Origin of the sequence: Kitasatospora sp. NPDC049285 (assembly GCF_040678815.1) — a bacterium.
Taxonomy (GTDB): Bacteria; Actinomycetota; Actinomycetes; order Streptomycetales; family Streptomycetaceae; genus Kitasatospora.
This window is the reverse complement of record NZ_JBFAQR010000003.1, coordinates 1-113099: the sequence shown is the minus strand read 5'-3', so window position 1 is coordinate 113099 and position 113099 is coordinate 1. Positions and strand designations below refer to the sequence as shown.

Genomic DNA, 113099 nt, shown 5'->3' with positions numbered 1-113099 from the left:
GACTGGGTCATGTTGCGGAAGAACCGCAGCACCAGGATCTTCTGCTCGCGGGGCGGGAGTTGGGCGAGCAGCGGCTTCAGCGACTCGCGGTACTCGACGCCCTCCAGGGCCTCGTCGGTGGCGCCCAGGGTGTCCGCCACGGCCGGCGACTCGTCGTCGCTGTCCGGGACGTCCAGGGAGAGCGTGGAGTACGCGTTGGCGGACTCCAGGCCCTCCAGCACGTCCTCCTCGGAGATGCCCAGGTGCTCGGCCAGCTCGTGCACCGTGGGGGAGCGCCCGTGCCGCTGGGACAGCTCGCTGGTCGCGGTGGTCAGCGACAGCCGCAGCTCCTGCAGGCGGCGCGGCACGCGCACCGCCCAGCCCTTGTCGCGGAAGTGCCGCTTGATCTCGCCGACGATGGTGGGCGTGGCGTAGGTGGAGAACTCCACGCCGCGCTCGTGGTCGAAGCGGTCCACCGACTTGATCAGGCCGATGGTGGCGACCTGGGTGAGGTCGTCCAGCGGCTCGCCGCGGTTGCGGAACCGGCGGGCCAGGTGCTCGACCAGCGGGATGTGCATCCGGACCAGCTGGTTGCGGATCTCGACCCGCTCGGGGGACCCCTCCGGCAGCTCGGACAGCCGCACGAACAGCGCCCGCGCCGCCTCCCGGTCCGGGGCACCACTGCGGTGCCCCTGGGCCGGGACGGTGGAGCGGACGGCCTCGGCGGCGGCCTCCAGGTCCGCCTCCGCGGGCTCGGCCGCGGGCGCCGGCTCGGGCCGCTCGGGCTTCGGGTCGGTCGGCTGGCTCATCCGGTGGGAGTCCTTCGGGAGGGCTTCGTCAGGGGTGGCGGCGTGGGCGGCGCCGGCCTGCGGCGGTACGACGGCTGTGCGGTCCAGATCACTCACGGCGATCACCCGTTCCGTTCCGAGAACACGTCGAACACGTCACTACGGCTGGCCCGGCGACCCGCCGCGCTTCTTGTGCAGACTGATGGAGACCGTGTTGTCCGCCGCGACCGAGGAGTCCACCTCGCCGGCCAGCGCGGAGAGCACCGTCCACGCGAAGGTGTCGCGCTCGGGGGCGCGGCCGTCGGTGGTCGGGGCCGACACGGTCACCCGCAGCGAGTCGCCGACCAGTCGGAACTCGCAGCTCAGGATCGAGCCGGGAACGGCCTGTTGGAGCAGGATCGCGCAGGCCTCGTCCACCGCGATGCGCAGGTCCTCGATCTCGTCCAGCGTGAAGTCCAACCGTGCCGCGAGCCCGGCCGTGGCCGTCCGCAGCACCGACAGGTAGGCGCCCTCCGCGGGCAGCCGCACCTCCACGAAGTCCTTCACTCCGGGCTCGCCGTCGATCTGGGACACCCTCACCTCCTGGGTGACGCTTGCTGCTTGCGGCCGGGGCGGCCATGGCACTACCACTGGCTCGGTTCAACTGCCTTGTGCCCCGAGACGTTACCGCGCCCGGGCGGTTCCTGTCGTGATCTCGGACGACCGTCACGGGAACGAGCGACGCGTGGCGCTCAGCGGGGCTGCGCGCCGAGCTCGGCGAGCGGGCCGTCGGTGAGCCGGAAGACGGTCCAGCCGTCCATCGGCACCGCGCCGAGCGACTTGTAGAAACCGATCGAGGGTTCGTTCCAGTCCAGCACCGACCACTCCATCCGCTGGTAGCCGCGCTCCACGCAGATCCGGGCCAGTTCGGTCAGCAGGGCCTTGCCGTGGCCGCCGCCGCGCCTGCTCGGGCGGACGTACAGGTCCTCCAGGTAGACGCCGTGGGTGCCGCGCCAGGTGGAGAAGTTGCGGAACCACAGCGCGAAGCCGACCGGCTCGCCCGCGTCGTCCTCGGCGATCAGGCCGAAGACCGCCGGGTGCTCGCCGAACAGCGCGTCGTGCAGCTGCTCGTCGGTGGCGCGGGCCTCGTCCACCGCCTTCTCGTACTCGGCGAGCTCGCGGATCATGGCGCGGATGACGGGGACGTCGGCGGGGGTCGCGGTGCGGATCATACGGTCGAGCGTACTCACCGGAGGGGGGCGGACGGAAAGGGCTTTCTGCCCTGGATTCCGGCCGGGAACCGCCCCCGCCGGCCCCGGAACGCCGGAACCCGGCCGCCCGGCCCCGGTGTCGGGGCGGTGGCGGCCGGGTTCCGGTCCGTGCGGAGTGCCCGGATCAGGCGGCCTTCTTGGTCTCCCAGAAGATGGCGTCGATCTCGGCGATCAGGTCGAGCAGGGCCTGGCCGGTCGCCGGGTCGGTGGACGCCTTGGCGGCCGAGGCGGCCTTGCCGGCCCGGTTGAACAGGTCGTGCAGGCCCGGGTAGGCCTCGAAGTGCGGGGCCTTGAAGTAGTCGGTGTGCAGCACCGAGAGGTGGTGCTTGACCAGCTCGGCGCGCTCCTCCTTGATGACGATGGCGCGCGCGCGGAACTCGCCGTCCTCGTTGGCCTGGTACTTCTCCTGAGTGGCCTTCACCGACTCGGCCTCGATCCGGGCCTGGGCCGGGTCGTACACGCCGCAGGGCAGGTCGCAGTGCGCGTGGGCGGTGACCCGCGGAGCAAACAGACGAGAGAACATGGTGGTCCTTCCTTAGATCGTCTTCCCGCGCCCGACATTACCCTCACGCCACGCCGGAACGCTTCTCGCCCCGGGGGCCTAGGGCAAAAGAAGGAGACCGAATCGTGCGATTCCAGACACCGCTCGGCCTCGCCGACGTCAGCGGCCCCTCGATGCGCCGTCTGCTCTCCGACGGGGACCGGGTGTTGGTGCGCTACGGGGCCCGGCTGCGGCCCGGCGCCATCGCCCTGTTCCGGCACCCGCTGCAGCAGGACCTGCTGGTGGTCAAACGCGCCGCGGGCCGCCGGCCGGGCGGCTGGTGGATGCTCTCCGACAACCCGCTGGTGCACTCCGACAGCCGCGAATACGGCGCGGTGCCGGACGAGTTGGTGCTCGGCCGGGTGCTGCTGCGGCTCGCGCCGCGCCCGGCCTGGCTGGCGCCGGGGCGCCGGCTGGAACGCGCGCTGGCCGGTCGGCCGGCGCGCTGGACCGAGCGACTGGGCGTCAGCGCGCCCGTCGACCTCGAGCTCTGACGCCGGGTCAGCCCTGGGCGGCCAGCGCGCGCTGCGCCTCCAGGCGCTTGCGGGCCCGGTAGGCGGCCACGTTGGCGCGGGTGGCGCAGCGGTCGGAGCAGTAGCGGCGGGAGCGGTTGGTGGAGGTGTCCAGGTAGGCGTTGCGGCAGGGCGCGGCCTGGCAGATGCCGAGCCGGTCGACGCCGAGCTCGGTGAGGTGGATGGCCAGGCCCATGCAGGCGACCGCGGCGAAGTTGGCGGCGGCGGTGGGGGCGTTGTCGGCCAGGTGCAGGTGCCAGTTGGGGCGGCCGGTGTCGTCCAGGTCGTCGTGGCCGGAGACCAGCGGGCTGACCGGGTACTCCACCATCAGGCTGTTGAGCAGGTCCACCGCCCGGACGTCCTCGCCGTCGGCGGCGGCCTCGAACACCCCGCGCAGCCGGGTGCGGACCGCGCGCAGCCGGGGCAGGTCGGACTCGTCGGCCAGCGCGGCGGCCTGCGAGGGGGCGCCGAACAGGGCGCGGACGGCGTCCGCCGAGGTGAGCCGGTCGGTGCCGCGGTCCGGCTCCTCGCTGTTGACCAGCCGGACGGCGAAGTCGGCGTACGAGGCGAGCTCCACGGGGGTCCTTCCGAGCATGTAACGGGCTGAATGACTCCAGGGTATTACAGTCGGGCCCGGACATGCCGGTGCCCGCCGTACGCGGGGGCGTGCGGCGGGCACCGGGGGAGCGCTCGTGGTCGGAGCGCCGGGGCGCTCGGGTCAGAGCACCTTGGAGAGGAAGGCGCGGGTGCGCTCGTGCTGCGGGTTGGTGAGCACCTCGCGCGGGTGGCCGGACTCGACCACCACGCCGCCGTCCATGAAGACCAGCGCGTCGCCGACCTCGCGGGCGAAGCCCATCTCGTGGGTGACCACGATCATCGTCATGCCCTCCTCGGCGAGGCCGCGCATGACGTCGAGGACCTCGCCGACCAGCTCCGGGTCGAGCGCCGAGGTGGGCTCGTCGAAGAGCATCAGCTTGGGCTTCATGGCCAGCGCGCGGGCGATCGCCACGCGCTGCTGCTGGCCGCCGGAGAGCTGGGACGGGTAGCTCTTCGCCTTGTCGGCGAGCCCCACCCGCTCCAGCAGCGCCATGGCGCGCTCCTTGGCCTCGCCCCGGCTCTCCCGCTTCACCTGGACCGGCGCCTCGATGACGTTCTCCAGCGCCGTCATGTGCGGGAACAGGTTGAAGCGCTGGAAGACCATGCCGATGTCCCGGCGCTTGAGGGCGACCTCGCGGTCCCGCAGCTCGTAGAGCCGGTCGCCCTTCTGCCGGTAGCCGACCAGTTCGCCGTCGACGTAGAGCCGGCCGGCGTTGATCTTCTCCAGGTGGTTGATGCAGCGCAGGAAGGTGGACTTGCCGGAGCCGGACGGACCGACCAGGCAGAACACCTCGGACTGCTTGACCTCCAGGTCGATGCCCTTGAGCACCTCGACCAGGCCGTAGGACTTGTGCACGCCCTCGGCCCGGACCATCGGCTGGTCGGAGGCCTGCGGCTTGGACAGCTCGGTCATGAGTGGTTACCTCCAGCCGGCGGCTCCGGGGCCTCGGCCGCGGCGGCCGGCGCGGGCCGGCGGGCCTGGAACAGGCCGCGCAGCCGCTGGATCGGGGTGGGCGGCAGGGTGCGGTTGGCGCCCCGGGCGTAGTGCCGCTCGATGTAGTACTGGCCGACCGTCATGATCGAGGTCATCAGCAGGTAGTAGATCGAGACCGCGATCAGGACCGGGATGGTCTGGAAGGTGCGGGCGTAGATGTCGTGACCGGCCGTGAACAGCTCGACCAGCGCGATCACCTGCACCAGCGAGGTGTTCTTCAGCATCGAGATGGTCTCGTTGCCGGTCGGCGGGATGATCACCCGCATCGCCTGCGGCAGCACGATCCGGCGCATGGTGGCGGTCCGGCTCATGCCGAGCGCGTGCGCCGCCTCGGTCTGGCCCTCGTCCACCGACTGGATGCCGGCGCGGACGATCTCCGCCATGTACGCGGCCTCGTTCAGGCCGAGGCCGAGCAGCGCGGCGGTGAACACCGGGATCAGGGTGTTGGAGCTCTCGGACCAGAACGACGGTCCGAACGGGATGCCGAGCGACAGCTCGGGCCAGAGCGCGCCGATGCTGTTCCAGAACACCAGCTGCACCAGCAGCGGGGTGCCGCGGAAGATCCAGATGAACACCCAGGAGCTGCCGGAGAGCACCGGGTTGCCGGACAGGCGCATGACGGCCAGCAGCACGCCGCCGATCACGCCCATCACCATGGACAGCACGGTCAGTTCCAGCGTGACCCAGATGCCGTGGATGACGGTCTGGTTGGTCAGCGTGTCGCCGACCACGTCCCACTTGATCGCCGGGTTGGTGAGCAGCGCGTGGACCAGCATCGCGGTGAGCACCGCGATGACGGCCACGCCCGCCCAGCGTCCGGGGTGGCGCACCGGGACGGCCTTGATGGCCTCGGGCCGTCCCGGTTTCACCGACCCCTGGTCGGTCTTGTTCACGTGATTACCTCGTCAGGGGTTCGGGCGGCGGAGGGTCAGCTCTTGGCGGCGTTGATCTCGGAGGTGGTGACGGCGCCCGCGGAGACGCCCCACTTGTCGAGGATCGACTTGTAGGTGCCGTCGGCGATCAGCGCCGTCACCGCACCCTGGACCGCCTTGGTGAGGTCGCTGCCCTTGGCGACGACGATGCCGTACGGCGCGGAGTCGTAGGTGTCGCCGACCTTCTCCAGCTGGCCGTTGGTCTGCTTGATGGCGTAGTCGACGACCGGGGAGTCGGCGAGCATCACCTGGTCGCGGCCGGCCACCAGCGCGCCGGTGACGTCGGTCTGCAGGGTGAACTTGTCACCGTCGTTCGGGATGGTCGGCTTGCCGGCCTTGACGCAGTCCGGGTTGCGGACGTCCTTGATCTCGTCGGCCTGGGTGGTGCCGGTCTGGACGGCGACCTTCTTGCCGCAGAGGTCCTTCGGGTCGATCTTGTCCGGGTTGCCCTTCTTCACCGCGGCGGCCGAGCCGGCGGTGAAGTAGGTGACCATGTCGACGGTCTGCTCGCGCTCCTTGGTGTCGGTGAAGGAGCTCATGCCGAGCTGGTACTTCTTCGACGCGATGCCCGGGATGATCGAGGTGAAGTCGGCGTTCTGGACGTCCGCGGTCAGGCCGAGCTTCTGCGCGATGGCGACCGCCAGGTCGACGTCCATGCCGACGATGGCGCCCTTGTCGTCCTTGAACTCGTTGGGCGCGTAGGACGCGTCGGCGGCGACCACCAGCTTGCCGCTGGACTTCACGTCGGCCGGGACCAGCGCCGCCAGCGACGGGTCGGCGGAAGCGGACTTCACCGAGGCGGTCGAGCCCGCGGAGCCGGTGGAGCCCGAGGAGCTGGACGAGCTGCTGCACGCGGTCAGGAGCAGCGAACCGGCCGCGAGGACGGCGCCCGCGGCGACCAGCCGGCTGCGCGAGGTACGAGCGGTCATGAGGGGGATCTCCTCCTGGGGAGTCTGACGGGGCGCGCCGCCGGGGGAAGCGGTGCGGGTACGGCTCTGTTCGGTGCTCGCCACCCTCCGCCGAGGTGGACACGTGTGATCCGAGTTGTGGGGAATCCTGCCACTCGGTCCGGGGTAGCGGGCCCTGGATCAGATCAAAATCGGATAACGGGACCACCGACTGTCCGCTATTCGGACGATTCCCTTGTCCCTGTCACCTTCTGTATAAGTATGCGGAGCGGAACCCGCCCGGCGCGGGACGCCGGGCCGGGTGTCCGCCGCACTCAGAAACCGCCGTTGATCACCGCGTTCTGCGCCGCACCCGCCGACACGTTCCACTTCGCCAGCACCTTCTCGTACTCGCCGGTGCGGATGATCCGGTCCAGCGCCTTCGCGAGCGCGTCCCGCAGCGCCGCGTTCTCCTTGTGCACCGCGATCCCGTACGGCGAGGCCTGCAGCTGCGCGCCGGTCAGCTGGAACTGTGCGCCGTTCTGGCCCTGCTGCGCGACGTACGCGGCCACCGGGTAGTCGTTCAGGTCGGCGGTCGCCTTGCCCTGCGCCACCATCGTCAGGGCCTGGTCGTCGGTGTCGGTCAGCTTCACCGTCATCGGCTTGTGCGCCTTGTCGCAGGCCGAGGTCTGCCGCTGCACGATCGCCGCCTGGGTGGTGCCGCGCTGCAGCGCCACGGTGCGGCCGCACAGGTCGTCCAGCGAGGCGACGTTCTGCGGGTTGCCCTTGGCCACCACGATCGAGGTGCCGGCGATGAAGTAGTCCACGAAGTCCACGCCCGGGTTCACCTGCGCGCCGGAGTCGTCGGTGCCGTCCCGGCGCTGCCGGTTGTCGGTCAGCGCCGACATCACCGCGTCGTACTGGTGCGCCTGCAGGCCCGGTATCAGCTTCTCGAACGGGGTGTCGGTGAACTGCACCTGCACCCCCAGCGCCTCGCCCAGCGCCTGCGCCAGGTCCGGGTCCAGCCCGTCCGGCTTGCCGCCCTGGTTCTTGAAGTCCACCGGCGCGTAGTTCAGGTCCGCCGCGATCCGCAGCACCCCCGCCTTGCGCACCGGCTCGGGCAGCAGCTTGTGCAGGTCGGCGGCGGCCGAGCCGCCCGAGGCACCGGCGGCGCCGCAGCCGGTCAGCAGCAGCGATCCGGCCGCCGCGGCGGCGCCGAACCGGCCGGCGGTGCGGGCCACGGCAGGGTGGGTGGCGATCAGCATGAGGGTGCTCCTGTGGGAGAGGCGGTGCGGTCCCCGGCTGCGCTTGGGGTGAGCGCGCGGGAAGGGCCGGACGAGACGCTGCGGGTGCGCGAACGTCCGGACAACGGTGGTCGAACACCGGATACTGCCATCCCGGCCTGCTGAGCCGGGTCACGGGTGTGTCAGAATCTGGTACCGGGTGACCCCCGACGCAGGACTCAGACCGCCGGTTCGCCACAGGGCCGGGGTGCGCAGGACCGGAAGCCGAGACCGGCTCTGGATCCGAGGCACCGGAAGGCCCGGCACAGGTGCAGTGCCGAAGCCCTGACGAACAGCGCAGAACACCGAAAACCCTCACCCGAGGGCGCCGCCCGACGGCCGCGCCCCGACCCCGGCTCCGGGTACGCCAGGCGGCGTGCCCGCCTTCGCGCATCGCCGCGACCGGTGTCGACCGCCCGTCGGATCGCGCGCCTTCGCTGATATGACGAAGAGGTCATTGTGGCAGCGGAGATCATCCATACCGACACCCAGAGCACCGACGACCCCGTCGATGCCGTCTTCGCGCTCCACCGCGGCGGCAAGATGGAGATCCGGGCCACCGTGCCGGTGCGCGACGCGGACGACCTGTCCCTCGCCTACACCCCGGGCGTCGCCCGGGTGTGCACCGCCATCGCCGAGCAGCCCGCCCTGGTGAACGACTACACCTGGAAGGCCAACACGGTCGCCGTGGTCACCGACGGCACCGCGGTGCTCGGCCTCGGCGACATCGGCCCGGAGGCCTCGCTGCCCGTCATGGAGGGCAAGGCGATCCTGTTCAAGCAGTTCGGCGGCGTCGACGCGGTGCCGATCGCGCTGGCCTGCACCGGCGTCGACGAGATCGTCGAGACCGTGGTCCGGCTCGCCCCGTCCTTCGGCGGCGTGAACCTGGAGGACATCTCCGCCCCGCGCTGCTTCGAGATCGAGAAGCGCCTGCAGGAGGCCCTGGACATCCCGGTCTTCCACGACGACCAGCACGGCACCGCGATCGTCACCACCGCCGCCCTGTGGAACGCCGCCAAGGTGACGAACCGTGAGATCGGCTCGCTGCGCGCGGTCATCTCCGGCGCCGGCGCGGCCGGCATCGCGATCGCCAAGATGCTGGTGGCCGCCGGCATCGGCGACGTCTCGGTCTGCGACCGGCGCGGCGTGGTGTACGAGGGCCGCGGCGACCTGACCGACGTCAAGGCCGAGATCGCCGCCCTCACCAACAAGGAGGGCCTCAAGGGCAGCCTGGCCGACGCGCTGGTCGGCGCCGACGTCTTCATCGGCGTCTCCGGCGGAACCGTCCCGGAGGAGGCCGTCGCCACCATGGCGCCCGGCTGCTTCATCTTCGCGATGGCCAACCCCAACCCGGAGATCCACCCCGAGGTCGCGCACCGCTACGCCGCGGTCGTCGCCACCGGGCGCTCCGACTTCCCGAACCAGATCAACAACGTGCTGGCCTTCCCCGGCATCTTCGCCGGCGCCCTCTCGGTGCGCGCCAGCCGGATCTCCGAGGGCATGAAGCTCGCCGCCGCCAAGGCCCTCGCGGGCGTCGTCGCCGAGGAGCTGACCCCGCAGAAGGTCATCCCGTCGCCGTTCGACGAGCGGGTCGCCCCGGCGGTCACCCGCGCGGTCGCCGAGGCCGCGAAGGCGGAGGGCCTGGCCCGCCTGTAACGACGCGGCCGGATGCGCAATATGTGAACCCTCACAGCGGGGCGTGGTTACTCCACCACGCCCCGCAGGGCTATGGTCCGGACATGTTTGCTGCCTACGCCGCCCGTATCAGTCCTGACGATCCGTTGAGCGCGCTGGAGCTGGGCGAGCTGCCCGAACCGCAGGCGCGTCCGGGGTGGAGCGTGGTGACGGTGAAGGCCGCCACCCTGAACCACCACGACCTGTGGTCGCTGCGCGGGGTGGGCCTGCCCGCCGAGCGGCTGCCGATGATCCTGGGCTGCGACGCCGCCGGGGTCGACGAGGACGGCAACGAGGTGGTGATCCACTCGGTGATCGGCCAGAGCGGCCACGGCGTCGGCCCGAACGAGCCCCGGTCGATCCTGACCGAGCGCTACCAGGGCACCTTCGCCCAGCGGGTGGCGGTGCCGGCCTGGAACCTGCTGCCCAAGCCGGCCGAGCTGAGCTTCGAGCAGGCGGCCTGCCTGCCCACCGCGTGGCTGACGGCGTACCGGATGCTGTTCACCAACGCCGGGGTGAAGCCCGGCGACACCGTGCTGGTGCAGGGCGCCGGCGGCGGGGTGTCGACCGCGCTGGTGGTGCTGGCCAAGGCCGCCGGGCTGCGGGTCTGGGTGACCGGCCGGGACGAGGCCAAGCGGGCCCGGGCGGTGGAGCTCGGCGCGGACGCGGCGTTCGAGAGCGGCGCCCGGCTGCCGGAGCGGGTGGACGCGGTGATGGAGACGGTCGGCGCCGCGACCTGGTCGCACTCGGTGAAGTCACTGCGTCCGGGCGGCACCATCGTGATCTCCGGGGCGACCAGCGGCCCGAACCCGAAGGCCGCCGAGCTGAACCGGATCTTCTTCCTGGAGCTGAAGGTGGTCGGCTCGACCATGGGCACCAAGGAGGAGCTGGCCGGCCTGCTCGCGCTCTGCGCCAACGCCGGGATCCGCCCGGTGATCGACTCGGTGCTGCCGCTGGCCGAGGCCCGCGAGGCGTTCGCCCGGCTGGAGAAGGGCGAGGTCTTCGGCAAGCTGGTGCTCACGCCCTGAGCTGACGAGGCGTCAGAAGCCCATGCCCGAAGGGCCGCTGACCCGTCCTCAGCGGCCCTCCGTGTCCATGTGGTCCCGCGGCGCGGTGCCCCCGGTCAGTGCTCGAACAGCGCGCGGGCGGCGGCGGCCAGCGCCTGCCGGGCGCGCTCCAGCCGGGCGGCGTCCACGCCGGTGTCCCGGGCGCCGTCGCGGACGTGGTCGCGGAACCGGTCGAGCAGCCGCTCCAGTTCGCGGGCCGGGTCGCCGTCCGGGTCGATCCGGGCCCAGTCCGGCAGCTCCGCCGCGGGAACGGTCTTGTCGAGGTCGATCCGGACGCTCTCCGCGGGTGCGGCGGCGCCGGCCGGCCGGGTCTCCGCCGGGCTGCCCCAGCGGGCGGAGTCCGCCAGCGAGCCGAGACCGCGGGTGAGTTCGGCCAGGCCCTCGGCGAGACCGGTGGACCAGTCGCCGCGCGAGGCGTGCTCGCGGACCTGCTCCTCGACCCGCCGCTTCAGCCGCAGCGCCTCCTCCTGGGCGGCGCTGCGGGCGGCCCGGGACTGCTCACGCAGCCGCTTGGCCTCCGCCTCGGCCTCCTTGGCCTTCAGCCGGGCAGCCTTCTCCTGCTCCTTGGCCCGCCGGGCCTGCTCCCGGGCCTCGGCCTTGAGCTGCGCGAACTCCTCCTTGGCACGCTGCCAGGACTCCTTGTCCCGCCACGAGCCGCCGGCGAACGGGTCGAGGGGCGCGGCGGTGCCGGACTGCTTGGCCTGCTGCCACATCTCGTCGCGCAGGTTCTTGGCGCTGGTCCGGACGTCGTGCCGGATCGCGCCGGCCAGCTGGCCGACCGAGTCGTGGATCTCCGCCTCCAGGGCGGCCAGTTCGTCCTGCCGGGAGGCGAGTTCGGCCCGCCCGGCGTCGGTCAGCCGGTACACCTTGCGGCCGCCCTCGACGGCATGGCTGACCAGGCCCTCGGCCTCCAGCTTGGCCAGCCGGGGGTAGACGGTGCCCGCGGAGGGCGCGTACAGGCCGTGGAAGCGCTCCTCCAGCAGGCGGATCACCTCGTAGCCGTGCCGCGGGCTCTCGTCGAGCAGCTTGAGCAGGTAGAGGCGGAGCCGGCCGTGGCCGAACACCGGGGTCATCTCAGACCTCCTTGGTCAGGTCGAGCCCGCCGACGGGCAGTTCCTTCACCGGCCGGTCCTCCTCGGCGTCGGGGCGGCGCTGCACGGTGACCGCGCCGGTCACGGTGGTCACCTGCAGGTGGCCGCGGCCGCTGCCGAGCTGGCCGGAGAGCTTCTTGGACCCCCAGCCGCCGCCGACCGTCAGTTCGGAGAAGGCGCTGGAGAGGGAGCCGGCGGTGGTGCCGGCCTCCACCCGGGCGTCGGCGAGCGAGGGCAGCCGCACGCCGACCGCCCCGGAGACGGTGGTGACCGCGATGTCGGTCGGGGTGGTGACGTCCAGGTCGAGGGTGACCGCGCCGGAGACCGAGTTGGCCCGGATCCGGTCCGCGGTGCCGGCCACCAGGGTGACCGCGCCGGAGACGGTGTTGACCTTGAGCTCGCCGGACAGGCCCTCGGCGTCGATGTCGCCGGAGACGGTGTTGGCCTGCACCCGGCCGGTCAGGCCCGCCAGCGTGGTGTCGCCGCTGGCGCCGTGCACGCCGACCTCGCCGGTGATCCCGGAGACGGTGGCGTGCGCCGAGACGGTGCCGAGCTTGACCGCGGCGGCGGCCGGCACGGCGACGGTCACCTCGGCCCGGCGCTTGCGGCGCAGCGAGGAGAAGAACGACTTGACGGTCTGCACCGACTTCACGGCCTCGCCGAACTCGTGCCAGGAGAGGTCCTTGTAGGAGACGGTCAGCACCCCGTTCTCCAGGCTGACCTGCAGCGGGTCGCCCTCCAGCAGGGCCACCTCCAGCCGGGCCGGCCCGTCGGTGGGCACCACGTTCACGGTGCCGTCGACGATCCGCACGTGCAGGGTCTGCACCGGCTCGTCGAAGGCGATGTTCTCGGTCGCGTCAACCGTCCACTGGGTCATTGCTCTCTCCCCGTCCCTCCATACGCGATGTATCGCGTTCTCTTGATATTCACGATATATCGCGTATGGAGAAAGTCAAGGAAGCCGTGCCCCGGAGACCACCCGCACCGGACCCCGAGCCGACCCGGAGTCCGACCCCGAGAAAAACGGCACGGCCCGGGAGGTGGGAACCTCCCGGGCCGTGCCGTTGGACCGACCTGCCGTCAGTCCTCGTCCTCGTCGTCCAGCCGGGCCAGCCAGGTGGCCAGCCGCTCCACCGGCACCTCGAAGTCCGGGTTCAGGTCGACGAACTCCCGCAGGCGCTCGGCCAGCCACTCGAAGGTGACCTCCTCGTCGCCACGCCGGTTCTGCAGTTCCTCGATGCCGCGGTCAGTGAAGTACACGGTGGGTCTTTCTCCGGTCGAAGGGGGGTGTCAGATCGCGTAGACCTCGTCGAGCAGCGCCTGCTGCTCCGCGGCGTGCCGCTTGGCCGAGCCGACCGCCGGGGCCGAGGAGGCCGGGCGGGCGACGCGGCGCAGCCGGGCGCCGTTGGCGGAGCGGCCGATGACGACCTGCAGGTGGTCGACCAGGTTCATCGCGATGAACGGCCAGGCACCCTGGTTCGCCGGCTCCTCCTGCGCCCAGATGAACTGGACGCCCTCGCCGTAGCGGCTCAGCTCCTCCTGGAGCTCGGCCACCGGCAGCGGGTACAGGCGCTCGACGCGGACGATCGCGGTGTCGGTGACGCCGCGCTCGGTCCGGGCCGCCTCCAGGTCGTAGTAGAACTTGCCGGAGGTGATGACCACCTTGCGCACCTGCGCCGGGTCCACCGTCGAGTCGCCGATCACCGGGCGGAAGCCGCCGGAGAGGAACTCGCTGGTGGCGGACGCCGCGGCCTTCAGACGCAGCATCGACTTCGGGGTGAAGACGATGAGCGGCTTGTGGTGCGGGTTGTGCGCCTGCCAGCGCAGCAGGTGGAAGTAGTTCGACGGCAGGGTCGGCATCGCGACCGTCATGTTGTCCTGCGCGCACAGCTGCAGGAAGCGCTCCGGGCGGGCGGACGAGTGGTCCGGGCCCTGGCCCTCCATGCCGTGCGGCAGCAGCAGGGTGACGCCGGAGTGCTGGCCCCACTTCTGCTCGGCGGACGCGATGTACTCGTCCACCATGGTCTGCGCGCCGTTGACGAAGTCGCCGAACTGCGCCTCCCACATGACCAGCGCGTTCGGGCGGGTCAGCGAGTAGCCGTACTCGAAGCCCATCGCCGCGTACTCCGACAGCAGGCTGTCGTAGACGGTGTAGCGGGCCTGGTCCTCGGTCAGGTACAGCAGCGGGGTGTAGTCCTCGCCGCTGTTGCGGTCGATCAGCACCGCGTGGCGCTGGCCGAAGGTGCCGCGGCGGGAGTCCTGGCCGGCCAGGCGGACCGGGTGACCCTCCATCAGCAGCGAGCCGATGGCGAGGGTCTCGCCCATCGCCCAGTCGATGGTGTTGTCCTCGACCGAGGCGGCGCGGCGCTGCAGCTGCGGCAGCAGGCGCGGGTGGACGGTCAGCCAGTCCGGCAGGTTGACCTGCGAGGCGGCGATCCGCTTGACCATCTCCTCGGAGATGCCGGTCTGGATGGAGACCGGGAAGTCGGCGACCGGCTTGCCGTTGGCGGCGCCGACCGGAGCGGTGGCGGCCTCGCGGACCTCGGCGAAGACCTTCTCCAGCTGTCCCTGGAAGTCCTGGAGCGCCTGCTCCGCCTCTTCCATGGTGATGTCGCCGCGACCGATCAGCGCCTCGGTGTAGAGCTTGCGCACCGAGCGCTTCTTGTCGATCAGGTCGTACATCAGCGGCTGGGTGAACGACGGGTTGTCGGCCTCGTTGTGACCGCGGCGGCGGTAGCAGATGAGGTCGATCACGACGTCCTTGTGGAACTGCTCGCGGAACTCGAAGGCCAGGCGGGCCACGCGGACCACGGCCTCCGGGTCGTCGCCGTTCACGTGGAAGATCGGCGCCTCGATCATCCGGGCCACGTCGGTGCAGTACATCGACGAGCGCGAGGAGGTCGGGGCGGCGGTGAAGCCGACCTGGTTGTTGACCACGATGTGCACGGTGCCGCCGGTGCGGTAGCCGCGCAGCTGCGACATGTTCAGGGTCTCCGCGACCACGCCCTGGCCCGCGAAGGCCGCGTCGCCGTGGATCTGGATCGGCAGCACCGGGAAGGTCGTGCCGCCGAAGTCCAGGATGTCCTGCTTGGCGCGGGCGATGCCCTCGACGACCGGGTCCACGGTCTCCAGGTGCGAGGGGTTGGCGGCCAGCGACACCTTGATGGTCTCGCCGTCCAGGCCGGTGAAGGTGCCCTCGGAGCCCAGGTGGTACTTCACGTCGCCGGAGCCGTGCATCGACTTCGGGTCCAGGTTGCCCTCGAACTCGCCGAAGATCTTGCCGAACGGCTTGCCGACGATGTTCGCCAGCACGTTCAGGCGTCCGCGGTGCGCCATGCCGATGACGGCCTCGTCGAGGCGGTGCTCGGCGGCGGCGTCGATGGTGGCGTCCAGCAGCGGGATGAGCGACTCGCCGCCCTCCAGCGAGAAACGCTTCTGCCCGACGTACTTGGTCTGCAGGAAGGTCTCGAACGCCTCGGCCGAGTTCAGCCGGCGCAGGATGCGCAGCTGCTCCTCGCGCTCCGGCTTGGTGTACGGCTTCTCCAGGCGCTCCTGCAGCCAGGTGCGCTGCGCCGGGTCCTGGATGTGCATGTACTCGATGCCGACGGTGCGGCAGTAGGTGTTGCGCAGCAGGCCGAGGATGTCGCGGAGCTTCATCATCTTCTGGCCGCCGAAGCCGCCGACCGCGAACTCGCGCTCCAGGTCCCACAGCGTGAGGCCGTGCTGGACGACGTCCAGGTCGGGGTGCTTGCGCTGCTTGTACTCCAGCGGGTCGGTGTCGGCCATCAGGTGGCCGCGGACCCGGTAGGAGTGGATCAGCTCGATGACGCGGGCGGTCTTGTTGACCTCGTCGTCGTGGGTGGTCGCCACGTCGGTGGCCCAGCGCACCGGCTCGTACGGGATCCGCAGGGACTCGAAGACCTCGTCGTAGAAGTCGTTCGAGCCCAGCAGCAGCTGGTGGATCGAGCGCAGGAACTCGCCCGACGCCGCGCCCTGGATGACGCGGTGGTCGTAGGTCGAGGTCAGCGTCATGATCTTGGAGATGCCCAGGCGGGCCAGCGTCTCCTGGGAGGAGCCCTGGAACTCGGCCGGGTACTCCATCGCGCCGACGCCGACGATGGTGCCCTGGTTCTGCATCAGGCGCGGCACGGAGTGCACGGTGCCGATGCCGCCGGGGTTGGTCAGCGAGACCGTGACCCCGGTGAAGTCGTCCATGGTCAGCTTGTTGGCGCGGGCCCGGCGGACGATGTCCTCGTAGGCCTGCCAGAAGCCGAAGAAGTCGAGGGTCTCGGCCTTCTTGATGGCCGCGACGACCAGCTGGCGCTCGCCGTTCGGCTTGACCAGGTCGATGGCGAGGCCCAGGTTCACGTGCTCGGGCTTCACCAGGTAGGACTTGCCGTCCTCCACCTTGTAGCTGTAGTTCATCGCGGGGTTGGCCTTCACGGCCTGCACCAGCGCGTAGCCGATCAGGTGGGTGAAGGAGACCTTGCCGCCGCGGGCGCGCTGCAGGTGGTTGTTGATGACGATGCGGTTGTCGATCAACAGCTTGGCGGGCACCGCGCGCACCGAGGTGGCGGTCGGAACCTCCAGCGAGGCGTCCATGTTGGTGGCCACGGCCTTGGCCGGGCCACGCAGCTGGACCAGCTCCGGACCCTCGGCTGCCTTCGGCGCGGCCGGGGCGGCGGCCTTCGGCGCGGGCGGCGCGGCGGGCGCGGCCGGCAGCGGCGCGGGCGCGGCCACCGGGGCGGGTGCGGCGGGCGCCGGAGCAGCGGGGGCGGACGCGGCCGGAGCAGCGGCAGCGGGAGCGGCAACGGGGGTCGGCGGGGCGCCGACCGGGGTTGCGGCCTGGGTCACTGAAGTCACCTCGGTACCGGGCTTGTAGTCGGCGAAAAAGTCCCACCAGGCCCGGTCAACCGAGCTCGGGTCCTGGAGGTACTGCTGGTAGATCTCGTCGACGAGCCACTCATTGGGGCCGAAGCCAGTGGAGCTTGCCGAGCTGGGGGTTTCTTGGTGTGGCGACACGGGGCAACCGCCCTCTTCCGCTTCCTTTTGGGATGGTGGACAGCGGGGATTAAGGCTACGCCTCCGACGAGTGATCGCGCAGTCCCCGGCGGTCAGGCGTCGCCCAGATCACATCAAGGGGTCGGAATTTGGCTTGATCTGAGCGTTAGAGATGCCGGAAAGGTGGGAACTGACCCCATTTCCATACCGGTTGATAGTCGCCGAAAATCGGACAAAACCAATGGTCTGGACCACTTGGCAGGTCCTTCGGGCTCGGTCCGACAACGGTTCGGCCCCGGTTTGTACCAGTTCTGCGACAAACTATGCCGGAACCGCGCTCTCACCCGGCAGGGTGACCTCGATCCGGCAGCCCTCGGCCGCCTCCGCCACCCGGATCCGGCCGCCGTGCAGGTCCACCGCCCAGCGGGCGATCGCCAGCCCCAGCCCGGTGCCGCCGTCGCTGCCCGGGCCCAGCGCGGTCGGCGAGCCGCTGCGCCCGAACCGCTCGAACACCCGCTCGCGGTCGGCCGGCGGGATGCCGGGGCCCTCGTCCTCGACCTCCAGCAGCAGGCCGCCGTCGTCGGTCGCGCGGGCCCGCACCGTGACCGTGCCGCCCTCCGGCGAGTGCTTGCAGGCGTTGTCCACCAGGTTGGCCACCACCTGGTGCAGCCGCTCCTCGTCCGCCACCGCGGTCAGCCGGTCCGGCTGCACGTCCAGCGCCAGGCGGACGTCCTCGCGGCGTGCGTACGCGCCGCCGGCCACCGCGCCGTCCACCGTCACCCCGCGCAGCACGCCGTCCAGGAACGGGCGCACCAGGAACGGGCGGGTGTCCAGCGGGACCACGCCGTCGTCCAGCTTCGACAGGTCCAGCAGGTGGGTGACCAGGCGGCCCAACCGCTCGGTCTGCTCCAGGGCGGTGCCCAGGGTCTTCGGGTCCGCCTTCACCACGCCGTCCACCACGTTCTCCAGCACCCCGCGCAGCGCCGCGATCGGCGTGCGCAGCTCGTGCGAGACGTTGGCGATCAGCTCGCGGCGGTGCCGGTCGGCGGCCTCCAGGTCGCCCGCCATCCGGTTGAAGGTGTCGGCCAGCTCGCCGATCTCGTCCCGCGAGGCGACCTCGACCCGGGCGCTGTAGTCGCCCTCGGCCATCGCCCGGGCCGCCGCCGTCATGTCCCGCAGCGGGGCGGTCAGCCCGTGCGCGAGGAACTGCATGAACAGCAGCGAGGCGATCAGCGAGAAGATCATGATGACCCGGATCTGGGTCTCCGACCAGATAGCCACCACCACCATGCCGGTGGCCAGCACCACCGAGACGACCACCAGCAGGGCCAGCTTGCCCTTGATCGACCGCACCGGGTCGAACGGGCGGATGTCGGCCCACACCCGGCGCGCCGCGCGCACCGCGAGCGGGGGCTGCGGGGTGAGCTCGGCTTCCCCGTTGCGTTGCTGTGGAAAGGTCATGGTGTCCCTAGGACTCGTCCCCCGTGAACGACCGGAACGCCGCGCGGGCCCCCCGGAGGCCCGAACCGGCGCCGTCCGGTCAGGACAGCGGTGCCTCCAGCGCGTAGCCCACGCCGTGCACCGTGCGGATCCAGCTCGCACCGATCTTGCGGCGCAGCGCCTTCACGTGGCTGTCCACGGTGCGGGTGCCGGACGCGTCGGTCCAGTCCCACACCTCGGCCAGCAGCTGCTCGCGGGTCAGCACCGCGCGCGGCTGCGCCGCCAGGCAGGCCAGCAGGTCGAACTCGGTCGGCGTCAGGTGGACGTCGCCCGAGCCCAGCCGCACCCGGCGCTGCACGTGGTCGATCTCGAGCTCGCCGAAGCGCAGGCTGCCCAGCGCCGGGGTGCGGGCCGCCTGCTGGGCGCGCTCCACCCGGCGCAGCAGCACGTTCACCCGGGCCGCCAGCTCGCGCATCGAGAACGGCTTGGTCATGTAGTCGTCCGCACCGACGCCCAGACCCACCAGCAGGTCGGTCTCGTCGTCCCGGGCGGTCAGCATCAGCACCGGCACCGGGCGCTGGGCCTGGATCCGACGGCACACCTCGAGGCCGTCGAAGCCCGGCAGCATGATGTCGAGCACCACCAGGTCCGGCTGCCAGGTGTGGAAGCCGTCCACCGCGCCCGGCCCGTCGTGGGCCACCGCCACCTTGAAGCCCTCGGCTCCCAGCCGGGCCGCGATGGACTCGGCGATCGTGGGCTCGTCCTCCACGACGAGCACCCGTCGCTGGGTGCCCACCGGGCCGCTGTTCATGGGCTCTTGCTGGATCTCTGTCACGGTCACGCCACCGCCCCCAGGGCTGCGGGCCGGCTGCCTGTGGGGACAGCGGGCTCCGCTCGTAGTCGTCTTCATCCGTCGTGGGCCGTGCCCCGCCCGCCGATGCTCCTGCTCGCAGGGTACGGACGCCGTCGCCGCCAGGGCGGGCGGACCGGAGGAATTTCCGGTCACGGACCGCCTGCGCGCGCCGCCTCCGTGTTTGGCAGGTTCCCGATCGGACGGGCACGGGCCGATACCTTACCCGCAGCACTACCGAGCTGTAACGGTACGTGTGCGAGCGGCAGGTGCGGCGGGCGAGGTCTTCACAGGACTTCCTCAGACACCTCTCAGTCGGCACCCGTATCGTGGGCACGACAGGCGTTCGGGAGGCACCATGACCAGCGCGGAACTGCGACGACGACTGATTCGACCCGGCCTGCGGGCGATCCCCACCCCCCGTGCGAACCCGTTCGCGCTCGGTTACCTCGCACTGCTGCTGGGCACCACGCTGTTCGCGCGTTTCGGCGACACGGACACCGTCCACCGGCTGCAGTCGCTCTCCTCGACCGACGCGCACAACCTGCTCGCCCACCCGATGCTCTCGCTGGTGGGCTCCGGGCTGTGGGTCGCCGGGCCGGTGTGGATGCCGTACTTCTGGGCCTTCCTGCTGACCGTCGCACCCCTGGAGCGCCGGGTCGGCGCGCTGCGCGCGCTCGGCGTCTTCGCGGCGGGGCACATCGTCGCGACGCTGCTCTCGCAGGGCGTGGTGGTCGCGGTGGTCGCGGACGGGCGGGCCGAGCCCGGGCTGCTGGACGCGATGGACATCGGGGTGAGCTACGGCGTCCTCACCTCGCTGGGCGCGCTGGCCGGGCTGCTGCGACCCGCCGGGCGGGGCATCGCGCTCGGCGCGGGGCTGGCGCTGATCGCGCACCAGGTGGCGTCGGACCCGGACCTGGTGACCTCGGTCGGGCACCCGGCGGCGCTGGCGGTGGGCATCTCGCTGTGGCCGCTGCTGCGAGGGCGGGGGCCGAGGGGGCCGCGACGGGCGCTCCGCGAGCCGGCGTTGGCTCCTGCGGGGTCGCGATCGCTGGCAACTGAGTCTTCGTAGCGCGATCTTTCAGACGCGCGCCTTCCGCCTCGCGCAGTTCCGCCCCCAGCCCCATGAGGGGCTGGGAGGTACCCCCAGCGCCCCTGTGGTGCGCGGGGTTTCTGCGTTCTCTGACGGTGAACACGGGCGGGGGAACAATCCCCGGGCGCCAAACCTTAGTCAGGTCAGCTCAAGTTCACTGACTGGGGAGAGATCATGGCATCGACGTCCACTCCGCTCACCCTGCCCGTGCTGCCGCTCGACGACGAAGTGGTGCTCCCCGGCATGGTGGTTCCGCTGGAGCTTTCGGATCCCGAGGTGCGGGCTGCCGTGGAGGCGGCCCGGGCGGGTAGCAACGGGGGTGGGAAGCCGCAGGTGCTGCTGGTGCCGCGGCTGGACGGGTCGTACGCGGCGGTAGGCACGTTGGCGACGGTCGAGCAGGTGGGCCGGCTCGCGGACGGTGACCCGGCGGCGCTGGTGCGGGCGGTGCGCCGGGTGCGGATCGGCGCGGGGACGACCGGGCCGGGGGCGGCGCTGTGGGTGGAGACCACGCCGTTCCGGGAGTCGGACCCGGGGACGCCGGTGGCCGGGCGGGCCGCCGAGCTGGTCAAGGAGTACAAGGCGCTGTCCACGAAGTGGCTGCGCAAGCGCGGGGCGTGGCAGATCGTCGACCGGGTGGCCGCGATCGACGACGTCGGCGAGCTGGCCGACAACATCGGGTACGCGCCGTTCGCGACCGCCGAGCAGAAGCTGAAGGTGCTGCTGGAGGCGGACCGGCTGGCCCGGTTGGAGTACGCGCTGAGCCTGCTGCGCGACCACCTGGCGGAGGAGGAGGTCAACGACACCATCCGCAAGGACGTCGAGGAGGGCGTGGCGAAGCAGCAGAAGGAGTTCCTGCTGCGGCGCCAGCTGGAGGCGGTGCGCAAGGAGCTGGCCGAGCTGAACGGCGAGTCGGGCACCGAGGAGGACGACTACCGGGCGCGGGTGGAGACGGCCGAGCTGCCGGAGAAGGTGCGCGAGGCGGCGCTCAAGGAGGTCGACAAGCTGGAGCGCTCCAGCGACCAGTCGCCGGAGGGGTCGTGGATCCGCACCTGGCTGGACACCGTGCTGGAGCTGCCGTGGAGCACCCGCTCCGAGGACGCGTACGACATCGCCGGCGCCCGTGCGGTGCTGGACGCCGACCACACCGGCCTGGACGACGTGAAGGACCGGATCGTCGAGTACCTGGCGGTGCGCAAGCGGCGGGCCGACCTCGGGCTCGGGCAGATCGGCGGGCGGCGCGGGGGCGCGGTACTGGCGCTGGTGGGTCCGCCGGGCGTGGGCAAGACCTCGCTGGGCGAGTCGGTGGCGCGGGCGATGGGCCGCTCGTTCGTGCGGGTGTCGCTGGGCGGCGTCCGGGACGAGGCGGAGATCCGCGGCCACCGCAGGACGTACGTGGGCGCGCTGCCGGGCCGGATCGTCCGGGCGATCAAGGAGGCCGGGTCGATGAACCCGGTGGTGCTGCTGGACGAGATCGACAAGGTCGGCTCGGACTTCCGGGGCGACCCGGCGGCGGCGCTGCTGGAGGTGCTGGACCCGGCGCAGAACCACACCTTCCGGGACCACTACCTGGAGGTCGAGCTGGACCTGTCGGACGTGGTCTTCCTGGCCACCGCCAACGTGCTGGAGGCCATCCCGGAGCCGCTGCTGGACCGGATGGACCTGGTGCGGCTGGACGGCTACACCGAGGACGAGAAGGTCGCGATCGCCCGTGACCACCTGCTGCCCCGTCAGCTGGCGAAGGCCGGGCTGAGCGCGGAGCAGGTCGCGGTGGACGAGGCGGCGCTGCGCCGGCTGGCCGCCGAGTACACCCGGGAGGCGGGCGTCCGGAACCTGGAGCGGTCGATCGCGCGCATCCTGCGGAAGGTCGCGGCCCAGACCGAGCTGGGCGGCCGCGAGCTGCCCGCCGCGATCGGGGCGGACGACCTGCGAGCGCTGCTCGGCCGGCCGCACCACGTGCCGGAGGCGGCGCAGGAGCCGTCCGAGCGCCGGACCGCGGTGCCCGGCGTGGCGACCGGGCTGGCGGTCACCGGGGCCGGCGGCGACGTCCTCTACATCGAGGCCTCGCTGGCGGACGCGGAGACCGGCTCGACCGGGCTGACCCTGACCGGCCAGCTGGGCGACGTGATGAAGGAGTCGGCGCACATCGCGCTCTCCTACCTGCGTTCGCGCGGCGCCGAGCTGGAGCTGCCGGTGACCGGGCTGCGCGAGCGGGGCATCCACCTGCACGTGCCGGCCGGGGCGGTGCCCAAGGACGGTCCGAGCGCGGGCATCACCATGACCACGGCGCTGGCCTCGCTGCTGTCCGGCCGCAAGGTGCGCACCGACGTGGCGATGACCGGTGAGGTGTCGCTGACCGGGCGGGTGCTGCCGATCGGCGGGGTGAAGCAGAAGCTGCTGGCCGCCGACCGGGCCGGGATCACCACGGTGATCATCCCGAAGCGCAACGAGCCGGACCTGGACGACGTCCCGGACGAGGTGCTGGAGCGGCTGACGGTCCACCCGGTGGCCGACGTGCGGGAGGTGCTGAAGCTGGCCCTGGAGCCGGCCGAGGTGCTGGTCGCCGCGGCCTGACCGGAAACCACCACGGGCGCGGGCGAGCTCCGCGCCCGTGGTGGTTCGTGCTCGGGACGCGTGGCAGACTGCCCGCATGCCGTCCCTTACGCAGCGGGTGCTCGCCGCCGTGCCGGAGCGCTACCGCCCGTTCCTGGTGAAGCACCGCAAGCTGGTGAAGTTCCTCATGGTCGGGGGGACCTGCTTCCTGCTGACCATGCTGATCAACTTCGGGCTGAAGCTGACGGTCTGCCAGAACAAGCCGGTGGTGGCGCTGACCATCGCCACCGTGGTCACCACGGTGATCTCCTACGTGCTGAACCGGCAGTGGTCCTTCCGGGCGGTCGGCAAGCAGCGCGAGGCGGTGCTGTTCTTCGTGGTCAGCGGGCTGGCGGTGCTGGTGAACGACATCCCGCTGGCGCTGTCGCGGTACGTCCTCGACCTGCGGACGCCGGACGTCAGCCATCTGACCCAGGAGATCGCGGACTTCCTCAGCGGCATGATCATCGGAACGCTGGTGGCGATGGTCTTCCGCTTCTGGGCGATGAGCCGGTTCGTCTTCACCCGGCTGTCCGAGGGGGAGGCCCCCGCCGAGCCGGAGCGGCCCGGGCGGGAGCCGGAACGGGTCTGACGGACGGTCAGCGCCCCCCGGGCAGCGGGCGGCCGAACCGCGGGCCGCCCGCCACGGCGAGGAAGGTCACCGCGACGCCGATCACCGCCCAGGCGGCCAGCACCAGGAACGGCACCGTCAGGTTGGTGGAGTCCAGGTAGGCGATGGAACGGGCGGCCGAGGTGCCGGCGCCGTTCGGGATCCACTGGCCGATCGCCCGCCAGAACGCGGGCAGCAGCGGCGGTGGGAAGACGCCGCCCGCGCTGGGGTTGCCCAGCACCACGAAGACCAGCACCGCCAGGCCGATGCCGACCACGTCGAACAGGCACTCCAGCGCCATGGTGACGGCGCCGACCGCGAAGACCACCAGGGTGCCGAGGCCGGTGAGGGCGGCGATCGAGCCGGGCAGCGCGTCCAGGATCGGGCCGGTGATCAGCGCGCCGCCGAGGCCGGCCGCGACCGAGTAGAGCGCCAGCGTGCCGAGCCGGAGCACCGCGCGGCCGCTGTTGGCGGGCCGGGAGCCGGCGCTGATGCCGAGGATCGAGGCGACCAGGTAGCCGCCGACGCACCAGCCGACCACCAGGTAGAAGGAGGAGAGCCCCTCCGCGTCGCCCGCGGCCAGCGGGATGGTGTCCTCGACGGCGATGGTGCGGCCCTGGGTGGCGGCCAGCTTGCCGACGATCTCCTCGGCCGCGGTGGCGGCGGCCGGTCCGCGGGCGTCGGCGACCAGCAGGGCGTCCTTGGTGCCGGTCGGGTCGACGACCCAGGCCGCGTAGATCTTCTGGTCCTTGATCCGGGACGCGGCGGTGGCCTGGTCGGGCGCGGTGGAGGCGCGTACCGCGTCGTTCGGGACGGCCTCCAGGGCGGCGGTCAGCTTCCCGGCGACCTGCTCGGGGGCGACCACGGCGATCGAGAGCTGGTGCGGCGTCGGGTGGTGCAGGGCGCCGACGTACGAGGTGATGAAGCCGAGCTGGAGCAGCAGGGTGGCGACGACCAGCAGGAACGCGCGCGGGGTAACCGCGTCCCGAAGGTCCGCCGCGAATCCCGTTCCGGGCTCTGCCATGGCGGGGCCTCTCCCTCCAGGAGTGGATCAATACGGGCGAAACGGATACTTCATAACATGAACTAGTTCCGGGGAGGGGGAGGCGCGAGCTGCGCGATACTGAGCGCCATGAACGAGGCCCCCGGTGTGCAGACCCCCGTCGAGCAGGCGTTCCTGGACGTCGAGCGCGAGGTGTTGACGCTGTTCCGGCGCAGTCGGGCGCGGGCGGCGGAGGTCTCCCGGCTGGTCCACCCGGAGCTGGAGGCGGGGGCGTACGCGCTGCTCGGGTTCATCCACGACGCCGGGCGGGCCCGGGTGACCGACGTCGGGCTGCACTTCGGGGTGGGCAAGGCGACGGTGAGCCGGCAGATCAAGGCGATCGAGGAGCTCGGGCTGCTGCGCCGGGAGACCGACCCGCTGGACCGGCGGGCCTCGCTGGTCTCGCTGACCGCCGAGGGGGAGGAGCGGTTCGTCCGTGCGCGGGCGGAGCGGATGGCCCGGTTCCGCTCGCGCCTGGAGGTCTGGGATCCGGCCGAGTTGCGCCGCTTCGCCGAACTGCTGGAGCGGTTCAACGAGCTGACCGAGGGGGTCTGACGGGCGGCGCGGGGGATTCCTTTACCTGAATTTGAAGAAAGTTGTCTTAGTCAACTATCGACGTATAGTTGCTTCAGGCAACGAAATTTCAGGCGAAGGAACCCCATGCCGCCGACTCCCCAGGCCCAGATGTCCCACCGACAAGTCCTCGAAGCCCTCTCGGGCCTGCTGCTCGGCCTGTTCGTGGCCGTTCTCTCCTCGACCGTCGTCTCCAACGCACTGCCGCGGATCCTCACCGACCTGCACGGCGGCGAGTCCGCGTACACCTGGGTGGTGACCGCGGCGCTGCTGTCGATCACCGCCGCGACCCCGCTCTGGGGCAAGCTCTCCGACCTGGTCAGCAAGAAGCTGCTGGTGCAGATCGCCATGGTGATCTACGTGATCTCCTCGGCGCTGGCCGGCCTCTCGCAGTCCATCGGCATGCTGATCTTCTGCCGGGTGCTGCAGGGCATCGGCGCCGGCGGCGTGATCGCGCTCGGCCAGATCTGCCTGGCCGCGATGGTCCCGCCGCGCGAACGCGGCCGGTACAGCGGCTACTTCGGCGCGGTCTTCGCGCTCGCCACCATCGGCGGCCCGCTGATCGGCGGCGTCATCGTGGACACCGACTGGCTCGGCTGGCGCTGGTGCTTCTACGTCGGCGTGCCGTTCGCGCTGGTCGCCGTCCTGGTGCTGCAGCGCACCCTGAAGCTGCCCGAGCAGCCGGTCCGCAAGCCGAAGATCGACTACCTCGGCGCGGTGCTGATCACCGCCGCGGTCAGCCTGGTGATGATCTGGATCTCGCTGGCCGGCAAGAACTACGCCTGGGTCTCCTGGCAGACGGCCGCCATGGTCGGCGGCGGACTGCTGCTCGCCCTGGTCTTCGTGCTGGTGGAGAAGCGCGCCGCCGAGCCGCTGATCCCGCTCGACCTGTTCCGCCACCGCACCGTCGCGCTGGCCGCGCTGGCCAGCGCCTTCGTCGGCGTCGGGATGTACGGCACCACCACCTTCCTCGGCCAGTACTTCCAGCTCGCCAAGGAGAAGACCCCCACCCAGGCCGGCCTGCTCACCCTGCCGATGATCCTCGGCCTGGCGCTCTCCTCCACCATCGGCGGCCGCCTGATCACCAAGTACGGCCGCTGGAAGGGCTTCCTGGTCGGCGGCACGCTGATGCTCGCGGTCGGACTCGCGCTGCTCGGCACCGCCCGCGACGACAGCTCCTACGCGCTGCTCGCGCTCTACATGGCGGTGGCCGGCGTCGGCCTCGGCCTGACCAGCCAGAACCTGGTGCTCGCGGTGCAGAACACCGTCCCGCGGCACGAGCTCGGCGCGGCCAGCTCGGTGGTCACCTTCTTCCGCACCATGGGCGGCGCGATGGGCGTCTCCGCGCTCGGCGCGCTGCTCGGCAACAAGGTCGCCTCCTACCTGGCGGAGAACTTCGCCAAGGCCGGTCTGCCGGCCGCCGGGGCCGGCGGCGACGGCATCCCCGACCTGCACAAGCTGCCCGCGCGGATCGTCCCGCTGGTCACCGACGCCTTCGGCCACGGCGTGGGCACGGTCTTCCTGGTCGCCGCCCCGTTCGCGGTGGTCGGCTTCCTGCTGGTGCTGTTCATCCGCGAGGTGCCGCTGCGCACCGCCGCCGACGAGCGGGCCGCGACCGCGGACGCCCCCAAGGCCGCGGAGCTGGTCGCCGACTGAGCGCGCGACGCACGCGAGAGGGCCCCGCCGGTAATCCGGCGGGGCCCTTCGTCGTGCGGTGCGCGGATGCCTACTTGGAGGCGATCAGCGAGATGCCGTAGCCCACCACCGCCGCGCAGGCGGCGAAGCAGACGCCGGCGGCGACCAGGGCGGGGACGCCCTTGCCGGTGGCCCCGGAGGCCACCGCGGCCTCGCGGCGGGACAGGGCGAGGTTGCCCAGGGCGAAGACGACGACCACCCCGAGGGTGACGGCCAGGCTCACGCCCGCGGTCTCGGCCAGTGCGGCCCACTTGATCTGCATGGCTGACGTCCTCTCAGGCCGCGATGGTGGTGGTGGGGGCGGCCGGGGCGGCGGTGACCGGGACCTCGACCTGGGTGGTCTCGTTGACGTTGTCGGCGTGCACCGGCTGGCGGCGGGAGAGCAGCCACATCGAACCGGCGCCCAGCACCAGCGCCAGGCCGACCAGCGCCACGCCCCAGTCGCCCTGGTCGGCGACGAAGGCGGCGGCGCCGGAGACCGCGGCGGCGGCCGGCAGGGTCAGGCCCCAGGTGTAGACCATGCGGCGGACCATGCCCCAGCGCAGCTTGCCGGACGGGCCGCCGAGGCCGGCGCCCATGATGCCGCCGGAGCAGACCTGGGTGGTGGACAGGCCGTAGCCCATGTGCGAGGAGGTCAGGATCACGGTGGCCGCGGCGGTCTCCGAGGAGAAGCCCTGCGGCGGCCGGATGTCCGCCAGGCCGGAGCCCATCGAGCGGATGATCCGCCAGCCGCCCATGTAGGTGCCGAGCGCGATGGCCAGACCGGCGCTGACGATCACCCAGGTCGGCGGCTGGGCGCCCTTGTGCAGCGCACCGGCCGACACCAGGGTCAGCGTGATGATGCCCATGGTCTTCTGCGCGTCGTTGGTGCCGTGCGCCAGCGAGATCAGCGAGGAGGAGAACATCTGGCCGCGCTTGAAGCCCTTCTCGGTGGACTTCTTCGGCGCGCCGCGGGTGATCAGGTAGGCCAGCTTGGTGGCGCCCCAGGAGGCCAGGCCCGCCACGATCGGCGAGGCGACCGCGGGGATCAGGATCTTGGAGACCACGGTGGAGAAGTTGACGCCGTGCAGGCCGACGCCGACCACGGTGGCGCCGATCAGGCCGCCGTACAGGGCGTGCGAGGAGGACGACGGCAGGCCCTTGAGCCAGGTCAGCAGGTTCCACAGGATCGCGCCGACCAGGGCGGCGAAGATGATCGAGGGCTGCAGTCCGGACTTCTCGTTGACGATGCCGCCCGAGATGGTGGTGGCGACCTTCACCGAGAGGAAGGCGCCCGCGAAGTTCAGCACCGCCGCGATCGCGACGGCCACCTTGGGCTTGAGGGCGCCGGTGGCGATGGAGGTGGCCATCGCGTTGGCGGTGTCGTGGAAGCCGTTGGTGAAGTCGAAGGCGAGCGCCGTGATGATCACAACGGCCACCAGGAACGTGATGTGTTCCATACCCAAACAATCGTCGTAGTGGTCGGACTGACGTTGCTGTCCTCGGCGACCGTAGGAAGCCTCGGTGAACGGGAGGTTAACTACGAACGGAGTCGGGGTTCCGTTGGTGACGTCCGACTGGCCGGGCCGTTGGGTTTCCATGGAGGTCGGGGCTCCGGGTGAGAGTGTTCTCACACGCCGGGCCGGATGAGAATTCACCGAGTCGCCCCGATACCCCCTGACGGGAAGACGGCCCCACGTGGCAGGATTCGGCGCAGATCGCCGACGGACAATCAGGGGAGGGCCGGTCGATGGGGGCTGGGCAGTGCACGGAGTCTTCTGGCCTACGGCCGTGGGTGCGTGCCGCCCTGCGCTGCGGAGCGGTGCTGGCCGCCGCCGCGCTGAGCCTGCCGTTCGCCTCGGCCGCGTACGCCGCGCCCGAGCCGGGCGCCCCGATCACGGCGCCGACCGTCGCCCCCGGGGCCGACCCGCTGGCCGACGCCAAGAACACCCTCGGCCCGCTGCTGGACAAGCTGCACGACCTGTACCAGCAGGCCGAGGCCGCCACCGAGCAGTACAACACCACCGCCGCCCGGCTCACCGAGCAGCAGGCCACGCTCGCCGAGCTGAACGACCGGGTGGTCCGCCAGCAGGCCGCGGTGGAGACCGGCTCCGACCTGGCCGCCCAGCTCGCCGCCGCCCAGTACCGCAACAGCCAGGTCTCCGGCTACGCCGAACTGCTGCTCGCCAAGGACCCGTACGAGGCGGTGCTGATCGCCGAGCTGCTGGACTCGGCCGGGCGGTCGCAGAAGGCCTTCCTCGACCGGCTGAAGGCCGACCGGGACACCCTGAACGCGCTGCAGCTCGCCGCCCGGCAGGCGCTGGCGGAGTCGCAGACGCTCGCCGCGCAGCAACAGGCCGCGAAGAACGACGTCGCGACCAAGCTGAACCAGGTCGAGCAGCTGGTCGGCTCGCTCACCGGCGCGCAGCGCAGCGAGCTGGAGGTGCTGGAGAAGCAGCGCGCCGACCAGGCGCAGCTGGCCTTCCTGGCCTCCGGGGCGCTCGGCAAGGGCGAGCGCACGCCGTCCGCGCAGGGCCGCAAGGCGGTGGCCTTCGCGCTGGCCCAGCTCGGCAAGGACTACGTGTGGGGCGGTGACGGGCCGGACGTGTTCGACTGCTCCGGGCTGACCTCGCAGGCCTGGCTGGCGGCCGGCCGGGGCATCCCGCGCACCAGCCAGGAGCAGTGGGCGCAGCTGCAGCACGTCCCGCTGAACCAGATCCGCCCCGGCGACCTGATCGTCTACTTCGGCGGCGCCACCCACATCGCGATGTACATCGGCGGCGGCCTGATGGTGCAGGCGCCGCACACCGGCGACGTGGTGAAGGTCTCGCAGATCGGTGCGATGCCGATCCTCGGCGCGGTCCGTCCCGACCCGGACGACGTGGCGGACGACGCGGGCGGCGGCTGGAAGGTGCCGGACGTGCCGATCGGCTCGGTCCGGATCGCGCCCGCCAAGCCGTCCACCCTGCCGCCCCCGCCGCCGGCCACCGGCACCCCGACCGGCGGTGCCACCCCGACCGACCCGGCCACGCCGGGCGGCTCCGCCGGCCCCACCCCGCAGCCGAGCGCCTCGGACTCGCCGGGCGCCACCTCGGCGCCGTCGCCGAGCGACGGCGGCAGCGCGTCGGCCACGCCGGGCACCACCGCCTCGGCCACGGCGTCGGACTCGGCGTCGGCCAGCTTCTCGGCGTCGTCGTCGGCCTCGATGGCGCGCACGGGTTCGGCCTCGGCCACCGCCGCGGCCTCCGCGAGCGGCTCGGCCTCCGGCTCGGCCTCGACCGGCACGGGCTCCGGCTCGCCGTCCGCCGGCTAGTCCGGGTCCGCGGCGGGTCCGGGGTGAATGCCGGTCCCGCCGCGGAGTTGACGGTGCGTCAGGCCTGCTGGGGCTCCAGGCGGACCACCACGGCCTTGGAGGTCGGGGTGTTGCTGATGTCGGCGGTGGAGTCCAGCGGCACCAGCACGTTGGTCTCCGGGTAGTAGGCGGCCGCGCCGCCGCGGGCCACCGGGTAGTGGACCACCCGGAAGTGCTCGGCGCGGCGCTCCACGCCGTCCGACCACTCGCCCACCAGGTCGACGAACTGACCGTCGGAGACGCCGAGTTCGGCGGCGTCGGCGGGGTTGACCAGGACCACCCGGCGGCCGCCGGTGATGCCCCGGTAGCGGTCGTCGAGGCCGTACACGGTGGTGTTGTACTGGTCGTGCGAGCGCAGCGTCTGCAGCAGCAGCCGGCCCGCCGGGACCTCGGGTGCGGTGAGCGGGTTGACGGTGAAGTTGGCCTTGCCGGTCGCGGTGGGGAAGGTCCGGGTGTCGCGCGGGGCGTGCGGCAGGGTGAAGCCGCCGGGGCGGCGGACCTTGGCGTTGAAGTCGTCGAAGCCCGGCACCACGCGGGCGATCCGGTCCCGGACGGTGTCGTAGTCGCGGGCGAAGTCCTCCCACGGGACGGTGTCCTGCGGGCCGAGCGCGGCGCGGGCCAGGCGGGCGACGATCGCCACCTCGGAGAGCAGGCCGGGCGCGGGCGGGCGCAGGCCGCCGCGCGAGGAGTGCACCATGCCCATCGAGTCCTCGACGCTGACGAACTGGGCGCCGGCGTCGGTCCAGTCCCGGTCGGTGCGGCCCAGGGTGGGCAGGATCAGCGCGCGGGCGCCGGTGACCACGTGCGAGCGGTTCAGCTTGGTGGAGACGTGCACGGTGAGCCGGCAGCGGCGCATCGCGGCCTCGGTGGCGTCGGTGTCCGGGCTCGCCGCGACGAAGTTGCCGCCCATCGCGAAGAACACCTTGACCCGGCCGTCGCGCATCGCCCGGATGGTGTCCACGGTGTCGTAGCCGTGCGCGCGCGGCGGCTCGAAGGCGAACTCCCTGCCGAGCGCGTCCAGGAACGCGGGGGCGGGCCGCTCGAAGATGCCCATGGTGCGGTCGCCCTGGACGTTGCTGTGCCCGCGCACCGGGCAGACGCCGGCCCCGGGGCGGCCGACGTTGCCGCGCAGCAGCAGGAAGTTGACGACCTCCCGGATGGTCGGCACGGCGTGCTTGTGCTGGGTGAGGCCCATCGCCCAGCAGACGATGATCTTCTTCGAACCGAGCACCAGCCGGTGCAGCTCCTCGACCTGCTCCCACGGCAGGCCGGTGGCGTCCGTGGTGGCGGCCCGGTCCAGCTCGGCCGCCTCGGCGGCGAACTCCGGGTAGCCGGCGCAGTGTTCGGCGATGAAGGCCTCGTCGACGGCGCCGGGGGTGGTGAGCAGCAGGTGGTTGAGGGCGCGGAACAGCGCCAGGTCGCCGCCGAGCCGGATCTGCAGGAACAGGTCGGTGAGCTTGGTGCCGCCGCCGACCAGGCCGCGCGCGTTCTGCGGGTTCTTGAACCGCTCCAGGCCCGCCTCGGGCAGCGGGTTGACGCTGACGATCTTCGCCCCGGCCCGCTTGGCCCGCTCCAGCGCGGAGAGCATCCGCGGGTGGTTGGTGCCGGGGTTCTGGCCCGCGACGATGATCAGGTCGGCCTGGTAGAGGTCCTTCAGGTGGACGCTGCCCTTGCCGACCCCGAGGGTCTCGGTGAGCGCCGAACCGGACGACTCGTGGCACATGTTGGAGCAGTCCGGCAGGTTGTTGGTGCCGAGCCGGCGGGCGAACAGCTGGTACGCGAAGGCCGCCTCGTTGGAGGTGCGGCCGGAGGTGTAGAACGCCGCCTCGTTCGGCGAGCCGAGCGCGGTCAACTCCTCGGCGATCAGCCGGAAGGCGTCGTCCCAGCCGATCGGCGCGTAGTGGCTCGCGCCCTCCGCCAGCAGCATCGGCTCGGTCAACCGGCCCTGCTGGCCGAGCCAGTAGCCGGAGCGCTCGGCCAGCTCGGCGACCGGGTGGGCGGCGAAGAACTCGGCGGTGATCCGCCGCTCGGTGGCCTCCTCGGCGACCGCCTTCGCGCCGTTCTCGCAGAACTCCGCCAGGTGCGGCTTGTCCGGCTCCGGCCAGGCGCACCCGGGGCAGTCGAACCCGCCCTGCTGGTTGACCTTCCGCAGCGTCGCCAGCACCCGGCGCGGGGACATCTGCTCGCCCGCCATCCGCAGCGTGTGCCCGATCGCCGGCAACCCCGCCGCCGCGTGCGCGGGCGGGCCCACCCGGGGCTCGTCCTGGACGGGATCGCGGTGCGGGGGCTGCTTGGCCATGGCGGGACTCTCCGGAGGGCTCGGTGTGTTGCGAGCGTATCGGGTGGGCGAACGGCTGTCGTGCGGCCGGACGCCGGTGCGGGACCGGCGTGCTCACCCCTCCTTCTGGAGCTCCGTCAGCAGCCGTCTGGCGACGGCGTCGTTCTGCCGGAAGGACGGGGCGTCGGTGCGGGGCCGGGCGAAGGCCGCGGGGGCGCGGGTGGTGGTCGGCGCGCCGAGGGCGGTCCGGCGGGGGTGCGGGCGGCCGCCGAGCGCGGGGTCGAGCACCCGGGCGTCGGGATCGGTCCGGATCAGGCCGGACCGGTAGGTGTGCTGGTCCGGGTCGGTGAGGAGTTCCTCGTCCAGCCGGCCCTCGCGCAGCAGGTGGCGCAGCAGCGGGTCGGCGGTGCGGTCGAGGGCGTGCCGGGGGAGGAAGGCGTCGACCAGCGCGGTGCCGTGCACGCGGTGGCCGGGCAGGGCGGGGGAGGAGGCGCGGAAGGTGCCGTGCTCCTCGTCGAGGGCGACCTCCAGCTCCGGGCCGAGGAAGTGCAGCAGGCCGGCGTCGGAGAGGGCGAGCAGCTGCTCCAGGCGGAAGCCGGGCGGGCCGGAGGCGTAGAAGGAGAAGAAGCCGGCCCACCAGCCGTCGAGTTCGGCGGCCGTGGAGCGGGCGGTGAGCGGGTGCTCGGCCAGTACCCGGACCAGCTGGCCGTACAGCGAGAGCAGGGCGAGGAAGGCGCCGAGGTCGGCGCTGTGCCGCAGGTCGGAGCGGCGGGCCAGGTCGGCGCGCAGGTGGGCGTGCAGCCGGTGGCGGAGCTCGTCGGCGCTGCCGGTCCGCAGGTCGGCCAGTGGGCGGTCGAGCCGTTCCAGGTCGAGCCGGTCGGCCGGGTCGGGCACCGCGGCGGCGACCAGTGCCTCGCGCTCGGGCCCGTACCAGTCGACCCGGTCGTACCCGGCGAGGAAGGCGTCCCAGGGCAGCGTGGTGCGCTCGGGGTGGCCGTGGAACAGCTCGTGGTAGTAGCCGAAGCCGATCTCCTTGGCCATCGACGGCCACAGGTCGCGCCGGAACTCCAGTGGCCCGGGCGGGAGTTCGGTGTCCGGCCCGAAGTAGCGCGGCAGCGGAGGGGGCGGGCCCTGCAGGCGGTAGCCGGTCTTGGCGTGGTACGGCACGCCGCGCTGGGAGCCCGCGTACAGCACCGGCTCGCGGCCCGACGGGTGGTAGCGCAGCCCGCCGTCCGGGCGCGGGGTGAAGTGCCCGCCGCGACCCTCGGAGAGCAGCGCGACCAGGTCGACGAAGGCCAGGCCCAGACCGCGCACGATCACCGGCTCGCCGGGGGCCAGCCCGGCGAGGTCGGTGTCGGCGGTGAACGCGGGCGGCAGGTAGGTGCGGCCGTGGCGGCCGGCGAAGGCACGGGCGGCGGCCGTGTCGGGGCCGGGCGCGGAGTCGAGGTGGCCGAGGGCGAGCACCACCCGGTCGGCGAGCAGCACGGTGTCGGTGAGGTGGACGCGCTGCGGTCCCTCGGGGTCCCCGGTGATCCGACGGGCGGTGTCCTGGTGGACGAACAGCCGCACGTTGTCCGGGAGTTCGTCGGCGGCGCGGCGGAACACCCAGTCCAGGTAGGCGCTCTGGGCGCGGCGGGTGGGGAAGTCGGTGGCGGCGAGGGCGCGCAGCTCCTCGTCGACCGCCGGGTCGGCGGTCGGCCGGTAGGGGGCGAACTGCTCGGGGGCGGCGGCCCATTCGGCCAGCGAGGGGCCGGGGCGCACCGGGCCCTCGAGCGTGGAGCGCTCGTCGGTGAACATGGTGACGTCCTCGGCCATGGAGTTCATCCGCAGCAGCGGGGACTGCTCGCTGCGCCAGATCCGGCCGCCGCCCGGCGGGTGCGGATCGACCAGGTGGATGTCCAACCCGGTTCCGGGGGCGAGGAGTTCGGGGGCGTTGGCGGCGATCCGCTCCAGCAGGCCGGTGCCCCGCGGCCCGGCGCCGACGACGACCAGGACGGGCACCGCGGTCACCGTCCGGCCAGTCGGCCGAGCACGGCCCGGGTCCGCTGCCACGGTGTGGGCGGCAGTCCGGCGCGGGTGGCGCCGCGGGCGAAGTGCCGTTCCAGGTAGTACTGGCCGACCGACAGCACACTGGTCACCACCACGTACCAGAGCGTGGCGACGGTCAGCAGCGGGATCACCTGGTACGTCTGGTTGTAGATCAGCTGGGCGGAGAACAGCAGGTCGTGGACGGCCAGCACGCTGATCACCGAGGTGCCCTTGAGGGTGCCGATCAGCATGTTCCCGGCTGGCGGCAGGATCGCCCGCATCGCCTGCGGCAGCACGATCCGGCGCAGCACCCGCCCGCGGCCCAGGCCGAGCGAGGCGGCGGCCTCCAACTGCCCCTGGTCGACCGAGAGGACGCCGCTGCGCACCACCTCGGCGGCGAACGCGGCCTCGTGCAGGGTCAGGCCGATCAGCGCGGTGAGCACCGGCCCGAGCAGGTTGACGGTCCGGACGGCGAACAGCTCCGGGCCGAGCGGCAGGCTGAGCGAGAGCGTCGGGTACAGCGCCCCGATGTTGAACCAGAACAGCAGCTGGACCAGCAGCGGGGTGGCCCGGAAGATCCACACGAAGGTCCAACTCAGGCCCTGCAGAACCGGGTTGCCGGAGAGCCGGGCGACCGCCAGCGCGGTGCCGAGGGCGAAGCCGAGGGCGGTGACGGCGGCGGTCAGCCACAGCGTCAGCAGCAGGCCGCGCAGGATCGCGGCGGACGTCAGGTAGCCGCCGACCACGTCCCACTGGAACGCCGGGTTGGCGGCGAGCGAGCGGGCCACCAGGGCGGCGGCGAGCAGGGCGAGGCCGCCGCTCGCGTACCGGAGGGGGCGGCGGCGCGGCACGATCGGCAGCGCCGCGGTCTCCGGCGGGGGCGGTTCGGCGGGGCGGGCGGCGCTCAGGACGCCGGAGGGCGAGGCCATGGAGGGCTCCAGGGGCGGCGGGGCAGGCGGAATCCACATGCCGTCACTCACGCGCGCCGTGTCCCTCAACACGGCTGTTCCGGGCGGCGGTCGGACCGGGCCCGGGCAGTTCTCGCTCTGTCCCGATCGTACGGGTGAGCGAGGCGGCGGTGTCAAGGAGCACCCGATTCCGGCATCTGGAAGCCGGGTTGACGGATCGCCGGGCACGCTGCTCAACTGTTCGGCATGAACGCCGAGCTGCCCGCCCTGGTCACGCGAGGCCACATCGACTTCGGTCGGGTGTGGTCCGCAGCGTGTTGCGGCTGACTCGGCAGCGGGCCGTCTGACCGGCCCCCTTCTCCTTCGGGAGTCCTCCCTCGGTCGCCCCGTCGCGGGCCCGGAAGCCGTCCTGTCCTGACGGCGCATCAGGCATCCGCTGCCGCCTGTTTCGAGATCGTGCTCGCTCTGCCGGCGCCCCGTCACGCGCCGAGCCCACCGCCGTGCCCGCCCGCCGAGGCCCTGCCCCGGCCTGCCCCGGCACGTCCTCAGCCGACCCGGAAGGCCCCACCGCCATGCCCGTCGAGTTCCTCGGAATCGCCGCCACCGGCGACGGTTCGGAGACCACCCCGCGCACCACCGCCGCCTTCGACCGCGACTACACCCTGCGCCTGGCCCGCGCCCACGAGGACCACGGCTGGGACCGGGTGCTGTTCGCCTACGCCGCCGGCTCCCCGGAACCCGCCGCCGCCGCGGCGTTCCTGGCCGCCAAGCTGGACCGGCTCCAGATCCTGCTGGCGCACCGCCCGAACGTCTCCTACCCGACCTTCGCCGCCAAGACCTTCGCCACCCTCGACCAGATCAGCGGCGGTCGGCTCACGGTCCACTTCATCACCGGCGGCAACGACCACGAGCAGCAACGCGAGGGCGACTTCGTCCCGAAGGACCGCCGTTACGACCGCACCCGGGAGTACATCGGGATCGTCAAGCGCGCCTGGACCAGCCGCGAACCCTTCGACCACGAAGGCGAGTTCTACCGCTTCAACGACTTCGTCTCGGACGTCTTCCCGCTCCAGCAGCCCCGGCCCGGGGTCTCCTTCGGCGGCTCCTCGCCCGCCGCCTACGCGGCCGGCGGGGCCGAGGCCGACGTCTACTGCCTGTGGGGCGAGCCGCTGGCCCGTACGGCCGAGCAGATCGAGCTGGTCAAGGCGGCCGCGCGGGCCGCCGGCCGTACCGAACCGCCGCGGATCCAGGTGGCGTTCCGGCCGATCATCGCCCCGACCGCGGAACTCGCCTGGGAGAAGGCGCACCGCACGGTCGCGGCGATCCGGGCGCGCCGCGCCGCCGCCGGGCCGGACCGCCGCCGCGCGGGCGGCGCCGGGCCGGAGAACACCGGCTCGCAGCGGCTGCTGGAGATCGCCGAGGCCGGGGAGCGCTACGACCGGGCGCTGTGGACCCCGACCGCCGCCGCCACCGGCGGCGCGGGCAACTCCAACGCGCTGGTGGGCACCCCCGAGACGGTCGCCCAGGCCCTGCTCGACTACTACGACCTGGGCGTGGACATCCTCTCCGCCCGCGGCTACGACCACGTCGGCGACGCCATCGACTTCGGCCGGTACGTGATCCCGATCGTGCGCGAGGAGGTCGCCAAGCGCGACGCCGCGAAGGCGGCCGACAGCGTGGCGACCGACGGCTCGGCGGCTGCGGCGTGAGTGCGCTGACCGTGGAGCGGGTCGCGCTGGGGGACCCGCTCACCGCCCCGCTGATCCGCGAACTCACCCACGAGTACACCACCCGCTACGGACCCGGCGCCCAGCAGGAGATGACCCGCTACCCCGCCGAGGAGTTCACGCCGCCGCACGGCCTGCTGCTCCTGCTGCTGCTCGACGGCCTGCCGGTGGCCGGCGGCGCCTTCCGGCGCTACGACGAGCACACCGCCGAGCTGAAGCGGATGTGGACCAGCTCCGAGCACCGCCGCCGGGGCCTCGGCCGCCGGGTGCTCGCCGAACTGGAGAGCGCCGCCGGCGCCGCCGGCTACCGGCGGATCTTCCTGACCACCGGCCCGCGCCAGCCCGAGGCCAGGGGCCTCTACCTGGCCACCGGCTACACCCCGTTGTTCGACGTCACGGCCGATCCACTGGAGATCGGACCGCTGCCGTTCGAGAAGCACCTCGCCGTCGACCCGGCGGGAAAGGCACCGATCCGATGAAGCGTCAGCTCCCCGCCGCCTTGGCCGTCCTCACGGCGCTCACCCTGGCCGGCTGCGGTTCCGGACCGGCCGCCCCGAGCGCCGCCCCGGTCGGCGTCTCGCCGAGCCAGGACGTCGTGGCGGGTGTCACCAGGTCGGAGGCGGCGGCCGCGCTGCTGCCCGCCGACGTGCGGGCGGCCGGCAGCATCCGGCTGGGCGGCGCGGTCGGCACCGCGCCCACCGCGTACTACCCGGACCCGGCGAAGAAGGAGCCGGCCGGTCTGGACGTCGACCTGGCGAACGCCGTCGCCCGGAAGCTCGGGCTGACCGTCCAGCGCGAGGACGCCGCGTTCGAGACCATCCTGCCCGCACTCGGCAGCGGCAAGTACGACGTCGGCACCGGCAACTTCGGCGTCACCACGGCCCGGCTGAAGACCATCGACTTCGTCACCTACATCGACGACGGCCAGGGCTTCGGGGTCCGCGCCGACAACAAGCAGCTGACCTCCGTCACCGACCTGGTGCAGCTGTGCGGCCTGGTGGTCGGCACCGGCGCGGGCACCACCTTCGAGGCGACCCTGAACGCCAGGAAGGACGTCTGCGCGCAGGCCGGCAAGAAGCCGTACGAGGTGAAGTCGTTCTCGGAGAACGGCGCCGTGGTCACCGGACTCCAGCAGGGCCGGATCGACGTGGTGATGTCCACCATCAACGGGCTGCGCTACCAGGCCGCCCAGCCGAGCGCCAACACCCGCTTCCTGGGCGAGTTCCACCGGCTGGACGTCGGGTTCGCGTTCAGGAAGGGCTCGCCGCTCACCCCGGCGTTCCAGGCGGCGGTCAACGAGCTGATCAAGGACGGCAGTTACCAGAAGATCCTCGCCAAGTGGGGCACCGCCGACTCGGCGATCACCGAGTCGCGGATCAACCCTCCCGAGCACCCCTGACCTGGAGCCCCGATGACCACCACGACCCCTGAGGCTCGGCCGGCGCTCCGACCACCCGGCGACGACCCGGCCGGGCTGCGCGTCGTCCCGGCCCGCCACCCGTGGCGCTGGGCGGCCGGCGTCGCAGCCCTGGTGCTGATCGCCCAGTTCCTGCACGGCCTGGCCGTCAACCCGGGCTGGGACTGGCCCACCTTCCGCGCCTTCGTGTTCTCCGACAGCATCCTGCGCGCCGTCGGCCTGACGCTCCAACTCACCGCCTACGGAACGGTGCTGGGCTTCGCCCTGGGCGCGGTGGTGGCCGCGCTGCGGCTCTCCGGCAGCCCGATCCTGCGCACCCTCGCCTGGACGTACGTGTGGGCGTTCCGCTCGATCCCGCTCATCGTCCAGCTGGTGTTCTGGTTCAACCTGGCCTACCTCTACAAGCGGATCGGCGTCGGCATCCCGTTCGGGCCGACCTTCGCCTCGTTCGCCACCATGGACCTGCTCGGCGCGCTCGGCGCCGCCGTCCTCGGCCTGGCGCTGCACCAGGCCGCGTACGCCGCCGAGATCATCCGCGGCGGGGTGCTGGCGGTCGACGCCGGCCAGCTCGAAGCGGCCGCCGCGCTCGGCATCCCGCGCCTGCGGCAGGCCTGGCGGATCGTGCTGCCGCAGGCCATGCGCGGCATCCTGCCGAACGCCGCCAACGAGGTGATCTCGCTGTTCAAGGGCACCTCCATCGTCTACGTGATGGCGATCGGCGAGCTCTTCTACCAGGTCCAGGTGATCTACGGCCGCACCGGACGGGTGGTGCCGCTGCTGCTGGTCGCCACCGCCTGGTACGTGCTGCTGACCACCGTGCTGTCCGTCGCGCAGTACTACGTCGAGCGGTACTTCGCCCGCGGCAGCGAGCGCAACCCGCCACCCACCCCCTGGCAGCGGCTGCGCGCCGCCGCCGACGAGATCCGGGAGAAGCGAGCATGAGCGGCACGGCGATGGTGGAGGTCCGCGGCGTCCACAAGAGCTTCGGCCGGCTGGAGGTGCTGCGCGGCGTGGACCTCAGCGTCGAGCCGGGCACCGTCACGGTGATCCTCGGCCCGTCCGGATCCGGCAAGTCCACCCTGCTGCGCGCGATCAACCACCTGGAGAAGCTCGACCGCGGCTACGTGGCGGTCGACGGGGAACTGATCGGCTACCGGCGCGTCGGCGACAAGCTGCACGAACTGCGCGAACACGAGGTGCTCAGGCAGCGCACCAGGCTCGGCTTCGTGTTCCAGAACTTCAACCTCTTCCCGCACCTGACGGTGCTGGAGAACCTGGTCGAGGCCCCGGTCAGCGCCCTCGGCGTGCCCAAGGCGCAGGCCCGCGAGCGGGCCCTGGAGCTGCTCGCCCGGGTCGGCCTCGCCGACAAGGCCGAGGAGTACCCGCGCCGGCTCTCCGGCGGCCAGCAGCAGCGGGTCGCCATCGCCCGGGCGCTCGCCCTGGAGCCCAAGGTGCTGCTCTTCGACGAGCCGACGTCCGCGCTCGACCCCGAGCTGGTCGGCGAGGTGCTCGACGTGATCAGGGACCTGGCCCGGGCCGGCACCACGATGATCGTGGTCACCCACGAGATCGGCTTCGCCCGCGAGGTCGCCGACACCGTCGTCTTCATGGACGGCGGGGTGGTCGTCGAACAGGGCCCGCCGGCCAAGGTGCTGGACGCCCCGGACCAGGCCCGGACCCGCGCCTTCCTCGCCAAGGTCCTCTGAAACCCCTTATCCCACAAAGGAGTTCCACCATGCCCGCGCTCGCCCGCCCCGCGCTCGCCCGCCCCGCCCTCGCCCCGGCCGCGCTCACGCTCGCCGCCGCCCTCCTGCTCACCGCCTGCGGCTCCACCGGGGGCAGCGCCGACGGCTCGGCCGGCGCCAAGGCGAGCACCGCCCCCAACGGCGTGCAGGTCAACCTGACACCCGATCAGAACCGCGTCACCACGCCGAAAGTGGACGCGATCGCGGCACTCGTGCCGGACGAGGTGAGAAAGCGAGGCACCCTCCAGGTCGTCGACTCGCTCGGCACCGTCCCCCCGCTGGACTTCCACGCCACCGACGACCGGACCATCATCGGCGCCGAACCCGACCTCGCCTACCTGATCGGCAACGTGCTCGGCCTCAAGGTCGAACTCAACCCGGTCTCCTGGGAGAACGTCTTCGTCGGCCTGGACAGCAGCAAGTACGACGTCGGCATCACCAACATCACCGTCACCGAGGCGCGCAAGGAGAAGTACGACTTCGCCACCTACCGGCTCGACATCCTCGGCTTCGAGGCGAAGAAGGGCAGCGGCTGGACGGTCAAGGGCCCGAAGGACGTCGCCGGACACACCATCGGCGTCTCCTCCGGCACCAACCAGGAGAAGCTGCTGCTCGCCTGGAACGACCAGAACGTCAAGGCCGGGCTCAAGCCGGTCGACGTGAAGTACTACCAGAACGCCTCCGACTACTACCTCGCCCTCGGCTCCGGCCGGATCGACGCCTGGCTCGGCCCCAACCCGTCCAGCGCCTTCCACGCCGCCCAGACCGGCGAGACCGAGGTGATCGGCACCTACTCGGGCGCCGGCGACCAGGTGCTGGGCAAGATCGCCGCCACCACGAAGAAGGACAGCGGCCTGGTCCAGCCGCTCAACGCGGCGATCAACGAGATCATCAAGAACGGCTCCTACGCCCAGGTGCTGAAGCGCTGGGGCCTGGACAACGAGGCGGTGCAGACCTCCGAGATCAACCCGCCCGGCCTGCCCAAGACCGGCTGACCCCGCCCGCCGTCCTGGAGCGCTTCCCTCACCAGCCGTGCGGGATGCGCTCCAGCACGCCGCCGGCGAAGACGTCGTAGAGCGGCAGGGTCTCCAGGTGGACGTAGCCGATGTGGCAGTCGCAGGTGCCCAACGGGCAGGGGCGGGGCTGGAGTTGGCGGCGGTAGGAGTCGTCGTAGAGGTTGCCGAGCGGGGGCCGGACGAAGTGGCAGCGGCGGACGGTGCCCTCGCCGTCGACGGAGACCACGGTGTCGCCGGTGCGGCACGGGAGGCCGGCCGACGGGTGCGGGTGGCGGCTGTAGGAGAACAGCGGGTCGAGGGCGCTCCAGTCGGCGGCCTCGGCGTCGGTGTAGGTCCGGCCCTCGGCGGCGTTCACCCACAGGTAGGTGCTCGCGGGCAGCGCGGCACGCAGCCGGCGGGCGGCCGCCAGGTGCTCCGGCTGCCCGACCACGCCGACGCTGAACCGGACGCCCAGGGCGGTGAGTTCGGCGCACTTGGCGAGGAAGCGCGGCTCGGTCACCTGGCCCGGGTGGTAGGTGACCCAGAGCGCGAGCTTGGCCAGGTCGGCCTCGGCCAGCCAGTCGGTGCGGCAGCTGGCGTTGGTCTGCACGGCGACCCGCGCCAGGTGCGGCAGCCGGCTCAGCTCGACCATCGCCCTGCGGTACCAGGAGCGCACCAGCCCCTCGCCCCAGGGCGTGAACAGCACCGACAGCGGCCCGTGCCGGTACTCCGCGGCCCAGGCGGTGAACCGCTCCAGCGCCGCCCGGTCGGCGCGCAGCAGCTCGGGGGAGTCCCGCCGCTTGGCGAACGGGCAGTACGGGCAGTCGTAGTCGCAGGAGGAGAGCGGCCCGCGGTACAGGACGGTCAGCGCGCTCACTTCGCCTGGTACCCCGCCATCCGCTCGCGCACCTCGGCCGAGAACAGCCGCGGGCCGACCGCGTCCGAGTACGCCAGCCCCTCCGCGCTCAGCACCAGCCGCTCCCCGCCGCCGTCGGCCAGCCAGCCGCGCGCCGCGAACTCCGCCAGCTCGGCCGGGAAGTCCTCCGCCGGGGCGGCGCCGAAGCGCTGTCGATAGGTCGTCAGATCGACACCCTCGCCCTGCAGCAGCGACTGCACCAAGTGCCGGCGGCGGGACTCCTCGGGCGTCATCCACCAGCCGTACTCGGCGCGCGAGAAGTCCTCGGCGGCCACGTAGCCGTCGATGATCCGGCGCACCTCGCGGGCGTCCACCGCGTAGTCGAAGGAGTAGTGCAGCCGCGAGGTGTAGGAGCGCGCCCCGCAGCCCAGGCCGACCATGCCGTCGGTCTGGCAGGCGTACTCCCCGGCGCTCGCGGTGGCCGCGCCGACGCGGCGGAACATCCGCATCGACACCTGCTCGTAGCCCTCGGCGAGCAGATGGTCGCGACCGGCCCGGTAGAGCCGCAGCCGCTGCTCGTCCCAGTCGGCCGACGGCCCGTCGGCGTGCCGGCCGAGGCCGGTCAGCGGGCGGACGTACAGCGGGTAGAGGTAGAGCTCCTCGGGCCGCCAGGCCAGCGCGGCGTCCAGCGACTGCAGCCAACTGGCCTCGGTCTGGCCGTCGATGCCGTAGATCAGGTCGATGTTGAGCACCGGGATGCCCGCGTCCCGGACCCGGCCGAGCGCGGCCTCCACCGCGGCCCGCTTCTGCGGCCGCACCGCCGCCCGCGCCTCGTCGTCCAGGAAGGACTGCACGCCGAGGCTGAGCCGGGTGGTGCCGCGCTCGGCGAGCACCCGCAGCCGGTCGGCGGTCGCGGTGTCGGGCGAGGCCTCGACGGAGAGCGGGACGGCCCGCAGGTCGGCGCCCATCCGCTGCTCCGCGATGTCGCACAGGCGCTCCAGCTCACCCGCCGTCAGATAGGTGGGGGTCCCGCCGCCGAACGCGGCGAGGGCGAACCGGGCATCCGCGTCCAGCGCCTCCCGGACCTGGCCGGCCTGCCGATCCAGCGCGTCCAGGTAGGCGGTGGTCAGGCCCTCGGGGCTGCCGATCCGGGTGAACAGGTTGCAGAACCCGCAGCGCACCTCGCAGAACGGGACGTGCAGGTAGAGCGAGAGCGCGTGCTGCCGCTCGCCGCGCCAGAGCTCGGCGAGCGACGGCCGGTCCCGGAGCGGCTGGTAGGCCGTCTTGTGCGGGTAGGCGTAGACGTACGACTGGTACGGGGCGATCGCTGCTTCGGTGGTCACTCGGCTGCTTCCTGCGCGGCGGGGAGGGTGAAGTGCGCGTACGGGACGGTCCAGACCACCTCGTGGCCGATTCGGTGACCGGTGTAACCGTCCTCGCCGTACGCGGTGCCGTGGTCGGAGCAGACCACGGCGAAGCACGGCCGACGGGCCGTCATGGCGGCGAACAGACGGCCCAGATGGGCGTCCACGTACTCCAGCGCGGCGGCGTGGCTCTCCCGGGTGTCGCCGTCCTCGCGGGTCGCGCCGGGCAGGTGGAACCAGTTGGGCTGGTGCAGGGCGGAGACGTTGACGAACAGGAAGAGCGGCTGCTGCGGCGGCTGCTCGGCGGCCACCCGCTCCGCGACGGCGACCTGGGACTCGAAGGAGGTGGGCGAGGGGACGCCGAGCTCCGGCGCCCAGTGGCTCTCCTGGAACAGGTTCGGCAGCACCGAGCCGAGCGGGCCCTGCTTGTTGAAGAACCCGACGCCGCCGATGCAGACCGTGCGGTACCCCGCCGCGCCGAGCGCGGTGGGCAGGTCCGGGGCGTCGAAGACCCAGGTACGGGGCTCGGTGGTCTCGGAGCCGGCGAAGCGCGCCGCGAACAGCCGCGGGTGCGGCCCGTCCGGGGAGGCCGGGGTGGGCAGGAAGCCGGCCAGGATCGCCTGGTGCGAGGCGTAGGTGAAGCTGCCCGGTGAGTGCCGCTTCTCCCAGCGCCCGCCGGGCAGCACCGCCGCCAGGTTCGGCAACCGGCCGGCGGCGAGGAGTTCCGCGGCGACGTCGTGGCGCAGCGTGTCGAGGGTGACCAGCAGCAGGTCGTGCGAGCCGACGACGGCGTTCATGTCGGGTATGTCGTGGTGGGGCATGTGGGGTCTCTCAGGTCGGGCGAGTGTGCGCTGACGGTCGGTGCCCCGTCAGGGGCGCGGGGAACTGCGCGAGCGGCCATGCACCTACCGCCAGGTCGCGTCCACGTGCAACTGGCCCTCGTCGGCGCGATCTCGCGGGCGCTCCCCTTCCGCTTCGCGCAGTTCCCCGCGCCCCTGGCGGTGCGCGTCCGGGCGGTGCGCGTCCGGGCGGTGCGCCACCTCGGCGTATGCGGGGGACCGCAGCTGCGCGGCGTAGGTGTCCAGGCCGGCGGCCGGGCCGTCGGGCAGGCCTGTCAGGTTCGGCAGCAGGTCGCCGAAGGCGTTGACCTCGCCGACCAGGGCCCGGCGCCAGCCGGAGACCGGCAGCAGGTCGACGCCGACCATCGGCGAGGCGGGGAAGCACTCGGCGGCGGCCTCCGCGGTGGCCAGCAGCCGCGGCCACGCGTCGCCCGCGGCCGCCCGGACCAGCTCCGTCTCGCCGCGCTGCCCGCCGAGGTGGAGGTTGGTCATCGGGTGGCGGCTGGTCCGCACCACCACGTGGGTGGCCCGGCCGCCGATCACCACCACCCGCAGGTCGGCGGAGCGCCCGCCCTGCCCGGCCTTCGGCACCCAGCGCTCGACGTGCAGGCCCTCCGGCGCCAGCCGGTCGACCAGCTCGGCGACCTCCGCCGTCGACCGGTACCGGCGCACCGTCAGCGAGTTGAACAACCCGGCCGGGGTCAGCTCAACCGAGGTGGTGGCCTGTACCTGGCCGCGCGGCCCGAACTCCAGCGCGACCACGCCCGAGGCGGACGAGCCGTGCGCCGGCTTCAGGAACACCCGGTGCAGTCCGGCCGCCGCCAGCCGCTCGCGCAACTCCCGGTAGCCGCCCACCGGTTCGCCGTCGAGCGCGGGCGGCACCGGCACCCCGGCCGCGGCGAGCAGCGCGTGGGTGCGGCGTTTGTCGAACATCACCGCGATCTCCGCCGGGTCGCCGAGCAGCCGCACCCCCGGTCGGGACGCCAGCTCCCGCAGCGCGGCGGTGAGCCCGGCGTACCAGGCGGGGCCGCCCTCGACCCGGGTGGCCGCGTAGCCGGCGCCCAGCGCGGGCCCGCGCAGCAGCCGGTCGGCCTCGGGGTCCTCGCCGGGCGAGTCGATCCGGACCACCGCGCCGGGCTGCAGCTCGTACCGCCCGCGCAGCAGCTCGGACCACGGCAGCACCGCGGGCGCGGGCAGTCCGGCCGCCCGGGCGGCGGCGGTGAACAGTTCCACCCGTCGCTGCCCCGGGCAGCCCAGCACGACCAGCTGACGCACCGTCAAGACCGCCTACTCGGAGATCGCGACGTAGCGCCAGTTGTCGTTCGGGTCCTCCTGGTCGGAGAGGTCCAGCTCGACGCCGGGCAGGGCCTCCCGCAGGCGCTGCTGCATGCCCTCGGTCAGGTAGTGGTGGTGCAGGTCCAGGGTCTTCAGGTGGGTGAGCGGCTGGCCCTCCAGCAGCGCCGCGGCGCCCTCGTCGGTGAGTGCGCCCATCGACAGGGCGAGACCGGTCAGCCGCGGCACGATCGGCGCCTGCGCGGCCAGCGCGGCGATCCGGTCCTGCTGCTCGGCGTTCTGCAGGCCGAGGTGGCGCAGCGCCGGCAGGTTGGCGCCGGACAGGAACGGCGCGAGGTCCTCCATCGTCCAGTCGCCGCCGTAGTTGCCGACGCCGAGCCACAGCTCCAGCTTCTCCAGCGCCGGGAAGTCGCTGGCCGCGACCGAGCGGACCACCGCGCCCGGCAGGCCGCCCGCCTCGAAGCGCAGCGCCTTCAGCCGCTCGTGCTTCACGGGCTTGAGGGCCAGGCCGCCGGCGCCGTCCCAGTCGCCGCTCGCGCCGCGCACGACCAGCTCCTCCAGCGCGGGGAAGGTCTCCAGGACGGCGGTCACGTCGCACATCTGCAGCCAGGAGATCTCGCACTGCTCGTAGGTGATGTCGCCGACGAACAGCGCCCGCAGCGCGGGCAGCCGGTCGGCCGAGGCCAGCACCGCGGCCAGCGGTTCGGTCAGGGTGTCCGGCTCGTCCGTGAACCAGGAACCGATCACCACCGCGGTGACCTGCTCCACCGCGACGGTCTCCAGGAACCGCTCCCAGACCTCGGCGAAGCCGATCTCGTCGTCGTAGTCCAGCGCGATCCGCCAGGCCGTGGCGGCGGGCTGCGGCAGCTTCCCGTCGTCCGCGGCGGCGCGGAAATCGGTGACCGGAAGGCCGTGGAACTCCTCGATGTGCCGGCTGATCGCCATGCGCTGCTCCTCGTTGCTCGTCGTGCGGCCGGACCCTGTCTACCAGGCCCGGGGGACAGCCGAGGGAACGGGGGACGCGGTGTCAGACCCCGGGCCTAGCTTTCCGTTCGGGGCGTCCGACACACCGTCGGACCGGAGAGCGGGAGGTCCCGTGTACCGCCAGGGCGACGTACTGATCGTGCCGGTCGAGCAGGGCGCCGTGCCCGCCACGGTGGCCGCGCTGCCGCGCCAGCCGCGGGACGCCCGGGGCCGGCTGGTGCTGGCCCTCGGCGAGGTCACCGGGCACGCGCACGCCGTGGTCGGCCCGGGTGAACTGGTGCGCGAGGCCGGGCCGTTCGGCCGCGCCTGGCTGCACCTGCCGGAGGGCGGCCGGGTGGTGCACGAGGAGCACGCGGTGATCGCCCTGCCCAGCGGCTGGTTCCGGGTGGTCCGCCAGCGCGAGTACGTGCCCGGCGCGGTCCGCATCGTGGCGGACTGAACCGGCCGCGGTGGCGAACGGATCGTGCGGGACCGAGCAGACGGAAGCGATGAGGGAGCAGAACTGATGAGCACTCAGCTGACCGGGCGTCCGGCCGAGCAGTCGGTGGCGCACTGGCGCGGCGTCGCGGCCGCCACCGGGCCGGCCGACCGGGCCACCGCCGAACAGGCCGTCCGGGACGCCTACCGGGCCGCGGGCCTGGCCGAGCCGGTCGAGTTCCGCTGGCACCCGTCGCCGCTCGCAGCCGTCACCGACCTGCTCGCCCACCGCGGTGAGTTCGGAGCCGGCGTGCGCGAGCAGATCCGCACCCGGGCCTGGGAGCGGGCCCGCACCCGCGCCTTCACCGCGCACGGCCCGGCAGGCTGGACCGAGATCTGGGGCGCCACCGGCGCCGAACTCGCCGCCACCGCGAGCCTGCCCGCCGAGCGGGTCCGCGCCGCGGTGCTCGACCACTTCGCCCCCGAGCCCGAACCGCTCGACTGGGCGGAGTCCCGCAAGCCGGAGAACAAGGCCGCTCGGAAGACCGCCGGCGACGCCCGCGCCGAGATCCGGCTCGCCCTGCTGGACGCGGTGGCCGGCCAGCACGACGCCCCCTGGCTGGCCGCCTTCGACACCGCCGGCACCGGCGACGAGGCACTCGCCGCCCTCGCCTCGGTCGCCCGCCAGACCGGCTGGTGGTGGCCGTACGAGCGCACCGTGCTGCTCAGCGAGCGCCCGGTTGCCCTGCACCGCGACGAGGCCGGCCGGCTCGACCGCGCCGACGGCCCCGCCCTCGCGTACGCCGACGGCTTCGCGCTGTACGCCTGGCGCGGCATGCCCGTCCCCGCCGACTTCCTCGACCAGCTCACCGGCCTCACCGCCGAGCGGATCCGCGCCGAGGAGAACGCCGAACTGCGCCGCGTCATGCTGGAGCACTTCGGCTACGACCGCTACCTCGCCGACTCCGGCGCCGAACCCCTCCACCGGGACGAGACCGGCATCCTGTGGCGGATCCAACTCCCGGACGACGAACCGGTGGTGATGGTCGAGGTGGTCAACTCCACGGCGGAGCCCGACGGCACCTTCCGCACCTACTACCTGCGCGTCCCGCCCGGCACCCGCACCGCCCGGGCCGGCGTCGCCTGGACCTTCGGGGTCTCCGAGGACGACTACCGCCCGCAGCGCGAAACCTGACCGTCCGCGTGCTGTCAAGGGTGCGGCGCGCTGATTCGGGCCGCACCCCCTCCGCCCCGTTTGGGAGGAATTCGCCGAGCCGTCACCACTGTTCCGTCGCCGCCGCCGGTTGATATACCTCGGAGACCGGGGGCGGGGTTCGGCCCGCCCGCACGAGACGAACCAGGTGGTGATGGGCAGTGAAGCTCCTCCGCATCGGCCCCGCGGGCGGCGAACGACCGGTCGTACTGGCCCCGGACGGAACCGCCCACGACCTCACCCCGCTCACCGCCGACCTCGACGGCGACTTCCTCGCCGCCTTCGACCCCGCGACGGTGGACCTCGCCGCCCTCCCCGTGGTCGACCTCACCGGACAGCGCATCGGCCCGCCGGTCGCCCGCCCCGGCAAGATCGTCGGCATCGGCCTCAACTACCGCGACCACGCGGAGGAGGCCGGCGCCGCGATCCCGGCCGAGCCGGTGGTCTTCCTGAAGCCCGTCAACACGCTGGCCGGCCCCAACGACGAGGTGCTCATCCCGCGCGGCAGCGAGAAGACCGACTACGAGGTCGAACTCGCCGTCGTCATCGGCCGCACCGGGCGCTACCTCGCCACCGCGGAGGAGGCCGCCGCCACCATCGCCGGCTACGCGACCGTCAACGACGTCACCGAGCGCGCCTTCCAGTTCGACCGCGGCGGCCAGTGGGACAAGAGCAAGTCCGCCGAGACCTTCACCCCGCTCGGTCCCTGGCTGGTCACCGCCGACGAGGTCCCCGACCCGCAGGCCCTCGCCCTGCGCCTCTGGGTCAACGGCGAACTCCGCCAGGACGGCAGCACCGCCGACATGATCTTCCCGGTGCACGAGATCGTCCGCTACCTCAGCCACTTCATGCGGCTCGACCCGGGCGACATCATCGTCACCGGCACCCCCGCCGGCGTCACCCTCGGCCGCCCCGGCACCCCCTTCCTCCGCGAGGGCGACAAGCTCACCCTGGAGGTCGAGGGCCTGGGCCGGCAATCGCTGACGCTGGGCCAGGCATAGGTCTTCAGGGGCTCGGGGAACTGCGAGGCGAGTGGCGGTGCGGTCTCAGTCCGGCGGTAGGTCTTCGGAGACGTCCATGCGCCGAGACCTTGCAGCGCCCAGTGACCCTCGCCGCCACGCACCCCCGCCGTTCCCCGGGCCCCTAAAGGCCTATGTCGCGTAGCCGTCCGATCAGGACTCCCGCCGGGCTGTCCGCCGTTTCCAGGGCGAGCCAGCCGTGCAGGACCTCCGCGGTCTGGGCGTCGCGGACGGCCGTCGCGCCGGCCATCACCACGAACTGGTCGACCAGCCAGTCGCAGAGCGAGTCGACCGGGATCTGCCGCCCCTCGTCGAGCCAGCTGAGCGCGGAGGCCTCGACCACCGAGATCCAGGAGCGGACCAGCAGGGTGAGCCGCGGCCCGGCCTCGCGGACGCCGAGGTGGCGCAGGGTGCGCCGGAGCGCGGCGCGCCGCACCTCGTCGACGATCGCCGAGGTGCGCGCCGTCTCCGCCACCGAGCCGCCGCGCAGCAGCGCGCCGTAGCCCGCCGCGTGCTCGGCGACGAACGCGAAGTAGCGCCGGAGCACGGCGCCGAGCTGCTCGGTGGGGGTGCCGGTGGCGTCGGCGACGGAGAACCGGGCGGTGAGTTCGGTGGCGGCGCTGCGCAGGGCGGCCTCGTAGAGCTGCTGCTTGCCGCCGGCGAAGTAGCGGTAGACGAGTGGGCGGGAGGCCCCGGCGGCCTCCGCGACGTCGTCGAGGGAGACCTCCTCGGGCGGGCGGGAGGCGAAGAGTTCGAGGGCGACGGCGATGAGTTGTTCGCGCCGTTGCTGGACGGGCAGTCGGCGGTAGGCGGCGCGGCGGGGGCGCTCCGCGGCGGTGGGGTCCTCGAGCGGGGACGGGGTCGCTGCCATGCGGGCCAGCGTAATCGTCCGGCGGGCCGTCGCACCCCTCCCAGCACGGCCGTCTCCGGCCGGCGCCTGCCGGGCGGGAGCGGTCGGCCGACCGCAGAATGTGACCAGGTGTCAGCGGTTGGGCGGCGAGGAGCGGCCGGTGCGGTGGTTGCGGGCGGTCTGGCAGTGGATCCGGAAGTCCCCGGGCACGTACGTGTGGCTGGCGGTGCTGGCGATGACGAGCTTCGTGGTGGCCCGGATGGACCCGGGCACGCTCGACTTCTTCCTGGAGAAGCGGTCCACCAACATCGACCAGTTGACGTCCCATCCGGTGCACGCGCTGCTGGCCAGTCTGATCTGGACGGAGCAGGCGAACTTCGCGTTCTACTTCGTGGTCTTCCACCTCTTCCACGTCCCGGCCGAGCGCTGGCTGGGCACCTGGCGCTGGCTGACGGTGGCGCTGACCGCGCACGTGGTGGCGACCTTCGTCAGCGAGGGCGTGGTTGCCTGGGGCGTGCACCACCACGTGCTGCCGGAGAACATGTCGAGCACCGTCGACGTCGGCGTCTCGTACGCGCTGGCCGGGGTCGAGGGCGTGCTCACGTACGCCTTCGCCGGGGCCTGGCGGTGGGTGTACGGGGTCGCACTGGTGGGGTTCTACCTGGTGCCGCTGCTGGTCTCGCACACCTTCACCGACCTGGGGCACTTCTGCTCGGTGCTGATCGGGCTGGCGTTCAAGCCGATCACCCGGGGACGGCCGACCTGGGACCCGTGGCGCACCGTGCGTTCGCTGACGGCGAGTCGAAGGTTGACCACACAGGGGACCGACAGGGGTTGAATTCGCCACCGGCTGCGACAGGATGGCCGGATGGTTCATGAACTGATCACTCCTCATACGGACGGCCCCACCCCGCGCCGGATCGCCGACGACCACGTCCGCGCCCTCGCCGAACTGGACCCGCTGACCGCGGCCTACCTCGGGCTCAACCCGGAGGACGACCGGCTGACCGACCTCTCGCCGGCCGGCTCCGCCGCCCTCGCCGACCTCTCCCGCCGCACCCTCGCCGCGCTGGACGCCGCGGAGGCGGCGGGCGCCGCCGACGACGAGGCCGAGCGCCGCTGCGCCCGACTGCTGCGCGAACGCCTGACCGCCGAGCTGGCGGTGCACGACGCCGGCGAGGAGTTCCGCGCGGTGCGCAACCTCGGCTCGCCGGTGCACAACCTGCGCGAGGTCTTCACCCTGCTGCCCACCGACACCGACGAGGACTGGCTGCGGCTGGGCCGCCGGCTGGCCCGGGTGCCGCTGGCGCTGGAGCAGTACCAGGAGACCCTGGAGGAGGGCATCCGCCGCGGGCTGCTGTCGGGCCCCCGTCAAGTGTCCACCGTGGTGGGCCAGTTCGGCGAGTGGATCGCGGGCGAGCGGGAGGGCGGCTGGTTCGCCGAGTTCGTCCGGCCCGCGCCGGAGCACCTGCGGGAGGCGCTGACCGCCACCGCCGTGCAGGCCACCGCCGCCCTCGCCGAACTGCGCGACTGGCTGCGCGACGTCTACGGCCCGGCCGCGGCCGACACCCCGGACGCGGTCGGCCGGGAGCGCTACACCCGCTGGGTGCGCTACTGGACCGGCGCCGAGCTCGACCTGGACGAGGCGTACGCCTGGGCCTGGGAGCAGTTCCACGAGCTGGACGCCCAGATGCGTACTGAGGCGGAGAAGGTGCGGCCGGGGGAGACCCCGATGCGCGCGATGAAGTGGCTGGAGACCGAGGGTCCCGCGATCCGGGGCGAGCAGGCCGTCCAGGAGTACCTGCAGGGCCTGATGGACCAGGCCATCACCGACCTGCAGGGCGTCCACTTCGACCTGGCCGAGCCGCTGCTGCGGGTCGAGTCGAGGATCGCCCCGGCCGGCAGCGCGGCCGCCCCGTACTACACCCAGCCGTCGCTGGACTTCTCCCGCCCCGGCCGCACCTGGCTGCCCACCCTGGGCCGGGAGGCCTTCCCGGTGTGGGACCTGGTCTCCACCTGGTACCACGAGGGCGTTCCGGGTCACCACCTGCAACTCGCCCAGTGGACCCACGTCGCCGACCGGCTCTCCACCTACCAGGTCACCCTCGGCGGCGTCAGCGCCAACCTGGAGGGCTGGGCGCTGTACGCGGAGCGGCTGATGGACGAGCTCGGCTACCTGACCGACCCCGGCCACCGGCTGGGCTACCTGAACGCGCAGATGATGCGGGCGCTGCGGGTGATCGTCGACATCGGCATGCACGCCCAACTGTCCTTCCCCGCCGACTCGCCGTTCCGTCCCGGCGAGGCGATGGACCCGCAGAACGCCCGGGAGTTCTTCGGCGAGTACTGCGGCCTGTCCGTCGACTTCCTGGACAGCGAGCTGGTCCGCTACCTGGGCATGCCCGGCCAGGCGATCGGCTACAAGCTCGGCGAGCGGGCCTGGCTGCGCGGCCGGGCGGCGGCGCGGGCGGCGGCGGAGGCCCGCGGCGAGGAGTTCGACCTGAAGGCCTGGCACATGGCGGCGCTCTCCCAGGGCTCGCTCGGCCTGGACGACCTGGTCACCGAGCTCAGCGCGCTGTAGCCCGGGAGCCGTCCCGGGTGGCCGATGCGGCCGGACATCCGGGACACCGTCCCACATCGTGACACAACCGGACATACCGCCTTGCCCTTCTCCCTGACCGGGAGTTGTGTGGAGGAAGCGCCGTGCGCTCCCTTGCCCCACTCCCGATCTGCGGAAGGCGGCCCTACGGTGACCCCCCAGCACGCCCCCGACTCCCAGGCGGCGGATCCGCGCCGCTGGTGGGCCCTGGCGGTCATCGCCATCGCCCAGCTGATGATCGTGCTCGACGCGACCATCGTGAACATCGCCCTGCCGTCCGCGCAGAAGGCGCTCGGCATCTCCGACGGCAACCGCCAGTGGGTGATCACCGCCTACCTGCTGGCCTTCGGTGGACTCCTGCTGCTCGGCGGCCGGATCGGCGACCTGTACGGCCGCAAGCGGACCTTCATCATCGGCCTGCTCGGCTTCGCGTTCGCCTCCGCCCTCGGCGGCTTCGCCACCACCGGCGCGGTGCTGTTCATCGCCCGCGCCCTGCAGGGCGCGTTCGGCGCCCTGCTCGCCCCGTCGGCGCTGTCGCTGCTCTCCACCACCTTCAAGGACCCGCGCGAACGCGCCACCGCCTTCGGCGTCTTCGGCGCTCTGGCCGGCTGCGGCGCCGCGATCGGCCTGATCACCGGCGGCCTGCTCACCGAGTACCTGTCCTGGCGCTGGTGCCTGTACGTCAACGTCCCGATCGCCATCGCCGCCGCGATCGGTGCGTACTACCTGCTGCAGCGCGACCACATCGACCGCGCGCACCGCATCCCGCTAGACCTGCCAGGCGCGGTGCTCGGCTGCGGCGGCCTGCTCGCCATCGTCTACGGCACCTCCGAAGCGGTCTCCCGCGGTTGGAGCGACTGGCTGGTGCTCGGCTCGCTGAGCCTGGGCGTCGTCCTGCTGGCGGTCTTCGCCCTCGTCGAGCGCCGCACCGCGCACGCGCTGCTGCCGATGCACCTGATCAGCGACCGCAACCGGGCCGGCGGCGCGCTCTCGGTCGGCCTCGCCGTGATCGGCATGTACGGCCTGTTCCTGTTCCTCACCTACTACCTGCAGGGCATCAAGGGGTACTCGCCGGTCATGGCCGGCGTCTCCTTCCTCCCGATGACCGCCGCGATCATCCTCGCCGCCACCGGCATCGCCTCCCGGCTGATGACCCGCGTCCCGTCCCGGAACCTGGTCGTCCCCGGGCTGCTGTTCGGCGCCGGCGGCATGGCCTGGCTGACCCAGCTCCAGGTCGACAGCCCGTACGGCACCATGGTGCTGCCCGCCGAACTGCTGCTCGGCTTCGGCATGGGCCTGGTCTTCATGCCGACCATGAGCCTGTCCACCCTCGGCGTCCCGCCGAACGAGACCGGCGCGGCTTCCGCGATCATCAACAGCGCCCAGCAGGTGGGCGGTTCGATCGGCACCGCGCTGCTCAACACCATCGCCGCCAGTGCCACCGCGACCTACCTGGCGGTGGCCGGCCGCAACGCCGCCGATCCGGCCACCCAGGCGGTGGGCGCGGTGCACGGCTACACGGTGGCCACCACCGTCGCGATGGGCATCCTGCTGGCGGCCGCGGTGATCGCGTTCCTGATGATCAACCACCGCCCGGCGCCGGGCGAGGCCGAGGGCAGGACCGCCGAGTCCGACGAGGCGCAGGTGCTCGCCTGACGCCGCGGCACTCAGGGTGTCGATCCCGTTCCGGCGCCCGTTCATGAGAACCTGCTGTCCGCCGTCGGAAATCTCACGAGTCTCCCAGACACCCATCACGGCATTTCCAGCTCGGCAGCGCATATTTTGAGTGTTCAGTATCAGTGTCCACGCCGGTCCCCGGCGTGGACACCGCGTTGACCGCCGACCGGGCAGGAACGGGGCCGAGGATTGGGACGCCACCGCAGGGCGCGCAGCCGCCGCTCGCTCCGACCCGTCGTCGTCACCTCCGTGCTCGCCGTCGGCGTGGCCGGAGCGATAGCGGCGGTGGGCCTGCTCTCCGCCAACACCGCGCGTTCGAACGACAGTGCCTTCGCCGGGTCGGCCGACTCCGCCCCGAGCGCCGCGGCCACCGTCGTCCCCGCGGCGCCGAGCCCGACGCCCAGCCCCACGCCGTCCGAGGCGGAGGAACAGCTGCAGCGCGCCGCCCAGTCCATCGACCCGAGCGACGCGCCCCGCCAACTCATGCCGACCGCCCCGCCGGACGTCACCCTCGGCGTCACCGCCGCCGTCGCCGCGGGCCCCGAGGCCAACCGGGTCGGCGCGCTGTTCACCGGCGCCGCGGGCCCCGGCAACCACGTCTGCACCGCCAGCGTGATCGACAGCCCCGGCCGCGACCTGATCCTCACCGCCGCCCACTGCCTCGACACCGCCGACGGCGTCACCTTCGCCCCCGGCTATCGTGACGGCCAGACCCCGTACGGCAGTTGGCAGGTCACCAAGATCTACACCGCGGACGGCTGGCGCTCCGGCAGCGACCCCGACGAGGACTTCGCGATCCTCCGGGTCGCCCCCCAGGGCGGCCGCCGGATCGAGGACGTGGTCGGCGGCAACCCGTTGGGCACCGACGCCTCCTGGACCGCCCAGACCCGCCTGTACGGCTACCCCGCCGGCACCGAGGCGCCCATCCTCTGCACCAACGCCACCGCCCGCCAGGACACCTTCCAGCGCCGCATCGACTGCCCCTCCTTCCCGGGCGGCACCAGCGGCGGCCCGTTCGTCGACACCGCCACCGGCAAGGTGGTCGGCGTCATCGGCGGCTACCAGCAGGGCGGCGACACCGACGACACCTCCTACAGCGCCTACTTCGACCACACGGTGGCGGACCTGCTCAAGCAGGCCGCCGGCGGCTGACGGCCCGTCAACCGGCCCTCCGCGCCCGCCCCGGCCTTCCCTTCCTTCGCATCCGGACCACAATGGGGCGTCAGCCCCGTACGGACACGGACAGGAGACCCGGACAGGTGTTCCGCCGCTGGTGGTTCCTCGGCCTGCTGCGCGCTCCCCAGCGGACCGCGCCGCCCCCCACCCGCCGCGAGCTGCGCGAACAGCAGGCGCTGCTGATCGGCGAGTGGGAGGTGCTGCGCGAACGGCTGCGCACCCTGGCCGCGGACCGGGTCACCGCCGCCGGCACGGTCTTCCGCGCCGCCGAACTCCGGCTCTCCGCCGCCGAGTCGGCCGCCCACCGCAGCTACCAGTGGGCGCTGGAGGCGTACGAGGCGGCCGGCCGGCTGCTCGACCAGGCCGACGCGCCCGAGACCGACCTGCCCGACCTGGCCGCCGCGGTCGTGCTCGCCGAACAGGCCGTCGAACGGCTCGCCGCCGCGCACGCGCTGCACGCCGGGCAGCGGCCCGAGCCGCCCGCGGTGCGCTGCTACTACAACCCGCTGCACGGACCCGCCGGCCACCAGCCGACCCGCAAGGGCAAGAAGGCCCGCCAGCGGCCCACCCACACGGCCCGCGAGGCCGCCGCCGACCGCCGTCCCGCCTGCCCGTCCTGCCGCCGCGCGATCCTGGCCGGCCAGCAGCCCGACGTCCTCCCGGCCCTGCTCCCCGCCAAGCCCGGCCCCACCCTGGTCCCCTACTACACCGTCCCCCAGCAGTGGTCCCCCTGGTCCACCACCGCCTGCGGCGCCTACGACCCCACCACCCCCGCCCTCATCCTCCGCGGAGCCCACCGCCGCCACCCACCCCGCTGACGCCCCACCTACCGCCGCTTCCGGCTCTCGGCGGCCCGCCGTTCCACATCCGCCAGGAACCACTCGGGCACCTCGCCGGTGGCCCGCAGGCGGCCGCGCTCCTCGGCGGACAGCCGCTCCGAAGCCGCATCGACCGCGAACGCGTAGTCGTGCATCCGCCCCGACGACCCCTCACGCCGCATGTCCCCGGCAATCCCCGCCGCAGTCCCGCCCTGCCGCCCGCCCGACGCCGCAGTCAGCGCCAGCAACCAGCCGAACGGCCCGACCCTGCGCGCTTTCTTCCCCAACCGATCCCGAACGGCCAACCAGCACAACCGCTCATCCGTCAGGCTCGGCACCTGCTGCCCCTGCCCCATGCGTACGCCCTCCCTGATATCGGCCGGGAGCCTACTCGCCGCCGCGTACCCCTGCCGACCGGCCCGCGCACCCAGCCCCGGCCCCACAACGACGAAGGTCCAGACCGGCGGATGAACTCCGCTGATCTGGACCTCTACTGCACTTCTATCCGAAGTGCCCCCGGCAGGATTCGAACCTGCGCACCCGCCTCCGGAGGGCGGTGCTCTATCCCCTGAGCTACGGGGGCCGGTTGGCCGGTCGCGTGGTGCTCGGTGCGACGTGGAGAACATTACCAGGCCGTGGGGGTGGTCCGTGCACGCGTTTCGGGTGGGGCGGGCTGACGGGTCGTCGGGGGTGGGGGAAGTGCGGAAAGGGCGGACGCGGTGAGGTGGGCGCGGCTACCCTCGGTGAGGTGGCGGCGACGTCTGGGCGGGTTCTCGTGGTGGACGACAGCGAGGTGATCCGCCAACTGATCAGGGTCAACCTGGAGCTGGAGGGCTTCGAGGTGGTGACCGCCGCCGACGGTGCCGAGTGCCTGGAGGTGGTCCGCCGGGTCGCGCCGGACGTGATCACCCTGGACGTGGTGATGCCGCGCCTGGACGGCCTGCGGACGGCGGCCCGGCTGCGCGCCTCGCGCGACACCGCACACCTGCCGATCGCGATCGTCAGCGCCTGCACGCCGGCGGACCTGGAGCGCGGCGCCTCGGTGGGCGTGGACGGGTACCTGGCGAAGCCGTTCGATCCGGCGGACCTGGTGGAGCTGGTGCGGCGGCTGAGCGAATCGACCCGCTCGCCGCGTGCGGAGCGCCGCTTCGCGTACGACTTCGGCACCGCAGGCGGGAGCGGTTCGCAAACCCCCCGCGATTCAGCTCTGAGCGAACACCCGCAGGAACTTGTTCCGCCGGAGGAGCCGCACCCGTGAGAAGTGCCCGCCAGCGGCGACGTTCGACGAGACGAAGCACAGTGGCCGGCGCGACGCGGATCTCGACCCGCAAACCGAGTGGCGGTCGGGTACCCCGTCTCGCCTAGGCTGGGCACCGTGACACCCGCAGAACTCTCCCAGGCAGTCCAGGCCGCCGTCAGCGCCGCCATCGAGGCCGGCGACCTGACCGTCGACGTGCCCGCGCACGTGACGGTCGAGCGGCCCAAGAACAGGGACCACGGCGACTACGCCACCAACGTGGCCCTCCAGCTCGCGAAGCCGGCCGGCAAGCCGCCGCGCGCCGTCGCGGAGATCCTGGCCGGGCGTCTGCGAGAGATCACCGGCATCGCGAAGGTCGACATCGCCGGTCCGGGCTTCCTGAACATCACGCTGGACGCCGCCACCCAGGGCGGGCTGGCGCGCACCATCGTCGAGGCGGGCGAGGCGTACGGCCGCAACGAGGCGCTCAAGGGCCTGAAGATCAACCTGGAGTTCGTCTCGGCGAACCCGACCGGCCCGATCCACATCGGCGGCGTCCGCTGGGCCGCCGTCGGCGACTCGCTGGCCCGGGTGCTCAAGGCCACCGGCGCCGAGGTGTCCACCGAGTACTACCTCAACGACGCCGGCGTGCAGATCACCAAGTTCGCCAAGTCGCTGAAGGCCGCCGCCAACGGACAGCCCGTCCCCGAGGACGGCTACGTCGGCGAGTACATCGTCGACATCGCCAAGGCCGTCACCGAGGGCGTCCCCGGCATCCTGGAGCAGCCCGAGGACGAGCAGCTGCAGACCTTCCGCACCGAGGGCCTGAAGCTGATGGTCGCCGAGATCCAGCGGTCGATGGCCGAGTTCGGCGTGCACTTCGACACCTGGTTCTCCGAGCAGTCGCTGCACGACTCCGGCGCGGTGGAGAAGGCGATCGAGCGGCTGCGCGAGCAGGGCCACGTCTTCGACCGGGACGGCGCGATCTGGCTGCGCACCACCGACTTCGGTGACGACAAGGACCGCGTCCTGATCAAGGCCGACGGCGAGACCACCTACTTCGCCGCCGACGCCGCCTACTACCTGAGCAAGCGGGACCGCGGCGCGGAGGTCTCGGTCTACATGCTCGGCGCCGACCACCACGGCTACGTCAACCGCCTCAAGGCCATCGCGGCCTGCGCGGGCGACGACATGGACCGCAACATCGAGGTGATGATCGGTCAGTTCGTGAAGATGCTGCGCGACGGCAAGGAGGTCCGGCTCTCCAAGCGCGCGGGCAACATCATCACGATCGACGACGTGATCGACTGGATCGGCGTGGACGCCGCCCGCTACATGCTGGTGCGGCAGTCCACCGACTCCACCATCACCATCGACATCGACCTGGTGACCAGCGCCCGCCGGGAGAACCCGGTCTACTACGTGCAGTACGCGCACGCCCGGATGAGCGCGGTGCAGCGCAACGCGGTGGAGAAGGGCATCACCCGCAGCGCGGACTTCAAACCGGAGCTGCTGAGCACCGAGTGGGAGAACGACCTGCTCGGCCAGCTCGGCGAGTTCCCGCGGGTGCTGGCCAAGGCCGGCGAGCTGCGCGAGCCGCACCACGTGGCCACGTACCTGGAGGAGCTGGCCCGCGCCTACCACCGGTTCTACGACAACTGCCAGATCCTGCCGAAGGGCGACGAGGAGGTCACCGACCTCACGCACGCCCGCCTCTGGCTGGCCGACGCCACGCGAACGACGCTGGCCAACGGCCTCCACCTGCTGGGCGTCTCGGCGCCCGAGCGGATGTAAGCACCACACCCCCACCGCGCAGCACAGCGGGGGCGGCTGACCGGTCGACGGCGACCGGTCGCCGCCCCTCGCCATAGGTCGAGGAAGTCAGCCACAGATGAGTCGCTCCGCCCACCCCGCAGGTCCCCGCCACGGCGACGTGCTGCCCGAGGGCCACTACCAGGCCCCGCCGGCCGACCTGAACGCGCTCGACCCCAAGGTCTGGTCGCGCACCGTGACCCGGAACGCCGAGGGCGTCGCCACCGTCGGCGGCGTCGACGTGCGCACCCTGGCCGCCGAGTTCGGCACCCCCGCGTACGTGATGGACGAGGCCGACTTCCGGGCCCGCGCCCGGGCCTGGCGGGACGCCTTCGGCGACCGCGCCGACGTCTACTACGCGGGCAAGGCGTTCCTCTCCAAGGCCGTGGTGCGCTGGCTGCACGAGGAGGGGCTGAACGTCGACGTCTGCTCCGCCGGTGAGCTGCACGTGGCGCTGGCGGCCGGGATGCCGGGGGAGCGGATCGCGCTGCACGGCAACAACAAGTCGGTGGCGGAGCTGGAGCAGGCGGTGAAGGCCGGGGTGGGCCACATCGTGGTCGACTCCTACCAGGAGATCGAGCGGCTGGCCGAGATCGCCGGGGCGCAGGGCGTGCGGCAGCCGGTGCTGATCCGGATCACCGTCGGCGTCGAGGCGCACACCCACGAGTTCATCGCCACCGCGCACGAGGACCAGAAGTTCGGGCTGTCGCTGAACGGCGGCTCGGCGGCCGAGGCGGTCCGCCGGGTGCTCGCGCAGCCCAGCCTGGAGCTGCGCGGCATCCACTCGCACATCGGCTCGCAGATCTTCGACTTCGCGGGCTTCGAGGTGGCCGCCCGCCGGGTGGTCGGCCTGCTCGCCGAGATCCGCGACGAGCACGGCGTCGAGCTGCCGGAGATCGACCTGGGCGGCGGCCTGGGCATCGCCTACACCGCCGACGACGACCCGCGGGAGCCCGCCGAGATCGCCGCCTCGCTCAGCGAGATCGTCCGACGCGAGTGCGCAGCGGCCGAGTTGACGGTGCCGCGGATCTCGGTGGAGCCGGGCCGGGCGATCGTCGGCCCGACCGCGTTCACGCTGTACGAGGTCGGCACGGTCAAGCCGCTGGAGGGCCTGCGCACCTACGTCAGCGTGGACGGCGGGATGTCGGACAACATCCGCACCGCGCTGTACGACGCCGAGTACTCGGTGGCGCTGGTCTCCCGCACCAGCGACGCCGAGCCGATGCTGGTCCGGGTGGTCGGCAAGCACTGCGAGTCCGGCGACATCGTGGTCCGGGACGCCTTCCTGCCGGCCGACCTGGCCCCCGGCGACCTGATCGCGGTGCCCGCCACCGGCGCGTACTGCCGGTCGATGGCGAGCAACTACAACCACGCCCTCAAGCCTCCGGTGCTGGCCGTCGCGGACGGCGCGGCCCGGGTCATCGTCCGCCGCGAGACGGAGGAGGATCTCCTGCGGCTCGATATCGGCTGACGAAATTTTCGTCTCAGAACGTGGACCAGCCGTAGATCCGTGCGGAAAGTCCCGGAGACTGGTGGGGACCGAACAGCCCCCGGGGACCCCAGAGGCCCCGGCGGGGACCGAAGAATGCAGAGCGGAGTCGGATGATGCGTACGCGCCCGCTGAAGGTGGCGTTGCTGGGCTGTGGTGTGGTGGGCTCCGAGGTGGCGCGCATCATGACGACGACGGCCGACGACCTCGCCGCGCGCATCGGCGCCCCGGTCGAGCTCGCGGGCATCGCGGTCCGGCGCGCCGGGCGTCCCCGTCCCGGGGTGCCCGAGCACCTGCTGACCACCGACGCCGAGGCCCTGGTGAGCCGCGACGACATCGACGTGGTGGTCGAGGTGGTGGGCGGCATCGAGCCGTCCAAGTCGCTGCTGCTGAAAGCCTTCGCGCACGGCGCCTCGGTGGTCTCCGCCAACAAGGCGCTGCTCGCCAAGGACGGCGCGGAACTGCACGCCGCGGCCGCCGCGGCCGGCGCCGACCTCTACTACGAGGCCGCGGTGGCCGGGGCGATCCCGCTGCTGCGCCCGCTGCGCGAGTCGCTGGCCGGCGACAAGGTGAACCGGGTGCTGGGCATCGTCAACGGCACCACCAACTTCATCCTCGACAAGATGGACTCCACCGGCGCCGGGTACTCCGAGGCGCTGGAGGAGGCCACCGCGCTCGGCTACGCCGAGGCCGACCCGACCGCCGACGTGGAGGGCTTCGACGCCGCCGCGAAGGCCGCCATCCTGGCCGGGATCGCCTTCCACACCAAGGTCACCGCCGCGGACGTCTACCGCGAGGGCATCACCGAGGTGACCGCCGCCGACATCGCCTCCGCCAAGCAGATGGGCTGCGTGGTCAAGCTGCTGGCGATCTGCGAGCGGTCCGCCGACGGCACCTCGGTCACCGCCCGGGTGCACCCGGCGATGATCCCGCTCAGCCACCCGCTGGCCTCCGTCCGGGAGGCCTACAACGCGGTGTTCGTGGAGGCCGAGGCGGCCGGCCGGCTGATGTTCTACGGCCCGGGCGCGGGCGGCTCGCCGACCGCCTCCGCGGTCCTCGGCGACCTGGTCGCGGTCTGCCGCAACAAGCTGAGCGGCACCACCGGGCCCGGCGACTCGGTCTACGCCCAGCTGCCCGCCAAGCCGATGGACGAGGTCGTCACCCGGTACCACGTCAGCCTGGACGTGGACGACCGGGCCGGTGTGCTGGCCCAGGTCGCGTCCGTCTTCGCCGAGCACGGCGTCTCCATCGACACCGTGCGCCAGCAGGGCCGCGACGGCGACGCCGCGCTCGTCGTGGTCACCCACCGCGCCACCGACGCCGCGCTGTCGGCGACGGTCGACAAGCTCCGCGCACTGGACAGCGTGCGCGACGTGGCCAGCATCATGCGGGTCGAAGGGGAGTAAGACATGAACGCCGTGATTGCCCGAGGCACCCACACGCACCAGTGGCGCGGCCTCATCGAGGAGTACCGGGACCGGCTGCCGGTCACCGCCTCCACCCCGGTGGTCACCCTGCTCGAGGGCGGCACGCCGCTGGTCCCCGCGCAGGTGCTCTCCGAGCGCACCGGCTGCGACGTCTACCTCAAGGTGGAGGGCGCCAACCCGACCGGCTCCTTCAAGGACCGCGGGATGACGATGGCCATCTCCAAGGCCAAGGAGGACGGCGCCCAGGCCGTCATCTGCGCCTCCACCGGCAACACCTCGGCCTCCGCCGCCGCCTACGCGGTGCGGGCCGGGATGGTCTGCGCGGTGCTGGTCCCGCAGGGCAAGATCGCCCTCGGCAAGATGGGCCAGGCGCTGGTGCACGGCGCGAAGATCCTGCAGGTGGACGGCAACTTCGACGACTGCCTGACGCTGGCCCGCGAGCTGTCCGAGAAGTACCCGGTGGCGCTGGTCAACTCGGTCAACCCGGTGCGCATCGAGGGCCAGAAGACCGCCGCCTTCGAGATCGTCGACATGCTCGGCGACGCCCCCGACATCCACGTCCTCCCGGTCGGCAACGCGGGCAACATCACCGCCTACTGGAAGGGCTACCGCGAGTACGCGGCGGACGGCCTGGCCGCCCGCACCCCGCGGATGTGGGGCTTCCAGGCGTCCGGCTCGGCCCCGATCGTGGACGGCGCCCCGGTGCTCAAGCCGCAGACCATCGCGACCGCGATCCGGATCGGCAACCCCGCCTCCTGGGACTTCGCGCTCGCCGCGCGGGACGAGTCCGGCGGCCTCATCGACAAGGTGACGGACCGTCAGATCCTGTCCGCGTACCGCCTGTTGGCCGCGCAGGAGGGCGTCTTCGTGGAGCCCGCCTCGGCCGCCTCGGTGGCCGGCCTGCTGGCCAAGGCGGAGGCCGGCCTGGTCGACCCCGGCCAGCGGATCGTCTGCACCGTCACCGGCAACGGCCTGAAGGACCCGGACTGGGCGGTGGCCGGCGCGCCGCAGCCGCAGATCGTCCCGATCGACGCGGAGGCCGCCGCGGTCCGCCTCGGCCTGCTGGACTGACCGGACGTCAGCCGGCTGACCGCACGTCAGCACCCGGGCCGGCCCCCCGACGGGGGGCCGGCCCGGGGCGGCCTCTTTCGAGTCAATTCAGCGGCGTTTTCACGCTTCTTTGGCAACACGGAAGATCGAAGCCGAGCAGGGTGTACCGCTCTGGAACTTCTCTTCGATACGCTGGACCCCGGCGGGCCGCGCCGTGATCCGCGCGCCTGACGCCCCGCCGCCGTACCACGCAGGCCCCGTCGTCCGGGCCTCATCTCACTCCCCAGGAGAGTCCACCGCATGGCCGGTCCCGCGTTCCGCGCCGCCGCCGTCCGGGTCCGCGTCCCCGCGACCAGCGCCAACCTCGGCCCCGGCTTCGACGCCTTCGGCCTCGCTCTGGGCCTCTACGACGACGTGGTGGTGCGCGTCTCCGACTCCGGACTCAGCGTGGACATCGCCGGCGAGGGCTCCGAGAACCTGGCCCGCGACGAGCGCCACCTGGTGGTCCGCTCGATGCGCGCCGCCTTCGACCGGCTCGGCGGACAGCCCCGCGGCCTCGAAGTGGTCTGCGCCAACCGGATACCGCACGGCCGCGGCCTCGGCTCCTCGTCCGCGGCGATCTGCGCCGGCATCGTCGCCGCCCGCGCGGTCACCATCGGCGGCGCCTCCGCGCTCGACGACGACGCGCTGCTCGCCCTCGCCTCCGAGCTGGAGGGCCACCCCGACAACGTCGCCGCCTGTCTGCGCGGCAACTTCACCGTCGCCTGGACCGAGGACGACGGCCTCGCCCGCACCATCACGCTGGACCCCTCCGACCGGGTCGTCCCGGTGGTGTTCATCCCGTCCACCGAGGTGCTCACCGAGACCGCCCGCGGCCTGCTCCCCAAGACGGTCCCGCTGTCCGACGCCGCGCTCAACGCCGGCCGCGCCGCCCTGCTGGTCGAGGCGCTCACCCGCCGCCCCGAACTGCTGCTCACCGCCACCGAGGACCGCCTCCACCAGGACTACCGCGCCTCCGCGATGCCGGACAGCGCCGCCCTGGTCGGCGCGCTGCGCGCCGAGGGCGTCCCCGCGGTCATCTCGGGTGCCGGACCGACCGTGCTCGCGCTCACCGACGAGGCCGGCGCCGACAAGGTCCTCAACTTCGCCGGTCCGCAGTTCGCGGCACACCGGTTGGAGCTCGACCGCACCGGCGCCACCGTCCTGCCACTCGACATGTGAGACGGACACGATTGACAAGGACAGGGCTGGGGAATGTGTCAGGGGGTAGGTAGTGTTAACCTCATTGCTGCACCAGGTGCCCTCCGGGGCCGGGTGCGACGCATCCCGATCCCGATCTCCCGTCGTCACGGGGGCCGGAAGCTCGGGAGCACGATTCTCCGGGAGTCCGCCACACCGCGTACGCAGCCTGCCTGCGCGATTGCGGCCCATCCCGAAGCCGTGACGGCACCAGACTCCCACCCGCAGCCTCCGCACTGAGGCCTGGTCGGGCGGGGCCCGGAATGCCGCCGCGCGACGGGGGCCCGGGCATCGCAGGCGCAGCGAGGTCGGCACGAGTTCCGACCATCCGCGTCACTTCGCACCACAGTGCATCGCACTTCGCAGCTCCCCGGAAAGGATCAGCCTTTCGGGGGAATCCAGCCCCTGACCAGCGCAAAGAGACGTTGGACAGGACAGCACAACCGGTCGCCGTGCCAGACAGGCCGACGTCCGCTCCAGGGAAGGACCCTTAGTGAGCGACACCACCGATCTGATGGGCGCGCGCCCGGACGCCGAAGCGTCGGACGCAGCCGCCGCCCCCGCGGCTCCGGCGCGACGCCGTCGTACCGCTGCCGCCGGCCTGGACGGCCTGGTCCTGGCCGAGCTCCAGAAGCTCGCCTCGACCCTCGGGATCAGCGGTACCGGGCGGATGCGCAAGAGCCAGCTGATCGAGGCCATCAAGGAGAAGAGCGGCGGAGACCCGCTGCTCGCGGGCGGTTCCGCCCCCGCCGCTCCGGCCGCCAAGAAGGCCGCCAAGGCCGCCGCCCCCGCCGTCGAGGCTCCCGCCGCGGAGGCCCCGGCCGCCGAGGAGAAGCCGGCCCGCCGGACCCGCGCCGCCGCCGCCACCGAGACGCAGCCGCAGGCGCAGATCGAGATCCCGGTGCAGGCCGCCAGCGAGACCGCGGCCGCCGCCGCCCGGGCCGAGCGTCCGCGCCGCCGGGCCACCGCCGCCGCCGGCGCCCCGACCGCCGAGGCCGCTGCCGCCGAGCAGGCCCAGTCCGCCGTCGTCGCCGAGGCCAAGGCGGAGGGCCAGCGCCCCGCCGCCGCCGAGGGCGAGGGCCGGATCGAGCGCCGTGACCGCCGGGACCGCCGCGACCGCCGCGAGGGCGGCGAGCGCACCGAGGCCGCCACGGCCGAGAGCGACAACGACGTCCGCGAGTCCCGCCGGGACCGCCGCAACCGCCGCGAGCGCGACCGCGCCGACCGGCAGGGCGGTTCGCAGCAGCAGGACGGCGGCCAGAGCCGTCAGCAGAACCAGGGCCAGGGCCAGAACCAGCAGGGCGGTTCGCAGCAGCAGGGCGGCGGCGCCCAGCAGCAGGGCGGCTACGACGACGACGAGTTCGGCGACGGTCGCCGCGGCCGCCGTGGCCGCTACCGCGACCGCCGGGGCCGTCGCCGCGACGGCTTCGAGGGCGCGGCCGGCCCCGAGGTCCCGCTGAGCGACGACGACGTCCTGATTCCCGTCGCGGGCATCCTGGACATCCTGGACAACTACGCGTTCGTCCGGACCTCCGGCTACCTGCCCGGCCAGAACGACGTCTACGTCTCGCTGGCCCAGGTCCGCAAGCACGGCCTGCGCAAGGGCGACGCCATCACCGGCGCCGTCCGGCAGCCGAAGGACGGCGAGCGCCGCGAGAAGTTCAACGCGCTGGTCCGCCTGGACTCCGTCAACGGCATGGACCCGGACAGCGGCCGCGGCCGCCCCGAGTTCGGCAAGCTGACCCCGCTGTACCCGCAGGAGCGGCTGCGCCTGGAGACCGACCCGGGCGTCCTGACCACCCGGATCATCGACCTGGTGTCGCCGATCGGCAAGGGCCAGCGCGGTCTGATCGTGGCCCCGCCGAAGACCGGCAAGACCATGATCATGCAGTCGATCGCCAACGCGATCACGCACAACAACCCCGAGTGCCACCTGATGGTCGTCCTGGTCGACGAGCGTCCGGAAGAGGTCACCGACATGCAGCGGTCGGTGAAGGGCGAGGTCATCTCCTCGACCTTCGACCGCCCGGCCGAGGACCACACCACCGTCGCCGAGCTGGCCATCGAGCGCGCCAAGCGCCTGGTGGAGCTGGGCCACGACGTGGTCATCCTGCTGGACTCGATCACCCGCCTGGGCCGCGCCTACAACCTGGCCGCGCCCGCCTCCGGCCGCATCCTGTCCGGTGGTGTCGACTCGACCGCGCTGTACCCGCCGAAGAAGTTCTTCGGTGCCGCGCGCAACATCGAGAACGGCGGCTCGCTGACCATCCTGGCCACCGCGCTGGTCGAGACCGGCTCGCGGATGGACGAGGTGATCTTCGAGGAGTTCAAGGGCACCGGCAACATGGAGCTCAAGCTCGACCGGAAGCTCTCCGACAAGCGCATCTTCCCCTCCGTCGACGTGGACGTCTCCGGCACCCGCAAGGAGGAGATCCTGCTCGGTCACGAGGAGCTGTCGATCGTCTGGAAGCTGCGCCGGGTGCTGCACGCGCTCGACTCGCAGCAGGCGATCGAGCTGCTGCTCGACAAGATGAAGCAGACCAAGTCGAACGCCGAGTTCCTGATGCAGATCGCCAAGACCACCCCCGGTTCCAGCGACTGACGCGTCACGCCCCCGAGACCCCGTACCGCTTGCGCGGTGCGGGGTCTCACGCGTTTCTCAGGCCCCGTTCAGAACCGGACCGCCCCACCGCTGCGTCACTTATGATCGAAAGGTCGCACTACAGGGGAAATGAGGCGATATGGCCGAGCACACGAAGGACCGCAGCCCGCGGCGCCGAGCGGTGCGGATCGCGCTGGTCACCCTGTCCGGCCTGCTGGTGGCGGGTGCGGCGCTCGGCGGTGTCGCCTACTGGAAGCTGAACGGGAACATCCACAGCGTCGACATCTCCGGGCAGCTCGGCAGCGCCCGGCCGCCCGCTTCCACCGGCGGCGCCTTCAACCTGCTGGTGCTCGGCTCCGACTCCCGCTCCGGCGCCAACGGCAACCTGGCCGGCGGTGACACCGGCGACACCGCCCGCTCGGACACCGCGATGGTGGTGCACGTCAACCAGTCGCACACCGCCGCCTCGGTGGTCTCGATACCGCGCGACACCCTGGTCGCCCGGCCCGCCTGCACCGGCACCGACGGCAAGCCGGTCGCCGCCGCGCGCAGCGCGATGTTCAACTCGGCCTTCGAGGTCGGCGGCCCGGCCTGTGCGGTGAGGACCACCGAGCAGCTCACCGGGATGCGGATGGACCACTTCGTCGAGGTCGACTTCACCGGCTTCGCCTCGCTGATCGACGCGATAGGGGGCGTCGACGTCACCACCACCGTCCCGATCAGTGACAAGGACAGCGGACTGCAGCTGGCCGCCGGCAGCCACCACCTGGGCGGGCAGCAGGCGCTCGCCTTCGTGCGCACCCGGCACGGCGTCGGCGACGGCAGCGACCTGGGCCGGATCGAGCTGCAGAAGGAGATGGTCAAGGCGATGCTCGCCCGGATCGGCTCGATGGGCCTGACCTCGAACCCGGTGGCGATGTGGAACCTCGGCAACAAGCTGACCAGCGCGCTGACCACCGACTCCGACCTGGCCTCGGTGAACTCGCTGGTGGGCCTGGCGCAGACGCTGAAGCGGATCGGCCCGGACCAGCTCACCATGGTCACCCTGCCGGTGGCCTACGCCCCCAGCGACCCCAACCGGGTGGTCCCCAGGAAGCCCGACGCCGACCAGCTGTGGGCCGCGCTGCGCGCCGACCAGGCGGTGCCGCAGGCGGTGGTCTCCGCCCAGCCCACCAACCCCGCACAGGTCGACCCGTCCGCGTCCGCCGCGGCGAGTGCGTGGGCGAGCACCGGCGCGAGTCCGAGCGCGAGTCCGACCGCGAGTCCGACCGTGCGGACGGGCACGGTGGCCGGGGCGGCGGAATAGCGGGATCCGCCTCCCGGTTTGGGAAGATGCGGGCAGTGCTGGCACACTGGTCCGTCGGTCCCGGTTCACGAGCGGCTGTCCGGCCGCCGACCCGGTGCCCTCCCGAACATCTAGGAGAATCCCTTGAAGCCCAACGTTCACCCGGAGTACGTGCTCACCAAGGTGACCTGCACCTGTGGCAACGAGTTCACCACTCGTTCCACCGAGACCAGCGGCGAGATCCGCGCCGAGGTCTGCTCGAACTGCCACCCCTTCTACACCGGCAAGCAGAAGATTCTGGACACCGGTGGCCGCGTGGCGCGCTTCGAGGCCCGCTTCGGCAAGAAGCTCTCCGGCAACAAGGCCTAGCGCTTCCACGGCGCCGGTCTCGGGTGCCTCCGTGTCGGTTCACGGGGGCGTCCGGGCCGGCGCCGTTCGCGTCTCTCCCCGTTCTCCCGCCACGGCACCGCGGCACTCTCACGGAAGTAGGACCAACCGATGTTCGAGGCAGTCGAAGAGCTCCTCGTCGAGCACGCCGACCTCGAGAAGAGGCTGGCCGACCCGTCCGTGCACGCCGATCAGGCGAACGCCCGCAAGCTGGCCAAGCGGTACGCCGAGCTGACCCCGATCACCCGGACCTACCTGGCCTGGAAGCAGGCCGGCGAGGACATCGTCGCCGCGCGCGAACTGGCCGCCGAGGACCCGGAGTTCATCGCCGAGGCGAAGGAGTCGGAGGCCCGCCGGGAGGAGCTGACCGAGGAACTGCGGCTGCTGCTGGTGCCGCGCGACCCCAATGACGACAAGGACGTCATCCTGGAGGTCAAGGCCGGCGAGGGCGGCGAGGAGTCCGCGCTGTTCGCCGGCGACCTGCTGCGGATGTACCTGCGGTACGCCGAGCGGCTGGGCTGGAAGACCGAGATCATCGACGCCAACGAGTCCGACCTCGGCGGCTACAAGGACGTCTCGGTGGCCGTGAAGACCAAGGGGAACGCCGAGCCCGGCCACGGCGTCTGGGCGCAGCTGAAGTACGAGGGCGGCGTGCACCGCGTGCAGCGGGTGCCCGCGACCGAGTCGCAGGGCCGCATCCACACCTCCGCCGCGGGCGTGCTGGTCACCCCGGAGGCCGAGGAGGTCGAGGTGGAGATCCACGCCAACGACCTGCGGATCGACGTCTACCGGTCCTCCGGCCCCGGCGGCCAGTCGGTCAACACCACCGACTCCGCGGTCCGGATCACCCACCTGCCGACCGGTATCGTGGCGTCCTGCCAGAACGAGAAGAGCCAGCTGCAGAACAAGGAGCAGGCGATGCGCATCCTGCGTTCGCGGCTGCTGGCCGCCGCGCAGGAGGAGGCCGAGCGGGAGGCGTCCGACGCCCGCCGCAGCCAGGTGCGCACCGTGGACCGCTCCGAGCGCATCCGGACCTACAACTTCCCGGAGAACCGCATCTCCGACCACCGCACCGGCTTCAAGTCCTACAACCTGGACCAGGTGCTGGACGGCGAGCTGAACGCGGTGATCCAGTCCTGTGTGGACGCCGACGCCGCGGCCAAGCTGGCCGCCGCGCAGGAGAACTGAGCCTAGGGTCTGTCTGACGACACCCGCCGGGCGGTCGCCGCCGGAGCACGCGCCTCGCCGGCTTGTCGTCAGTCACCTATGCTCCGCATGGATTCTCCCCCAGCCTTCGGCCGGGAGGGACCCCCATCCTCCGCACCGCCGATGCACGCACTCCAACGACGCCCGCTATCCGACGGGAGTCGTCAGACAGACCCTTAAGGGGCCCGTGGGATGAACCTGCTGCTCGCCGAGGTGGCCCAGGCCACCCAGCGCCTGGCCGCGGCCGGCGTGCCCTCGCCGCGCTTCGACGCGGAGGAGCTGGCGGCGTACATCCACGGCGTGAAGCGCAGCCAGCTGCACACCGTGCCGGACGGCGACTTCGACGCGCGCTACTGGGAGGCGATCTCCCGGCGCGAGCAGCGCGAGCCGCTGCAGCACATCACCGGGCGGGCGTTCTTCCGCTACCTGGAACTCGAGGTCGGCCCCGGGGTGTTCGTGCCCCGGCCGGAGACCGAGTCGGTGGTGGAGTGGGCGATAGACGCGGTCCGGGCGATGGATGTCGCGGAGCCGCTGGTGGTCGACCTGTGCACCGGCTCCGGGGCGATCGCGCTGGCCCTCGCGCAGGAGCTGCCGCGCTCGACCGTGCACGCCTTCGAACTCGACGAGGGCGCCCTGCGCTACACCCGCCGCAACGTCGAGGCCAGCCCCGACCGGGCCCGGGTGCACCTGCACCAGGGCGACGCCACCCGGGCCTTCGCGGACGAGCGCGGCTGGGACGGCCGCTTCGACCTGGTGATCAGCAACCCGCCGTACATCCCGCTCACAGAGTGGGAGTACGTGGCGCCCGAGGCCCGCGACCACGACCCGCAGATGTCGCTGTTCTCCGGCGAGGACGGGCTGGACACCATCCGCGGCATCGAGCGGGTGGCCGCCCGGCTGCTGCGCCCCGGCGGCGCGGTGGTGATCGAGCACGCGGACACCCAGGGCGGCCAGGTGCCGTGGATCTTCCGCGAGGAAGCCGGCTGGACGGACGCCGCGGACCACCGGGACCTGAACAACCGCCCGCGTTTCACGACGGCCCGCAGGGCGTCGCTGTGAACGTCGGGGACCGCAGCACGGCGCGCCGGGCTTCACTGTGACCACCGGCGCCGTACCGAGCAGCGCGGTGACCAGCTGCGCTGAGATGACCAAAGCCACCGGAAGGGGATTGCACCGATGAGCCGCCGATACGACTGCTCCGATGCCCAGGACCGTGCCAGCGGCCTGCGTGAGGCCGCCTCGTCGATCCGCCGCGGCGAGCTGGTGGTGCTGCCGACCGACACCCTGTACGGGATCGGCGCGGACGCCTTCTCCCCGGAGGCGGTCGGAGCGCTGCTGGCGGCCAAGGGCCGCGGCCGCAACATGCCCTCGCCGGTGCTGGTCGGCTCGCCGACCACGCTGCACGGGCTGGTCACCGACTTCTCCGAGCAGGCCTGGGAGCTGGTGGACGCGTTCTGGCCGGGCGGTCTGACCCTGGTGGCCCGTCACCAGCCGTCGCTGCGCTGGGACCTGGGCGAGACCCGGGGCACCGTCGCGGTCCGGATGCCGCTGCACCCGGTCGCCCTGGAGCTGCTGAACGCCACCGGCCCGCTCGCGGTCTCCTCCGCGAACAAGACCGGCGGCCCCTCGCCGGCCACCTGCGACGAGGCCGAGGCGCAGCTCGGCGACGCGGTGTCGATCTACCTCGACGGCGGGACGGCCGACCACGCCACGGCCTCGACCATCGTCGACGTCACCGGCAAGGTGCCGGTGGTGCTGCGGGCGGGCGCGATCAGCGTCGAGCAGCTGAGGGAGGTCGCTCCGGACGTCGAGGCCGGCAGTTGACCGCGCCTCCGTTGTACGGGGCGGGCGGCGGCCTGGCGGCGTACCCGCAGCCGCTGCCGCTGGACACCTTCCGCATCCTGTTCGTCTGCACGGGCAACATCTGCCGCTCGCCGATCGCCGAGCGGCTCGCCCGGCTGGAGCTGGACTCCCGGCTGGGGGACCGGGTCGGCCGGCGGATCGTGGTGGAGAGCGCCGGGACCTGGGGCCACGAGGGCGCGCCGATGGAGGCGCACGCCGCGACCGTGCTCGGCGAGTACGGCGCGGACAGCGCGCACTTCTCCGGCCGGGAGCTGCTGGACGAGCACGTGATCGACGCCGACCTGGTGCTGACCGCGACCCTGGACCACCGGGCGCAGGTGATCTCCATGGGGCACTCGGCGGGGCTGCGCACCTTCACGCTCAAGGAGTTCACCCGGCTGGTGCAGCGGGTCGACCCGCGCACCCTGCCGGACCCCCGGGACGGCGCTCGGCTGACCGAGCGCGCCCGCGCACTGGTCCGGGCGGCCGCCGCCCTGCGCGGCTGGCTGCTGGCCGCGTCGCCCGAGTCGGACGAGCTGCGGGACCCGTACGGCGCCCCGATCGGCATGTTCCGGGACTGCGGCGAGGAGATATTCGGCGCGCTGGACCCGGTGGTGACCGCACTGACCGGTGTGAAGCGGTGACTTGAGCGTCCTCCACTAAAGTTCTGGTGGAGAATTCGTGAAGGCCGGGTGCGCAGGACGTGGAGGCGACCGGAACGGACTAGGCCCGCGTGTGCGGGCGGGCCCGGGCGGGACCTGGGACCTACGCTGGAGGAATCTCAGCCCCCCACCGGCCTCCGGCCCGCCGCCGGGGGAACTCCAGCCCGGGAGCCGCACCATGACGGTCGCCGATGCCCAAGAGACCCACTGGGAGGCCGCCGAGGCCCTGCGCGCGGCGGACCCGCTGATCGCCGACCTGCTCACCGCCGAGGCCGAGCGCCGCGCCGACAGCCTGCAACTGCTCGCCGGGGAGAACCTGGCCACCGACGCCGTGCTGGCCGCGCTGGCCGGCCCGCTGGTCGACAAGTACGCCGAGGGCTACCCGGGCCGCCGCCACCACACCGGCTGCGCGCCCGCCGACACGGTGGAGCTGCTGGCGGTCGACCGGGCCCGCGAACTGTTCGCCGCCCCGCACGCCAACGTCCAACCCCGGTCCGGGACTTCGGCGATGCTGGCGGCCTACGCGGCGCTGCTGCGGCCGGGCGACGCGGTGCTCGCGATGTCGCTGGAGCACGGCGGCCATCTGAGCGCCGGCTCGCGCGCCAACTTCTCCGGCCGCTGGTTCCAGTTCATCGGCTACGGGGTGCGCGAGGAGGACGGCCGGATCGACCTGGAGCAGGTCCGCCGGCTCGCCCACGAGCACCGCCCGAAGGCGATCGTGGCGGGCGGCATCTCCTACCCGCGGCACGTCGACTGGGCGGCCTTCCGGCGGATCGCCGACGAGGTGGACGCCTACCTGATCGCCGCCGCCGCGCAGACCGCAGGGCTCGTCGCGGCCGGCGCCGCGCCCTCCCCGGTGCCGTACGCCGACGTCACCGTCGCCGCCACCCACAAGCTGCTGCGCGGGCCGCGCGGCGGGCTGCTGCTGTGCACCGCGGAGCTGGCCGACCGGATCGACCGGGCGGTGTTCCCGTTCACCCAGGGCGGGGCGGCGATGAACGAGGTGGCCGCCAAGGCGGTGGCGCTGGCCCAGGCCGCCACCCCCGGCTACACCGCCTACATCCGGCGGGCGGTCTCCGGCGCCCGGGCGATGGCCGCCGAACTGGCCGCTGCCGGGGCCCAGCCGCTCACCGGCGGCACCGACACCCACCTGGTCACCGCCGACCTGAGCGGACTGCGGCTGACCGGCGTGGAGGCCGAACGCCGATGCGCCGCCGCCGGGTTGATGCTCGGCCGGTGCGCGGTCCCGTACGACCCGGCGCCGCCCACCGAGACCTCCGGGATCCGGGTCGGCACCGGGGCCTGCGCCGCCCAGGGGATGGGGGAGGAGGAGCTGACCGAGGTCGGCCGACTGCTCGGCCGGGTGCTCGCCGGGGAGCCGGTGGAGCAGGTCAGGGCCCGGGTGCGGGAGCTCGCGCGGGCGTTCGCCGGGCGCCGCTGAGCGGTTCGCGCCCGCGGAGGCGAACCGCGATGCGGGGACACGGCGTCGGAGTCAATAAGGTGTGCACCGTGGTGACGCACCTCGAACCCCCAACCAGCGCCGGAGTACGCTGCGTACTCGACCGTCGGACCGTGACCCTGGAGGCCAGTGGTGCGTGAGTATCTGCTGGTCCTGTTCGTCTCGGCGGCGGTGACCTACCTGCTGGTCAGCCCGGTCCGGAAGTTCGCCATCGCGGCCGGCGCGATGCCCGCCGTACGGGCGCGCGACGTGCACCGCGAGCCGACTCCGCGGCTGGGCGGCATCGCGATGTTCGGCGGCCTGCTGGCCGGCCTGCTCGCGGCCTCCCAACTCACCAACCTGGGACGGCTGTTCGTCCAGAGCGCGGACGTCAAGGCGCTGCTCTCCGGGGCCGGGATCATGTTCGTGCTGGGCGTCCTGGACGACAAGTGGGGCGTGGACGCGCTGGTGAAGCTCGGCGGGCAGATGATCGCCGCCGGCGTGATGGTCTGGCAGGGCGTCACGGTGATCTCCATCCCGGTGCCCGGCTACGGCCCGGTCGCGGTCACCCCCACCCAGGGCATGATCATCTCGGTCACGCTGGTGGTCGTGATGGTCAACGCGGTGAACTTCATCGACGGCCTGGACGGCCTGGCCGCCGGCATGGTCTGCATCGCCGCGATGGCCTTCTTCCTGTACTCCTACCGGCTGTGGCTCGGGTACGGGGTCAACGACGCCGCGCCCGCCGCGCTGTTCAGCGCGGTGCTGATCGGGATGTGCCTGGGCTTCCTGCCGCACAACCTGCACCCCGCGCGGATCTTCATGGGCGACTCCGGCTCGATGATGCTCGGCCTGATGCTGGCGGTCGCCGCGATCTCCATCACCGGCCGCGTCGACCCCGACCTGATCAGCGCCCAGACCGGGTCCAAGACCCTCACCGTGCACGCCCTGGTGCCGATCTACATCCCGCTGATCCTGCCGCTGACCGTGATCGCGCTGCCGCTGGCCGACCTGCTGCTGGCCGTGGTGCGCCGCACCTGGGCCGGCAAGTCGCCGTTCGCGGCGGACAAGCAGCACCTGCACCACCGGCTGCTGGAGGTCGGGCACTCGCACAGCCGGGCCGTGCTGATCATGTACTTCTGGGCCGCGCTGATCGCCTTCGGCACGGTCGCGGTCTCGGTCACCAACACCGGCCGCACGGTGATCCTCACGATGGCCGGGCTCTGCCTGCTCGGCCTGGTGGTGCTGCTGGTGCCGCGGTTCCGGCCGCGCGCCCCGAAGGCCGTGCAGCCCTTCGTGCCGCCCCGTTACCGCACCGCCGACGGCTCGGTCGACGGCTCCGTCGAGGCGGCCCCGGTGGCGGCTCCGACGGCCCCGGTCGCGGCGGCCGCCGAGCAGCCGGCCCCGGCCGCGATGGCCGAGCTCTCGGCGAAGGACAAGGAGCTGCTGGGCCGACTCGGCACCGGCGCGAGCGCGGCCGGAACCCGGGGCCAGCGGCGCGGGTGACGCGGCGTCAACTCCGATTGGGCCGGGTGGAGTCGCCCGTTCGGCGGCACTCGTGGGCCGACGGTGTGACAGGTACCACACGTTCATGGTAAAGCTCTCATCAAATAGTTTGTGATACCGTTCACGAGTACCGAGAACGCGCCGAAAGACCTGACAGGTGGAGGACTTCCGTCCCTGGTCGGTCTCCCTCGACGGGCTCGCCGTCGAACGGCTGCCCGCGGTGCTTCGCTCGTCCAGTACCTGTGTTCCTCGTTCGTCCCCCTGTCACCGACATGCCGCCGGAGCTGCCGACATGCCGTCCCACGACGCCCGGATCCTCCGTGGCGCCGCAATTCCCACTGCGGCCGCCGGAGTTGTCGCCATGGCGATCTCCTTCGGGGTTGCCCAGGGGAAGGGGTTGCTCGGCGCCCTGCTCGCCACGGTGGTGGTGATCGGCTTCTTCGGCTTCGGCCAGGTCGCGCTCGACCGGCTGACCCGGAACAACCCGCAGATGCTGATGCCGGCCGCGCTGATGGTCTACACCACTCAGATCCTTGCGATCGGCGTGCTGCTGGCCGTGGCCAAACACCTCTCGTTCTTCGACCACAAGGTCTTCGGTTTCGCCCTGCTCGGCCTCGCGATCATCTGGACGGTGTTCCAGGTGCGGGGCTGGCTCAAGGTGAAGATGTACTACGTGGAACCCGACGGGAAGCCGAAATCGGGGCGTCAACCGTGAGCGGGGCGAGCTGTCCCCCGCGCGAGGGGGGCGGTGTTTATGCCCCTCCGACAGACTGCTATCGTCCGTCCCAACGGCGGAGTACGGGATGCGGCCAGGTCTCTCCGATGATCGGACGGATCGCCCCCCGGCTCCACGAAGCTTTCGAAGATCCCGCGGCAGGGATACGCGCCGCGCAGGGTCCGCGAGAAATCCAACTAGTTCCAGTGCCGCACCGTGGCCGCAGGCCACGCCGACACACCGAGGTCGCCGTAACCATGCGTCAGAACGAAGGAGTCTGTGGTGGGTGCTGACGTTGTCCAGCTCGCCTCCGAGGCCGGTTGCCACCTGAACTCCGGCTGCGGCTTCCCGGCCCCCGGCCTGAGCGAGTTCGACTTCAAGCCGATCTTCACGATCGGCAGCGTCGACTTCACCAAGCCGATGCTGCTGTCGATCATCTGCGCGCTCCTGGTGGTCGGCTTCTTCTGGGCCGCGTTCGCCAAGCCGAAGCTGCTCCCGGGCAAGCTCCAGCTGGTCGGCGAGATCGGGTACGACTTCGTGAAGCGGAGCATCGTGCTCGAGACGATCGGCAAGAAGGGCGAGAAGTACGTCCCGATGCTGGTCTCGATGTTCTTCTTCGTGTGGATCATGAACATCATGTCCATCATCCCGTTCGCCCAGTTCCCGGTGATGTCGCGCATCGCGTTCCCGGTCGGGCTGGCGGCGGTCGTGTGGGTCACCTACATGGGACTGACGTTCAAGAAGCACGGCTTCGTGGGCGGTCTGAAGAACCTGTGCTGGCCGTCGGGCATCCCGGGCTGGGTCATGTTCATCCTGGTGCCGATCGAGTTCTTCTCGAACATCTTCGTGCGCCCGTTCACCCTCGCGGTCCGAGCCTTCGCCAACATGTTCGCCGGTCACCTGCTGATCGTCGTCTTCTCGGTGGCCTCCTGGTACCTGCTGAGCCCGAGCATCGGCGCCCTGTACGGCTCGGTGTCCTTCGTGGTGGCGGTCGGCCTGACCGGCTTCGAGCTGCTGGTGCAGTTCCTGCAGGCGTACATCTTCGTGATGCTGGCCAGCAGCTACATCGCCGGTGCCCTGGAAGAGGCGCACTGAGCCCCGCGGCCCCGGCCGCGCCCCTGAACTCCCGGTGGCCAACACCCACCGGTAACCCATCCCCGCAAAGGATTAGCTGAGATGTCCGCTCTCGCCGCTGGTGTGTCCGGTTCCGTTGCTTCCATCGGCTACGGCCTCGCCGCGATCGGCCCCGGCATCGGTGTCGGTCTGATCTTCGGTAACGGCGTGCAGGCGATGGCCCGTCAGCCCGAGGCTGCCGGCCTGATCCGCTCCAACATGTTCATCGGCTTCGCCCTGACCGAGGCCCTCGCCCTCATCGGCATCGTCATGCCGTTCGTCTACGGCAAGTAAGCCAGACGAACCGGTAGTCCGATCCGACGAAAGGTTCTGACATGAACCCCCTGGTCAACATTGCGGCCGAGGAGCAGATGAACCCGCTCCTCCCCGCCTGGCCCGAGATCGTCATCGGCCTGCTCTGCTTCTTCATCGTCTTCGGCATCCTCGGCAAGAAGCTCCTCCCCAGCATCGAGAAGGTGCTGGGGGAGCGCCGTGACGCCATCGAAGGCGGCATGAAGCGCGCGGAGACTGCTCAGGCCGAGGCCCAGGCCCTGCTGGAGCAGTACCGCGCCGAGCTCGCCGAGGCGCGCCACGAGGCCGCTCGTATCACCGAGCACGCTCGCGAGCAGGGTGCCGCCCTGGTCGCCGAGATGCGCGAGGAGGGCCAGCGTCAGCGCGAGGCCATCGTCGCCGCCGGCCACGCCCAGATCGAGGCCGACAAGAAGCAGGCGAGCGCCGCGCTGCGCCAGGACGTGGGCTCGCTCGCTTCCCAGCTGGCGTCCCGCATCGTGGGTGAGTCCCTGGAGGACCACGCCCGCCAGAGCGGTGTCATCGACCGCTTCCTGGAGGAGCTGGAGTCCAAGGCCGCCGTTGCCCAGGGCGCTGCCAAGTGATCGGCGCGAGCCGTGAGGCACTGGCTGCCGGCCGCGACAACCTCGAGAGCCTGACCGACAACACTTCGGTGGACGCGGCCAAGCTCGCCGAGGAACTCGCCGCCGTCACCGCGCTGCTGGACCGCGAGGTCTCGCTGCGCCGACTCCTGACCGACCCGTCCCGGTCCGGTCAGGACAAGGCCCAGCTGGTCGGCTCGCTGCTGGCCGGTCAGGTCTCCGGCGAGACGGTCGACCTGGTCTCCGGCCTGGTCCGCTCCCGCTGGTCGGGCCCGCGCGACCTGGTGGACGCGGTCGAGGAGCTCGCCGCCTACGCCGAGGTCATCGCCGCGGACAAGGCCGGCGCGCTGGACGACCTGGAGGACGAGCTGTTCCGGTTCGGCCGGGTGGTGCAGGGCTCGCACGAGCTGCGCTCCGGGCTGACCGAGCCGAAGGCCGACGCCGCCGCCAAGGCCGGGCTGGTGCGCAAGCTGCTCGGCGGCCGCGCCAACGCCGGCACCGTCCGACTGGTCACCAGCCTGGTGACCAACCCGCGTGGCCGTAGCCTGGAGGGTGGCCTGGAGTCCTACTCCAAGCTCGCCGCCTCCCGGCGGGGCCGTGTGGTGGCCCTGGTCACCAGCGCGGTGCCGCTGTCGGACCGCCAGAAGGAGCGGCTGTCCGCCGCCCTGGCCGGTGTCTACGGCCGGCAGGTGCACCTGAACATCGACGTCGACCCCGAGGTCGTCGGCGGTATCCGGGTGCAGATCGGCGACGAGGTCATCGACGGCACGGTCGCGACCCGCCTGGAAGGCGCGCGCCAGGGCCTCGAAGGCTGAGCACGAGCACTATCCGACCCTCGGTCGGGCGTCGGTCCACACCGGGTGGGCCGGCAAAACGTACGGCCGGTTCACTCGACCCGGCCGAGAGTCGAGCACTTGCGGCCCTCAATGGCGGGCCGAGGATCGCAAACTAGGAGAGCAGGGAAGCCTGATGGCGGAGCTTACGATCCGTCCGGAGGAGATCCGGGACGCGCTGGCCGACTTTGTCCAGTCGTACCAGCCGGACGCGGCCTCGCGTGAAGAGGTCGGCACGGTCACCGAGGCCATGGACGGTATCGCCAAGGTCGAGGGTCTGCCCTCGGTCATGGCCAACGAACTGCTGAAGTTCGAGGACGGCACCCTCGGCCTCGCGCTGAACCTCGACACCCGCGAGATCGGTGTCGTCGTCCTCGGTGAGTTCTCGGGCATCGAGGAGGGCCAGACGGTGCAGCGCACCGGCGAGGTCCTCTCCGTCCCGGTCGGCGACGGCTACCTCGGCCGTGTCGTGGACCCGCTGGGCAACCCGATCGACGGCCTGGGCGAGATCGCCACCACCGGCCGCCGCGCGCTCGAGCTGCAGGCCCCCGGCGTCATGGTCCGCAAGTCGGTGCACGAGCCGATGCAGACCGGCATCAAGGCCATCGACGCGATGACCCCGATCGGCCGCGGCCAGCGCCAGCTGATCATCGGCGACCGCCAGACCGGCAAGACCGCGGTGGCGATCGACACGATCATCAACCAGCGCGACAACTGGCGCTCGGGCGACCCGAAGAAGCAGGTCCGCTGCATCTACGTCGCCGTGGGCCAGAAGGGCTCCACCATCGCGTCCGTCCGCGGCGCCCTGGCGGACGCCGGCGCGCTGGAGTACACCACCATCGTGGCTGCTCCCGCCTCCGACCCGGCCGGCTTCAAGTACCTCGCCCCGTACACCGGTTCGGCCATCGGCCAGGAGTGGATGTACGACGGCAAGCACGTGCTGATCGTCTTCGACGACCTGTCGAAGCAGGCCGAGGCCTACCGCTCCGTCTCCCTGCTGCTGCGCCGCCCGCCGGGCCGCGAGGCGTACCCGGGTGACGTCTTCTACCTGCACTCCCGCCTGCTGGAGCGCTGCGCCAAGCTCTCCGACGAGCTGGGCGCCGGCTCGATGACCGGTCTGCCGATCATCGAGACCAAGGCCAACGACGTCTCGGCGTACATCCCGACCAACGTCATCTCCATCACCGACGGCCAGTGCTTCCTGGAGTCCGACCTGTTCAACGCCGGCATCCGCCCGGCCGTGAACGTCGGTATCTCGGTCTCCCGCGTCGGTGGCTCCGCCCAGATCAAGGCCATGAAGTCGGTCGCCGGCCGCCTGCGCCTGGACCTGGCCCAGTACCGTGAGCTGGAGGCGTTCGCCGCCTTCGGTTCCGACCTGGACCCGGCCTCCAAGGCCCAGCTGGAGCGCGGTGCGCGCATGGTCGAGCTGCTGAAGCAGGGCCAGTACCAGCCGTTCCCGGTCGAGGAGCAGGTCGTCTCCATCTGGGCCGGCACCACCGGCAAGCTGGACGACGTCCCGGTCGCCGACATCCGCCGCTTCGAGCGCGAGTTCCTGGACCACCTGCGTCTGGAGCACAAGGGCATCCTGGCCGGCATCGTCGAGACCTCGAAGCTCGAGGACGGCACCATCGACGCGCTGACCGCGGCGATCTCCGCCTTCAAGCAGGGCTTCACCACGGCTGACGGCAAGCTGCTCTCCGAGCAGGCCTGAGTCCGGTAGCGAGGGAAAGGACGTAACGACCCATGGGAGCACAGCTTCGGGTCTACAAGCGCCGGATCCGCTCTGTCACCGCGACGAAGAAGATCACCAAGGCGATGGAGATGATCTCCGCGTCGCGCATCGTCAAGGCGCAGCGCGCGGTGGCCGCCTCCACTCCGTACGCCGATGAGCTCACCCGGGCGGTGACGGCGGTGGCCACCCGGTCCAACGCCAAGCACCCGCTCACCACCGAGAACCCGCAGGCCGCCAAGGCCGCAGTGCTGCTGATCACGGCGGACCGCGGTCTGGCCGGCGGTTACTCGACCAACGCCATCAAGCAGGCGCTCGCGCTCAGCGCGAAGCTCCGCGAAGAGGGCAAGGACGTGGTGACGTTCATCGTCGGTCGCAAGGGCGTCTCGTACTACAACTTCCGTGACCTGGCGGTCGCGGGGTCGTACACGGGCTTCTCGGACAAGCCGACCTACGGGGACGCCAAGGCCGTCGCGGCCGAGCTGATCGAGGCCTTCACGGCCGAGACCGGCGGCGTGGACGAGCTGCACCTGGTGTCGACGAAGTTCGAGTCGATGCTGACGCAGACCGCCGTGGACGCCCGACTGCTGCCGCTGAAGCTGGACGAGGTCCAGCTCAGCGACGAGTCGAAGGCCAAGAACGAGATCTTCCCGCTCTACGACTTCGAACCGTCGGCGGAGGGCGTGCTGGACGCGCTGCTGCCGCGGTACGTGGAGAGCCGGATCTACAACGCGCTGCTGCAGTCGGCCGCTTCCGAGCACGCCGCCCGCCGCCGCGCGATGAAGAGCGCGACGGACAATGCCGGCGAGCTCATCAAGTCGCTCACGCGGCTTGCCAACTCGGCCCGTCAGGCCGAGATCACCCAGGAAATCAGCGAGATCGTCGGCGGTGCCAACGCGCTCGCAGACGCTAGCCGCGGGAGCGAATGAGAATGACCACCACTGTTGAGCCGACCACGGCGACGGGCCGCGTCGCGCGGGTCATCGGCCCGGTCGTCGACGTGGAGTTCCCCGTCGACGCGATTCCGGACATGTTCAACGCCCTGCACGTCGAGGTGGACAACCCCGACGGCACGGGCAAGAAGACCCTGACCCTCGAGGTTGCCCAGCACCTCGGCGACGGCCTGGTCCGCGGCATCTCGATGCAGCCGACCGACGGCCTGGTCCGCGGCGCGACCGTGACCGACCTCGGCGAGGCCATCTCCGTCCCCGTCGGCCAGATCACCAAGGGCAAGGTCTTCAACGCCCTCGGTGAGGTGCTGAACGTCGACAAGGCCGAGTTCGAGTCGCAGGTCGAGGTCCGCTGGCCGATCCACCGCAAGGCGCCGGAGTTCAAGGACCTCGAGTCGAAGACCGAGATGTTCGAGACCGGCATCAAGGTCATCGACCTGCTCACCCCGTACGTCACCGGTGGCAAGATCGGTCTGTTCGGTGGTGCCGGTGTCGGCAAGACCGTTCTGATCCAGGAGATGATCTACCGCGTCGCCGAGAACTTCGGTGGTGTGTCGGTCTTCGCCGGTGTCGGTGAGCGCACCCGTGAGGGCAACGACCTCATCCACGAGATGGTCGACTCGGGCGTTCTGGACAAGACCGCGCTGGTCTTCGGCCAGATGGACGAGCCGCCGGGCACCCGTCTGCGCGTCGCGCTCTCCGCGCTGACCATGGCGGAGTACTTCCGCGACGTCGAGAAGCAGGACGTGCTCCTCTTCATCGACAACATCTTCCGGTTCACCCAGGCCGGTTCCGAGGTGTCGACCCTGCTCGGCCGCATGCCCTCCGCGGTGGGCTACCAGCCGAACCTGGCCGACGAGATGGGCCTCCTGCAGGAGCGCATCACCTCGACCCGCGGTCACTCGATCACCTCGATGCAGGCGATCTACGTCCCCGCGGACGACCTGACCGACCCGGCGCCGGCCACCACCTTCGCCCACCTGGACGCGACCACCGTTCTGTCGCGCCCGATCTCGGAGAAGGGCATCTACCCGGCCGTCGACCCGCTGGACTCCACGTCCCGCATCCTCGACCCGCGGTACATCACGCAGCTCCACTACGACACGGCCGTCCGTATCAAGGGGATCCTGCAGAAGTACAAGGACCTGCAGGACATCATCGCGATCCTCGGTATCGACGAGCTGTCCGAGGACGACAAGATCACGGTGCACCGCGCCCGTCGCATCGAGCGCTTCCTCTCGCAGAACACCTACGTGGCGAAGCAGTTCACCGGTGTCGAGGGTTCGACCGTGCCGCTGTCGGAGACCATCGAGGCCTTCAACGCGATCGCGGACGGCAAGTACGACCACGTGCCGGAGCAGGCGTTCTTCATGTGCGGTGGCATCGAGGACCTCGAGCGCAACGCCGCCGAGCTGCTGAAGAAGTAGTCCTCGGCAACGTCCGATGAGGGGTGGTTCCCGGCTCTAGGGGGCCACCCCTCACGGCGCAGGATGGCTGTGATCCCGGTCATCTCCGTGCCCTTCGTTTCATTCCGGGGGCACGGGCCCGTTATTCTTACCGAAACTGTCGAGTAATGCCGCACGTTGTCCGGTGTCTCGGCAAGAGCCTAGGAGCCCACGTTGGCTGAGCTGCACGTCGAGCTGGTCGCAGCCGACCGCAAGGTGTGGTCCGGTGCGGCCACCATCGTCGTCGCCCGTACGGCCTCCGGCGACACCGGCATCATGCCGGGTCACACCCCGGTGCTGAGCGTGCTGGAGACCGGTCCGGTCACCATCCGCACCGCCGAGGGCACCATCGTCGCGGCGGTGCACGGCGGCTTCATCTCCTTCGCGGACAACAAGCTGTCGATCCTCGCCGAGATCGCCGAGCTGGCGGACGAGATCGACGTCGCCCGCGCGGAGCGGGCGCTGGAGAACGCCAAGTCCGAGACCGACGCGCACGCCGAGCGGCGCGCCGAGGTCCGGCTGATCGCCGCGCGCGGCGTGAAGGCGCACGTCTGAGCCAGGTCTCAGCGACGGTCCCGGGGACGCCTGGAGCGTGACCCCGGGACTGTCGTATCAGTTGGTAGGAATGGGCGGTCGTGGGTCGACCGCCACGGGGATGTAGGTAGCGAGGAGGTCGGTGAGCATGGTCCTCGCCCTTGTGGTGTGCGCCGCCGTGGTGGCCCTGGCCGTTGCCGGGCTGGCCGGCTTCGCGGTACGCCGCCGCCTCATCCAGCGGGTCGGCGGCACGTTCGACTGCAGCTACCGGTTGAAAATGCCCGCGGACGCCTCCACGCAGCCCGACCTCGACGAGAACGGACAGCCCACCTCCGCCCCGGTCCCGGTGACCGACGGCAAGGGGTGGGTTTTTGGTATCGGCCGCTACAGCGGCGACTCCATCGAGTGGTTCCGGGTCTTCTCGTACGCGCCCCGGCCGCGCCGGGTGCTGCCGCGCACCGAGATCGAGGTGCTGGGCCGCCGCTACCCGCAGGGCCAGGAGGAGCTCGCGCTGCTCTCCGGTTCGGTGGTGCTGCGCTGCCTGCACAACGGCGCGCCGCTGGAGCTGGCGATGAGCGACGACGCGCTGACCGGCTTCCTCGCCTGGCTGGAGGCGGCGCCCCCCGGGCAGAGGGTCAACGTCGCGTAGCGACGAGACCCCTCGGGATGGGGGTGCCCCCGGCCGAAGGCTGGGGGAGGGTCAACGTCGCTTGACGCGTCGTCAGCGTGACCGGGCTTACGCCCAGCCGGTGTGAGCGGCCCGTTAGGCTGCGGGCATGGTGAATCTGACGCGCATCTACACCCGGACCGGGGACGACGGCACCACCGCGCTCGGCGACATGAGCCGGACCACCAAGACCGACCCCCGGCTGGTCGCGTACGCGGACACCAACGAGGCCAACGCCGCGCTCGGCGTGGCGATCGCCGCGGGCGCGCTCCCCGAGGACGTGGCGGCGGTGCTGATCCGGGCGCAGAACGACCTGTTCGACGTCGGCGCGGACCTGGCGACCCCGATCGTCCCGGACCCGAAGTACCCGCCGCTGCGGGTCCAGCAGTCGTACATCGACCGGCTGGAGTCGGACTGCGACCACTACCTGGAGTCGCTGGAGAAGCTGCGCAGCTTCATCCTGCCCGGCGGGACGCCCGGCGCGGCCTACCTGCACCTGGCGTGCACCGTGGTGCGGCGGGCCGAGCGGGCCACCTGGGCGGCGATCGAGGTGCACGGGGAGAGCGTGAACCCGCTGACCGCGAAGTACCTGAACCGGCTCTCCGACCTGCTGTTCATCCTGGCCCGGTCCGCCAACAAGGAGCGCGGCGACGTGCTCTGGGTGCCCGGCGAGAACCGCTGACCCCGCCGGTCCGCGGGAGCTCCCTCCGGTGTCGTCGTCCGGGGAGCCGAGCAGGTCGTCCGACCTTCGGCTGACGACGGGTCGTCCGACCGGTCGTTCCGGCGCGGCAGGAAGGAGTGCTGGGATGTTCGGTGTGAGGCTCACCGACCGTCAGGAGGATCTCGCGATCGCGGCCTTCGGGCTGTTCGGCGGCTTGCTGCTGATCGCCGTCGGGGCGTACGACAGCCGCCCCGACCTGCCGGCCTGGGTGCCGGTGCTGCCGCTGGTGGCGATGTCGGTGCTGGAGCTGCAGCGCCGGCGGCGGCCGGTGTGGGCGGTCGCGCTCGGCGGGATCGTCTTCCTCGCCGCGGTGTACTGCGGCTCGGTGCTGGCCACTCTGCTGATGTACACCGACCTGCTGTACGCGGCGGTGCTGTACGGGCCGCCGCGGATGAGCAAGGTACTGCAGCTGACCGGCGGCGCCGGGAGCCTGGCGGCCACCACCCTGACCTTCGTGTACGGCTCGGTGCAGGGCGCGCTGGTGGTCGCGATGTTCTGCGGGCTGACGCTGCTGCTGCCGGTGTGGACCGCGGAGCTGCTTCGCCACCACCGGGACCGCGCCGAGGCGGAGCGGCTTCGGGCCGAACAGACCACGCTGCTGGCCGAGTTGGACCGGCGCGGCGCGGTGGCGGCGGAGCGCGCCCGGATGGCCCGCGAGCTGCACGACGTGATCGCCAACCACCTGTCGGCGATCGCGATCCACGCCACCGGCGCGCAGGCGGTGGCACGCCGTCAGCAGCGGGTCGAGGACGGTCCGCTGGTGGAGGCGCTGGCGGTGATCCGGGAGAACAGCGTGCAGGGCCTGGCGGAGATGCGCCGGATGATCGGCCTGCTGCGCGAGAGCATCCCCGAAGAGCCGTACGCCGCGCCGCGGTTGGCCGCCGTCGACGTGCTGCTGGAGCAGGCCGGCACGGCCGGGCAGCAGGCCGGACTGCGGTTCGAGGCGGCGGAGGAGGGCGAGCGCGGGGAGCTGCCCGCGCCGCTGGAGCTGGCCGCGTACCGGATCGTCCAGGAGTCGCTGACCAACGCGGTGAAGCACTCTGCGCCGGGCGTGGTGCGGCTGCGGATCGGGTACGGGGAAGCGGAGTTGGAGATCACGGTGGACAGTCCGTACCGCCCGGGGGAGGGGCGGTCGGTGCCCGGGGCGGGCGCCGGGCTGGTCGGCATGGGCGAGCGGGTCCAGTTGCTCGGCGGGACGTTCACCGCCGGGCCGGACGGCGACAGGTGGCGGGTGCGGGCGGTGCTGCCGCGGACGGCGAACGGGGAGCGGACGTGATCCGGGTACTGGTGGCGGAGGACCAGGCGGCGGTACGGGCCGCGCTGGTGATGATCCTGCGGGCCGAGCCGGGCCTGGAGGTGGTCGGGGAGGCCGCGGACGGCGAGGAGGCGGTGCGCCTCGCGCTGGAGTTGCAGCCCGACGTGGTGCTGATGGACGTGTCGATGCCGCGGCTGGACGGGGTGGCGGCGACCCGCCGGATCACCGCCGCACAGGCCGCGCAGGTGCTGGTGCTGACCACCTTCGACCTGGACGAGTGCGTGTGGGGCGCGCTGCGGGCCGGCGCCGCCGGGTTCCTGCTGAAGGACCTGGAGGCGGCCACCCTGGTCGAGGGCATCCGCACGGTGGCCCGCGGCGACGGCATGCTGGCGCCGTCGGTGACCCGTCGGCTGATCTCCTCCTTCGCCCGGCCGGCGCCGCTGCCCGCGCCGACCGCGGACGTGCTGGCCGAGTTGACGCCGAAGGAGCGGGAGGTGCTGGGCTGCCTCGGCGCGGGCCTGTCGAACGCGGAGATCGCCGCCCGGCTGGGCACCGCGGAGGCCACCACCAAGACCCACGTCAGCCGGATCCTGGCCAAGCTGGAGCTCCGCAGCCGGGTCCAGGCGGCGATCCTGGCACAGGAGTTGGGGGTGCAGGTGCCCGGTGAGGGGTGATCGCCGGTGAGTGAGGGGCGCAGATCACACCCCTTCCGGTACAGATCACACTCCCGGAACGCACCACGCGGGGCGCGCTCCCACTAAAGTCCGGCGCAGAGCGAAGTGGCTCCCGCGGGCGGTCGTGTGCCGCCCCGGCGCGGGCAGCCTTCGAACCCGCCCCCTCCGGGAGATTCCACGCCATGAGCAGTGTTTCCAGCGTCGCGGACCAGCGGATCGCCGTGATCGGCGCCGGCCTGATGGGCGCCGGCATCGCGCAGGTCGCCGCGCAGGCCGGCCACCAGGTGGTGCTGCGCGACGTCACCGACGCGGCGCTGGCCCGCGGACTGGACGGCATCCGCGCCTCGTACGAGAAGTTCACCGCCAAGGGGAAGCTGACGGAGCAGCAGGCCGCCGACGCGCTGGCCCGGATCACCGTCACCACCGACCTGGACGCGGTCGCCGAGGCCGACCTGGTGGTCGAGGCGGTGTTCGAGCGGCTGGACGTCAAGGAGGCGGTCTTCCGCGAGCTGGACCGGATCGCCAAGGACGGTGCGGTACTCGGCTCCAACACCTCCGCCATCCCGATCACCCGGATCGCGGCCGCCACCGAGCGGCCCGAGTCCGTGGTCGGCGTGCACTTCTTCTCCCCGGTGCCGCTGATGCAGCTGGTCGAGCTGGTGCGCGGCTACAAGACCTCCGACGAGACGCTGGCCCGGGCCCGGGCCTTCGCCGAGGGCGTCGGCAAGCAGGTGGTGGTGGTCAACCGCGACGTGGCGGGCTTCGTCACCACCCGGCTGATCACCGCCCTGGTGGTCGAGGCGACCCGGCTCTACGAGTCCGGCGTCGCCACCGCCGAGGACATCGACACCGCCTGCCGGCTCGGCTTCGGCCACCCGATGGGACCGCTGCAGACCGCCGACCTGACCGGCGTCGACATCCTGCTGCACGCGGCGGACAACATCTACGAGGAGACCCGCGACGAGAAGTTCGCGGCCCCCGAGCTGATGGCCCGGATGGTGACCGCCGGAGACCTCGGCCGCAAGAGCGGGCAGGGCTTCTACCGGTACGGATGACCGGCGCGCCACCCGCGGCGCGGCGCGGATCCGGGCGACCGGGTGAGTTTGCTCACGGTCCGCGCCGCAGACGGGTGATTTGGGCGGTAATCGAGCGTGGGTGTGAGGTGTTCCTGCGTATATTCCCTCGGACGGGTGAAGTTGAGGGAGAGTCCGCCGGGTGGCAGCAACCTGCGGAACTGGTTCACCGTCAGATGGTGAAGGGGCCGGGGCGAGCGGGACCCCTGGCGGACCCAGCGGTGAGACCCCACCCCGAGTGCGGACCCGGTCGACGGGTGGACGGCAGACGGCCGAAGAGGAGGACAGCGTGCGCATCACCGGCGACCACACCGGTCTGGCCATCGAAGGGCGCCTCGACGTGCGCAGCGCGGCCGACGCCCGGTCGGTGCTGCACGCCGCGGTCGACGGTGGCCAGGGCGACCTGATCCTCGACCTCGGCCGCCTCGAGTTCTGGGACGCCACCGGACTCGGCGTCATCATGGGCACCCACCGCCGGGCCGGCCGGGTCGGCCGCCGGCTGGTCCTGCGCGACGTGCCCGTCCAGCTCCAGCGCCTGCTGGTCGCCACCCGCCTGCACCGCATCCTGGCGGTCGAGGGCGCGGTTCCGGACCCGTACGGGACGACCCTGCCGGCGATGGGCTGAGCGCCTCCGAACTGCGGACGACCGTTCGACGACCCTGAATGTTGACCGGGTGCGGTCATATGGGAGAGTCTGCGCCACAGTATCGGTCCGTAGGCGGGGAGCGTGTCGTGGGTCAGCCGGCAGACGGAGTACGCCCGCGCAGCGGTGAGCTGGTCAGCGGGGAGCGGTTGGTCGCCGTCGGCGGGCCGGAGGGCTCGGAGGCGCGGCACTGCCCGGACGACTGGCTGCCCGCGCCGCGCCGGATCCGCGGCATGGTGCAGGCCCGGCCCGAGCTGGGGCCGAGCTCCGCGGTGGGGCCGCTGGCATTGGGCGGCGGCTCCGACTCCCGGCTGCTGGACCGCGAGGCGGACATCGCGACGCTGCTGGCCCGGCTCGCCGAGGGCCGCTCGATACGCCTGCTCGGCCAGCCCGGTTCGGGCCGCTCCGCGCTGCTCGCCGCGGTCGCCGAGACGGCCGGTGAGGTGGCCCCGGACGGCGTGGTGCGGCTGAGCGGCTACCGCCGCAGCGCCGCCGACCTGCTGCAGGACCTGTTCGCCGCCACCCACCACGCCCCCGACTTCCGCCCCGACCGCGAGCAGCTGACCGAACTGCTGGCCGGCGTCGCCGCGGTGGTGGTCATCGACGACGTCGAGCCGACCGGCGAGGAGCTGGAGGCGCTGCTGGCGATGGCGCCCGAGTGCGCCTTCCTGATCGCGCCCGCCGCCGACAGCACGCCGATGTCGCCCGGTTCGCGGCTGCAGGACCACCTGGTCGCCGGACTCTCCCGCCCCGCCTCGCTGACCCTGGCCGCCCGGTTGGCGGGCCGCTCGTTGGACGACGCCGAGCGGGCGTGGGCGGTCGACCTGTGGTTCGAGTCGGAGGGCCTTCCGCTGCGCTTCGTCCGGGCGGCGGCGCTGCTGCGGCAGCGGGACGTCGCGGTGGACGCGCTGGTCGCCGCGCAGGAGGACCGGCGGGACGTCTTCGGCTCCGTGCGGAGCTACGAACTCCCCGACGACCCTGCCGAGTTGGAGAACGAGCTGCGCCGCCAGGTGCCGCTGCCGTCGGTCGGCGAGAGCGCCTCGCCGGCGGTCCGGCTGGCGGAGGGGCTGAGCGAGCCCGCCCGCCGGGTGCTGCGGCTCGCGCTGGCGCTCGGCGGGGAGTGCCCGACCGCGCCGCACCTGCCCGCGCTGGTGGACGTCGGCCTCGGCGAGAGCGCCCTGCAGGAGCTGGTCGAGGCGGGCCTGGCGATCTCCGTCGGCGGCCACCACCGGCTCACCGAGGGCGTGGTCGAGGCGCTCACCGAGCCGCGACCGGGCGGGCAGCAAGGCGAAGGCCGGGGCGCGTTCGCGCCCGGCACCATCGCGCACGGCGCGGCCGAGCACCTGTCCTGGTGGGTCGGCCACGCCTCGGTGTCGACCGCGCAGGTCGCCGCCGAGGCCGAGGTGATCGTCGCGGTGCTGCTCGCCGACCGGGACGCCGGCCGCCCGGAGGCGGTGCTGCACCTGGCCCGGGCCGCCGCGCCCGCGCTCGCCCTGTCGCTGCGCTGGAGCGCCTGGGAGCGCACCCTGCAGCTCGGCCTGGAAGCCGCCCGGAACCTCGGCGCGGACTTCGAACAGGCGTGGTTCCACCACGAGTTGGGTGTGTACGCGCTCTGCTCGGGCAGCTCGCAGCGGGCGGCCGCGGAGCTGGAGGCGGCGGTCGCGCTGCGCGCCGCGGCCGGCGAGCCGCGGGCCGGTGCGGCCCGCCGGATGCTCGACCTGATCCGTGCCGAGGAGCTCGCCCCGCTCGCCATCGGCCCGGGCGAGGAGCCCGCCCGCAAGCGCCGCAGCATCCGCGCGATCGCCCAGGTGCCGTACCGGCTGCGCAAGTCCCGCACCCGCGGGGACACCCGGCGCACCGTGATCGCCGCCTCCGCGGCGGTGATGGCGCTCGGTGTGCTCGGCACCGCGATCGGGCTGAGCGTCGACCGCACCGGCAACCCCGCCGGCGGCAGCCACCCCGGTCGTTCCATCGAGGACGGCCTCACCCCCGCCGAGATCCCCGACAGCCCGCACCCGTCCTCGGCCTCCCCCTCGCCGAGCGCGGCGGACAGCAGCACGGCGGCGAGCGAGACCCCGGCCGACACCCCGTCCGGCAGCGCCGGCAGCACCCGCAAGCCGTCGGCGACGCCGAAGACGACGCCCCCGGCGGCGCCGACCACCACCAAGCCCGGTGCCACGCCCACGCAGCCGGCGCCGACGAGCACGGCGCCGACGCCGCCGACGTCGTCCCCCAGCGAGAGCCCGAGCGGCAGCGCGTCGGCCACCGCGACCGGGTCGGCGACGGCGAGCACGACGCCGACCACCTGACGGGTCACCAGCTCAGCAGACGCTCCAGCGAGTAGCGGCCGGAGGCCACCGCCTCGGCCTCCCAGGCCCAGGCCGGGCTGCGCAGCATCGCCTCGGCGAGGTCCGCGGGGGCGTCCGGGCCGAGCGCGCGGCCCAGCAGTCGGTGGGCCAGGGCGAGGGAGGCCTGACGGTCCTTCAGCCAGCTCTGGGCAGCCTCGAAGCCGCCGGCGGCGTGGGCCGCGCGCAGCGGGGCGAGCCAGCCCTCGATCCACCAGCGGGTGCGGTCGGCGTCCGGGATCTCGGCGAAGGTCGGGGCGAGCGCGTCGCGCAGGCGGCGGAGGTAGTCGTCCTGGGTCCGCGCCAGGTGCGGGTACTCCGCGGGGAAGTGCTGCCACTCGTGGTCGGGGAAGGCGAAGCTGTCCGCCTGGACCGGGTGTTCGGCGTAGTAGGGCTCGCCGTCGCCGAAGACGTCGCGGAGCAGCTCGTAGCGCAGCGGGGCGGACTCGGCGAGCAGCACCGCGTCGTACAGGTCCTTGCCCTGCGGGTGCCGGTCGGTGACCAGCCACATGAGCTTCCAGGCGAGGGAGAGTTCGCGGGTGGCGACGTTGAGCACGGCGCCGGGGGCGACCTCGAAGCGCTCGGGCGGGACGGGGAGGTGCTCGTTGAAGACGAAGTCGAGCTGGACGGTGCCGCCGGGCAGGCCGTCGGCCTCCCAGGGGAGCAGCAGGCGGCGGCCGGGGACGCGCTCGTAGGTCCAGATGGCCTCGGTGACGGCCTCCTCGGGGCGGAAGCGCACCGGGCCGGTGGTGGGGACGCCGTGGGTGAGGCCGTGCAGCAGGTCGGCGGTGCGGGCCTCGTCGATCCGCCAGTCCTCGGGGGTGACGACGAAGTCCAGGTCGCCCGGTTCGCGGGCGGCGGCACCGAACCAGGCGCGCAGGACGACGGAGCCGCGCAGCACCAGGTGGTCGACCCAGCCGGAGTCGGCGACGGCGGTGAGGACGGCGTCCATCGCGGTGCGGCGGGCGGCCTGCCAGGCGGTGGCCAGCTCCGGGTCGGCGAAGCGCGGGTCGGTGGGGCGGTAGGCGTTGGGGTGCTGCTTGAGGGCGGGGTCGAAGACGAAGGCCTGCTCGGCGCGCGGGTCGTCGATCGGACGGAACGTCAGGGGCAGCCCCTCGCCGGACCGTCGGGACCGCTCGATGGCGCGCAGGACGTACGGGTCGGTCATGTCGGAGGCTCCTCGGTCAGGTGGTCGGGGCGTCGTCGAGCCAGCCGGCGTCGAGGGTGAGGGCGGTGTCGTGGACGACGTACTCGCGCTCGGTCTTCAGTGGCGGGAAACCGGCGGTGGTGAGGGCGGTGGTGAGGCGGTTCAGGTGCTCGCCCGCGGTGGTCAGGCCGAGCCGGTGGCAGCGCTGGGTGACGAAGTACTGGCGGTGGCCGCCCGGTTCGGTGCGGCGGGCGTTCCAGGACACGTGGGCGTGGTGGCCGTCGGCGGCCCGGGCCAGCGCGTCGCGGGGGACGCCGGGGGCCAGCCGGACTTTCACATGGTGTTCGAAGTACCGCTCGGGGGCGAGGAGTTCGGCCTCGGCGTCGGTGCGCGGGACGCCGGGCGTCCAGGGCGCGGCCTCGATCTTGAGCCGGACCGGCGTGAAGCCCGCCGCGCGCAGCCGGGCGGTCTCGGTGGCGGCGCGCCGGTGCTGCTCGGGCAGGCTGCCCTCGGACTGCCAGGTGAGCATCGGCTGCGAGGGGTGCAGGCCGCGGGCCAGCAGGATGTGGGTGAACTCCAGGCCGTGCGCGCGGGCCCAGTCGGCGAGCGCGTCGGCCTCGGCCGGAGCGAGCGTCAGGTGGGTCTCGTAGAGGCCGACCGGCTCGGGGCTTCGAACGGGCATGCGGGGATTGTTCCAGCCCGGCCCGACGAAGCCCCAACGGCTTTTCCCGGTGGTCAGAAGAGCTTCAGCTTGTCGTCGTCGATGCCGCGCAGCTCGTCGTAGTCCAGCACGACGCAGCCGATGCCGCGGTCGGTGGCCAGCACCCGGGCCTGCGGCTTGATCTCCTGCGCGGCGAACACGCCCTTCACGGGCGCCAGCAGCGGGTCGCGGTTGAGGAGTTCGAGGTAGCGGGTGAGCTGCTCGACGCCGTCGATCTCGCCGCGGCGCTTGATCTCCACCGCGACGGTGGCGCCGTCGGAGTCCCGGCACAGGATGTCGACCGGGCCGATCGCGGTCGGGTACTCGCGGCGGATCAGCTGCCAGCCGGAGCCGAGCACCTCCATGCGGTCGGCGAGCAACTCCTGCAGGTGCGCCTCGACGCCGTCCTTGACCAGGCCGGGGTCGACGCCCAGCTCGTGGCTGGAGTCGTGCAGGACGTCCTCCAGCGTGATGATCAGCTTCTCGCCGGCCTTGTTGACGACCGTCCAGACCCCTTCGTCCTCCTTCAGGGAGCACGGCGGGGACATCCAGTTCAGCGGCTTGTAGGCCCGGTCGTCGGCGTGGATGCTGACGCTGCCGTCGGCCTTCACGATCACCAGGCGCACGGCGGAGGGCAGATGTGCAGCGAGGCGGCCCGCGTAGTCCACGGTGCACTTGGCGATTACAAGACGCATGGGGACAAGCCTACGGCCCGCCGCGAGCGCCGCCGTCCGCGTTCGAATCCGGGCGGTCGACGGGGCGGGCGGGCCGGCCGACGGTCAGGGCACGCACCGTGCGCCCGGGTGCGGCGGGCAGTGGGGCCGGGGGCGGCGCAATCCCGAGACACACGGTCGGGTCGGGCCGGGCCGCGAAGCCAGTTGATGCGAGTGCGGCCGGGGTGGGTGTTGGACGGCCGCGCGGGGCGAAACATGGTGACCGTGCGTTCACTCGGTGTGAGGCTTGCCTGGTTGGCGCACAGGGTTGGGACACGGCTGATTCCGGCCAATCTCGCCCTCCGCACGGCGATTCGGGTGGCAATCCACCGATTCGCCAGCCGGGTCGGACGAGGCCTGCCACGCTGGTCTGACCCCCGGCCAGGACTTCGACGCACGCGCGTCACATGCCCGCAGCAACCGCCAACACCTGAACACCGCGCGAAAGTTCACTGCACTCCAGCACCAGCACCACCGCCCCGGCGGCCCCGCCGGGGCGGACCGCGAGAGGAGAACCCATGTCGCTCGACGTCTCACCGGCCCTGTTGGAGAAGGCCGAACGAGGCGAGGTCGACGAGCGGGAGTTCGTCGACTGCGTCCGCACCTCCCTGCCCTACGCCTGGGACCTGATCAGCTCGCTGGTCGCCCAACTCAAGGTCGACGGAACCGACTTCGCCGACAACGAGGTTCCTCCGCCGAGCGAGCGGGAGCGTGGACAGCTGCTCCGCGCGATGGCCAGCGACGCGATCCGCGGCGCCCTGCAGAGCCACTTCGGCGTCCGGCTGGCCTTCCAGAACTGCCACCGGGTGGCGGTGTTCGCCCCCGGCCCGGACTCCGCCGAGCGGCACGCCCGCTTCACCTCCGTCCGAGCCCAGCTGCTCAACCAGTCGCCGGAGCTGCGCGACTGCTGACCCGCCGTCAGCACCCCGGACCGCTGCCCGCGGGCCCGCCCCGGCCACCGAACGGCCGGGGCGGGCCCGCGACGGCCCGTCAGGACAGCTGGGGCAGCACCTCGGCACCGATCCGGGCCACGTTGTGCAGCGTCGCCGCAGTGTCCCCGGACCCCTCGGCGAGCAGCGCGAACCGCCGGATCCCGGTGCTCTCCGCGGTCGCCAGCAGCCGGTCCGCACACTGCTGCGGCGTGCCCACCGCGTGCAGGTCGCACAGCAGCTCCGTGTACGCGTACGGGTCGCGCATCGAGCGCTCCTTGCCGTCCACGGTGCGGTGCGCGCCCAGCCCGTACGCGAAGAAGTCCGGCAGCGCCCGCAGCAGGCTGGCCCGGGCCGCGCCCGCCCGGTCGTCGACCTGCGCGACGCCCGCCGCCACGTGCTCCCGCTCGACCCGCGCCAGCTGCTCCTCGCCGCGCCCGCAGGCCCGCCAGGCGGCCCGGTAGGCGGCCAGCATCCCGCGCTTGTCCTCGTCGCCGGAGTGCATGCCCAGCAGCATCGGCAGGCCCCGCTCGGCGGCCGTCCGCACGCCCGTCGGCGAGGTGCAGGCCACCACCACCGGCGGTCCCGCCGGCCCGGCCGGCGGGGTCTCCTGACGCTGCCTCGGGATCACCGCCGGCGCGTCCAGGCCCAGCCAGCCCGACAGGTCGCGCACCCGTGGCGGCTCGCTCGCCCGCGGCACCACCGCCACCTCAGGGAAGTCGAACTGCGGGCCGCTCGCTCCCACCCGCGAGCCGCGCAGCCAGCGCAGCAGCAGGTCCAGGCGCTCCGGGAAGCCGCGCTCGAACGCCTCCATCCCGCCGCCGAACACCGCCAGGTCGATCCACGGCCCGCCGCGGCCCACCCCCAGCGTGAACCGCCCGCCCGAGGTCAGGTGCAGCAGCGCCGCCTGCTCGCCCAGCGCCACCGGGTGACGGGTCGTCAGCACGCTCACCGCGGTGCCCACCCCGATCCGCCGGGTCCGGCCCAGCAGCATCGCCGCCAGCGTCGCCGCGTCCGGGCACACCCCGTACGGCACGAAGTGGTGCTCGGCCAGCCACACCGCGTCCAGGCCGGCCCGCTCGGCGGCCAGCGTCGCGGAGACGGTCCGGTCCAGCGCCTCGCCGTGGCTCTGCCCGGGGAACTGCGCGGACAGCAGGAAGGCGCCGACCCGGATCGCGTCCGTGCCGGCGCCCGGCCCGCTCTCCGCCCGTACCGCGGGCGCCGTTCCGGCGGCCGACCGCGGCCCCGGAGTCGGGACGGTCGGCCGGGCGGTGGTCTTGGTCATCGGGTGCCTCCTCGGTGCGCGCAGGGTCTGCGGGCCCCGCCGTGTCACCACGTGAGTAACCCATGTCATGTGCCAATGGCACGCGAAACCTCGATTTTCCCAGAGGAAAGGGTGGATTACTCCCGAACCACTGGAACCGCCGGGTGATCCGTGCTAAAGCTCCCTGCGGGAGTAGTGCGGCGCTTACCCTTGGGGTACAACGCGCCGGACCGAGAGGTAGTCACGTGTCACCCCGCCACAACCGGATTCAGAAGTCCGAGGACCGAGACAGCTCCGCGCCGACCGGGGGTTCGCTGCGGCGGGTCGAGTCGTACCAGGGCGAGGACTGGGTGGTGCAGACCGTGGCCGGCACGGCCGGGCGGCACTACCGGTGCCCCGGCTGCGACCAGGAGATCCCGCCCGGGACGGGGCACGTGGTGGCCTGGCCGGACCACGGCGGCGGGGTGGACGACCGGCGGCACTGGCACCGGGCGTGCTGGGGAGCGCGGGAGCGCCGCGGCTCGAACGTGCTGCGCGGCCGCGGCGCTCCCAAGTACTGACGGTGGGTCAGGCGTACTGACGGCGGGTCAGGCGTCCCTGGTCTTCAGGACGAGGTAGCCGCCGAGCAGCGCGGCCGCCGTCCACAGGGCGCAGATCAGCAGGCCGGTCCACGGCCCGTAGGGCTGGCTGTCGGGCTGGTAGACCTGCAGGATCCGGGAGCCCGCGTAGTCGGGGAAGTAGTGCGCGACGGTCTTGACCTTGGGGACGGCGGACAGGATCGGGGAGAGCAGGAAGAAGAACGGGACCAGGATGCCCAGCGCCAGGGTCTGGTTGTGCAGCATGGCGGTGACGCCGGCCGCGAAGAGGCAGAGCAGGGTGAGGTAGCAGGCCGCGCCGAAGACCGCCCGCAGCACGCCCGGGGAGCCCAGGGTGGTGGAGTGCGGGCCGAGCATCGCCTGGCCGACGAAGAACGTGACGAAGGCGGTCACCAGCGAGACGGCGAGCGCGAGCGCGCCCAGGACGGCGGTCTTGCCGGCCAGCAGCGTGCCGCGCTGGGGGACCGCCGCCAGCGAGACCCGGATCATGCCGCTGCTGTACTCGTTGCCGACGGCGAGCACGCCGAAGACGATGATGGCGAGTTCGCCGAGCAGGATGCCGGAGAACGCGGTGCTGGTGGCGTCGAACGGGGTGCTCTGGTCCTTGGTGAACTCGGCGAAGTTCTGCTTGGTGACCAGCGAGAGCAGCGCACCCACCACCAGGGTCACCAGGAAGGTCGCGGCGAGCGTCCAGACCGTGGAGCGGACGCTGCGGACCTTGGTCCACTCGGACTGCAGGACTGCGGGGAACGCGGCCATCTCAGCTCTCCTTCCGCGACTGGCGGTCGTCCCAGCCGGCGCCCCACGCGGGCTGCGGCGCGGTGGCGGGGCCGCCCGCGTGGTACTCCACCGACTCGGCGGTCATCTGCATGAACGCCTCCTCCAGGGACGCCTGTTGGGGGCTCAGCTCGTGCAGGGTGATGCCGTGGGCGGCGGCCAGGTCGCCGAGGAAGGCGGGGTCGCCGTCGACCACCTCCCAGGCGCCGTCCGGGCCGGACTCGGCGGTCAGGCCGGCACCGCGCAGGGCGTCCAGCAGCTGCTCCTGGTGCGGGGTGCGCAGCCGGACCGCGGAGCGCGAGTTCTGCTTGATGAACTCGGACATCGGCAGGTCGGCGAGCAGGCGGCCGCGGCCGATCACCACCAGGTGGTCGGCGGTGAGCGCCATCTCGCTCATCAGGTGGGAGGAGACGAAGACGGTGCGGCCCTCCGCGGCCAGCGCCTTCATCAGGTTGCGGATCCACAGGATGCCCTCGGGGTCGAGCCCGTTGACCGGCTCGTCGAACATCAGCGTCTCCGGGTCGCCGAGCAGCGCGGAGGCGATGCCCAGGCGCTGGCCCATGCCGAGCGAGAAGCCGCGGGCCCGCTTCCGCGCGACCGCCGTCAGGCCGACCATCGCCAGCACCTCGTCCACCCGGGTGCGCGGGAGCCGGTTGGACTCGGCGAGCCACAGCAGGTGGTCGCGGGCGGTGCGCCCGGGGTGGACGGCCTTCGCCTCCAGCAGGGCACCGATCTTCCGCAGTGGCTCCTGGAGTTGGCCGTAGTGCCTGCCGTCGATGGTCACCCGGCCGCCGGTCGGGCGGTCCAGGCCGAGGATCATCCGCATGGTGGTGGACTTGCCCGCGCCGTTCGGACCGAGGAATCCGGTGACCACTCCTTCGGGGATCCGGAAGCTCAGATCATCGACGGCCAGCTTGTCGCCATAACGTTTCGTCAGGTGCTGCAACTCGATCATTTGCCACTCCTTGGTCTGCCGCCAGGTTAGGGCAAAAACCGGACAAATCGGATCACCCGGCTCCGGGGCGTGGCAGTCGGGCCCTACGGTGGAGCCATGACCTCCCCCAGCGCGCCGGCCGTCCGCGAGCACGGCACCGGCACCCCGCTCGTCCTGCTGCACGCCTTCCCGTTCTCCGCGCGGATGTGGGACGCCCAACTGGAACGCGTACCCGGTCCGGCCGGTGACGACGCCCGGGTCATCGCACCGGATCAGCGCGGCTTCGGCGCCGCCCCGCTCGCGGACGCCGCACAGCCGCCCTCGCTGGACACCGTCGCCGACGACCTGGCCGGGCTGCTGGACGGCCTCGGGGTCGCGCAAGCCGTGGTCGGCGGGTTGTCGATGGGCGGCTACGTCGCGATGGCCTTCGCCCGCCGCCACCCCGAGCGGCTCGCCGGACTGGTCCTCGCCGACACCAAGGCCACCGCCGACACCGACGCCGCCCGCGCCAACCGGGAGCGGATCGCCGCCGCCGTGGTGGAGCGCGGAAACGTCGAGCTGCTCGCCGAGGAGCGGATGGCGGAGAACCTGCTCGCCCCCGGCACCGACCCAGAACTCACCGACACCGTAAGGCAGATGATCGCCGAAGCGGACCCGCACGCGGTCGCCTGGGCGCAGCGCGCGATGGCCGCCCGGCCGGACTCGCTGGAGGTGCTGGCCGCCTTGGAGGTGCCCGCCGCGGTGATCGTCGGCGAACTCGACACCCTCACCCCGCTCAGCGAGGCCCGGATGATGGCGCAGGCGCTCGGCGACGCCGAACTGACGGTCATTCCGTCGGTCGGCCACCTCTCCTCGCTGGAGGCCCCGGAGACCTTCAACGCCGCCGTACGGGCCTTCCTCAAGCGCGTCAAGTAACGCCCCCGGCAACGCCGAAGGGGCCCCGAGCGGCAGGCGCTCCGGGCCCCTTCGGGCGTGGTGACCGCTTAGCGGGACTGCTGGGCCGGCACGCCCAGCGCGTCGTCGGTCGGCAGCGAGGCCGCGGCGACGGCCGCACCGGTCAGGGTGGCCAGCATCTCGCGGACGTTGGTCAGCTGCGCGTTGATCGAGTCGCGGCGGTTGGTGAGCGCCGCCAGCTCGCGCTCCGACTCGCTGCGGACCCGGTCGGCCTTGGCGTTGGCGTCGGCGACGATGTCCTCGGCCTGGCGCTGGGCGGTCTCGATGGTCTGCCGCGAGCGGCGCTCCGCGTCGGTGCGCAGCTTCTCCGCCTCCAGGCGGAGCTGCTCGGCGCGGTGCTCGATCTCGGCGAGGCGCTTCTCCGCCTTGGCCTGACGGGCCGCCAGGTCGCGCTCGGACTGCTCGCGACGCTTGGCCAGGTTGGTCTCGAACTCCAGCGCGGCCTGCGCGGCCTTGGTGCGGGTCTCCTCGAAGAGGGCGTCCGCCTCCTCGCGCTTGTTCTGCGCGTCCTTGTTGGCCTCGGCGCGCAGCTGCGCCGCGTCCGACTTCGCCTTGTCGACGATCCGCAGGCCCTCGTCCTCCGCCTTGGCCTTGCGGTCCTTGGCGTAGTTCTCGGCCTCGGTGCGGACCTGCTGCGCGGCGGCCTCGGCGAGCTCGCGGTGCTGCTCGGCGGCGCGGTGCGCCTCGTCGCGCAGGTCCTTCGCCTCCTCCTCGGCGAGCCGGAGGATCTTCTCGACGCGCGCGCCGAGACCGGCGTAGGAGGGCTCCGCGTCGGTCACCGCGGCCTGCGCGGTCTGGGTCTCGAGGTGGAGCTCCTCGATGCGCTTCTCCAGGGCGCTGATCCGGGAGAGCGCGCTGTCTCGGTCGGCCACCAGCTTGGCGATCCGCTCGTCGACCTGGGCGCGCTCGTACCCACGGCGTACCAGGTCGAAGCCGTGCGGGGAGTGACTGTCGCTCATGGGATTTCTGGGCTTCCTGTCGTCAAACCGCTGAGATGGTTGAGGGAATCCTGACACGGTACCGGAGTGTCAACGACGAAACGCCGTTGGTTCGCGGACAATGTCCGCTCAATCGGGTGGCGCGCCCCCGGAGCGATTGCCTCCCGATCGCGGCGCGCCCACGCCGGCACCAGCCTTGGGCGCTCCGTCCTTCTTGTTTCCCCCGTTGGTGTGGGCCGACGGCGCGGGCGCCTCGAACGCCTCCAGTGCCGACAGCACGTCCTGGACCCGAGAGATCTCGGTGTTGATGTCCTTGCGGCGGCGGACCAGTTCGTCCAACTCCCGCTGGCCCTCGTCGGTCACGCGCTTGGCCTCGGCCTTCGCCTCGGCGCGCAGCCGCTCGGCCTCCTCGGTGGCCAGCCGCAGCTGCTCCTCGGCGTCCGAACCGGCGCGGCGGATCCGCTTCTCCGCCTCCTCGTCGGCGCGCTTGAGCCGACCTGACGCCTCGTCGGCGGCGGCCTCCAGCTTCTCCTCCGACTCCATCTCGGCGGCCTTGAGCTTCGCCTCCGCCTTGATGATCAGCGCCTCGGCGCGGGTCGTGGAGTCCGACAGCTTGTGCTCGGCCTCCTTCAGCAGCCCCTCCGCCTTGCGCACCGCGGCGATCCGCACCCGGCCGGCCTCCGCGGAAGCCTCCGAGGTCAGCTCGGCCGCCCGCTGCTCGGCCGCCTTCACCAGCTCCGCCGCGCGCTCCTCGGCCTCCGCGACCTGCGCCTGCGCCTGCTCCTCGGCCTCGGTCAGCTGCTCCTGAGCCGCCGTCACCAGCGCGTCCACCCGCTCGCCGGCGGACTTCATCGCCTGCGCGTTCTCCTTGCGGGCCCGCTCGTGCAGCGCCTCGATCTCGGCATCGGTGCGCTCGCGCAGCTCCTCGGCCCGGTCGCGGATCGCCGTGGAGTCCCGGCGGGCCTCAACCAGCAGCGCGTCCGCGTCGGAACGGGCCCGCTCCACCTCGGCCTTGCCCTGCGCCTCGGCCGCCGCGACCAGCCGCTCGGCCTCCTTGCGGGCCGCCGACACCATCGCGTCGACCTGCTCCTCGGCCGCCGTGGTCGACGCCAGCGCCTCGGCCTGCGCCTCCTCGGCCAGCTGCTCGGCATCCGCGAACGCCTTCTCCAGCACCGACTTGGCCTGCTCGCGGGTCGCCTTGTCGTAGCTCTCCGCGGCCTCGCGCAGCTCCCGGTCGAAGGACTCCGCGCGGCGTCGGACGTCCGCGTCGAACTCCTCGGCCAGCGTGCGGGTGGCCAGCGCGTACTCCTCCGCCTCCTGGCGCAGGGCCGCCGCCCGCTCGTCCGCCTCGGCCACCGCGCGGTGCGCCGCGGCCTCCGCCTCGGCGCGCTGCTGCTCGGCGAACTCGGCTGCGGCGGACCGCAGTTCGGTGCTCTCGCGCTCGGCGGCGGCGCGCAGCTCGGCGGTCTCCCGCTCGGCGGTGGCGCGCAGTTCGGCGATCTGCGCGGAGGCGGTCTCGTGCAGGCCCGCCACCGACTGGCGCACCTCCGCTGCCTCCTGCTCGGCGGCGGCCACCAGCCCGGACGCCCGGGCCTCCGCCTCGGCGCGCTGCTGATCGGCGAACTCGGCTGCGGCGGACCGCAGTTCGGCGGTCTCACGCTCGGCGGTGGCGCGCAGTTCGGCGGTCTCGCGGGCGGCCGTCTCGCGCTGCTCGGCGGTCTCCCGCTCGGCGGTGGCCCGCAGTTCGGCGTCGTACGCCTCGGCGTCCTCGCGCAGTCGGGCCGCCTCGGCCCGGTCGGCGGCGGCCTCGGCGCCCAGCCGGGCGGCCTCCTCGCCGGCCGTGGCGAGCTGCTGCTCGGCGTCGGCGCGCAGCCGGGCCGCGTCCTGCTCGGCGGACTCCCGGACCGCGGCGGCGTCGCCGTCCGCGGACTCCCGGATCGCGGTGGCCTCGGCCAGCTTCTCGGCGGTCTCCGCCTGCTCGCGCTCCAGGTCGGCGCGGGCGGTCTCGCGGGCGGCGGCGGCCTCCTCGCGCAGCGCCTCGGCGGCCGCCTCGGCCTGCTCGCGCACCGCCGCACCCGCCTGCTCGGCCTCGGCGGCGACCGTACGGGCGGCTTCCTCGGCCTCCGCGCGGTGCGCGTCCGCCCACGCGCGGGCCTCGGCACGCAGTGCCTCGCCCGCCGCGGCGGCCTCCTCGCCGACCGCCTGCGCGGCGGCGGCGGCCTCGTCCCGGACGCCCTGCGCGGCGGCGGACGCCTCCCGGCGCAGCTCGGCGGTCTCGCGTTCGGCGGCGGCCCGGTTCTCCGCGGCGGCGGCCTTCGCGGCGGCCAGCGCGTCCCGGTGCGCCTGCTCGGCGGCGGCGGTCAGCTTCTCGGCCTCGGCGCGGGCCCGGGTCAGGGTCTGCTCGGCCCGGCCCTGGACGGCGGCGGCCTGCTCGCCGGCCTCGGCGCGCAGCCGCTCGACCTCCTCGGCGGCGCCCGAGCGCAGCGCGTCGGCGTCGGCCTTGGCGGTGGTGAGCAGCTCCTCCGCCTGCTTGGCGGACTCCTCGATCTGGACCGCGGCCTGCCGGCGGGCCTCGGCGCGCACCCGCTCGGCCTCCGCCTCGGCGGCGGAGCGCTGCTCCTCGGCCTGCTCGCGGGCCTGCGCGGCCTCCGCCTGCATCCGCTCCAGGTGCTCGCGGATCGAGGCGGCGTCCTCCATGGCGGCGTTCTGCGCCTGCTCGACGGCCTCCCGGGCCTGCTCCAGCAGGGTCTGCGCCTCGGTCCTGGCGTGCTCGACCAGCCGGTCGGCCTCGGCGGCGGCCTCGCCGCGGGTGGCCTCGGCGTCGTTCCCGGCCCGGGTCAGCACCTCCTCGGCCTGCTTGGCGGCCCGGGCCAGGCGCAGCGCCGCGTCCTTGGCGCCCTCGGCCCGGCCGGACTCCTCGGCCTCGGTGCGCAGCCGCTCCGCGTCGGCGGCGGCCCGCTCGCGCAGTTCGGCGGCCTCCCGCTCGGCGGCGGCGCGCTGCTCGGCGATCTCCGCCTCGGCATCGGCCCGCAGCTGGGCGGCGACCGACTCGGCGGCGCCGCGCAGGCGCTCGCTCTCCTCGGCGGCGGCGGCCCGGGCGGCGTCCGCCTCGGCCTGCACGGTGGCGGCGGCCGAGCGCATCAGTTCGGTCTCGCGGGTGGCCGCGGCCACCATCTTGGCGATCTCGGCCTTGGCGGTCATCGAGCGCTGCTCGCTGGCGGCGGCGCCGTCGGCGACGGTGCGCTCGGCCTCGGCGGTGGCCTCGGACTGCAGCCGGAGGGCGGCGGCCTCGGCGTCCTCGCGCATCCGGGCGGCCTCGCCGCGGGCCCGTTCGGCCTCCGCGAGGGCCTCGGCGCGCAGCCGCCCTATCTCGGCCTGGGCACCGGCCAGGGCGGCCTCGGCGCGCTCCTGGTCGGCGAGGGCCTGCCGCTTGAGGGCGGTGATCTCGGCTTCGGCGGCGGCGAGCTTCTGCTCGGCGGCGGAGTGCGCCTCGGCGAGCTGCAGCTGGGCGGCGCTGACGGCGGCGGCGCGCTGCTCCTCGGCCTGGGCGCCGGTCTGCTGGGCGTGCTCGGAGGCGGCGCGCAGCAGCCGTTCGGCGTCGTTCTGGGCGCGGATCAGGGCGGCCTCGGCGGCGGCCTGGGCCTCGCCGCGGGCGGCGTCCACGTCGGCGGCGGTCTGCGCGCGGGCCTGGTCGGCCAGCGCGACGGCCTCGGCGCGGGCCGCGGCTATCATCCGCTCGGCCTCGACCCGGGCCTCCTGGAGCAGCCGCTGGGCCTCGTGCTCGGTGCCGGCCCGGGTCTGCTCGGCCCAGCTGACGTTCTCGTTGACGTGCCGTTCGGCGGCGGCGCGGAACTCGGAGAGCTCGTCCTCCAGCTGGCGGCGCCGGGCGTTGAACTCGGCCTCGAGCTGGGCGGTGCGTTCGGCGGCCTCGGCCAGCATCCGCTGGGTGGCCGCCTGGGACTCGCGCAGCTGCCGCTCGGCGTCCGCGCGCAGCGCCTCGGCCTGCATCTCGGCGTTGCGCAGGAGCTGCTCGGCCTGACCGCTGCCGGAGTCGAAGGCACGCGGCTGGGCGAGCTGCCGGCGGGCCTCGTGCAGCTTGGCCCGCAGCACCTCCACCTGGTAGGCGAGGTCGTCGGCGTGCTCGATGGTCTTGTCCCGCTCCTTGCGGGCCTTCTCCAGCTCGGCCTCGAACTTGGAGAGGTGATCCTCAACCTCGTAGCGGTCGTAGCCCCGCACTCCGCGGTCCCATCCATCTCCTGGTCGCGTCCTCGACCCGGCCGCTCCGTCCCGGGGATGCCGGGGCGGACCGGTTGGTCCTTGCATACCGCTCCGCCGTCCGGGTGGACTCCTGAGCGAACTCTTGCCTCTGGAGAATGGTGACAGATCCGAACGGCGACCGGTCGGCCGTGCCCGCGTCGTGGACTCCCCTGCGGTGCGCGGGCCGGAAGGCACCAGCGCACCTGAGCAGTGTAGTGGGCGAGTCCCCCGGGGGAATGGGAGCGAGGACCTTTTCGGAAGTTACCGCCGGGTTCAGTGTTCGGGCTGCTCGGCGCTGGTGACCAGCTCGGTCAGTACACCGCCGCAGTCCTTGGGGTGCAGGAACGTGATCCGCGAACCCATCGAGCCGAACCGCGGCTCGTCGTACAGCACCCGCACGCCCTTGGCGCGGATGGCCGCGGCGTCCCCGTCGACGTCCGCCGTGCCGAAGGCGATGTGGTGCACGCCCTCGCCGTTCTTCGCCAGCCACTTGGCGACCGCGGAGTCGTCCCGGGTCGGCTCCAGCAGCTGCAGGTAGGACGCGCCGCCGTCGCCGGTGTCGTTGATCTTCAGCATGGCCTCGCGGACGCCCTGCTCCTCGTTCACCTCGGAGTGGAACACCTCGAAGCCGTAGGTGGCGCGGTAGAACTCGACCGTCTTGTCCAGGTCGAAGCAGGCGATGCCGATGTGGTCGATGCGGGTCAGCACGACGGCCTCCGAGGGCGGGAGCGGATGGGAAGTGGCACCCAGTGCAGCGCATCCGCCTCGTGCGGCGCCAGTGCGGGCCTTGCGAGTCTGCTCACACCGCCTAGGCCGGGAACTGACACGGTGTTCACTGGAGGGTGCCAGTAGCGCTGATCACATCCTCGCGGCGGTGACGCAGAGGTGACCGATCAGTACATTGACCGCATCCCCACCCTCTGGTCTGACGCGCGAAGGGGCTCGTCCCATGACTACTTCTGTGATCGTCGCAGGCGCCCGTACACCGATGGGGCGGCTGCTCGGCTCGCTCAAGGGCTTCTCCGGCGCCGAGCTCGGCGGCTTCGCCATCAAGGCCGCGCTGGAGCGGGCCGGCGTCACCGGCGAGCAGGTCCAGTACGTGATCATGGGCCAGGTGCTGCAGGCCGGCGCCGGCCAGATCCCGGCCCGGCAGGCCGCGGTCAAGGCCGGCATCCCGCTGAACGTGCCGGCGCTCACCATCAACAAGGTCTGCCTGTCCGGCCTGGACGCCATCGCACTGGCCGACCAGCTGATCCGCGCCGGCGAGTTCGACATCGTGGTGGCCGGCGGCCAGGAGTCGATGACCAACGCCCCGCACCTGCTGCCGAAGTCCCGCGAGGGCTTCAAGTACGGCGCGATCGAGATGCTCGACTCGATGGCCCACGACGGCCTCACCGACGCCTACGAGAACATCCCGATGGGCGAGTCCACCGAGAAGCACAACACCCGCCTGGGCATCGGCCGCGAGGTGCAGGACGCCATCGCCGCCGCCTCCCACCAGCGCGCCGCCAAGGCCCAGGCCGACGGCGTGTTCGAGGCCGAGATCGTGCCCGTGGCGATCCCGCAGCGCAAGGGCGAGCCGGTGCTGTTCAGCCAGGACGAGGGCATCCGCGCCGACACCACCGTCGAGGGCCTGGCCAAGCTGCGCCCGGCCTTCACCAAGGACGGCACCATCACGGCCGGCACCTCCTCGCAGATCTCCGACGGCGCCGCCGCGGTGGTCGTGATGAGCAAGGCCAAGGCCGAGGAGCTGGGCCTGACCTGGATCGCCGAGATCGGCGCCCACGGCAACGTCGCGGGCCCGGACAACTCGCTCCAGTCGCAGCCGTCCAACGCGATCAAGCACGCCCTCGCCAAGGCCGGCCTGGAGGTCGCCGACCTCGACCTGATCGAGATCAACGAGGCCTTCGCCGCGGTCGCCCACCAGTCGATGAAGGACCTCGGCGTCAGCGACGAGATCGTCAACGTCAACGGCGGCGCCATCGCGCTCGGTCACCCGATCGGGATGTCCGGCGCCCGCGTGGTGCTGCACCTGGCGCTGGAGCTGCAGCGCCGCGGCGGCGGTACCGGCGCGGCCGCGCTGTGCGGCGGCGGCGGCCAGGGCGACGCCCTGATCATCAAGGTCCCCGCGCAGGGCTGACCGAACCGCAAGAACCCCGTGGGGCCGCCGGTCGCGGCCCCGCGGGGTGTCCGTCTTTCTGCTGCGAGGAGCAAACCCCGATGGCCGATGTGGCGACGCTGGTCGAGCAGGCCCGGCAGGGCCGTCCGCGGGCGGTGGCCCGGCTGATCACGCTGGTGGAGAACGCCGCGCCGGAGCTGCGCCAGGTGATGGCCGCGCTCGCGCCGTACAGCGGCCGGGCCTACACGGTGGGCCTGACCGGCTCGCCGGGCGTCGGCAAGTCCACCTCCACCTCGGCGCTGGTGAGCGCCTACCGCAAGCTCGGCAAGCGGGTCGGCGTCCTCGCCGTCGACCCGTCCTCGCCGTTCTCCGGCGGGGCGCTGCTCGGCGACCGGGTGCGGATGCAGGAGCACGCCACCGACCCGGAGGTGTTCATCCGCTCGATGGCCACCCGCGGCCACCTGGGCGGCCTGTCCTGGGCCGCCCCGCAGGCGCTGCGGGTGCTGGACGGGGCGGGCTGCGACGTGATCCTGGTGGAGACCGTCGGCGTCGGCCAGTCCGAGGTGGAGATCGCCGCGCAGGCCGACACCTCGGTGGTGCTGCTCGCGCCCGGCATGGGCGACGGCATCCAGGCCGCCAAGGCGGGCATCCTGGAGATCGGCGACGTGTTCGTGGTCAACAAGGCCGACCGGGACGGTGCGGACGCCACCGCCCGGGAGCTCAACCACATGCTCGGCCTCGGCGAGTCCCGGCAGGCGGGGGACTGGCGGCCGCCGATCGTCAAGACGGTGGCGGCCCGCGGCGAGGGCGTGGACGAGCTGGTCGAGGCGCTGGAGAAGCACCGCGCCTGGCTGGGCGAGAGCGGCGAACTCGCGGCCCGGCGCCGCCGCCGCGCCGCCGAGGAGGTCGAGGCGATCACCCTGGCCGCGCTGCGCGCCCGGATCGGCGACCTGCGCGGCGACCGGCACCTGGACGCGCTGGCGACCCGCGTCGCGGCCGGCGAGATGGATCCCTACGCGGCGGCGGACGAGCTCATCGCCGAACTGACCGGCTGAGAGATCAACCACCAGGGGCTCGGGGAACTGAGAGAAGCGGAAGGGCACCCGTCAGCAGGATCGCGCCGAGGAGGGCCAGTTGCACGTGGACGCGACCCGGCTGAGGGTGCATGGTTGCTCGCGCAGTTCCCCGAGCCCCTGGCGGGGCGGCGCTACCCGCGGCCGCGCAGCCCTCGGAGGTGGTCGGCGATCGGGGCCAGCGCCGCGTACATCGCGTCCAGCTGCTCCGGGGTGAAGCGGTCGATGAAGTGCTCGCGGACGCTGCGGACGTGGTCGGGGGCGACCTTGCGGAGGGTCTGCCAGCCGTTCTCGGTCAGATGTGCGTAGAGTCCGCGGCGGTCGCCGGGGCACTCCTGGCGGAGCACCAGGCCGGCGCTCTCCATCCGGGTGATCTGGTGCGAGAGCCGGCTCTTGGACTGCAGGGTGGCGGTGGCCAGGTCGGTCATCCGCATCCGGCGCTCCGGCGACTCGGAGAGCACCACCAGGATCTCGTAGTCGTTGATGGCGAGGTTGTGGGCCTGGAGCTCGCGGCTCAGCTGGTACTCGAGCAGCTTGCCGACCTCCAGGTGGGCGCGCCAGTACCGCTGCTCGCGGGCGTCGAGCCACGGGGTCTGCGCCTCCTCGGTCAGCGAGGGGGAGACCGCCGGCGCTTCGGTCGGTTGGGTGTCCATGACGCCAGTATAGCCGATATAGTTCAATGTTGTACGAGTTCACATCCGGTGGCCAAAACCGGCCCTGGAGTCGGACGGTGACGGCGAGTTAGGCATAATCCCCTGCCATGACGACCTGGCGCGCGAACTTCCATTCGATAGCCGACGGCGTGTACGCCTGGCAGCCGCAGCAGCGCGGATGGGGCCTGGCCAACTGCGGCCTGGTCGCCACCGGGCGGGCGGCCCTGTGGATCGACACCCCCTACGACCGCACGCTGGCCGCCGCCTTCCTGGAACGCAGCCGCGCCGTCCTCGCCGAGGGCACCGACGTCGACCGGATCGTGGTCACCCACGCCAACGGCGACCACATGTGGGGCGCGGGCGTGCTGCCCGACGCCGAGATCATCGCCACCCACGAGGCGCTGCACCACATCGCCTACGAGCCCACCCCGGAGCAGCAGCACGGCCTGCTGCAGAGCCTCGACCCGGACAGCGACACCGGCTCCTACCTGCGCGAGCACTTCGGCTGCTTCGACTGGGCCGACACCCCGCCGGTGAACCCCGACACCGTCTTCACCGGCGAACTCGAACTGCGCGTCGGCGACCTGCCGGTCCAGCTCAGCAGCCTCCCGCCGGCCCACACCAGCGGCGACCTGATCGTCCACCTGCCGACCCGGAGCACCGTCTTCACCGGCGACATCGTCTTCGGCTCCACCGCCGAGCAGCCCGGCGACCACCCCGTGCACTGGGCCGGCCCGCTGGAGAACGTCATCGCCGCGGTCCGCCGGGTCCTGGACACCGGCGCCGAGACCATCGTCCCCGGCCACGGCCCGCTGCTCGGCCGCGCCGACCTCGCCGCGCACGCCGACTACCTCGGCTACGTCCGCGACCGCGCGCACGCCCTGCACGCCGCCGGGGTGCCGCTCGCGGACGCCGCCCGGCAGCTGATCGACGAGCGCCGGTACCCCGAACTCGGCCTGCCCGAGCGGCTGCTGGTCACCGTCGGCACCGAGTACCGGCACCTGGACGGCAGCCGGCCGCCGGCCATGCTCGAGGTGGTCGGCCGGATGGCCCAGCTGGCCCGGCAGCGCACCGGCGACGCCGCCGACGCCACCGTCTGACCCCGCGCACCGCCCGTACCGCCGCAACCCCGTACCGCCGCAACCCCGTAGCGCCACGCACCGCCTGAACCCACGCACCGTCCGAATCCCCCCGCGACGACGACACCCGAGGACCCCATGGCCGAGATCGTGCTCGCCCTGCTGGCCGGTGCCGCCCTGGCCGCCGGCCCCCTGCTGTGGTCCGCGCGCCGCGCCGCCCGCACCGCCCGGGCCGCCGAACAGCGCACCCGGACCGCCGAGGACGCCGCCGGCACCGCCCGCGCCCGCGCCGAGGCGGCCGAGCAGCGCACCCGCAGCGCCGAGGCGCACGGGCGCACCACCGAGGCCCGGCTCACCGCCGCCGACGGCCGGTACGCCGCCGCCGTCCGCGAACTCGAACACCTGGCGCAGCAGCGGCTGCCCGCCGCCGCGACCGCGCTCACCCACCCCCGCACGCCCGTCCCCGGCCCCCTGGAGACCGTCCCGGGCAGCGAGGCGCTGCACCGCGCCCTGGACGCCGCGCTGGCCGCCGCCGTCCGCGCCCAGCTCGCCGAACGCGAACGCACCGACGCCGCCGCCCGGGCCGCGCTGCGCGGCGCCGCGTCCAAGATCCAGGCGCTGCTGATCCAGGTCCGCTCGCTGCTGGAGGAGATCCAGAACAGCGTCGACGACCCCCGGCTGCTCGCCCTGGACTTCCGCAACGAACTGACGCTGCGCCGGGTCCAGTCGCTGGCGGTGCTCTCCGGCGCCTGGCCGGGCATGACCCGGGAGGACTCGCCGCTGGCCGAACTCTGCGTCGGCGCGCAGTCCCGGGTGGCCGGCTACGCCCGGGTGGAGATCACCAACCACCTGCGCGAGCCCCGCCTGGCGGTGGCCGCCCGGGCCGCCGAGCCGGTCGCCATCGCGCTCGCCGAGATCCTCGGCAACGCCACCGCCTACTCCCACCCCGAGACCCGGGTGGTGGTCTCCATCGAGCAGGGCAGCTCCGGCGCCCTGGTGGTGGTCGACGACATGGGCGTCGGCATGGAGCGCGACCAGCTGGAACGGGCCGGCGAGCTGCTCGACGGCCAGGCCGAGGTGCTGCTCACCGAACTCGGCGACCCGCCGCAGGCCGGCTTCGCGGTGATCGGCCTGCTGTGCCGTCAGTTCGGCTTCGGCTGCCGGGTGGAGCCGTCCCCGTACGGCGGCGTGCGGGCGATCCTGCGGCTGCCCGCCGACCTGCTCACCGTCGCCGACCGGGCCGAGCCGCTGTCCGCGCTCGCCCCCCGGCCGATCACCCAGACCACCCCGGTGTTCGACGCCGGCGACGCGCTGCCCACCCGCAAGCGCCGCAGCCCGCGCGCCGCCGGCCAGGACGCGCCGCCCGCCGACCCGATCCCGGCGCCGCGCACCCCCGACCGGGCGCGCGCCGACTGGTCCGCCCTGCAGTCCGGCACCGCCGCCGGGCGGGACGCCGTACGGCCCGCCGACGCCCCCGCTTCCGAAGGAGTCGAAACCCCGTGACCGCCCAGCTCCGCCGCCACACCGAGGACCTGTCCTGGGTGCTGACCCCGCTGCTCGACCTGCCCGGCGTGCAGAACGCCGTGATCGCCACCGGCGACGGGCTGGTCACCGGACACTCCGCCGACCTCGGCCGGGACAGTGCCGACCGGGTCGCCGCGATGACCGCCTCGCTGCACGCCGCGGCCCGCGCCTTCACCGCCGCGTTCACCTCCGCCGAGCAGGTCTCGCTCACCCAGACCGTGGTCGAGTCGGACCTCGGCTTCGCGGTGGTCACCCCGGCCGGCGCCAACTCCTCGCTCGCGGTCTTCGCCGTCCCCGGCGCCGACCTCGGCACCATCGCCTACCAGATGCAGGTCCAGGTCGCCGCGCTGGCCCGCGCGCTCGCCAGCCCCGCCCGGGAGGCGAGCGGGACATGACCGCCGAACCCCGCCGCCGGCTCGTCCCGGCCTACCTCGCCACCCAGGGCCGCCAGGCCGCCGCCGGGCACGGCCTGGACCGGCTCAGCGTGCTGCACGCCGCCGCCGACCTGCCGGCCGGACTGGGCGGCGAACACCGCCAGTTATGGGAGCTGGTCCGCCCCGGCGCGCTGACCGTCGCCGAGGCCGCCGCCCACCTGCGGCTGCCGGTCAGCGCCACCGTCTTCATCGCCGCCGACCTGGCCGAACGCGGCGCCCTGCGCGTGCGCGCGCCGATCCCCTCCGCCCAGCCGGTCAGCCGGGACCTCGCCGAAAGGCTCCTCAGTGGACTCCGTGCGCTCAAGTGACGCGCCCTCAGGTGACGCGGCGGCGGGCGCTCCCGCCTACCTCCCCGCCACCGACCCGATCCTGATGAAGCTCATGGTCACCGGGCCGTTCGGGGTGGGCAAGACCACCTTCGTGCGCGCGCTGTCGGAGATCCCGACGCTGCACACCGAGGAGACCATGACCGCCCCGGGCATCCCGGTGGACGACACCACCGCGATCCCCGGCAAGACCTCCACCACCGTCGCCGTCGACTTCGGCCGGCTCACCCTGCCCGGCGGCGACCTGGTCCTCTACCTGTTCGGCACCCCCGGCCAGCGCCGCTTCCTGCCGCTGTGGGAGGACCTCGCCCGCGGCGCGCTCGGCGCGCTGATCCTGATCGACACCCGTCGGCTCGCCGACTCCTTCGACTCGATGGACCTGATCGAGGAGGCCGGCCTGCCCTACGCGGTGGCCGTCAACCGCTTCCCCGACGCCCCGCCGATCGACCTCGACAAGCTCCGCGCCGCACTCGACCTGGCACCCACCACCCCGCTGATCGAGTGCGACGCCCGGGTGCGCGACGGCTGCCTCGACGCGTTGATCGCCCTCACCGAGCACGTCCTGGACCGCCTCCCGCAGGAGACCGCCCCGTGACCCGTACCGCCCTCTACGGCCCCGCCTTCGCCGCCGACCCGCACGGCCACTACGCCCGGCTGCGCGACCGCGGCCCGCTCGCCCCGGTCGAGCTCGCGCCCGGCGTCGACGCCTGGCTGGTCACCGACTACCACGTCGCGCTGGAGATCCTCCGCGACACCGACACCTGGACCCGCGACCCCCGCCCCTGGCAGGCCCACCAGCCCGTCGACTCCCCGGTCCTGCCGATGCTCGGCTGGCGGCCCACCGCGCTGTTCTCCGACGGCGACACCCACGCCCGCTACCGGCAGGTGATCACCGACAGCGTCGGCATGCTCGAACCCCACCTGCTGCAGCGCGACACCACCGCCGTCGCCGAACAGCTGATCGCCGAGTTCGCCGGCACCGGGAAGGCCGACCTGCTCGCCCAGTACGCCTACCGGCTGCCGCTGCTCATCCTGACCTCCTGGTACGGCATCCCCGACGAGGACATCGACCGGATCAGCGCGAGCATGTCCCGGGCCTTCGAGTCGGCGACCGGCGCCGCCGCGGCCTACGCCGAACTGGTCGCCGTCATCACGGGGTTGGTCGCCGAGCGGCGCACCGAGCCGCGGCACGACCTGATCTCGGCCTTCCTCTCCCACCCGGCCGGGCTGGCCGACGAGGAGGTGGTGCGGCACATCACCCTCACGCTGATGGCCGGTCACGAACCCACCGCCAACCTGGCCGCCAACGCGCTGCTGCGGATGCTCTCCGACGACCGCTACGCCGGCTCGCTGCACAGCGGCGCCATGACCGCGCACGACGCGGTCAACGAGGTGCTCTGGGAGGACCCGCCGATCAGCAACTTCGCGCCCCACTACCCGCGGCGCGACCTGGTCTTCCACGGCACCGAGATCGCCCGTGACCACCTGGTGCTGATCTCCTACGCCTCCGCCAACGCGCAGGCCGCCCTGCCGCCCGCCGAGAGCGAGTCGCTCGGCGGCTCGTACGCCCACCTCGCCTGGGGCGCCGGCCCGCACCGCTGCCCCGCGCGGCAGCCCGCCGTCCTGATGGCCGTCACCGCCGTCGAGTACCTGATCAGCCGGCTGACGGACCTGCGCCTCGCGGACGAGGTCCGGTGGCGCCAGGGCCCCTTCCACCGCGCCCTCGCGGCCCTGCCGGTGACGTTCACGCCGCTGTAGGAGAACGGCGTAGGAACGACGGACGGGGGTGCGGGGAGACCGGTCTCCCCGCACATCGGAATAGAGAGCGGTAGTGGACGAATGAGAAAAAAAAAGTGTTATTAAAAGGGGTAGGCGGATAAATAAAAAAAAG

103 protein-coding genes and 1 tRNA gene (1 of these 104 running past the window's edge) are annotated in these 113099 nt (G+C 72.7%); 65 read left to right on the top strand and 39 right to left on the bottom strand.

Annotation, left to right across the window (positions count from 1 at the left end):
• The 4 genes from AB0K51_RS03515 to sodN all read right to left on the bottom strand — a co-directional run.
• Window positions 1–884 carry the 5' portion of an RNA polymerase sigma factor SigF gene (locus AB0K51_RS03515; protein ID WP_363450031.1) on the bottom strand. 100 nt of this gene lie to the left of the window's left edge, so 884 of the gene's 984 nt are visible here — the first part of the coding sequence; it begins with the start codon at window positions 882–884; its stop codon lies off the left edge, out of view.
• A 42-nt stretch (window positions 885–926) separates the two neighbouring features.
• The gene (locus AB0K51_RS03510) at window positions 927–1340 is read right to left on the bottom strand and encodes an anti-sigma regulatory factor (protein ID WP_363450029.1); all 414 of its coding nucleotides are present in this window, start codon (window positions 1338–1340) and stop codon (window positions 927–929) included.
• Between the two features lie 158 nt (window positions 1341–1498).
• Window positions 1499–1978, bottom strand: a complete 480-nt coding sequence (locus AB0K51_RS03505) for a GNAT family N-acetyltransferase (protein WP_363450027.1) — start codon at window positions 1976–1978, stop codon at window positions 1499–1501.
• A gap of 163 nt (window positions 1979–2141) precedes the next feature.
• A complete protein-coding gene (gene sodN / locus AB0K51_RS03500) occupies window positions 2142–2540 on the bottom strand; it encodes a superoxide dismutase, Ni (RefSeq protein WP_363450026.1) in 399 nt (132 codons plus the stop codon).
• Window positions 2541–2692: 152 nt separating this feature from the next.
• On the opposite strand from sodN, the gene sodX reads away from it, so the two are divergent.
• On the top strand, window positions 2693–3052 hold the full coding sequence (gene sodX / locus AB0K51_RS03495; RefSeq protein WP_363450267.1) for a nickel-type superoxide dismutase maturation protease: 360 nt from the start codon (window positions 2693–2695) through the stop codon (window positions 3050–3052).
• Window positions 3053–3059: 7 nt separating this feature from the next.
• Here sodX and AB0K51_RS03490 read toward each other — a convergent pair whose 3' ends face one another.
• From AB0K51_RS03490 to AB0K51_RS03470, 5 genes are all read right to left on the bottom strand, one after another.
• Window positions 3060–3647 (bottom strand): CGNR zinc finger domain-containing protein, encoded by a 588-nt coding sequence (locus tag AB0K51_RS03490; RefSeq protein WP_363450024.1) that lies wholly within the window; start codon window positions 3645–3647, stop codon window positions 3060–3062.
• A gap of 141 nt (window positions 3648–3788) precedes the next feature.
• Window positions 3789–4541, bottom strand: coding sequence for an amino acid ABC transporter ATP-binding protein (locus tag AB0K51_RS03485; protein ID WP_363450265.1), 753 nt, complete (start codon window positions 4539–4541; stop codon window positions 3789–3791).
• Window positions 4542–4576: 35 nt separating this feature from the next.
• The gene (locus AB0K51_RS03480; protein WP_363450022.1) at window positions 4577–5554 is read right to left on the bottom strand and encodes an amino acid ABC transporter permease; all 978 of its coding nucleotides are present in this window, start codon (window positions 5552–5554) and stop codon (window positions 4577–4579) included.
• A gap of 35 nt (window positions 5555–5589) precedes the next feature.
• Window positions 5590–6522, bottom strand: a complete 933-nt coding sequence (locus AB0K51_RS03475; protein WP_363450020.1) for an ABC transporter substrate-binding protein — start codon at window positions 6520–6522, stop codon at window positions 5590–5592.
• A gap of 293 nt (window positions 6523–6815) precedes the next feature.
• Window positions 6816–7745, bottom strand: a complete 930-nt coding sequence (locus AB0K51_RS03470) for an ABC transporter substrate-binding protein (protein ID WP_363450018.1) — start codon at window positions 7743–7745, stop codon at window positions 6816–6818.
• Between the two features lie 477 nt (window positions 7746–8222).
• Between AB0K51_RS03470 and AB0K51_RS03465 the strand changes: the two genes are divergently transcribed.
• On the top strand, window positions 8223–9419 hold the full coding sequence (locus tag AB0K51_RS03465; RefSeq protein ID WP_363450015.1) for an NADP-dependent malic enzyme: 1197 nt from the start codon (window positions 8223–8225) through the stop codon (window positions 9417–9419).
• 83 nt (window positions 9420–9502) lie between these two features.
• Window positions 9503–10465, top strand: a complete 963-nt coding sequence (locus AB0K51_RS03460) for a zinc-binding dehydrogenase (protein WP_363450013.1) — start codon at window positions 9503–9505, stop codon at window positions 10463–10465.
• Window positions 10466–10560: 95 nt separating this feature from the next.
• Here AB0K51_RS03460 and AB0K51_RS03455 read toward each other — a convergent pair whose 3' ends face one another.
• From AB0K51_RS03455 to AB0K51_RS03430, 6 genes are all read right to left on the bottom strand, one after another.
• Window positions 10561–11577, bottom strand: a complete 1017-nt coding sequence (locus tag AB0K51_RS03455) for a PadR family transcriptional regulator (protein ID WP_363450011.1) — start codon at window positions 11575–11577, stop codon at window positions 10561–10563.
• 1 nt (window position 11578) lies between these two features.
• Entirely contained in the window at window positions 11579–12472 is an 894-nt protein-coding gene (locus AB0K51_RS03450; RefSeq protein ID WP_363450010.1) for a DUF4097 family beta strand repeat-containing protein, read from the bottom strand.
• Window positions 12473–12675: 203 nt separating this feature from the next.
• Window positions 12676–12855, bottom strand: coding sequence for a DUF6104 family protein (locus AB0K51_RS03445; protein WP_363450008.1), 180 nt, complete (start codon window positions 12853–12855; stop codon window positions 12676–12678).
• 30 nt (window positions 12856–12885) lie between these two features.
• Window positions 12886–16617 carry a multifunctional oxoglutarate decarboxylase/oxoglutarate dehydrogenase thiamine pyrophosphate-binding subunit/dihydrolipoyllysine-residue succinyltransferase subunit gene (locus AB0K51_RS03440; RefSeq protein ID WP_363450006.1) on the bottom strand — a complete coding sequence of 1244 codons (3732 nt, stop codon included), beginning with the start codon at window positions 16615–16617 and terminating at the stop codon, window positions 12886–12888.
• Between the two features lie 300 nt (window positions 16618–16917).
• A complete protein-coding gene (locus AB0K51_RS03435; RefSeq protein ID WP_363450004.1) occupies window positions 16918–18057 on the bottom strand; it encodes an ATP-binding protein in 1140 nt (379 codons plus the stop codon).
• 79 nt (window positions 18058–18136) lie between these two features.
• On the bottom strand, window positions 18137–18847 hold the full coding sequence (locus tag AB0K51_RS03430; protein WP_363450002.1) for a response regulator transcription factor: 711 nt from the start codon (window positions 18845–18847) through the stop codon (window positions 18137–18139).
• 397 nt (window positions 18848–19244) lie between these two features.
• Between AB0K51_RS03430 and AB0K51_RS03425 the strand changes: the two genes are divergently transcribed.
• The 3 genes from AB0K51_RS03425 (at window position 19245) to AB0K51_RS03415 (ending at window position 23160) form a co-directional block, all read left to right on the top strand.
• Window positions 19245–19958 (top strand): rhomboid-like protein, encoded by a 714-nt coding sequence (locus tag AB0K51_RS03425; protein ID WP_363450000.1) that lies wholly within the window; start codon window positions 19245–19247, stop codon window positions 19956–19958.
• Window positions 19959–20153: 195 nt separating this feature from the next.
• Entirely contained in the window at window positions 20154–22550 is a 2397-nt protein-coding gene (lon, locus tag AB0K51_RS03420; RefSeq protein WP_363449998.1) for an endopeptidase La, read from the top strand.
• Window positions 22551–22626: 76 nt separating this feature from the next.
• Entirely contained in the window at window positions 22627–23160 is a 534-nt protein-coding gene (locus AB0K51_RS03415) for a GtrA family protein (protein ID WP_363449996.1), read from the top strand.
• Between the two features lie 7 nt (window positions 23161–23167).
• Here the strand turns inward: AB0K51_RS03415 and AB0K51_RS03410 are convergent, their stop codons facing one another.
• Window positions 23168–24202 carry a DUF3533 domain-containing protein gene (locus AB0K51_RS03410; RefSeq protein WP_363449994.1) on the bottom strand — a complete coding sequence of 345 codons (1035 nt, stop codon included), beginning with the start codon at window positions 24200–24202 and terminating at the stop codon, window positions 23168–23170.
• Between the two features lie 108 nt (window positions 24203–24310).
• On the opposite strand from AB0K51_RS03410, the gene AB0K51_RS03405 reads away from it, so the two are divergent.
• Both AB0K51_RS03405 and AB0K51_RS03400 read left to right on the top strand, forming a co-directional pair.
• Window positions 24311–24775, top strand: a complete 465-nt coding sequence (locus AB0K51_RS03405) for a MarR family transcriptional regulator (protein ID WP_363449992.1) — start codon at window positions 24311–24313, stop codon at window positions 24773–24775.
• A 105-nt stretch (window positions 24776–24880) separates the two neighbouring features.
• A complete protein-coding gene (locus AB0K51_RS03400) occupies window positions 24881–26449 on the top strand; it encodes an MDR family MFS transporter (protein ID WP_363449990.1) in 1569 nt (522 codons plus the stop codon).
• A gap of 70 nt (window positions 26450–26519) precedes the next feature.
• On the opposite strand, the gene AB0K51_RS03395 is transcribed toward AB0K51_RS03400, so the two are convergent.
• Together AB0K51_RS03395 and AB0K51_RS03390 are read right to left on the bottom strand one after the other, a co-directional pair.
• Window positions 26520–26750 carry a hypothetical protein gene (locus AB0K51_RS03395; RefSeq protein ID WP_363449988.1) on the bottom strand — a complete coding sequence of 77 codons (231 nt, stop codon included), beginning with the start codon at window positions 26748–26750 and terminating at the stop codon, window positions 26520–26522.
• Between the two features lie 13 nt (window positions 26751–26763).
• Window positions 26764–27927, bottom strand: coding sequence for an inorganic phosphate transporter (locus AB0K51_RS03390; RefSeq protein ID WP_363449986.1), 1164 nt, complete (start codon window positions 27925–27927; stop codon window positions 26764–26766).
• Window positions 27928–28262: 335 nt separating this feature from the next.
• Here AB0K51_RS03390 and AB0K51_RS03385 point away from each other — a divergent pair, with 335 nt between their 5' ends.
• Window positions 28263–29780, top strand: coding sequence for an NlpC/P60 family protein (locus tag AB0K51_RS03385; RefSeq protein WP_363449984.1), 1518 nt, complete (start codon window positions 28263–28265; stop codon window positions 29778–29780).
• Between the two features lie 58 nt (window positions 29781–29838).
• On the opposite strand, the gene AB0K51_RS03380 is transcribed toward AB0K51_RS03385, so the two are convergent.
• From AB0K51_RS03380 to AB0K51_RS03370, 3 genes are all read right to left on the bottom strand, one after another.
• Entirely contained in the window at window positions 29839–32118 is a 2280-nt protein-coding gene (locus AB0K51_RS03380) for an FdhF/YdeP family oxidoreductase (protein ID WP_363449982.1), read from the bottom strand.
• A 93-nt stretch (window positions 32119–32211) separates the two neighbouring features.
• Complete coding sequence (locus tag AB0K51_RS03375) at window positions 32212–34098, bottom strand: FAD/NAD(P)-binding protein (protein WP_363449980.1); 1887 nt, start codon at window positions 34096–34098, stop codon at window positions 32212–32214.
• A gap of 5 nt (window positions 34099–34103) precedes the next feature.
• Entirely contained in the window at window positions 34104–35054 is a 951-nt protein-coding gene (locus tag AB0K51_RS03370) for an amino acid ABC transporter permease (protein WP_363449978.1), read from the bottom strand.
• 551 nt (window positions 35055–35605) lie between these two features.
• On the opposite strand from AB0K51_RS03370, the gene AB0K51_RS03365 reads away from it, so the two are divergent.
• From AB0K51_RS03365 to AB0K51_RS03340, 6 genes are read left to right on the top strand one after another with little or no spacing between them, the layout of a single operon-like run.
• On the top strand, window positions 35606–36742 hold the full coding sequence (locus AB0K51_RS03365) for an LLM class flavin-dependent oxidoreductase (protein ID WP_363449976.1): 1137 nt from the start codon (window positions 35606–35608) through the stop codon (window positions 36740–36742).
• Window positions 36739–37239 (top strand): GNAT family N-acetyltransferase, encoded by a 501-nt coding sequence (locus tag AB0K51_RS03360; protein ID WP_363449974.1) that lies wholly within the window; start codon window positions 36739–36741, stop codon window positions 37237–37239. Before AB0K51_RS03365 ends, AB0K51_RS03360 begins: the two co-directional genes overlap by 4 nt.
• Window positions 37236–38159 carry an ABC transporter substrate-binding protein gene (locus AB0K51_RS03355; protein WP_363449972.1) on the top strand — a complete coding sequence of 308 codons (924 nt, stop codon included), beginning with the start codon at window positions 37236–37238 and terminating at the stop codon, window positions 38157–38159. The genes AB0K51_RS03360 and AB0K51_RS03355 overlap by 4 nt, the downstream gene beginning before the upstream one ends.
• Before the next feature lie 12 nt (window positions 38160–38171).
• Window positions 38172–39119, top strand: a complete 948-nt coding sequence (locus AB0K51_RS03350; RefSeq protein ID WP_363449970.1) for an amino acid ABC transporter permease — start codon at window positions 38172–38174, stop codon at window positions 39117–39119.
• Entirely contained in the window at window positions 39116–39883 is a 768-nt protein-coding gene (locus AB0K51_RS03345) for an amino acid ABC transporter ATP-binding protein (RefSeq protein ID WP_363449968.1), read from the top strand. Before AB0K51_RS03350 ends, AB0K51_RS03345 begins: the two co-directional genes overlap by 4 nt.
• A 29-nt stretch (window positions 39884–39912) precedes the next feature.
• On the top strand, window positions 39913–40917 hold the full coding sequence (locus AB0K51_RS03340; protein WP_363449966.1) for an ABC transporter substrate-binding protein: 1005 nt from the start codon (window positions 39913–39915) through the stop codon (window positions 40915–40917).
• A gap of 28 nt (window positions 40918–40945) precedes the next feature.
• On the opposite strand, the gene AB0K51_RS03335 is transcribed toward AB0K51_RS03340, so the two are convergent.
• The 5 genes from AB0K51_RS03335 to AB0K51_RS03315 form a co-directional block, all read right to left on the bottom strand.
• The gene (locus AB0K51_RS03335) at window positions 40946–41794 is read right to left on the bottom strand and encodes an STM4011 family radical SAM protein (protein WP_363449964.1); all 849 of its coding nucleotides are present in this window, start codon (window positions 41792–41794) and stop codon (window positions 40946–40948) included.
• Window positions 41791–43116 (bottom strand): STM4012 family radical SAM protein, encoded by a 1326-nt coding sequence (locus tag AB0K51_RS03330; protein ID WP_363449962.1) that lies wholly within the window; start codon window positions 43114–43116, stop codon window positions 41791–41793. The genes AB0K51_RS03335 and AB0K51_RS03330 overlap by 4 nt, the downstream gene beginning before the upstream one ends.
• The gene (locus tag AB0K51_RS03325) at window positions 43113–43934 is read right to left on the bottom strand and encodes an STM4013/SEN3800 family hydrolase (protein WP_363450263.1); all 822 of its coding nucleotides are present in this window, start codon (window positions 43932–43934) and stop codon (window positions 43113–43115) included. Before AB0K51_RS03325 ends, AB0K51_RS03330 begins: the two co-directional genes overlap by 4 nt.
• Before the next feature lie 108 nt (window positions 43935–44042).
• Window positions 44043–45257, bottom strand: a complete 1215-nt coding sequence (locus AB0K51_RS03320) for an STM4014 family protein (RefSeq protein WP_363449960.1) — start codon at window positions 45255–45257, stop codon at window positions 44043–44045.
• A 6-nt stretch (window positions 45258–45263) separates the two neighbouring features.
• Window positions 45264–46214: an STM4015 family protein gene (locus AB0K51_RS03315; RefSeq protein ID WP_363449958.1), complete on the bottom strand. Its 951-nt coding sequence runs from the start codon at window positions 46212–46214 to the stop codon at window positions 45264–45266.
• Between the two features lie 151 nt (window positions 46215–46365).
• Between AB0K51_RS03315 and AB0K51_RS03310 the strand changes: the two genes are divergently transcribed.
• The 3 genes from AB0K51_RS03310 (at window position 46366) to AB0K51_RS03300 (ending at window position 48884) form a co-directional block, all read left to right on the top strand.
• Complete coding sequence (locus AB0K51_RS03310) at window positions 46366–46692, top strand: hypothetical protein (protein ID WP_363449956.1); 327 nt, start codon at window positions 46366–46368, stop codon at window positions 46690–46692.
• 66 nt (window positions 46693–46758) lie between these two features.
• Window positions 46759–47865 (top strand): DUF6745 domain-containing protein, encoded by a 1107-nt coding sequence (locus AB0K51_RS03305; RefSeq protein WP_363449954.1) that lies wholly within the window; start codon window positions 46759–46761, stop codon window positions 47863–47865.
• A gap of 179 nt (window positions 47866–48044) precedes the next feature.
• Window positions 48045–48884, top strand: coding sequence for a fumarylacetoacetate hydrolase family protein (locus tag AB0K51_RS03300; RefSeq protein ID WP_363449952.1), 840 nt, complete (start codon window positions 48045–48047; stop codon window positions 48882–48884).
• Between the two features lie 142 nt (window positions 48885–49026).
• Here AB0K51_RS03300 and AB0K51_RS03295 read toward each other — a convergent pair whose 3' ends face one another.
• Window positions 49027–49773, bottom strand: coding sequence for a helix-turn-helix domain-containing protein (locus AB0K51_RS03295; protein ID WP_363449950.1), 747 nt, complete (start codon window positions 49771–49773; stop codon window positions 49027–49029).
• Between the two features lie 139 nt (window positions 49774–49912).
• Here AB0K51_RS03295 and AB0K51_RS03290 point away from each other — a divergent pair, with 139 nt between their 5' ends.
• From AB0K51_RS03290 to AB0K51_RS03270, 5 genes are all read left to right on the top strand, one after another.
• Window positions 49913–50590: a rhomboid-like protein gene (locus AB0K51_RS03290; RefSeq protein ID WP_363449948.1), complete on the top strand. Its 678-nt coding sequence runs from the start codon at window positions 49913–49915 to the stop codon at window positions 50588–50590.
• A 30-nt stretch (window positions 50591–50620) separates the two neighbouring features.
• A complete protein-coding gene (locus AB0K51_RS03285) occupies window positions 50621–52333 on the top strand; it encodes a DUF885 domain-containing protein (protein ID WP_363449946.1) in 1713 nt (570 codons plus the stop codon).
• 168 nt (window positions 52334–52501) lie between these two features.
• Window positions 52502–54007 carry an MFS transporter gene (locus AB0K51_RS03280; RefSeq protein ID WP_363449944.1) on the top strand — a complete coding sequence of 502 codons (1506 nt, stop codon included), beginning with the start codon at window positions 52502–52504 and terminating at the stop codon, window positions 54005–54007.
• 210 nt (window positions 54008–54217) lie between these two features.
• Window positions 54218–55180, top strand: coding sequence for a serine protease (locus tag AB0K51_RS03275; RefSeq protein ID WP_363449942.1), 963 nt, complete (start codon window positions 54218–54220; stop codon window positions 55178–55180).
• 107 nt (window positions 55181–55287) lie between these two features.
• Window positions 55288–56022, top strand: coding sequence for a hypothetical protein (locus tag AB0K51_RS03270; RefSeq protein ID WP_363449940.1), 735 nt, complete (start codon window positions 55288–55290; stop codon window positions 56020–56022).
• Between the two features lie 8 nt (window positions 56023–56030).
• Here the strand turns inward: AB0K51_RS03270 and AB0K51_RS03265 are convergent, their stop codons facing one another.
• Window positions 56031–56378 carry a hypothetical protein gene (locus tag AB0K51_RS03265; protein WP_363449938.1) on the bottom strand — a complete coding sequence of 116 codons (348 nt, stop codon included), beginning with the start codon at window positions 56376–56378 and terminating at the stop codon, window positions 56031–56033.
• A 155-nt stretch (window positions 56379–56533) separates the two neighbouring features.
• Window positions 56534–56605: transfer RNA gene (locus AB0K51_RS03260), tRNA-Arg, on the bottom strand.
• 165 nt (window positions 56606–56770) lie between these two features.
• Here AB0K51_RS03260 and AB0K51_RS03255 point away from each other — a divergent pair.
• The 31 genes from AB0K51_RS03255 to AB0K51_RS03105 all read left to right on the top strand — a co-directional run bounded on the left by AB0K51_RS03255 (window position 56771) and on the right by AB0K51_RS03105 (window position 90755).
• Window positions 56771–57280, top strand: coding sequence for a response regulator (locus AB0K51_RS03255; protein WP_363449936.1), 510 nt, complete (start codon window positions 56771–56773; stop codon window positions 57278–57280).
• Between the two features lie 117 nt (window positions 57281–57397).
• A complete protein-coding gene (gene argS / locus AB0K51_RS03250; protein WP_363449934.1) occupies window positions 57398–59053 on the top strand; it encodes an arginine--tRNA ligase in 1656 nt (551 codons plus the stop codon).
• Between the two features lie 97 nt (window positions 59054–59150).
• Entirely contained in the window at window positions 59151–60542 is a 1392-nt protein-coding gene (lysA, locus tag AB0K51_RS03245) for a diaminopimelate decarboxylase (protein WP_363449931.1), read from the top strand.
• A 131-nt stretch (window positions 60543–60673) separates the two neighbouring features.
• Complete coding sequence (locus AB0K51_RS03240; RefSeq protein WP_363449929.1) at window positions 60674–61966, top strand: homoserine dehydrogenase; 1293 nt, start codon at window positions 60674–60676, stop codon at window positions 61964–61966.
• A gap of 12 nt (window positions 61967–61978) precedes the next feature.
• On the top strand, window positions 61979–63058 hold the full coding sequence (gene thrC / locus AB0K51_RS03235) for a threonine synthase (protein WP_363450262.1): 1080 nt from the start codon (window positions 61979–61981) through the stop codon (window positions 63056–63058).
• A 279-nt stretch (window positions 63059–63337) separates the two neighbouring features.
• The gene (gene thrB / locus AB0K51_RS03230) at window positions 63338–64258 is read left to right on the top strand and encodes a homoserine kinase (RefSeq protein WP_363449927.1); all 921 of its coding nucleotides are present in this window, start codon (window positions 63338–63340) and stop codon (window positions 64256–64258) included.
• Window positions 64259–64769: 511 nt separating this feature from the next.
• Complete coding sequence (rho, locus tag AB0K51_RS03225; RefSeq protein ID WP_363449925.1) at window positions 64770–66878, top strand: transcription termination factor Rho; 2109 nt, start codon at window positions 64770–64772, stop codon at window positions 66876–66878.
• Between the two features lie 139 nt (window positions 66879–67017).
• A complete protein-coding gene (locus AB0K51_RS03220) occupies window positions 67018–68184 on the top strand; it encodes an LCP family protein (RefSeq protein ID WP_363449923.1) in 1167 nt (388 codons plus the stop codon).
• A 123-nt stretch (window positions 68185–68307) separates the two neighbouring features.
• A complete protein-coding gene (rpmE, locus tag AB0K51_RS03215) occupies window positions 68308–68532 on the top strand; it encodes a 50S ribosomal protein L31 (protein ID WP_363449921.1) in 225 nt (74 codons plus the stop codon).
• A 129-nt stretch (window positions 68533–68661) separates the two neighbouring features.
• A complete protein-coding gene (gene prfA, locus AB0K51_RS03210) occupies window positions 68662–69738 on the top strand; it encodes a peptide chain release factor 1 (RefSeq protein WP_363449919.1) in 1077 nt (358 codons plus the stop codon).
• Window positions 69739–69948: 210 nt separating this feature from the next.
• On the top strand, window positions 69949–70815 hold the full coding sequence (gene prmC / locus AB0K51_RS03205) for a peptide chain release factor N(5)-glutamine methyltransferase (protein ID WP_363449917.1): 867 nt from the start codon (window positions 69949–69951) through the stop codon (window positions 70813–70815).
• A gap of 117 nt (window positions 70816–70932) precedes the next feature.
• Window positions 70933–71580 carry an L-threonylcarbamoyladenylate synthase gene (locus AB0K51_RS03200; protein ID WP_363449915.1) on the top strand — a complete coding sequence of 216 codons (648 nt, stop codon included), beginning with the start codon at window positions 70933–70935 and terminating at the stop codon, window positions 71578–71580.
• Window positions 71581–71591: 11 nt separating this feature from the next.
• Window positions 71592–72242 carry a protein-tyrosine-phosphatase gene (locus AB0K51_RS03195; RefSeq protein ID WP_363450261.1) on the top strand — a complete coding sequence of 217 codons (651 nt, stop codon included), beginning with the start codon at window positions 71592–71594 and terminating at the stop codon, window positions 72240–72242.
• 196 nt (window positions 72243–72438) lie between these two features.
• Complete coding sequence (locus AB0K51_RS03190; RefSeq protein ID WP_363449913.1) at window positions 72439–73701, top strand: serine hydroxymethyltransferase; 1263 nt, start codon at window positions 72439–72441, stop codon at window positions 73699–73701.
• Window positions 73702–73851: 150 nt separating this feature from the next.
• Window positions 73852–75204 (top strand): MraY family glycosyltransferase, encoded by a 1353-nt coding sequence (locus AB0K51_RS03185; protein WP_363449911.1) that lies wholly within the window; start codon window positions 73852–73854, stop codon window positions 75202–75204.
• 361 nt (window positions 75205–75565) lie between these two features.
• Window positions 75566–75919, top strand: coding sequence for a hypothetical protein (locus AB0K51_RS03180; RefSeq protein WP_363449909.1), 354 nt, complete (start codon window positions 75566–75568; stop codon window positions 75917–75919).
• A gap of 279 nt (window positions 75920–76198) precedes the next feature.
• Window positions 76199–77014 (top strand): F0F1 ATP synthase subunit A, encoded by an 816-nt coding sequence (gene atpB, locus AB0K51_RS03175; protein WP_363449907.1) that lies wholly within the window; start codon window positions 76199–76201, stop codon window positions 77012–77014.
• Window positions 77015–77095: 81 nt separating this feature from the next.
• Window positions 77096–77326 carry an ATP synthase F0 subunit C gene (gene atpE / locus AB0K51_RS03170; protein WP_363449905.1) on the top strand — a complete coding sequence of 77 codons (231 nt, stop codon included), beginning with the start codon at window positions 77096–77098 and terminating at the stop codon, window positions 77324–77326.
• A 41-nt stretch (window positions 77327–77367) separates the two neighbouring features.
• Window positions 77368–77925, top strand: a complete 558-nt coding sequence (locus tag AB0K51_RS03165) for a F0F1 ATP synthase subunit B (RefSeq protein ID WP_363449903.1) — start codon at window positions 77368–77370, stop codon at window positions 77923–77925.
• A complete protein-coding gene (locus AB0K51_RS03160) occupies window positions 77922–78737 on the top strand; it encodes a F0F1 ATP synthase subunit delta (RefSeq protein ID WP_363449901.1) in 816 nt (271 codons plus the stop codon). The genes AB0K51_RS03165 and AB0K51_RS03160 overlap by 4 nt, the downstream gene beginning before the upstream one ends.
• A gap of 154 nt (window positions 78738–78891) precedes the next feature.
• Window positions 78892–80466: a F0F1 ATP synthase subunit alpha gene (gene atpA / locus AB0K51_RS03155; RefSeq protein ID WP_363449900.1), complete on the top strand. Its 1575-nt coding sequence runs from the start codon at window positions 78892–78894 to the stop codon at window positions 80464–80466.
• Between the two features lie 32 nt (window positions 80467–80498).
• Window positions 80499–81413, top strand: coding sequence for a F0F1 ATP synthase subunit gamma (locus AB0K51_RS03150; RefSeq protein WP_363449898.1), 915 nt, complete (start codon window positions 80499–80501; stop codon window positions 81411–81413).
• 2 nt (window positions 81414–81415) lie between these two features.
• Window positions 81416–82861, top strand: a complete 1446-nt coding sequence (atpD, locus tag AB0K51_RS03145) for a F0F1 ATP synthase subunit beta (RefSeq protein WP_363449896.1) — start codon at window positions 81416–81418, stop codon at window positions 82859–82861.
• Between the two features lie 192 nt (window positions 82862–83053).
• Window positions 83054–83434 carry a F0F1 ATP synthase subunit epsilon gene (locus tag AB0K51_RS03140; protein ID WP_363449894.1) on the top strand — a complete coding sequence of 127 codons (381 nt, stop codon included), beginning with the start codon at window positions 83054–83056 and terminating at the stop codon, window positions 83432–83434.
• A 127-nt stretch (window positions 83435–83561) separates the two neighbouring features.
• Window positions 83562–84062: a DUF2550 domain-containing protein gene (locus AB0K51_RS03135; RefSeq protein WP_363449892.1), complete on the top strand. Its 501-nt coding sequence runs from the start codon at window positions 83562–83564 to the stop codon at window positions 84060–84062.
• Window positions 84063–84189: 127 nt separating this feature from the next.
• Entirely contained in the window at window positions 84190–84762 is a 573-nt protein-coding gene (locus AB0K51_RS03130; RefSeq protein WP_363449890.1) for a cob(I)yrinic acid a,c-diamide adenosyltransferase, read from the top strand.
• Between the two features lie 124 nt (window positions 84763–84886).
• Entirely contained in the window at window positions 84887–86077 is a 1191-nt protein-coding gene (locus AB0K51_RS03125; protein WP_363449888.1) for a histidine kinase, read from the top strand.
• Window positions 86074–86730, top strand: coding sequence for a response regulator transcription factor (locus tag AB0K51_RS03120; protein ID WP_363449886.1), 657 nt, complete (start codon window positions 86074–86076; stop codon window positions 86728–86730). Before AB0K51_RS03125 ends, AB0K51_RS03120 begins: the two co-directional genes overlap by 4 nt.
• Window positions 86731–86912: 182 nt before the next feature.
• Window positions 86913–87785, top strand: coding sequence for a 3-hydroxyacyl-CoA dehydrogenase family protein (locus tag AB0K51_RS03115; protein WP_363449884.1), 873 nt, complete (start codon window positions 86913–86915; stop codon window positions 87783–87785).
• Window positions 87786–88092: 307 nt separating this feature from the next.
• Window positions 88093–88428 (top strand): STAS domain-containing protein, encoded by a 336-nt coding sequence (locus AB0K51_RS03110; protein ID WP_363449882.1) that lies wholly within the window; start codon window positions 88093–88095, stop codon window positions 88426–88428.
• 107 nt (window positions 88429–88535) lie between these two features.
• Complete coding sequence (locus AB0K51_RS03105; protein ID WP_363449880.1) at window positions 88536–90755, top strand: ATP-binding protein; 2220 nt, start codon at window positions 88536–88538, stop codon at window positions 90753–90755.
• 4 nt (window positions 90756–90759) lie between these two features.
• On the opposite strand, the gene AB0K51_RS03100 is transcribed toward AB0K51_RS03105, so the two are convergent.
• Genes AB0K51_RS03100 through nucS form a run of 3 tightly spaced genes read right to left on the bottom strand, consistent with a single transcriptional unit; the run spans window position 90760 to window position 93333 of the window.
• Window positions 90760–91959 (bottom strand): nucleotidyl transferase AbiEii/AbiGii toxin family protein, encoded by a 1200-nt coding sequence (locus AB0K51_RS03100; protein WP_363449878.1) that lies wholly within the window; start codon window positions 91957–91959, stop codon window positions 90760–90762.
• A 16-nt stretch (window positions 91960–91975) separates the two neighbouring features.
• Window positions 91976–92620: a hypothetical protein gene (locus AB0K51_RS03095; protein WP_363449877.1), complete on the bottom strand. Its 645-nt coding sequence runs from the start codon at window positions 92618–92620 to the stop codon at window positions 91976–91978.
• Window positions 92621–92673: 53 nt separating this feature from the next.
• Entirely contained in the window at window positions 92674–93333 is a 660-nt protein-coding gene (gene nucS, locus AB0K51_RS03090) for an endonuclease NucS (protein ID WP_363449875.1), read from the bottom strand.
• A 536-nt stretch (window positions 93334–93869) separates the two neighbouring features.
• Between nucS and AB0K51_RS03085 the strand changes: the two genes are divergently transcribed.
• Window positions 93870–94262, top strand: a complete 393-nt coding sequence (locus AB0K51_RS03085) for an SCO5389 family protein (RefSeq protein WP_363449873.1) — start codon at window positions 93870–93872, stop codon at window positions 94260–94262.
• A gap of 79 nt (window positions 94263–94341) precedes the next feature.
• Here AB0K51_RS03085 and AB0K51_RS03080 read toward each other — a convergent pair whose 3' ends face one another.
• A complete protein-coding gene (locus AB0K51_RS03080) occupies window positions 94342–95454 on the bottom strand; it encodes an LLM class flavin-dependent oxidoreductase (RefSeq protein ID WP_363450260.1) in 1113 nt (370 codons plus the stop codon).
• A 356-nt stretch (window positions 95455–95810) separates the two neighbouring features.
• On the opposite strand from AB0K51_RS03080, the gene AB0K51_RS03075 reads away from it, so the two are divergent.
• Window positions 95811–96104, top strand: coding sequence for an ATP/GTP-binding protein (locus tag AB0K51_RS03075; RefSeq protein ID WP_363450258.1), 294 nt, complete (start codon window positions 95811–95813; stop codon window positions 96102–96104).
• A 27-nt stretch (window positions 96105–96131) separates the two neighbouring features.
• On the opposite strand, the gene AB0K51_RS03070 is transcribed toward AB0K51_RS03075, so the two are convergent.
• The gene (locus AB0K51_RS03070; RefSeq protein ID WP_363449871.1) at window positions 96132–96899 is read right to left on the bottom strand and encodes an ABC transporter permease; all 768 of its coding nucleotides are present in this window, start codon (window positions 96897–96899) and stop codon (window positions 96132–96134) included.
• A 1-nt stretch (window position 96900) separates the two neighbouring features.
• A complete protein-coding gene (locus tag AB0K51_RS03065; RefSeq protein WP_363449869.1) occupies window positions 96901–97872 on the bottom strand; it encodes an ABC transporter ATP-binding protein in 972 nt (323 codons plus the stop codon).
• 96 nt (window positions 97873–97968) lie between these two features.
• On the opposite strand from AB0K51_RS03065, the gene AB0K51_RS03060 reads away from it, so the two are divergent.
• Entirely contained in the window at window positions 97969–98766 is a 798-nt protein-coding gene (locus AB0K51_RS03060; RefSeq protein WP_363449867.1) for an alpha/beta hydrolase, read from the top strand.
• Between the two features lie 68 nt (window positions 98767–98834).
• On the opposite strand, the gene AB0K51_RS03055 is transcribed toward AB0K51_RS03060, so the two are convergent.
• From AB0K51_RS03055 to mce, 3 genes are all read right to left on the bottom strand, one after another.
• Entirely contained in the window at window positions 98835–99764 is a 930-nt protein-coding gene (locus tag AB0K51_RS03055) for a cellulose-binding protein (RefSeq protein ID WP_363449865.1), read from the bottom strand.
• A gap of 108 nt (window positions 99765–99872) precedes the next feature.
• The gene (locus AB0K51_RS03050; RefSeq protein WP_363449863.1) at window positions 99873–103979 is read right to left on the bottom strand and encodes a hypothetical protein; all 4107 of its coding nucleotides are present in this window, start codon (window positions 103977–103979) and stop codon (window positions 99873–99875) included.
• 294 nt (window positions 103980–104273) lie between these two features.
• The gene (mce, locus tag AB0K51_RS03045; protein ID WP_363449861.1) at window positions 104274–104708 is read right to left on the bottom strand and encodes a methylmalonyl-CoA epimerase; all 435 of its coding nucleotides are present in this window, start codon (window positions 104706–104708) and stop codon (window positions 104274–104276) included.
• Window positions 104709–104949: 241 nt separating this feature from the next.
• Between mce and AB0K51_RS03040 the strand changes: the two genes are divergently transcribed.
• Together AB0K51_RS03040 and meaB are read left to right on the top strand one after the other, a co-directional pair.
• The gene (locus AB0K51_RS03040) at window positions 104950–106140 is read left to right on the top strand and encodes an acetyl-CoA C-acetyltransferase (RefSeq protein WP_363449859.1); all 1191 of its coding nucleotides are present in this window, start codon (window positions 104950–104952) and stop codon (window positions 106138–106140) included.
• Window positions 106141–106220: 80 nt separating this feature from the next.
• A complete protein-coding gene (meaB, locus tag AB0K51_RS03035) occupies window positions 106221–107174 on the top strand; it encodes a methylmalonyl Co-A mutase-associated GTPase MeaB (protein ID WP_363449856.1) in 954 nt (317 codons plus the stop codon).
• A gap of 152 nt (window positions 107175–107326) precedes the next feature.
• On the opposite strand, the gene AB0K51_RS03030 is transcribed toward meaB, so the two are convergent.
• Complete coding sequence (locus AB0K51_RS03030) at window positions 107327–107845, bottom strand: MarR family transcriptional regulator (protein WP_363449854.1); 519 nt, start codon at window positions 107843–107845, stop codon at window positions 107327–107329.
• 107 nt (window positions 107846–107952) lie between these two features.
• On the opposite strand from AB0K51_RS03030, the gene AB0K51_RS03025 reads away from it, so the two are divergent.
• From AB0K51_RS03025 to AB0K51_RS03000, 6 genes are all read left to right on the top strand, one after another.
• The gene (locus AB0K51_RS03025; RefSeq protein WP_363449852.1) at window positions 107953–108945 is read left to right on the top strand and encodes an MBL fold metallo-hydrolase; all 993 of its coding nucleotides are present in this window, start codon (window positions 107953–107955) and stop codon (window positions 108943–108945) included.
• A gap of 117 nt (window positions 108946–109062) precedes the next feature.
• The gene (locus tag AB0K51_RS03020; protein WP_363449850.1) at window positions 109063–110427 is read left to right on the top strand and encodes an ATP-binding protein; all 1365 of its coding nucleotides are present in this window, start codon (window positions 109063–109065) and stop codon (window positions 110425–110427) included.
• Window positions 110424–110843: a roadblock/LC7 domain-containing protein gene (locus AB0K51_RS03015; protein ID WP_363449848.1), complete on the top strand. Its 420-nt coding sequence runs from the start codon at window positions 110424–110426 to the stop codon at window positions 110841–110843. The genes AB0K51_RS03020 and AB0K51_RS03015 overlap by 4 nt, the downstream gene beginning before the upstream one ends.
• On the top strand, window positions 110840–111190 hold the full coding sequence (locus tag AB0K51_RS03010) for a DUF742 domain-containing protein (protein WP_363449846.1): 351 nt from the start codon (window positions 110840–110842) through the stop codon (window positions 111188–111190). Before AB0K51_RS03015 ends, AB0K51_RS03010 begins: the two co-directional genes overlap by 4 nt.
• Window positions 111191–111254: 64 nt before the next feature.
• The gene (locus AB0K51_RS03005) at window positions 111255–111803 is read left to right on the top strand and encodes an ATP/GTP-binding protein (RefSeq protein WP_363450256.1); all 549 of its coding nucleotides are present in this window, start codon (window positions 111255–111257) and stop codon (window positions 111801–111803) included.
• The gene (locus AB0K51_RS03000; protein WP_363449844.1) at window positions 111800–112966 is read left to right on the top strand and encodes a cytochrome P450; all 1167 of its coding nucleotides are present in this window, start codon (window positions 111800–111802) and stop codon (window positions 112964–112966) included. The genes AB0K51_RS03005 and AB0K51_RS03000 overlap by 4 nt, the downstream gene beginning before the upstream one ends.
• Window positions 112967–113099: the final 133 nt, after the last annotated feature.

Coding starts and splice junctions, on each gene's coding strand:
- AB0K51_RS03405 (WP_363449992.1), top strand. CDS start 24,311: ATGAACGAGGCCCCCGGTGTGCAGACCCCCGTCGAGCAGGCGTTCCTG.
- AB0K51_RS03065 (WP_363449869.1), bottom strand. CDS start 97,872: ATGATCGAGTTGCAGCACCTGACGAAACGTTATGGCGACAAGCTGGCC.
- AB0K51_RS03220 (WP_363449923.1), top strand. CDS start 67,018: ATGGCCGAGCACACGAAGGACCGCAGCCCGCGGCGCCGAGCGGTGCGG.
- AB0K51_RS03340 (WP_363449966.1), top strand. CDS start 39,913: ATGCCCGCGCTCGCCCGCCCCGCGCTCGCCCGCCCCGCCCTCGCCCCG.
- AB0K51_RS03505 (WP_363450027.1), bottom strand. CDS start 1,978: ATGATCCGCACCGCGACCCCCGCCGACGTCCCCGTCATCCGCGCCATG.
- AB0K51_RS03115 (WP_363449884.1), top strand. CDS start 86,913: ATGAGCAGTGTTTCCAGCGTCGCGGACCAGCGGATCGCCGTGATCGGC.
- AB0K51_RS03485 (WP_363450265.1), bottom strand. CDS start 4,541: ATGGTCCGGGCCGAGGGCGTGCACAAGTCCTACGGCCTGGTCGAGGTG.
- AB0K51_RS03400 (WP_363449990.1), top strand. CDS start 24,881: ATGCCGCCGACTCCCCAGGCCCAGATGTCCCACCGACAAGTCCTCGAA.
- AB0K51_RS03085 (WP_363449873.1), top strand. CDS start 93,870: ATGTCGCTCGACGTCTCACCGGCCCTGTTGGAGAAGGCCGAACGAGGC.
- AB0K51_RS03315 (WP_363449958.1), bottom strand. CDS start 46,214: ATGGCGATCAGCCGGCACATCGAGGAGTTCCACGGCCTTCCGGTCACC.
- AB0K51_RS03460 (WP_363450013.1), top strand. CDS start 9,503: ATGTTTGCTGCCTACGCCGCCCGTATCAGTCCTGACGATCCGTTGAGC.
- AB0K51_RS03150 (WP_363449898.1), top strand. CDS start 80,499: ATGGGAGCACAGCTTCGGGTCTACAAGCGCCGGATCCGCTCTGTCACC.
- AB0K51_RS03240 (WP_363449929.1), top strand. CDS start 60,674: ATGATGCGTACGCGCCCGCTGAAGGTGGCGTTGCTGGGCTGTGGTGTG.
- lon (WP_363449998.1), top strand. CDS start 20,154: ATGGCATCGACGTCCACTCCGCTCACCCTGCCCGTGCTGCCGCTCGAC.
- AB0K51_RS03020 (WP_363449850.1), top strand. CDS start 109,063: ATGGCCGAGATCGTGCTCGCCCTGCTGGCCGGTGCCGCCCTGGCCGCC.
- AB0K51_RS03475 (WP_363450020.1), bottom strand. CDS start 6,522: ATGACCGCTCGTACCTCGCGCAGCCGGCTGGTCGCCGCGGGCGCCGTC.
- AB0K51_RS03415 (WP_363449996.1), top strand. CDS start 22,627: ATGCCGTCCCTTACGCAGCGGGTGCTCGCCGCCGTGCCGGAGCGCTAC.
- prmC (WP_363449917.1), top strand. CDS start 69,949: ATGAACCTGCTGCTCGCCGAGGTGGCCCAGGCCACCCAGCGCCTGGCC.
- AB0K51_RS03395 (WP_363449988.1), bottom strand. CDS start 26,750: ATGCAGATCAAGTGGGCCGCACTGGCCGAGACCGCGGGCGTGAGCCTG.
- AB0K51_RS03325 (WP_363450263.1), bottom strand. CDS start 43,934: ATGAACGCCGTCGTCGGCTCGCACGACCTGCTGCTGGTCACCCTCGAC.
- AB0K51_RS03125 (WP_363449888.1), top strand. CDS start 84,887: ATGTTCGGTGTGAGGCTCACCGACCGTCAGGAGGATCTCGCGATCGCG.
- AB0K51_RS03455 (WP_363450011.1), bottom strand. CDS start 11,577: ATGACCCCGGTGTTCGGCCACGGCCGGCTCCGCCTCTACCTGCTCAAG.
- AB0K51_RS03135 (WP_363449892.1), top strand. CDS start 83,562: ATGGTCCTCGCCCTTGTGGTGTGCGCCGCCGTGGTGGCCCTGGCCGTT.
- AB0K51_RS03435 (WP_363450004.1), bottom strand. CDS start 18,057: ATGACCTTTCCACAGCAACGCAACGGGGAAGCCGAGCTCACCCCGCAG.
- atpE (WP_363449905.1), top strand. CDS start 77,096: ATGTCCGCTCTCGCCGCTGGTGTGTCCGGTTCCGTTGCTTCCATCGGC.
- AB0K51_RS03470 (WP_363450018.1), bottom strand. CDS start 7,745: ATGCTGATCGCCACCCACCCTGCCGTGGCCCGCACCGCCGGCCGGTTC.
- sodN (WP_363450026.1), bottom strand. CDS start 2,540: ATGTTCTCTCGTCTGTTTGCTCCGCGGGTCACCGCCCACGCGCACTGC.
- thrB (WP_363449927.1), top strand. CDS start 63,338: ATGGCCGGTCCCGCGTTCCGCGCCGCCGCCGTCCGGGTCCGCGTCCCC.
- AB0K51_RS03265 (WP_363449938.1), bottom strand. CDS start 56,378: ATGGGGCAGGGGCAGCAGGTGCCGAGCCTGACGGATGAGCGGTTGTGC.
- AB0K51_RS03030 (WP_363449854.1), bottom strand. CDS start 107,845: ATGGACACCCAACCGACCGAAGCGCCGGCGGTCTCCCCCTCGCTGACC.
- AB0K51_RS03450 (WP_363450010.1), bottom strand. CDS start 12,472: ATGACCCAGTGGACGGTTGACGCGACCGAGAACATCGCCTTCGACGAG.
- AB0K51_RS03425 (WP_363450000.1), top strand. CDS start 19,245: ATGACCAGCGCGGAACTGCGACGACGACTGATTCGACCCGGCCTGCGG.
- AB0K51_RS03005 (WP_363450256.1), top strand. CDS start 111,255: ATGAAGCTCATGGTCACCGGGCCGTTCGGGGTGGGCAAGACCACCTTC.
- atpA (WP_363449900.1), top strand. CDS start 78,892: ATGGCGGAGCTTACGATCCGTCCGGAGGAGATCCGGGACGCGCTGGCC.
- AB0K51_RS03180 (WP_363449909.1), top strand. CDS start 75,566: ATGGCGATCTCCTTCGGGGTTGCCCAGGGGAAGGGGTTGCTCGGCGCC.
- AB0K51_RS03370 (WP_363449978.1), bottom strand. CDS start 35,054: ATGGCCTCGCCCTCCGGCGTCCTGAGCGCCGCCCGCCCCGCCGAACCG.
- lysA (WP_363449931.1), top strand. CDS start 59,151: ATGAGTCGCTCCGCCCACCCCGCAGGTCCCCGCCACGGCGACGTGCTG.
- AB0K51_RS03355 (WP_363449972.1), top strand. CDS start 37,236: ATGAAGCGTCAGCTCCCCGCCGCCTTGGCCGTCCTCACGGCGCTCACC.
- AB0K51_RS03095 (WP_363449877.1), bottom strand. CDS start 92,620: ATGCCCGTTCGAAGCCCCGAGCCGGTCGGCCTCTACGAGACCCACCTG.
- AB0K51_RS03010 (WP_363449846.1), top strand. CDS start 110,840: ATGACCGCCGAACCCCGCCGCCGGCTCGTCCCGGCCTACCTCGCCACC.
- meaB (WP_363449856.1), top strand. CDS start 106,221: ATGGCCGATGTGGCGACGCTGGTCGAGCAGGCCCGGCAGGGCCGTCCG.
- AB0K51_RS03055 (WP_363449865.1), bottom strand. CDS start 99,764: ATGAGCGACAGTCACTCCCCGCACGGCTTCGACCTGGTACGCCGTGGG.
- sodX (WP_363450267.1), top strand. CDS start 2,693: ATGCGCCGTCTGCTCTCCGACGGGGACCGGGTGTTGGTGCGCTACGGG.
- AB0K51_RS03100 (WP_363449878.1), bottom strand. CDS start 91,959: ATGACCGACCCGTACGTCCTGCGCGCCATCGAGCGGTCCCGACGGTCC.
- AB0K51_RS03350 (WP_363449970.1), top strand. CDS start 38,172: ATGACCACCACGACCCCTGAGGCTCGGCCGGCGCTCCGACCACCCGGC.
- AB0K51_RS03380 (WP_363449982.1), bottom strand. CDS start 32,118: ATGGCCAAGCAGCCCCCGCACCGCGATCCCGTCCAGGACGAGCCCCGG.
- AB0K51_RS03200 (WP_363449915.1), top strand. CDS start 70,933: ATGAGCCGCCGATACGACTGCTCCGATGCCCAGGACCGTGCCAGCGGC.
- AB0K51_RS03130 (WP_363449890.1), top strand. CDS start 84,190: ATGGTGAATCTGACGCGCATCTACACCCGGACCGGGGACGACGGCACC.
- AB0K51_RS03025 (WP_363449852.1), top strand. CDS start 107,953: ATGACGACCTGGCGCGCGAACTTCCATTCGATAGCCGACGGCGTGTAC.
- AB0K51_RS03345 (WP_363449968.1), top strand. CDS start 39,116: ATGAGCGGCACGGCGATGGTGGAGGTCCGCGGCGTCCACAAGAGCTTC.
- AB0K51_RS03410 (WP_363449994.1), bottom strand. CDS start 24,202: ATGGCAGAGCCCGGAACGGGATTCGCGGCGGACCTTCGGGACGCGGTT.
- AB0K51_RS03365 (WP_363449976.1), top strand. CDS start 35,606: ATGCCCGTCGAGTTCCTCGGAATCGCCGCCACCGGCGACGGTTCGGAG.
- AB0K51_RS03430 (WP_363450002.1), bottom strand. CDS start 18,847: ATGAACAGCGGCCCGGTGGGCACCCAGCGACGGGTGCTCGTCGTGGAG.
- atpD (WP_363449896.1), top strand. CDS start 81,416: ATGACCACCACTGTTGAGCCGACCACGGCGACGGGCCGCGTCGCGCGG.
- AB0K51_RS03295 (WP_363449950.1), bottom strand. CDS start 49,773: ATGGCAGCGACCCCGTCCCCGCTCGAGGACCCCACCGCCGCGGAGCGC.
- prfA (WP_363449919.1), top strand. CDS start 68,662: ATGTTCGAGGCAGTCGAAGAGCTCCTCGTCGAGCACGCCGACCTCGAG.
- AB0K51_RS03390 (WP_363449986.1), bottom strand. CDS start 27,927: ATGGAACACATCACGTTCCTGGTGGCCGTTGTGATCATCACGGCGCTC.
- AB0K51_RS03070 (WP_363449871.1), bottom strand. CDS start 96,899: ATGGCCGCGTTCCCCGCAGTCCTGCAGTCCGAGTGGACCAAGGTCCGC.
- AB0K51_RS03190 (WP_363449913.1), top strand. CDS start 72,439: ATGACGGTCGCCGATGCCCAAGAGACCCACTGGGAGGCCGCCGAGGCC.
- nucS (WP_363449875.1), bottom strand. CDS start 93,333: ATGCGTCTTGTAATCGCCAAGTGCACCGTGGACTACGCGGGCCGCCTC.
- AB0K51_RS03165 (WP_363449903.1), top strand. CDS start 77,368: ATGAACCCCCTGGTCAACATTGCGGCCGAGGAGCAGATGAACCCGCTC.
- AB0K51_RS03040 (WP_363449859.1), top strand. CDS start 104,950: ATGACTACTTCTGTGATCGTCGCAGGCGCCCGTACACCGATGGGGCGG.
- AB0K51_RS03060 (WP_363449867.1), top strand. CDS start 97,969: ATGACCTCCCCCAGCGCGCCGGCCGTCCGCGAGCACGGCACCGGCACC.
- AB0K51_RS03285 (WP_363449946.1), top strand. CDS start 50,621: ATGGTTCATGAACTGATCACTCCTCATACGGACGGCCCCACCCCGCGC.
- AB0K51_RS03305 (WP_363449954.1), top strand. CDS start 46,759: ATGAGCACTCAGCTGACCGGGCGTCCGGCCGAGCAGTCGGTGGCGCAC.